Here is a 115,343-nt window from a genome sequence, read left to right on the forward strand (position 1 = left end):
AATTATGTACGTGTTAAGATCTGTTACGCCAACACCATAATCTATCATGAATTGGGACAACTGGATGCCATCAATCAGAATCACCTTTTTTTCTATCGATTTAACATATTCTATTGACGTCTTGGTAAATTGAGAAGTTGTAATAAAAATTCCTTTGCGTGCTTTTTTACCCTCAAGACTACCCACAAATCCTTGAATCTCCTGGCGACCAACAGGATTCTTCCATCTCTTTGCTTGGATGTAAATTACATCCAAACCCAGTTTATCTTCCTTAATGATTCCATCAACACCTTCGTCATTACTTCGACCAATAGCTTCTCCTGCATCCTTTCTTGACCCCCCATAGCCCATTGCTAATAAAAGATCGATAACCATCTTTTCAAAAAAAACGGGAGAACTAGCGAATACTTGTTCTAAGAGATCATTAGCCAGTTGATCCCTAATTATCTGATAACTTTTTTCGAGTAATTCATATGGGGTTAATTCTATTTTTGGATCTCCTTCTTCAGGTCCTGAAGATATCCTCCCTTTATTGAATATTACAAAACCAGGAAATTTGGACAGAAAATCGTTATCAATCTGGATTGGATGTTGATTCAAGACCTCCAATCCATTTTGGGTGATTTTCATGATGCCACTAGTGGAGTTATCAACCAACCCTGCATTTTTAAGAGATGAATTTGCCCAACTCACTCGTTTGTTAAAAAGGGTATTTTGAGACTGGAGTGATCTTTCTTCAAGAGTAAGTCCAAAATGATCTGCTAACAGGTTGCGTATATCTCTAATTTTATGTTCCTGAGTATCACCAAGTGTTTCTAATAACGGAAGCATAAGCGATTGATAATCAGGAATTGCCATAATAGAGAAGAATATGAGTTAGGCGATATAAAATTTTCCGTTATTCTTGTTTTTTTGGTTTTTTCCGTTGTAAAAATATAATTATTGATCTGATGAAACCCATTATAATATTTGTCAATTTTGCTTTGTAATGTAAAATAAAAGTTAAAGGGGATAAACTGAGGGTTTCATCAAAGCCAAAAAATGCTATGAATGGACAACACCTGACATCCAACAACTGTCGTCGGCATTTGTTGTCTGAGGCCGAGCCTCTCAAGAATAAAATAATGGAAACCTCCCTGTGAAGAGGATGACACCAGCCTCGTCGAGCCGGCTCTTCTAGAACTGCAGGTTCCTTTCCACCCGGATAGAGAAAAAAAACTGTTCAAGGTAGTGCACCACCCGATCACGACAGCGCCCGGGATCCGAGAAGAGTCCCCCGGCAAGGGCCGGCGCCACCTTCTTGATGAGAGATGCTTCCGGAGCTGCGGCCGGCTCCAGGTTGTTTACAGCAGGGTGGTTATTTTGCAGCACGGTTACAGCAGATTTACAGCAGGTGCTGTAATCAATCGGGCCAGCCTCCTCATCCGGTTCGACGAATAGGGCGCCATATTCAATTTCGGGATCTCATTTACAGCAGATCGGAAATAACGTATACCCGGACCAACTGGATCTTCTCCAGATAAGGAGTCGCATATACTTTCTAGATCTGCTGTAATGAGAGGTACACTCTTATGTGTACTGAGTAGTATGGAATTGCTGTTACAATCAGAAACCGGATTCGCGGCCGACTCATTGACAGCAGGTGTTGTAAGATTGCTGTAAAACTGCTGTAAATGCAGCAATTAACATGAGTCATCATCGCAGCCATCGGGTTAAGTCAGGCCAGTCTCTCTACCCAGCCGGCACCGACCGCCCGAGGCCGAGAAGATCCAAAAAAACATCGGTAACGTCCCGGCGGAGAGGATGACGCCGGCCCTGCACCGCGAACTGCATGATCAGGTCCCACAGCCGGCCGATGCCATCCAATGCGGTGGCGAGCATGGCGAACTACTCGAAGAGAAGGGTATCAACCCTTGTTTGGATTCATAAATGTAGGAGTGCTCATTGTCTAAAGTACCTTCAATTATTCAATATTCGCATAATGTCTTGATCTCTCTATCTTCCTATCTCGCTCCATTTCAAAATTTGAGCGATTTATCGTGGAGAAATAGATACAATGTTAGACAATGTTAGACAATCACTTTATAATTATCGAAATCATTTCACAACTTTCGTTTATTCCAATGTCACCGAGTTGTCGCCTGGGCGAGGGGCAGCGCCGGCGTGGCGATCGGCTGCGGCTGGACATTTTCAGCAACTGCTGAAAACGTGCTGAAAATGCTGAAAGTCACCGGCACCCGGATCAGGGCTGGTGCCATCATCAAGCCGGAGCCGGACCAGACCGCCTTTCGTCCAGGATGAATAAATCTCCCGGTTCAACATGAACGCCATCATCCACCGGCGAACCGATCCCCATCATCAATCTGTCCGGTTCACGGACCCGTCCCCCTCACAGGTCCACCGACACGATCATCACCATCAACCGGTCCGTTCCCCAAATCCCCCGAACCCCGCCGACCAATCTGGTTCAACCCCTGCCGGGCTGGAGTCAGCCGTATCAGCAGTTGTCAGCAGCCTGTACGCAGTTTTTGCTGCTGACTATCGGAGGGGAATGCCGGCCGGATTCCCGAATCAGGGAATTTTTACTGGTATTAAAATTTTGTCAGCAGTTTTTTCCAGAACACACACACCTGCACCAGCACTCCCCACCGGTGAGGATGCAGGGTGCATGCTCTTCATATCTGCTGCGTACAACGATACTTCTCTCTGTACACAGAATGATACATCATCCGTTTCCGCAGACAGGGCCGGTTTATCGTTTTCTATGGTCGCAGCACATGCTGCGTACATGCTGCTGACGCTGCTGACTAAGCGACCATTGACCCGGGCTCGTCACCCCGGCCAGATAGACCACCACAACGATCGCCGGCTCTTCTGAAATTCAGGATCGTCTCCACCGGGATCGGGCCGGGGAGCGTGTACCCAAGCGGCCCGATCTGCTTCACTAAAATCTTCTGCACGAACCCCTCCCGGCTCAGGACCCTGAAGGTCTCCCCCTGTGATCGTATGCCCTGGAGGAGAGAAGACCACCGCCCCTCGTCGATTCCGATGACCGTCGGTACGCCGTCGATGGTTTTGAACTGCACGACCGGGTACTGGTGGATAAACACGCCGGCCCCCCCTGAATAAAAATAAAACCTTCACGCCTTCTTCTCATTCAACGGTCGACGGCATCCGTCCAGGATCGACAGTCAGAGAAGAGGCGAACACAGTGACAGCAATCCTCTGGAATAGCGAGACGTTCGAGGTATACACCACAGCAGCTGAGAAAAACCTCTTAAACTCTGAGGACTATACCCCGTCAAATGACCGGTGATGCCATCGAGTTCACAAATCAGCAATTGACAGAGCAGATTGAAGATCTGAAGAAGGAACTTGGAGAACAGAAGCACCTGGCAGAAGAACGTCTCAACCAGATCCACTACCTTCAGGCGGACTTCGACAACTTCCGAAGATGGTCTGAAAAAGAGAGAGGGTCGATCGTCACCCTGGCCAACGAGCACCTGATCGGCGATCTCCTCGTCATCCTGGATGACTTCGATCGTGCCCTGCCAGCCCTTGAACAGGAGGAGAACCGGCAGGGGATCCAGATGATCCAGAAGAAACTGGTGAAGATCCTGAACGAGTACGGACTGCAGCCCATCGAATGCATGGGGAAGCGGTTCGACCCGAACCTCCACGAGGTACTCTGCAAGGAGCGATGCGACAAAGAACCCGACACCATCATCGAAGAGATCGGAAAGGGCTATCATCTGAAGTCGAAGGTGATCCGGCCATCAAAAGTAAAGATTTCAGAAAAAAATTCAGGAACCGTAGGTGAGCAGAATGAGTAAAGAAAAAATTATTGGAATCGATCTTGGAACATCCAACAGCGAGGCCGCGGTGATGCTCGGCGGAAAGCCGACGATCATCCCCTCGGCAGAGGGCGCCACCGTCGCCGGCAAGATGTTCCCCTCGTATGTCGCGTTCTCAACGGACGGCCAGCTCCTCGTCGGAGAGCCGGCCCGGAGGCAGGCCGTCAGCAACCCCGAAGGGACGGTGACGGCAGCCAAGCGGAAGATGGGCTCGGACCACATCTACAAAATCTTCGACAAGGAGTATACCCCCCAGCAGATCTCGTCATTCCTCCTGCAGAAGATCAAGCGGGATGCGGAGGCGTTCCTGGGCGAGACCATCACAAAGGCGGTGATCACCGTTCCCGCCTACTTCAACGACAACCAGAGGACCGCAACGAAGGATGCCGGGAAGATCGCCGGCCTCGACGTGGTGAGGCTCGTCAACGAGCCCACGGCCGCCTCGATGGCATACGGCCTCGACCGGGGCGGAGAGTATAAGATCCTGGTCTTCGACCTGGGGGGCGGCACGCTCGACGTGACGATCATGGAGTTCGGCGGCGGGACGTTCACGGTGCTCGCGACCTCAGGGGACACCCAGCTCGGCGGCACCGACATGGACAATGTGATCTACGAGTGGATCGCAGCCGAGTTCCAGAAGCTCGAGGGGATAGATATCCGGAACGATAAGATGGCGATCAACCGGGTGAAGGAGGCGGCCGAGAAGGCGAAGATCGAACTGTCGACCGTCCTTGAGACCGAGATCAACCTCCCGTACCTCTCCGCCACCCAGGCCGGCCCCAAACACCTCTCCCTGAAGCTCAGCCGTTCGAAGCTCGAGCAGCTCGTCGAACCGATCATCAAACGCTGCATCCAGCCGTTCGAACAGGCATTGAAGGACGCCAAGCTGAAGAAGGATGACATCCAGAAGGTGATCCTCGTCGGCGGACCCACGAGGATGCCCGTGGTCCAGAAGTTCATCGAGGACCACGTCGGAAAGAAGATGGAACGGGGGATCGACCCGATGGAGTGCGTGGCCATGGGTGCGGCCATCCAGGGAGCGATCCTCGGCGGCGAGATCACGGACATGGTCCTCCTCGACGTGACGCCCCTGACCCTCGGTATCGAGACCCTCGGCGGCGTGAGAACCGCGTTGATCGAACGGAATACGACGATCCCCACCAGAAAGAGCGAAGTATTCTCGACCGCCGCCGACCTCCAGACCTCGGTCACCATCCACGTGCTTCAGGGGGAACGCCCCCTGGCGGCCGACAACGTCAGCCTCGGGCAGTTCAACCTCGTCGGGATTCCGCCGGCACCGCGGGGGGTCCCCCAGGTCGATGTCACCTTCGACATCGATGCCTCGGGCATCCTCAATGTCTCGGCGAAGGACCGCGGCACCGGCAAGGAGCAGAAGATGACCATCACCGCCTCGACAAAGCTGGCAGAGAACGATGTCAGGAAGATGGTCGACGAGGCCAAGCAGTATGAAGCGCAGGACAGGGAGCGGAAAGAGGAGATCGAAGCCCGCAACGCCGCCGATTCCCTGATCTATACGGCCGACAAGACAAAAGCCGATCTCGCCGGCAAGGTGAGCGCTGAGCTGATCGAAAAGATGAATGCGGCGATCGTAACATTGAAAGCAGCACTGGAAGGGAAGGATACCCCCAGAATCAAATCGGAGACCGAGAAACTCCAGACCGTGCTGGGAGAGGTCGGATCTGCCGTCTACCAGGAGGAAGCCGCCCGGCAACAGGCGCAGGAACAGGCGGGGACGCAGACTGGTTCGGCCGGCTGGGAGAGCAACGGCAGCGGACAGGCACAGGGGGAAGAGAGCAAAAACCCCGATGAAAACGTTGTGGACGCCGATTTCAAGGTCCATGACGAGAAGTAACATTTTTTCTGACGTCGATGGAGAAGAAGGATTATTATGAAGTTCTGGGCGTCAAAAAAGACGTCTCCCAGGACGATCTGAAGAAGGCGTTCCGGCAGCTGGCGAGAAAATTTCACCCTGACCTCAACAAGGGGAGCAAGGACGCAGAGGAGAAGTTCAAGGAGATCAACGAAGCCTACCAGGTGCTGAGCGACCCGCAGAAGAAGGCCGAGTACGATCAGGTGGGACGGACAGAGTTTAAACCGGGGGATTCCGCCACCTATAAGCCGCCAAGCTACGACGATCTCTTCCGGGACTTCGGGTTAGGGGACATCTTCAATGCCTTCTCCGGGGGGTCGGGGAGGGCAAGAAGCCGGGCAGGCGCAGACCTCCGGTTTGATCTCGAGATCTCTCTCTCCGACGCCTTCTATGGGATGAAAAAGATCGTCGAGGTTCCCCACAGTTATGAGTGCAGCACCTGCAAGGGAACGGGTGCACAGCCCGGTTTCATCCGCGACTGCCCCACCTGCAAGGGAACCGGCGAGATCAGAGCGATTCAGCGGTCCGGCCGTCAGCAGGTGGTGAATATCGCCCCCTGCCCCGACTGCGGCGGGCGTGGTAAGATCATTGGAAAGCCCTGCGAGGCCTGCCAGGGAAAAGGGTCGACACGCAGGACGAGAAGGATCGAGGTATCGATCCCACGGGGAGTCGAGGACGGCCAGTTCCTGCGAGTCGCCGGCGAGGGAGAGCCGGGTGAAAACCAGGGTGCCCCGGGCGACCTGTACATCGTCGTCCATATCAAACGTCATGATACGTTCGAGAGGCACGGCGTCGACCTCCAGAGTACCGCAACCATCGGGCTCGGCCCGGCTCTCCTCGGCGGGGAGGTCCAGGTGCCCACTCTCACCGGAACGGCGATGCTGACGATCCCCCCCGGCACCCAGAGCCATACCCGCTTCCGTCTTCGGGAACAGGGGATGCACTATCTGAACTCTGACAACCGGGGAGACCTGCTGGTCCGGGTCGTCGTCAAGATACCTGAAACGCTGACCCCGGAGCAGAAGAGACTGGTGAAGGAGGCCTTTTCGGTCAAATAGTGAGCATCAGATATCCAGCGGCCGGTTATTCCTCACACTTGAACTCGATGTCGTCATTCATGTGTTCATATCCCCAGTCACAGAGCTGGTCAAGGATCGGGATGAGGGATTGTGCGGTCTCGGTGAGTGAATACTCCACCTTCGGCGGGACCTGGGCGTACACCGTTCTGGTGACCAGGCCATCTTTTTCAAGTTCGCGGAGCTCTTTTGTCAGCATCCTCTGAGTGATCCTGGGCGTTACCTTGCTCACGATCTGGTTAAAACGCAACGTCCCGTCCTTGAGTTGATAGATGACCAGCGGTTTCCATTTGCCCCCGATCACATCCAGGGTTGCCTCGATTCCCCAGTTGTACTTGTATTTTTTCTGCGTGGTATCCATCAGTATCAAACCTGTCAGTATGGTACATAGTTGTTTGTACATCCTATAAACGCTATACCTTCATTATATGTACCATAACCATCCCAGGAGATCTCTGTGCCAGAGTAACGGGTGAATGTCATATGGATACATCAAATGATTTACAGGAACGGGAAATCTTCCCGAAAGGAGAAGAGATTACGAACGAATATTTCCGTGGGACGGCATGGCTTCAGGTACTGGTTCCCAATGACAGCACATTGCATTGCCCGACCTATAACGTTACGTTTGAACCGGGCGCACGGAACAACTGGCATAAACATCCCGGCGGCCAGATCCTGCTCGTTACCGGCGGCAGAGGATTCTACCAGGAAGAGGGTAGGCCGGCACGGGTGCTTCATCCAGGGGACGTGGTAACGATCCGTCCGGACGTGAAACACTGGCATGGTGCCGCACCGGACAGTGGGCTCACCCATATCGCCATCAGTACGAATGCAGAACTGGGAGAGGCCGAGTGGCTGGAACCCGTCACCGATGAGGAATATTCAAATTTATAACAGTAATAAGGGGAGAATCATGAGTCGAAACGTTGTAATTATATCAGCCAGTCCGAGAAAACACGGAAATTCCGATCTGCTGTGTGACCGGTTCATGGCTGGTGCACAGGATGCCGGTCACCAGGTTGAGAAAATATTCCTGAGAGATTGGAAGATAAATTACTGTCTTGCATGCGACGATTGCAAAAGGAACGGAGGAATCTGTGTTCAGGAGGATGATATGGCTGAAATTCTGGAAAAAATTCTGGCGGCCGATGTCATGGTCATGGCAACCCCGGTGTATTATTACACCATGGATGCGCAGATGAAGACCCTGATCGACAGGACGTATGCAAAGTTTACCGAAATCAGCAATAAGGACATGTATTTCATCGTTACTGCGGCTGACACCCGAAAAGAATCACTGGAAAGGACGATAGAGGGATTCAGAGGGTTTACTTCCTGTTTCAGCGGCTTGAACGAGAAGGGAATTATCTATGGAACCGGTGCATGGAAGATCGGGGACATCACAGGAAGCCAGGCGATGGATCAGGCATATGCGATGGGAAAGACGGTCTGACCGATAATCATCAGGAGGAAGAGAAATGAAGGTATTACTGGTAAACGGCAGCCCTCACAGGAAGGGCTGCACCTGGACGGCTCTCAACGAAGCAGCAAAAACCCTGAACGAAGAAGGGATCGAGACGGAAATTTTCTGGATCGGTATCAAACCGCTTGCCGGCTGTATCGCCTGCAAGACGTGTGCCAAAAAGGGCCGCTGCGTGTTTGACGACACAGTCAATGAGTTCCTGGACATCGCAAAGGATGCGGATGGATTCATCTTCGGATCGCCGGTACACTACGCTTCGGCAACCGGTGCGATGACCTCCTTCATGGACCGCGTCTTCTATACCAACATGCAGGCAGGAAGACAGGTGTTCTCCCTGAAACCGGCGGCCGCAGTCGTTTCCGCACGAAGGGCAGGGACGACGGCCACCTTCGACCAGCTCAACAAGTATTTCACCATCTCGGAGATGCCGGTCATATCTTCCCGTTACTGGAACATGGTTCACGGGGCAGCGCCGGAGGATGTGGAGAAAGACCTCGAAGGCCTGCAGACCGTGCGGATACTCGCCCGGAACATGGCGTTCTTCCTGAAGTGCAAGGAAGCGGGTCTCAGGGCGGGTGTGAAACTTCCGATGCAGGAAAAAACAGTTTTCACGAACTTTATCCGGGACTGATTATCGTGCACCACGACAGGAGAGGATCGTTGTTGAAGACAGGGCTGCAGGTTTCTGGAATTCTTCGGAAGAACCACAGATGAAGAGTACAGCAACCAAAAGAGGGGTTGTCAGCATGGACCAAAAATTTGGTTTCGGATGTATGAGACTGCCGCTTCTGGACAAGAACGATCAGACATCCTTCGATTATAAGACGTTCAACCAGATGGTGGATACCTTTCTGGAGAAAGGCTTCACGTACTTCGACACCGCGTATACCTACCATGGTTTCCGGGCAGAGGAAGCGGTCCGGGAAGCCCTCGTCAAGAGACACAGGAGGGACGAGTACACCCTGGCCTCCAAGTTTCCCATGAGGGATTTCCAGTCCGCAGCGGATATGGAACGGATCTTTACCGAGCAGCTCACAAACTGCGGCGTTGAATATTTCGACTATTACCTGCTTCATAACGTCGGCGTGAACGCCTATAAGAAGGCCTGCCAGTTCGATACCTTTGGGTTTGTCCAAGGGAAAAAGCGGGAGGGGAGGATCAGACACGTCGGCATATCCTTCCACGATACGCCGGAGTTGCTAGACGAGATTCTAACCGCTCACCCCGAATTGGACTTTGTCCAGCTGCAGATCAATTATATCGACTGGGAAAATCCCGGCATTCAATCCCGGAGATGCCACGAGGTGGCAAGAAAGCATGGAAAGCCGATCGTGGTTATGGAGCCCTGCAAGGGTGGGAACCTTGCCCTTGTCCCGGAAAGAGCAGACCGTCTGATGAAGGAATACAACCCGACGGCGTCTGTCCCGTCCTGGGCCATACGGTTTGCCGCCAGCCAGGAGGGCGTGATGATGGTGCTCAGCGGTATGAGTACCCTTGCGCAGGTGCTCGACAATACATCCTCTATGGCGGACTTTGAGCCCCTGAACCCGGAAGAGTACGAGATCATCGGGCAGGTCGTCGACATCATCAATGAAACCACGGCCATTCCCTGCACGAACTGCAGATACTGTGAGGGAGACTGTCCCCAGACGATCGCGATCCCGGATTATTTCGCACTCTATAACAGTTCAAAACGTGCGGTGACCGGCAATATTTCCAGCCAGTTCGTGTACTACATCAATCTCACCGCCCTTCACGGCAGGGCCGGCGACTGTATCGAATGCAGGCAGTGTGAAAGCGCCTGCCCGCAGCATCTGAAGATCACAGAACTGCTCAGAGATGTCTCTGCGGCCTTCGATGTGACACCCGCGTTCCCGACCCGGAAGTAAGAGGTGCAGTAGAGGAATCAAAAAACTGCAGAGAGGAACCACGGGGAATAGCACTTCGATGTTTCGGGAATCTCTCAATGATGATAGGGGTGCCGCATCGAGTCCCTGGGTGTCCTTGAATTATCAGGAGCCTATCTCATTAGTATCAGATATGTCAGTATGGTACATGTTTGTTCGTACACCATATTTATGCCATACCGGTTTTACCTATACCATAATCGATCAGGGAATTGAGACCTCTCAAGAGAAGAAAGCAGACGTGAACGTGAGGAACAATGAACGTATCTGATTCAAACTGTCTGATCGCCTATTTTTCGCGCCCAGGCAACAACTATGTCGACGGAGGGATCGTGAACCTGCCGGCCGGCAACACTGAAGTCGTAGCAACGATGATCCGGGAAATAACCGGGGGTGATCTGTTTCATATCGAATCGGTGACTGCGTATCCCGAGGATTATACAGAGACCACCGAGGTAGCCCAGCAGGAGCTTCGCGCCAATGCTAGACCGAAGCTCACCCATCACCTGGAAATTCCGGACTCCTATGATCTGATCTTCCTCGGCTACCCCAACTGGTGGGGAACGATGCCGATGCCGGTCTTCACCTTCCTGGAGGAATACAATCTCGCCGGAAAGACCATCGCCCCGTTCTGCACGCACGAGGGAAGTGGCATTGGGCGGAGTGTCGCAGATATTAAAAAAACCTGCCCGCAGTCAACCGTCCTGCATAGTCTTGCCATCCGTGGCGGCAGGGTAAAAAAAGCACAGGATGAGATAGCCGGGTGGCTGCAGGAGATCGGATTGACTGCGAACACGTAACCACTTTTTCTGTCAGGAATAGAGCATGGATCATCAAAAAAAGGTGAATGAAAATGTTATATCGGAAAATTCCCAAAAACGGGGATGAACTGTCCATCCTAGGATTCGGATGTATGCGTCTTCCCGTGAGAGCGGACGGATCGATCGATGAAGAACGGGCAACGAAACAGGTACGCGACGCGATCGACCACGGGGTGAACTATGTCGATACGGCCTGGCCCTATCATATGGGACAGAGCGAGCCTTTCGTGGGTCGTGCCCTGGCCAACGGGTACCGCGAGAAGGTGAACCTCGCAACAAAACTCCCATCCTGGCTCATCGAAAAGCGGGAGGATATGGATACGTTCCTGAATGCCCAGCTGGAGAGACTCAGGACTGACCATATCGACTATTATCTCATCCATGCACTCGTAGGTGATCTGTGGGATGCGGTTGAGAAACTGGGTGTGGCCGATTTCCTTGACAAAGCCAGGGCTGACGGCAGAATCAGAAACGCGGGGTTCTCCTTCCATGGTGCAGGAGATGATTTCAACCGGATCGTCGACGCCTATGACTGGGATTTCTGTCAGATCCAGTACAACTTCCTGGACGAGAAGAACCAGGCAGGCACAGCAGGTCTGGAGTACGCGGCCTCGAAGGGCCTTGGCATCATCATCATGGAACCCCTCAGGGGAGGGAACCTCACCAAAACTGTGCCTTCTGTCGTGAGAGAGATCTGGGACGAGGCCCTAGTGAAACGGACCCCAGCAGAGTGGGCTCTTCGCTGGATCTGGAACCATCCGGAGGTCACGGTCGTCCTCTCCGGAATGAACGATGAGACGCACATCCAGGAAAACCTCAGCGTTGCAGACCAGGCATACCCGAACTCTCTGACAGAAGCGGAACTGCAGCTGGTAAAAAAAGTTGAGAGTACATATCGTGAACTGATGAAAGTGAGCTGCACCGGCTGCAGGTACTGCATGCCCTGTTCTTCAGGAGTGAACATCCCGCTCTGTTTCGAAGAGTACAACAACCTGTACCTGGTCGACAACCCTGAAGAGGAGAAGTTCATGTATGCTGCACGGCTGGGCGGCGCTGTCGCTCTCGGGGAATCTGAATTTGCATCCATGTGCGTCCAATGCGGACAGTGCGTTGAAAAATGCCCCCAGCATATCGATATCCCGGCAGTTCTCGAATCTGTTGTGGCAGAACTCGAAGGACCTGACTTCGAGCAGCGAGTGGCCATGGCACGACAGATGTTCAAACAGACGTAAACAGCAAGAACGGTTCAGAAAAGGTATCGGTTGATCTGTCATCAATCAAAAAAGAGAAGATGGTGGGCAACCGTCACCCACCAGTATCGTTCAAGGCATCACCGATCGGTCATCAATCCTTCACGACATCATCTGTGCTGAGAAGATGCATTGATTACTGAACTGAGCAGGAGATCTGCAGTCAGGGTCATGGCCTGCCAGATATCACCTCTCCTTTTACCAGGTACCCGTCAATAGACCGCCCCATGGTTCCTGCCCCTGGTGACGATCACCTCTCCACCCTGCTCGCCGAAGGTCTCTGTTGCTGCATGAGTGATGCCGGCGAGGTCGCCATAGGTGATCGCGTAGACGGTGGGGCCGAAGGAACTGAGGCCGGCACACGCCGCCCCTGCCTGCCTGAGTTCGCGGATCAGGGCCGGCACCACCGGATCCTGCAGGCTCGTCTCCACCTTCTTGAACCCGAGGGTCTGGATCGCGTTCACTGAATCGGCGAAGAGGCCCAGGTCCTCCTCAGCGATGCCGGGGAGCATGCGGGTCATGATCTCGTGGCAGATCTGCCGGACGTCCTCGATCGGGACCGGGCAGTAGTCCCGGAAGATGTTCACCTCCTGTGCACCCTCGACATTCGTCCCCTTATTGGGGATCGCGAGGACGATCTTCCAGGCTTCCGGGAAGGAGAGCCGGGCGCAGACCGTTGCAGGGGTCACCGCCGTCGACGCAGACGATGGTTGAAACCCGTGCTTTTCACCATGCGGGCCGAAGCTGTGCCCGCCATCCAGGATGAATCCCCCATGCCCGAAGGCCGCCGTCCCGATCCCCGAGGTCCCGCCCCGTCCCACGATCGCCGCGATCCTCCTGACAGAGAGGTTCAGGTTATAGAGCCTGGAGACGGCCGCCCCGGTGGCCAGAGCGAGCTGGGTCCCGCTCCCGAGGCCGGTGTGCTGCGGCATCGATCGCTTCACCGTGATCGCGGCGCCACCCCGGATACCAGCCGCATTCAGCACCTTCCTGGCTGCCTCGAGCACCCGCCGGTGGACCTCGGGGGTACCGCCCGTGACGGTGAGGTCCTCCCCCCTCTTCACCTCGATGCCGGTGCAGGGGTTCATCAGAGTGATCCCGATCCCGCCGTCGACCCGCCCGAGCCCGCCGTGCATATCGATCAGCCCCAGGTGGAGCCGCGACGGAGCCTCGACCCGGATGCTCTGCTCCTCCGCTGGGGTCGGTAACGCGGCGCCGACCTGGCCGGAGATCCAGACCCCTTCCCAGAGCGCCGGCGAGAAGATCTCCTCGATGAAGATCAGCGGCTGCTGCTCGTGAACGATACAGTACCGCCGGGAGAAGAGGACGGACTCAGCCGGGGCATCGAAGGTGCGGGAGAGGTTTCTGTCGGCACGGATCGAGCGGATATCCCGGATCTCCCGCCTGGTCTCCATATGGTACCGCTGGAGTATCCTGCCGATCGGGATATCGGCGGCCATCAGGTCGTCCCGAAACTCGGGTCCGAGGCGATCGAGCGGGGTGTGAGAGATGGCGTGGACATAGGTCCGTGTACTCTCCGAACCGACCAGGTCCACAACCCGGAAGTTGATCAGGTCGCCGGCCTCGATCCCCAGGTCCGCCGCCTCGTCGCGGTCTGCTCGCACCACCTGCTGGGCGAGGGTATGCACCTCGATTGGCTCGCCGGCCACCACCTCGAGGAGATTGGTGACCGATCCGTCCGTGAGGAGAAGGATCTTCTGGAGGGGGGAGACCGGGCTGGACTGTTCCAGTTCCTTGAGCATCGATAGGAGATTTGAGGCTGACATCTGCTTTTTTCCCGTAGGACCGGGGAGTATTTAAGAAGAGCGAAATGGGATCGGAGATTCCCAAACTGATTTACCGGAACCGGGACGACTGAAGAGGACCCAAAGATGAGGAGGGGAGACCCTCACATCTTCTCCATCGATGCCCTGAGTATCTTCATCGTCTCGACCTTGTACTGGAGTTGTTTGATACAGTTCTCCTTGTGCATGATCTTCTCGTCGAACATCCGAAGCTTGATCTTCTTCTTCGTCGGATCGTCGAGTTTCTCCCAGATCATCTTCATGCAGGGGTTCCCCTCCATGCCAGGGTGTACCATACCGTGGTGCTCCATATCCATTCCATGATGTTCCATATCCATCATACCATCTCCATCCGGTGCAGTTTCCCGGCACACACCGAATGATCGCCCCCTTCGCCCCCGGGTCACTTATAGATTGTGGAGAAACGGGGACGTGAAGGGATCAATCATCGGCCGGAGTGACCCGGCGACCGTCGAAGGTCTCCCGGGTCTGCCGGATCCTCGACTCCAGCCACTGATGATCGAACGCTGACGGAAAGACGAACTTCACCTGGTTGGAGAACTCCCAGTCCTCCCAGTCCCGGGGATCGGCCACCCGCTCGAAGAGCGGGGTCCCGGGGAGCGGGAGTGGAACGGTGAACCAGGCCTCGTCGAGCGGAAGGGAGAGGGAGAGGGCGAAGGTCTTCTCGATCGATTCGACTGTCTCGCCGGGGTACCCGACCATGAAGAACCCGGCCGTTCCCACCCCTGCCTGGGAGAAGAGGTGGACGGCCCTGACCCCCTGCTCGACGGTCACCTTCTTCTTCATCAGGCGGAGGGTCTCGTCGCTTCCGGACTCGAGCCCCAGATACACCCTGATGCACCCGGCCCGCTTCATCAGGTCCACCAGGTCCGGGGTGAGCCGGTCCACCCGTGAGAGGCAGGTCCAGGCGATCGGGCTGCCGCGACGGATCATCTCTTCGCAGAACCGGGCCAGGTATCCGGTGTCGAGGGTGAAGCAGTCGTCGGCGATCCAGAGACCGTCGTACCCGAGGGCCATGATCTCCTCGATCTCCTGAAAGACCCGCTCGAGCGGGGGCTTGCGGAAGACGTCTCCCCAGACCGGCTTGGAACAGAAGTCACAGGCGAACGGGCACCCGCGGGTGATGATCAGGCTGGTCTGCTTCATACCTCCGGACGCCTCCATCGCCTGCTGGTAGCGCCGGTGGTCGAACTGACTCCGGTCTGGGAGCGGCAGGCGATCCAGAATCGCCGAGGGGTTATGCACCGGCGGGGAAGACCTGACCTCTCCGTCCAGTACCAGGTACATCCCCGGGTAGTCAGTGACGTCGACCCCTGAGACCCACCCCTGTTTCGCCCCTGCGGTGATGTAGTCCCGGCAGAACCGCGGAAATACCAGGTCCCCCTCCCCAAGAGAGAGCAGGTCGAACTCCCCGGCGAAGATCGCCGGATTGACCGTGGGCAAGGGGCCGCCGGCGGTGAAGAGGGTCGCCGGGAGGCGGGCACGGAGAGACCGGAGGAGCATCAACGCATTGGCGCTCATCGTCACCATGATCGAGATCCCGACGATGGCCGGCTTGAGGGCGATGATCCGGTTCAGGGCGTCCGGTACCGTCATAAACGTGCAGTCGACGATACTCACCGGGAGGCCGAGGTCCCGGATCTGGCTGGCCAGGCCGGCGATCCCGAGGGGCGGAAAGAGTTTGTCGACCGGGTCCAGATCCCGGAAGTAGGGATAGACCAGAACGACTCCGCTTGGTTGTGATGCATCGATCATGTCAAACCCCCGACGGTGAACTCGATGCGGTAACGCACCTCGTTCGGAACCACCATGCCATCCGGACTCTCCACCTCGACAGCGAACCCGGCCCAGCCGAGGTCCTCCCCCATCTCCCTGCCCCAGAAGATCTTCGATTGTAGTGGCGGGGAGGTCGAGATCGCTGCGATGCTGAACCGGATCTGATGCACCGGGTCATACAGCGATTTGGCACCCCTCTCCCTGGACAGCTCCTCCCACCCGGGTGGAGGGGGGACGATCCCCCCGATCCATCCCGTCACGAAACAGTCGGCACTCAACTCGTTCAACAGACAGACGGTTCCGACCGGACCAGCGAGGCGACGGACCCGTGCCGAGATATCGACCGCCGTACCGGTGATCTGGTAGGTGAACGTGACCTCGGCAGTGGGGGGAATGGACTCGAAGACCGGGTGAATCCCAAACAGAGAGCGGAGCGGCATCACCGGGACCATCAGCAGACGCTGAAGCCCGGGGTGGCGCATGTAGGCTCCGATCCCTGACTCGATCGACCGGGTGAGACTGGGAGAGACAAAACCGAGGATACTCCAGCTCATTCTGGTGTCGACCAGGAACGTCCGGATGACGATTCCTTCCCCGCCAGGGCTATCCTTGCTGGTTCGGGAGAAGCAGGTGAACCCGGGGCACCTGATAGCCACGCTGCCGATCCCCATCCCCTCGCCGGTCAGGTTCTCTCCGCCGAAGCAGACGAGCAGCCCCCTGGCGAGTCCTTCAGATATTCCTTCACCGAGGTATCCCAAGTCAGGGACGATGCTGATACCAGCCATCATGTCCGCTCCATACGGTCAATCTGGCGCTCCGACTATATAGTCATGGTGTGGAATGGGCCGGCCATCCACCTCTGCAAACCTCCAGATCAAAAAAATAAGCATTCATCGGCCCCACCTGATTCAGAACCCGAGATACCCGAGCACCAGCAGGAACCCGATCATCCCAACCTCCATTACGGCGATCACGATCCAGACGTTCAGATGCAGGAACTCGGGCACCGTCCTGGCCGGGAAGGGGAGATAGATGAGCACCCGGGTCTTCAACCTGGGGTAGAGGCGTGCGAAGATCCCAGACCCGATCAAGAGCCCGACCATTCCGCCAGCGAGGGCATCGAGGGCCCCGGTTCCGACCGCACCGGCCACCGTCCCCGGGCAGTACCCGAGCAGGGCAAACCCGGCCCCGAAGATCAGCCCGCCGATCACGTTCGAACCGACTGTCCCTTCGGCGGCATGAAGTTCCACAAGCCCGAACTGTTTGAGCAGGTGAAACCCGACCATCCCGACGATCACCGCCGAGAGCATCACCTTCAGCACCGTGAAGTCGGTGAGCAGGAGCTGCCCGATGATCACGTCGTACCTGGTAACCCCGCCTTTCTGGAGCAGAAACCCGAAGACGATCCCGAAGAGGAGGCCGAGCACGATCTGGGCTCTCTTATTGGCATGGAGAGAGGTCAGCATCGTTTCACACCCCCGCAACCACCCGGAAGATCAACACCGCGACGCCGATCCCGCCGGCAAAGAAGCAGCCGGCAGCGATCATCGAAGCGAGGGAGAGCTGGATGGACCCGCTGATCCCGTGACCGCAGGTGCATCCGCCAGCCCAGCGTGCACCGAGGCCGAGCAGGATCCCGCCGGCCAGGGCGATGACGATCCGGATCACCGGGCTGTACCCGAACGTTCTTCCCCAGAGATCCGGTACCCAGAAGAGATGGAACTTGCCCGAGAGAATGGCCGATATGAACGCCCCGATGATCACCCCCGGTATGATCATCAACGACCAGTCCACTGCAGGGACGATCTCCTGATAATACTCCATCGCTTCAGTCTTTTTTGCATCAAAAGCCATCCCTATCAATCCCCGGGCCTTGACAAACGCTGTCGAGCAGCCGAGGGGCCGGTTGGAGAGGAGGAAGACGAGGCAGGTCAGGAGACCGATGCCGCCGCCGGCGATATAGGGCGACCATACAGGCTCTGTTAAGAATTCAAACATTCTTATGACTCCTTCTGCCTGATTGGTTCGGAGAGATATCAACCTACGTAATTCGGTTTTTTTGTCCGATATTATCTGTTAAATACCACTTACTCTAAGGGATACTCAGATGAAGGTTCCCTCCAATGAACTGAGAGCCCGCATGGACCGTTTTTTATTACAGATGGAGATCACAGAGCCGGACTGGGAGATCGTAGCCCTCTTTGGCAAGATCAACCTCTACTACTTCACCGGTACCATGCAGGAGGGAATGCTGCTCATCCCCCGCAGAGGGGCGCCTATCTTCTGGGTCCGTCGGAGTTATGAACGGGCACTGAACGAGTCACGCTTTTCCGATATCAGAAAGATGAACAGTTTTCGGGATGTCGCAGCAGCGATGAGTCAGGACCCGCTGACCGTTCATCTGGAGATGGAACTGGTGCCGCTGGCCCTGCTTCAGCGTCTGCAGAAGTACCTCCCTATTAAAGAGGTGAAACCGGTCGATGCGCGGGTTATGGCTGTCAGGGCTGTGAAGAGCCACTATGAGATCACGCTGACCCGGCAGTCCGGGAAGATCCATCGGCATGTCATGGAGGACTGTCTGCCAGACCTCCTCTTCGAAGGGATAAGCGAGGCTGAGTTCGGGGGGGATCTCTACGCCCTGATGGTCAGGAAGGGGCACCAGGGGATCGCCCGGTTTGGAATGTTCAACACTGAGATGGCCGTGGGACAGATCGGTTTTGGTGAGAGCTCGATCTACCCGACCTCCTTCGACGGTCCGGGTGGGAACTATGGGATGTATCCCGCAGTACCGCTGCTGGGCAGCCGCGAGAGGAGATTGAAAAATGGGGATCTGGTCTTCGTCGACGTTGGGTGTGGATTTGGGGGGTACAACACCGACAAGACGATGACCTACATGTATGGAAGACCATTGCCTGACGAGGTGATCGAGGTGCACCATGAATGCGTCGCGATCCAGGATCGGATGGCAGCCATGCTCAGGCCAGGGACTGTCCCGTCAGAGATCTATGCGACCGTCATGGATGACCTGGAACCCAGGTTTTTACAGAACTTTATGGGATATGGTAAACGGCAGGTGCAGTTCCTCGGTCACAGCATCGGGCTGCAGATCGATGAAACCCCAGTCATCGCCAGGGGCTTTGACCTCCCGATCCAGGAAGGGATGGTCTTTGCTCTTGAGCCGAAGAAGGGGATGCCGGGAGTCGGGATGGTCGGCATTGAGAATACCTACCTGGTCACCTCATCCGGCGGAGAGTGCCTCACCGGGGAGAGCCTCGGCCTGATCCCGATCTACTGAAGGTCAATCTGATGGATTGGCTCCTTCCTCAAAGAGATCCCGGAGCCGGGAGATGTCCTCCAGTTCCCCAAAGACGATCACCTCATCTCCAGAGACGAGCAGAGTATCGCCAGCGGGGTTCGAGATGGTCTCCCTTCCTCTCCTGATCGCGACGACCGATACTCCGTACTGATTCCGAAGTTCTAACACTGCCAGGGACCGACCGCAGACGCTGGAATGCGGGTCGACCATCAGGATGCTGATATCCAACGAAGGACTTGTCCCTGCAAGATCGGTGAGATCTGAAGAGATGGATGACGGGGTCCGGAGCATCTGATAGGTGTCGGCACGGACTTCTCGGACGAACCGCTCGATCGTCCTCTGTGGAATCAGGTACTTCTTCAGCACCCGTGTGAAGATCTCCACCGACGTCTCAAACTCCTCAGGGATCACCTCATCTGCGCCCAAATCGAGAAGGGTGGTCGCCTCCGAGGTGAACCGGGTCCGGACAATGATATACAGATTCCGGTTCATCTGTCGGGCCAGGCTGGTTACGGCACGGGTCGAGAGGGTATCGTTGATGACGATCACCAGGATCCGGGCCGTTTCGATTCCGGCGTGAGTCAGAATCTCAGGGCAGGTCGCGTCACCAAAGAAGATCGGCTCCCCCTTCCCTCGCTCCGCAGCGACAGTATCCGGGTTCAGATCGATGATCCGATACGGGATTGTGCCGGCCTTCGCCACCTTAGCGAGGTTCCTGCCATTCAACCCATAGCCGACGATCACCAGATGGCCGCTGAGTGGCTCGGCCAGGATGACATCATCCTTCAGCGATCGTGTCCTGATCACCTGCGCCAGCGGACTCTGACCGACCCGGTCGGCCACCCGCGGTCCAACGGCTATAGCCAGCGGAGCGAGGGACATCGTCAGGACCGCCACAGCCAGGAAGACCTGTTCGGTCGCATCGGTGAAGAGGCCATATCCCTTCCCGGCCGTCGAGAGGATGAAGGCGAACTCCCCGATATTTGCAAGTGCCAGCCCTGACATGATCACGGTCCGGAGGGAATGACCGAGAATGAAAGCAGCGCCGCCTGACAGGACCGCCTTCACCAGAATGACGCCGATCGCGAGCGCGATGATGATCCCCGGATGGGCGATCATGTACCCGAGGTCCAGCAGCATCCCGATGGAGATGAAGAAGAAACTGGTGAAGATCTCGCGAAACGGCAGGATACTGGCGAAGGCCTGGTGGAAGTACTCGGACTCTGAGAGGGTGAGGCCGGCGAGGAAGGCGCCGAGGGCGATCGAAAGGCCGACCTCGGCGGTGATATAGGTGATCGCAAAGCAGATCAGAATGATACTTAAGAGGAAGACCTCGGGGTTCCGTGTACCCGTGATCCGGTTCATGAACCAGGGGATCACGTAGATGGAACTCCCAATGACGAAGACCAGCAGGAGAACCATGGTGACGCCGAGGTTGACGATCGAACCGAGGATGTCCGAGGTCTGGCCGGCCAGGATCGGGAGGGCGACGAGCATCGGGATCGTGATGATATCCTGGAAGATCCCGATGCCGAAGCTGACCCTTGCATGCGGGCTCTCCAGTTCCGCCCGGTCCTGGAAGATCTTCAGGGTGATGGCGGTGCTGCTGGGGCAGACGAGAAAACCGATGAAGAGGGCCTGATTGGTGGGCACCCCGAAGAGGGAGAGAATCCCCACCACCACTGCAATGGTGAGGAAGACCTGGAGACCTCCACCGATCAGGACGATCTTCTTCATCTCAAAGAGTTTCCGGAAGGAGAACTGCATCCCGATCGTAAAGAGGAGGAAGATGATCCCGATCTCTGCCAGGGCGTCGACGATCGTTCGGTCAGGGATCAACCCGAACCCATAGGGGCCGATGAGGATACCAGTGATGATGAACCCGACGATCCCGGGGATCCGGAACCGGTTCCCGATGGCGATGATGACGAGGGCGAAGGCGCAGATGATGATGATATTGGCGAGGTATCCGGTGATCATGATCGTTCACAACAGGTTTAACTGATCTGGTATGGCAGGTCCTGCCATATAGGCACGGTGGAGTCCGGCAAGGACCGGACACTCACTCACCCAATGATCAGTCGTTCCACTTAAAATAAGGGGTTCCCTCGATCACCCTGCATTCGATCCGTTCCTCCTCGAAGAGGTGCGGGATCAACAGGAGAAGATCTGCGATGAAGATATCGAGGTGACGAATCCGATCGATCTGGTCACCGATGATCGCCGCTTCGATCTCATGCAACGAGTACCCGGTATCCGGATGGGCTCTGAGAAATCGTTCAATTTCATTGATCTGCACCGATCCTTCGCTGAACTCCCATGCTGACACCGGCATTCCCCTTCACCTTCGATACCCTTTATCCAGGGAATCTGGTATTTAATAGTACCGGCTGGTCTCACTCGCGGATCATCGTCAGCGACATCTTGAACCGCGTGAGGGCCGAGAGGGCATGGGGGACATTGGCCGGAAAGATGATCGTCTCCCCTTCCTTCATCTGGTAGGTCTGGCCGGCCACCCAGACCTCGCACTCGCCATCCAGGATCGTCACGACCGCATCGTAGGGGGCGGTATGCTCGGAGAGACCCTCGTTCTCATCGAACGAGAATATTGTGATGCTGCCGGCCTTGCGGTTTGCAATCATCCGACTTGAGACGGTCCCTTCCGAATATTCGACAAGGTCCTTGAGAGAAAGCACCTTTGCATAGAGTTCTGCTCTCCTCTGGTCGTGTGTATCCGGATGTTCCGGTTTATATTCTGCCATTGACTGGTAAACCTCCATTCTTTCTAGTGGCACCCCTATAAAAAAGAAGGGATCTGTCTCCAGGTCGACGCTTATGCACTCGGGACCATCCGGGCGAGGTCCTCTTCCACGGTACTGTTCTTGCTGATTCCGAAGTTTTCGACCAGCACGTTCAGGACACCGGGGGAGATGAAGCCGGGCAGGCGGGGTCCGAGCGTGATGTTTTTGACTCCAAGGTTCAGCAGTGCCAGCAGAACGAGAACGGCCTTCTGCTCGTACCAGGCGATGTTGTACGAGATCGGCAGTTCGTTCAGGTCGACATTGAAGGCCCCTGCCAGCGCCTGGGCGATCACGACCAGCGAGTAGGAGTCATTGCACTGCCCGGCATCGAGCACCCGCGGGATCCCGCCGATGGTGCCGAGGCCGAGGCTGTTGTACCGGTACTTTGCGCACCCGGCCGTCAGGATCACCGTGTCCTTCGGAAGTGCTTCTGCGAATTTCGTGTAGTAGTCCCGGTCACTGTGCCGGCCGTCGCAGCCCGCCATCACCAGGAACCGCTTGATCGCTCCGCTCTTCACCGCATCGACGACCGTGCCGGCGATCGCAAGGACCGCATCGTGGGCGGCACCGGTGATCAGGTCCATTCCGTTCCCGATGCTCGTCGGGGGCGGGCTGGTCTTTGCCCGGGCGATCACCGCAGAGAAGTCCTTGCTGCCGTCCGCAGCCGCAGGAATGTAGGTGACGCCGGCGAACCCGACCTGCCCAGTGGTGTAGATCCGGTTGATATACGACTCCTTTGGCGGGACCAGGCAGTTGGTGGTGACCACGATCGGACCGTTGAACTGTTCGAACTCCTCCTTCTGGTGGTGCCATGAACTGCCATAGTTGCCGACGAGATTGGTGTACTTCTTGAAGGCCGGATAGGCATGCGCCGGGAGCATCTCACCATGGGTGTAGACATCCACACCGCTCTCCTTCGTCTGCTCGAGGAGCATTTCAAGGTCTTTGAGATCATGGCCGGTGATCAGAATACCGGGGCGTGTCCCGACCGTCGTCTTCACCGTGGTGATCTCAGGCTTTCCATAGGCCCCGGTGTTGGCCGCATCGAGGAGGGCCAGTACCTTCACACCGACGCCCCCGCATTCGAGGACCAGGGCGATCAACTGGTCGGCCGGCAGGTCTGCGACTGTCGCGGCGAGCCCCGTCTGGAGGAAGGTGGTGATCGTCTCGTCGGTAGAACCGAGCACGGCTGCATGGGTGTAATACGCACTGATCCCTTTCATACCATAGGTCAGGAGTAGGCGGAGCGAGGTGATGTCGTCCCCTTTCTGCGCCAGTGATGCAATCTCATCAGCCTTCGCGGCGATATCACCGTCGTTCTTCGGAGTCCAGGTGCAGACCTCCGGCTCTTCCCCTTCCAGATGTGGCAGAGCATCGCGGAGTGCGATGGCCTGCTGGATCAGATCGTTGAACCGGGCCGGGTCGAAGTTCACATTGGTCAGGGTCGCAAAGAGTGCATCAGCAATGAATATTCCTGCTTTTGCATCTCCGACTCCCTTTTCCATAGCCTTTAGATTCCGCACTGCGATCCCCTTGCACAGATATATCAATACATCCTGAAGCCCTGCGGTGGCTCCTTCTTTACCGCAGACCCCTTTCACTGTACATCCACTACCTTTTGCCGTCTCTTCACACTGGTTACAGAACATAAATTTCGCTCCCATGGTATATTTTTGCTACAAGATATCTAATATATACTATAATATAAATAGTCGGAGGTTTCAAAAAATATACCATGCAGGAAGCGTGCACCGTCAATAAAACAGTCAGATATCTAACCAGGAAATGGACGCTTCTGATCATTCTGGAGATCTACAAAGGGGAAGGATACTCCCGGAGATTTTCAGATCTTCGGGATGCTCTGGCAGGCATCACCTCCAAGACACTTTCGGAACGGTTGAAAGAACTTGAAACAGAGGGGCTCGTCACTCACCAGATCGATGCCACCTCGTTCCCGGTGAAGAGCGAATACATCCTGACCGAGAGCGGCCTTGAGATCATCGAGATCGTCAGGGACATCAAGACGTGGGCGTTGAAGTGGAAGATCGACAACATCGCCTGTGGGAACCAGGACTGTAAGGTCTGCGTGCTCTAAACGAGCAGAGCATCACCAGCAACCCATCGAAGGGAAGACCTGAAAAATTTTGGGGCCTGTTCAAAATATTATTAAGGTCCTGGAGAGTAGTGTACCTATGCATCACTTCACCGGGTTTGAGCTCACCCCCCGGAAAGTCGAATATATGAAATATATCTCAACGCGAGGAGAACGGGTGAACACCAGCAAAATGGCGGTCTATTTCAATGTCGACCCGTCCACGATCACCAAGATGATCGGTGAACTCTCAGAGAGTGGGTACCTCACCCATGTGCCCTACCATGGAGTGACGTTCACCCAAAAAGGAAAGGAATATACCGAGTTTCTCCTCAGGCGTCACAGGATCCTCGGGCTGGTACTCACCCATTACGGGCTTTCGCCCGAAGAAGCCTGTTTTGAATCGGCCCGGTTTGAGAGTTATGTCTCCCGCGAGATGATCGATCGAATCTGCAGGTCCCTTGGACATCCGATGATGGGTGTCTGCGGAGCCATCCCCCATGACCGTGAATGCTGTCAGTTGGAGGCAGATCATCTGGCTGATGAACAAAAAAATGTCAATACAATACAGTTTGACCGGTGATCGGATTGCTGAACGATCACCTCCCTGACCTGAACCTCATCACCTGGTATGCAGAGAGTAACCACTCATTCCTCTCCCGGGTGAGTCCCTGGACCAAAGGGATCACTCTGGTACTGCTGGTGCTCTTCATTACGGTGAACCGGTCTCCCCTGCTGCTGGCCGGAGTCTATGCTGCGATCCTGATCCTCTACAAAACAGCCGGATTTTCATTAAAGCAACTCTTCAAATGGTATCTGCTCCCAGTCGTCTTCGTTATCTCGATATTCGGGATTATGATGTGGAGTGAGCCGGGGCCGATCCTTCTATCTATTCCCCTCGGTCTGATGACATTGACGCTGAGTGTAAACGGTCTCCTTCTGCTGATCACCTTAACGCTTAAGACGCTGATCATGGTCACCTACTCATTGCTCTTCCTGATGACGACGCGCTATCTCCACCTGACGACGATGGTCGACAGGGTCTTTCCAAACCCGCTCAATCAGATCTTCCTGATGTCGTACCGGTTCATCTTTCTTATGCTCTCCCTTGTGGAAGCACTCCTCAAATCGGTAAAATCGCGTGGTGGTGGTCTGATCCAGAGTGCACGACAACAGGGAACGATATTTGCCGAGGTCTTCGGACTGGTCTTCATCCGCTCGTTCGACAAGGCAGAACGGGTTACCGGAGCCATGCAGGCACGGGGATACTCGGGACAGTACAGGGCACTGACACCAGTCCCTTCCATCCGGGTACCGGAATGGATCTTCCTTATCTGTGCCGGCATCGCGGTGTTGTATGTGATACTGACCGGGAAGATCTGGTGAAGAATCCAACCTTTCTTTGGAAGTAAATTTTTACCACACCCCAAAATTTTAGCAATGTTTTTCTGTTACCACAAAGAATGCTGATCACCAGAGAGGAGAACTTCGTCTGGTATCAGTTGATCAGTTATGGCGCATATACATCTTCCAGATGGATCGTTCACCCTTCTTTGGGTAGTAGTATGGTGGGTTGTGACCGGGGTGTTGATCGCAGGGTCACTGTACCTGTTGCGGAGGAAGGGACCGCTTGATAGCAGAAAGATCACCATCGCCGCCTTCTGTACAGCAGCCTGTTTTGCAGTCTTTCAGGTGAGTATCCCGCTCTTCGGTGGAGTCCATATCAATCTGACCTCCCTGATCGGGATTCTCACCGGTCCCCTGATCGGGAGTCTGATCGTCTTCATCGTCAATATCCTCTCCGCCGGTATCGGGCATGGCGGATGGGGAATGGTCGGAGCCAACACCTTCGTCAATATCATCGAGGTTGTTACGGCCTACGCGGTGTACCGCGGAACCGGGCGGTTCCTCACCGGAACCTTCTCCCGTGCCGGCATCGCAACCCTCATCGCCCTCGTTTTTGGCAGTGTGGGAATGATCGGGGTTATTCTGATCTCCGGTGTGCAGGGGACGGAACAGACGATGAGTCAGACACTGTACGGACTCTCTCTTCTGACGGTGGTGAACCTCGGGGTTGCAGTCATCGAAGCCTTCGTCACCGGATATATCGTGACCTATATCAAGAGGGTGAGACCGGCGATGATGCCAGAGGAGAACTGAATGGTCGACAGAACTGATAAGAAGGGACTGCTGGTGATGGGAGGTCTTGTCGTACTGATCCTCATCGGAGCGCTCCTCGCTTTTCATATCACCGGCCCCATGGGGATTGAGGACCGGTTCACCAGTGCGGTCGGTCTGCAGCAGCACGATGAAGGGGGGGAAGACGGGGATGGAGGGTTCTTCGGTTTCAGTCTGGAAGGGAATACCCTCGCCTATCTGACGATCCTCGCCCTGTTGATCATCGTCTGTATCCTCGCCCTCAGAAGAACCGGAATGTAGATCATCTCAAAGATCATTTTTTGTGGGAGGGCTGAAGCACGAAGGAGACTTTCCCCCAGACTCGAATTCAATCCGTTTCGATGAATCGGAAGGATCCCTTCGGCACCGTGATCAGGAATCGAGCCCCCACCCCAGGGGTGCCGGCCTCACGGATCGTGATCCCAGTGATCGCCAGGATCTCACGTACCAGGAAAAGGCCGAGTCCGGTATTCTTTCCAACACCTCGTTCAAAGATCCGCTCCTTCTCCCTGACAGGAACCCCGACCCCGTCGTCCTCCCATGAGAGGACCAGATTCTCTCTCTGTCGGCCAGCAGAGAACCGGATCTCAGTCACCCGCTCTCCATGCCGCATGGCATTGTCGAGCAGGTTGAAGAAGACCTTCGCCATCAATTGATCGGCGAACACCTCGATTCCTTCCACCGATGTGGTGAATCGGATGTTTTCAGGTAGATCCTGAGTGGGAAGGAGGTCGACGAGAGGGTGCCAGTGAGGCGGATGGTATCCCAGATCCCGGTAGACCCGGGTGAATTCGATCTGGTTCTTTATTGCCCCAGTGGCTCCATTCAACTTGGTGAGGATCGTCGACGTCCCCTCTGGACGGACCTCCTCGTCGAGGAGGTCGAGATACGCCTGGATCACCATGATCTGGTTGAGGATATCATGGCGGGTCACGCTCGTCATCAGGTTCAACTGCCGGTTCGCCTGCCGCAGTGCCTGCTCAACCTGCATCCGTTCAGACCGATTGATGATCATGCAGTGGACCTGTTTTAAGCCCATATTCCGGCCGTATGCAGCGGTCACCTCACAGAGAGCAAGGAACTGTGTTCCATCCCTCCTGATCAACTGGTACTCGTTCCCCCGGATCTGCCTGCGGTCGACCAGTCTGGAGAAGAGGTTTTTAAAATGCTCGCGGCTCGACTCGACGACGAGTTCTGAGAACGGGTGACCGATCACCTCTTCACGGGTGTATCCCATCTCGTCCAGCCAGGCCTGGTTCACAGCGATCAACCGGCCTTCCGGGTTCAGCGAATGGTAGGCGACCGGAGCATGCTCAAAGAGCATCCGAAACCGCTCCTCGCTCGCCCGAAGTTCCCCTTCAAGGTTCTTGATGGCAGTGATGTCGACCAGAGAGGCGACTGCCTGCCCGGTCTGGGGGAGCACCCCGACCGTGGAGAGGATCGAGCGTTCCCCTCCATCCTGCCGGACGAATCGAAACTCATACTGCAGGGGGTTCTGCCGGAGGGGAGCGCTGATCGCCCTGTGGTACGCCAACACCCGGGCCCGATCCCCTGGCACGACAAAGTCCGTCAGATACCGTTTTCCCTCCAGTTCATCCCGGCTGTATCCGGTTATATCCTCAAAGGTGCCGTTGACCAGGGAGATCGCAAGATCCGATCCAACCTGGACCATCGCGGTGCCGGTGTGTTCGAAGATCGTGCGGTACGCCTCTTCAGAGTTCCGCAACGCCATCTCACTCTTGGTCAGGGAATCATACTGCTGGCGGATCTCCTCTTCAGAGGCTGCAATCTCTTCATAGGCAGCCTTCAGGCTCTCCTCTCCATTCTTCTGATCGGTCACATCTCTGCTAACAAAGAGGACGGTCTTCTTGGAGAGCCGGGAGATGAGCGCCGTATACCAGTGCCAGGTCCCCGCGATGGTGAGGGAGTACTCCAGCGGGGTCGTCCGACCGGTGGTGAGGGTCTGCCGGATCCCCCGAAGGAATTGATCGGCAAGATTCTGCGGAAATACCTCATGAACGGTTTTACCAAGGTATGCATCAGGGATCCGGTGTATCAGATCAGGGCTGGTCGGAGCGACCTCCTGAAACCGTCCTTCGTAGTCCAGAGTCAGGATCTGGTCGGTCATCGCTGAAAAGAGTGCACGGAGTCGACGCTCGGATCTGGCCAGCGCCTCCTCAGCCCTCTTCTGATCGGTGATGTCCCGCCCCTGGACCTGGACCCCGCTCTTGATCCCGTCACGGATGATCGCGCTCCCCCGCATCGAGACGACCACCCAGGAACTGTCCTTCTTCATCATCCTGAGTTCAACGCCGGTCTGGGAGTGGTCAGGCATTTTTGCCACAGCCTCCTGGAACCGTTCGAAGTCCCCCGGGAAAAAGACTGAGTCCTCAGCCCGTACCCCAATCAGTTCTGCTGGGTCAAGCCCAAGGATCTTCGTTGATGATGGGGAAACATAGGTGATCCGGAGGTCGGGGTCGCAGACCAGGATCAGGTCGCTGGACCGTTCAGCCATCCCCCGAAACCGTTCTTCACTCTCCCGCAGCGAGATTTCGGCTCGTCGTCGGCGAATGGCCTGCCGGATCTGGTTGGTCAGTTCGCTGAACTGGGGGCGGGGTTCACCTCCCTTCTGCAGATAAAAGTCAGCGCCATTCTTGATCGCTTCAATCACCACATCCTCGCGTCCTCTCCCGGTAAAGAGGATGAAGGGAAGATCGCCGAAGAGTGAACGAACCTGTTTAAGAAAAGAGATTCCATCGATCTCCGGCATCTGGTAGTCTGAGACGACTGCATCGAAGGATCGGCATCGAAGTGCCTCGATACCCTCCAGAACCGAGGAAGCGGTCTGCACAACAAACTCTCCCGTGAACTCCAGAAAAATCTTTCCGAGTTCGAGAAGGGCCGGTTCGTCGTCGACATACAGCAGGGTATTTTTTCTCTGGTCTGGCATGATGCTTTGGCCTGTTATGAGAACAGATACGCTAGAATAACAGATAAAGAGCATGTTTTACGCATCTGGTTCTGGATGCTCCTCACCAGAGAGAACCTTCCCGGTGTCCCCCTGGGAAGAGAAAGAACCAGCCGATCAGAGACCTTCCCAGAGTGAGTGATCGGAAGATCGGATCCATACGACTATCAGGTGATCAGGAGAAAGAATGCAGGTATGAGCACCATTGTGATCGATGAAACGAACTGCACGCATTGCTCCACCTGTGCGACAATCTGCCCGTCAGGGATCATCGAAGAGACCGACAGCATCCCTTCGATCCGCCCGGAGAACGAAGGATCCTGCATCGCCTGCGGACAATGCGAGGCGACCTGCCCGACCGGGGCGCTGAAGGTACAGGACCCGGACGGTCAGCCATCGGCACTGCCGGCGGGCCGGCCGGCGATGACACCCGGTGCGCTCGGCCTCTATCTGCAGAGCCGGCGATCGGTCCGCCACTTCAAACCCGAACCGGTGCCAAGAGAGACGATCGAAGCGGTGATGGAGATCGTCAGGTACGCCCCCTCGGGTGCGAACTTGCAGCCCGTCCAGTACATCATCATCACTGACCCGGCCGAGGTGAAGCGGCTCGCCGGCGTGACGATCGAATGGATACGGGATGAGATCGCGGCAGATTCACCGCTGAGCAGGGGGCTGCCGCTCCAGCATCTGGTCGACGCCTGGGAACAGGGATCCGATCCGATCTGCAGGGGTGCTCCCCATCTGGTGATCGCCCACACCCCCGCAGGGAACTCATCGGCCCCGGTGGATGCGATCATCGGGCTGACGCACTTCGACGTGACCGCGCCGGCCTTTGGAGTCGGTGCATGCTGGGCCGGATTTCTGACGATCGGGGCCATGGCATCGGAGAAGGTGAAGCAGGCGCTCGCCATCCCGGAGGGGAGGGTGTATCAGTTCGCACTCTTCTTCGGGTACCCGAAGTTCACGTCCCACAGCATCCCGTCCAGAAAGCCGGCCCGGATCGAGTGGCGGTGAGCGAGGGCTCATCCGCGCACCGGGTCTGAACAGAACTACCGGCGAATGTGGAACTCGCCACCATACCGATCTCTTTTTTCTTCTGCAAGGGGGACGGATCTCCCCCGGTTTTCGATTGTAGTATTCATCTAGATATTCGGTTCGTGCGAATGAGCAGAACAGACGGCGAGGTCAATAATAAAGTGTTGATTTTTGAAATAGATAATTATAAATAATGACAGGATGAGTCCCTCCACTGTAGTGCATCGAACTGTTCGTTCACCTGTCTCCCATGACGATGTCGGATGTGTCCAGGTGTCATGCAGGGAAATTAGGGGATGTAATCAATGAAACTGATCAGTATGAGCATCGTGGTGGTTGCTCTGCTGCTAGCGGCGATGGTAATGGTACCGTTCGTGACTGCGGCGGCAGCGGATTCACACGCCGTCAGCGTTGAAGAGGCAAAATCTGTCGCAGAGACAAACGTGCAGCGAATCGCTGCTTCGTCCTCGGAGTTCTCGGACTGGAAGAGTGCGGACATCCGGCAGGCGACGACATACTATGATCTGACCGGAAACCAGTCAGCGTATTCGTTTGAACTTACGGTCGGCGGCACGTATGCCGGGTACCTGATCATCTCTGCAACGCGGGAGAACTTCCCTGTCCTCGAATACTCGAGAGGAGAGACCCCTGACCGAAATGCAACGGTGAAGGCCAGGGCAGACCGGCTTGCCGCACAGGAGGCAAGCGAGAAAAAAGTCTCAATTAGTGCCGGGCGACCGCTCTATCTCGGGGCGACGTTCTTCTACATGGACTATTCCAACGACAAAGCCGATGCGAAGAAGACCGGTGACGAAAGGATTGTGGTCGACCTCAACGAGGGGAAGATCCTGAGGCCGGAGTCTTCGAACGCGACCCTTGCACGATTCGGAACGAACGAGTTAGAGATTCAGCGATCCGAACTGTCAAAAAAAGCGCAGGCACTCGCAGCGTGGGACACGATAGAGAAGAGTACATCTAATAGCAGCGCACGGACGGCTGGTGCAAACAGTGTGGCGGTTATGACACTCGGACAGACGACAAAGATCATTGATGATGTCCCGTTCTACTTCTGGAACGATGGCTGTTCACCCACGTCGGCAGCGATGGTCCTGGGATACTGGCGCAACCGTGGCCTGACGCGCCTTCCAATTACGAACCAAACCAGTGGAGATCCCCTGACATCTGAGTTACGAAGGGATATGCTAACATTATATGGTGCAACAATTCCAGCAATGATACCAATTGGTATGAACTTGGTCACACAGAATTACAGTTATCAATATAGTGCTGATTTTCAGACAATAATCATTTCTACATGGCACGTGTTAATCAATGAAATCGACGCTGATTCGCCTGCCGTGCTATCAATGTTGAGCGGCGGCGCTCCCTTGGAAATACCCTCACGACCATATGGGGAGCATAGTGTGGCAGCCGTGGGGTACGATTCCGACGGCACGCTTGGTAATACGTATGTAATAGTCCACGATACATGGGATCCTCTCGTCAATCGCCATATCCTGATATGCAATTGGATTGCTGCGGTAAGTAGTGCTGAACGGCCCAACTCTACCTACACCATCACCGCCAGCGCTGGAAACCATGGCAGTATCAACCCGGCCGGCTCCGTGCAGGTACCGATCGAGACGCGGAAGACCTTCACCATCACTCCGGATGCTGGCTGCACCATCACCAGTGTCATGGTTGACGGTCAATCGGTCGGAACCGTGAGCAGTTACACGTTCGAGGACGTGACGGCCAGTCACACGATCAGTGCGACGTTCGGGCAGAACGCGATGATATGGAACTGGTCACAGAGCGGCTGGGGCACCTGGCAGTACCGGGCGTACACTCCATCGGGCCTTTCAACACCCTATGGGCCCGTGATGACCAGCAATTCAATCGAGGGACTCCACGGGGAATACGGCATCGATATCCAGAGTAACCCTGGCTTTGGTCAGACCTGGATTAACAGGACATTCACTGATCCCACCGGCGTGGGCTGGAATACCATCACTTTCAATGGTGTTTTGACTCCTGCAACGTACGCGGATGAGACCGGTTTCGGGATAAGAGTGAACAACGATTGTGTATTCGATGCGTGGGCCTCACAAACACCCCCAGGCAATAGCGGCCAACCGTTCTCGTTTACTGCCAATTTTGCCCAATCCCCAACGGTGGAAGTAACCATCAACTTCATATCGGACTATGCACCGATCGAACGAGACGCTCTGCATTACGACTCGCTGTCCCTCAGCCGCCAGCCGGGGTCCCTGATGACGGCCGGGAATGCGTCGTTCACCATATCGGACAGAAACGGCACGACCCAGAGCGGACTCATCACCACAGAAAAGTCCGGCACCATCACCATCACAGACTCGACAGGACGGACGAGGAGCGTCACGCCTTTGAATTTGAAGAACAGATCGATGACTGGTGCCGTTCACCAGAGTCATGAATGAACAGAGGAATGGATCGATGTCGTCATATCTGCCGTCTAACAGAATTCAGTGGGGGATCTGTCTCGCCGTCCTCACCCTCCTCCTCTCATCCGCACTGATCGGCTCGGTAAGCGCCACCCCGCCTCCTCCAGATTATAAGGCCTGGTGGGCCACGACAAACACCGAATACCTCAATGCATCGGATGCCGGCCTCTTTGTCGAGACCGACGGATACATCTCCCGGCAGGGACGTGAGAAGAGACCACCATTCCTGTCGAACGTCTCGGATAATTATTATTACACCAACTTCACCTCTCCGAAGACCGGCGAACAGTATCTCACCGCCGTCTGGTACTTCAGTGACTGGGACGGATTCATAAAAGAGAAGGACGAGCTGCACCGATACCTTCAACAACACGGTACAGTCACTCCGGTCGCACTCAATCTCTCTCCAGAACTCGCCAGTTCCAATAGTTCTGACCTGGTGAACCTCTCCGGATCTGAGCAATGGCAGGCGATCGATGCGACCCAGTACGAGAGTGACGAGACGTCGGGGTACCTCCTCACCTTCGTCATGGATTCGCACCCGGGGGTGAACTACTACATCGCGTACTACGGGGTCGTGGGTCCAACTGATCTGAGAGAGGAAGCTCATCATCTCCACCTCCTTGCGATGACGAACCTTCCTGTAATGGTACTGGGTCACTTATACGTCTTCAATCTGACGACGCCGAAGACCAATTCACATGATTCGTCCAGCCACACATCCAGTCTCGCGTCCAACCCCATATTCAACCCCAAAACCTGGATCCCATTTCTCGTGGTATTCATTCCGATTCTCCTTCCGATCATCGGCTTCACCTTCATCCCGATCATCGTCCTCGCGTATATCTCCGCCAGGATATCTCTATGGATGGAGGCCCGCTTGACTCCACGGACCCGTGCCATCCTCCCACTGAGCGTCGCCGGTTGTCTGATCGGGGTGATTGCCCTCAGGTCTCTTTTCATCGAAGAGATCTCGCTTGGTTGGACCGATCTCATCGCCGCTGCAATCCTCGTCCCAATGGGGGTGCTGACCGTCAGACCATTCTTTAAAGAGCGCCTGAAGTACGTGAAGCCGAAGTCTGCCGTGTTCCTCTGCGTGGTCGGGACATTCTACACCATTATCATTGGTTCCCTGTTATACCTTCTTCTGGGTGTAAGTTTTACCTCGAACCCAGGTTCTCTCGATCAACCGCTCTCGTACATCGTGGGTCGCTCTGTCGTCCTGCGATCAGTCATCCTTTATATCATGAGCGTGGTCATCGCCATCGTTCTTTATGCAGTGATCCTGTTCTGGGACCTGATCCGGAGACGCCGACAGAGCAAGAAGCATAAAGTGGAGGATGAAGATCAGTGACTCCATAACGAGGAGGAAGGCCGGCACCAGCCCGGAATCAACAGGAAAGACGTGAACAGATCGATGACCGGTATCATTCGGATGAGGGGAATATGAACCGAAAGAGGGAAAGGTCGATGTCGTCACATCTGCCGTCAGATAGAATTCGGTGGGGGATCTGTCTCGCCGTCCTCGCTCTCCTCCTCACATTCGCCCTCGTCGCCGTCGCGAGCGCTACCCCGCCTCCTCCCGAGTACCGGGCCCAGTTAGCGGCTCCGAACCTCGAATACCTCAACACATCGGACTCCGGGCTCTTCATCAAAGTCGACTCGTACAGTTCCGAGCAGGGACTGGCAAAGAGACCGTCGTCCCTCCCGAACGTATCGGATAACTACTATTACTCCACCTTCACCTCTCCAAAGACTGGCGAACAGTATCTCGACGCCGTCTGGTACTTCAACACCTGGGACGGGTTCACGAAAGGGAAGGACGAACTGAACCGGTACCTCCAGCAACACGGAACGGTCACACCGGTCGTGCTCAATCTCTCCCCGGAACTCGCCGGCTCCAGTATCTCTGACATCAGGGATCTCTCCGGGACGGAGCAATGGCGGACGATCAATGCGACCCGGTACGAGGGGGAGGGGACATCAGGAGACTTCCTCACCTTCGCCACGAACTACTTTCCGGGCGAGAATTACTACATCGCGTACTACGGGATCACAGGTTCGACCAACGTGAGTGAGGATGCGACGCATCATCAACATCTCCTCGCCATGACGAGTATCCCTCGATTTGTCATGAGCCACTGGTACGAGTTCGATCCCGCAACGCCGATGACCATTCCGGATTATTCATCCAGCCCCGCATACTGGGCCAATCAACTCGTGGTGATCTCTCCGCTTCTCCTCCTTGTCATTGGTTTCACGTACATCCCGGTCATCGCCCTCGCGTATATCACCGCCAGGATAGCCCTGTGGATGGAGGCCCGCATAACTCCACGGATCCGTGTTATCCTGCCCCTGATCGTTGTCGGTTGCCTGATCGGGTTGCTCGCTGTCAGGGCTCTCTACATCGAAGAGGTCTGGGTCGGTTTGACCGATATCCTCGTCACCGCAGTCCTCGTTCCGATGGGAGTGCTGACCGCCTGGCCAGTCTTCGAAGGGCATCTGACGATTGTGAAGCCGAGGTCGGCCGTGTACTTCTGCGTCGCCGGGACACTCTTCGCCATCATCCTTGCCACCGCGTCATTCTTTCTCATTAAGGTCTTTGTCATAGACGGTCAACCGGTCTCATTCTTCGTGTCGGACTCTGTCGTCGTGCGTTCCATCATCCTTTATCTCATGAGCGTGGTCATCGCCATTGTTCTCTACTCGGTGACCCTGCTCTGGGACCGGCTCCAGAGACGCCGACAGAACAAGCATCCTGCTGAGGGTGAAGATCTATGAGCACTTCACGAGGGGGAAGGCCGGCACCATCATGGACTCGACAGGATGGATATGAACAGATCGATGACCGTTGCCGTTCGGATGAATGAAATATGAACAGAAAGAGGGAGGGATCGATGTCGTCACATCCGCCGTCTGAGAGGATACGGTGGGGGATCTGTCTCGCCGTCCTCGCCCTCCTCCTCTCATCCGCACTGATCGGCTCGGTGAGCGCCACCCCGCCACCTCCCGACAATTATGCCTGGTGGGCCGCGACGAATACCGGATACCTCAATGCATCGGATGCCGGCCTCTTTGTCGAGACCGACGGATACATCTCCCGGCAGGAACCTGAGAAGAGACCACCCTTCCTGTCGAACGTCTCGGGTAATTATTATTACACCAACTTCACGTCTCCAGAGACCGGCGAACAGTATCTCACCGCCGTCTGGTACTTCGGTGACTGGGACATGTTCACAAAAGAGCAGGACGAACTGCACCGGTACCTTCAGCAGCACGGTACAGTCACTCCAGTCGCGCTCAATCTCTCTCCAGAACTCGCTGGCTCCAATAGTTCCGACCTGGTGAACCTCTCCGGGTCTGAGCAATGGCGAGCGATCGATGCGACCCAGTACGAGAGTGACGAGACGTCGGGGTACCTCCTCACCTTCGCCATGGATTCGTACCCGGGGGTGAACTACTACATCGCGTATTATGGTGTCGTTGGCCCGGTTGATCTGAGAGAGGAGGCCCATCACCTCCACCTCCTCGCCATGACGAACCTTCCCGTAATGGTACTGGGTCACTTATACGTCTTCAACCCGACGACGCCGATGATCAAGGTTTATGATTCGTTCATCCCCAGATTCGACATTACGAACTGGACAAACTGGATCCCATTTCTCGAGATATTCATTCTGATTCTCATTGCTGTCATCGGTTACACCCTCATCCCGATCATTGCCCTCGCATATATCTCCGCCAGGATATCTCTATGGATGGAGGCCCGCATGACTCCACGGACCCGTGCCATCCTGCCACTGATCGTCGCCGGTTGCCTGATCGGAGTGCTCTCCGTCAGGGCCCTCTACGTCGAAGAGTTCTCGCTCGGTTGGACCGATCTCATCGCCGCCGCAATCCTCGTCCCAATGGGGGTGCTGACCGCCAGACCACTCGTTAAAAAACGCCAGAATTCTGTGAAGCCGAAGTCTGCCGTGTTCCTCTGCGTGGTCTGGACATTCCTGACCATCATCATCGGCACCGTGTTGTACTATCTCCTGGGTGTACGTTATATCTTAAACACAGGTTCTCTCGAACAGCCGCTCTTGTACATCATGGGGCGCTCTGTCGTCCTGCGTTCAATCATCATGTACCTTGAGAGCGTGATCATCGCCTTCGTTCTCTACGCAGTGATCCTGCGTAAGAATCTGATTTGGAGACGCCAACAGAGCAAGCATCCAGTGGAGGATGAAGATCAATGACACCATCACAGGGGGAAAGGCCGGCTCCATCATGGACTCGACTGGAAGGATGTGAACAGATCGATGACCGGTATCGTTCGGATGAGTGGAATATGAACAGAAAGAGGGAAAGGTCGATGTCGTCACATCTGCCGTCTGATAGGATACGGTGGGGGATCTGCCTCGCCGTCCTCGCCCTCCTCCTCTCGTTCTCCCTCGTCGCCGTCGCGAGCGCCACTCCGCCCCCTCCCGAGTACCGGGCTCAGTTAGCGGCTCCGAACCTCGAATACCTCAACGCATCGGACTCCGGGCTCTTCATCAAGGTCGACGAATACAATTCTGAGCAGGGACTGGCAAAGAGACCGCCGTCCCTCCCGAACGTATCGGATAACTACTATTACACCACCTTCACATCTCCAGGGACCGACGAACAGTATCTCGACGCCGTCTGGTACTTCAACACATGGGACGGGCTTACGAAAGGGAAGGATGAACTGCACCGGTACCTTCAGCAGCACGGAACGGTCACACCGATCGCGCTCAACCTCTCCCCGGAACTCGCCGGCTCCAGTAGTCCGGATATCAGAGAGCTCGCCCTGTTGGAGCAGTGGCAGGCGATCAATGCGACCCGGTACGATGGAGATGGAACGTCGGGGTACTTCATCACATTCGCCACGAACTACTATCCAGGCGAGAACTACTACATCACGTACTACGGAATCATGGGTAAGGCAGACAGGAGTGAGGAGACGACGCATCGTCTCCACCTCCTCGCCATGACGACCATCCCTCGATTTATCTCGAGTTTCTGGTTCGATTACCTCGATCCCGCGACACCGATGAAGGTCCCCCTTCCTTCGCCCATTCCCATGTCATGGATCAGTCTTCTCATGATCGGGGGGTTGTTCCTCTTCCTGATCATCGGCTTCGTCTTCATTCCGGCCCTCGTTCTCGCGTATATCACCGTCGGACTATCTCGTTGGATAGAAGCCCGTTCAGCGCCGTGGATTCACTCGCTCCTACCGCCGCTCGTCGCCGTATGCCTCATCGTAGTGCCAGCCGGGATCGTCCCGTTCGTCGATCAGGTCTCGGCCGGCGTAATCGAAGGAATCGTTCTCGCAGCCCTCATCTCGATGGGCGTGATGACACCATGGCCGCTCTTCCTGGAACGCCTGAAGGTCGTGAAACCACAAACGGCGGTGTTCATCTGCGGAATAGGGACGTTCTTCGTCCTGACGCTCGGCATCATGCCATGGACTCAACTCTCTCCGGATCTCGGTGGATTCCTGATCGCTCTCGCCCAGCCATTCCCATCCGCCGCGGTACGCTCTGTGATCTTTTACCTTGAGAGCGTGGTTATCGCCATCGTTCTCTACGCAATGATCCTGTTCTGGGACCGGGTCCGGAGACGCCGGCAGAGCAAGAAGCATCCAGTGGAGGATGAAGATCAGTGACCACTTCACGAGGGGGAAGGCCGGCACCATCATGAACTCGACAGAATGGATGTGAACAGATTGATGACCGGTATCGTTCGGATGAGTGAAATATGAACAAAAAGAGGAATAGATCGATGTCGTTGCATCTATCGTTTGATAGGAAACGGTGGGGAATCTGTCTCGCCGTCCTCGCCCTCCTCCTCTCCTCCACATTGATCGGCTTGGTGAGCGCCACCCCGCCTCCTCCCGACAATTATGCCTGGTGGGCCACGACGAACACCGAATACCTCAATGCATCAGATGCCGGCCTCTTTGTCGAGACCGACGGATACATCTCCCGGCAGGGAAATGAGAAGAGACCACCATTCCTATCGAACGTCTCGGATAATTATTATTACACCAACTTCACGTCTCCAAAGACCGGCGAACAGTATCTCACCGCCGTCTGGTACTTCAGAGACTGGGACGGGTTCATAAAAGAGAAGGACGAACTGCACCGGTACCTTCAACAGCACGGTACAGTCACTCCGGTCGCGCTCAATCTCTCTCCAGAACTCGCCGACTCCAATAGTTCCGACCTGGTGAACCTCTCCAGATCTGAGCAATGGCAGGCGATCGACGCGACCCAGTATGAGAGTGACGAGACATCGGGGTATCTCCTCACTTTCGTCATGGATTCGTACCCGGGGGTGAACTACTACATCGCGTACTACGGGGTCGTGGGTCCAACCGACATGAGAGAGGAAGCTCATCATCTCCACCTCCTCGCGATGACGAACCTTCCTGTAATGGTACTGGGTCACTTATACGTCTTCAACCCGGCGACGCCGATGATCAAGGTTTATGATTCGTTCATCCCCAGATTCGACATTACAAACTGGACAAACTGGATCCCATTTCTCGAGATATTCATTCTGATTCTCATTGCAGTCATCGGCTACACCCTCATCCCGATCATTGCCCTCGCGTATATCTCCGCCAGGATATCTCTATGGATGGAGGCTCGCATGACTCCGCGGACCCGTGGTATCCTACCACTGATCGTCGCCGGTTGCCTGATCGGGGTGCTCGCCGTCAGAACTCTCTACGTTGAAGAATTCTCGCTCGGTTGGACCGATCTCATCGCCGCCGCAATCCTCGTCCCAATGGGGGTGCTGACCGTCAGACCACTCGTTAAAAAACACCAGAAGTCTGTGAAGCCGAAGTCTGCCGTGTTCCTCTGCGTGGTCTGGACATTCCTGACCATCATCATTGGCACCGTGTTGTACTATCTCCTGGGTGTACGTTATGTCTTGAACACAGGTTCTCTCGAACAGCCGCTCTTGTACATCATGGGTCACTCTGTCGTCCTGCGTTCAATCATCATGTACCTTGAGAGCGTGGTCATCGCCATCGTTCTCTATGCAGTGATCCTGTTCTGGGACCGGATCCGGAGACGCCGGCAGAGCAAGAAGCATCCAGAGGAGGATGAAGATCAGTGACTCCATCATGGACTCGACATGATAGATGTGAACAGATCGATAACCGTTCCCGTTTGGATGAGTTAAATATGAAAAGAAAGAGGGAGAGATCGATGTCGTCGCATCTTTTCCGAGAAAATTTAAATAATCATCAGAAGCCGGGACCATCGTACGGGAATGGGTCAGGATGCGATCTATACGACAACCGGCTTTGCGCGGAACCGGGGCCGGATCTTTTCGGAGAAGAACTTTCCAATCTCGCTTGAATGCATGAGATCCGCATAGACTTTTGAAGGGACACCAGAGTACTGGTAGACCTCTCCTTTGTGAAATTCGATCTCCAGAATTTTCGTATTCTCATCATACCCAACAGACTTCATAATAACGGACTTGACGGGCTGTCTTTCCAAGAGTATCGCCAAGTTCTTACACGGGGGCTGAATGGTTAATAGTTTTGATGACCAGTGTTGCACCCACTTCTGTTTCACCACACGAACTGGCATCGGAGTAAGGCCCCTCCCGGTTCGTCCTCGTTCATCGCTCGCCCGTGATGAAGGTGACAGAGCCGCCTCCCCAAGGTCGACGAAGGTCCTCCAGTTCGTCCAGACGGACGCAGGATCAGCCAGTTTGGACAGGCATGTTCCCTTCAGAGGTATGATGGTGGTGGCTCTATGGTGAATAGAGTGAACGATATTGTTCCAGAATTGTCCTCGTTGAACCCAGAAATACAACTCAATTGTACCATTGGCTCCAATCGGCTCGTCAGAAAAGAGGTGTCTGACCGGGATCAAAATCGAGGGAATAGTCACAGCATACGGTTTAACCTGCTCTTTCCCGCTTTTGACAGAGAGAAATGTATCACACCGTTCTCCTCACGAGGACCATCTCCTACTAACAGATGCTGGCTGATCATCGTTCTGATTATTTTATTGGTTATTGCAGAAGAGAGATGCAACTCTTCAGCCACCGTTGAACTGGTCATCGATCCACGCCCATCGGAAAAAAGGTACAGAATCAGGTCACTTTCCATCATGGCATCTACATTGAACATTGTCCCTTTTTTTACTACCTGAACTGGCACCCTTATGGATCCATGCCTCAAAGAACAGCCACTGGCAATGGTGACCGGTCTGTTGGGAACGACTATAAGGGGTGAATCCATTAGAAGAGATGGTATGAACAGTGACGATATGAAGATCGAAGATCAGGGTTCAGAGTATTACTTCCTGAAAAAAATATTTATGGGCCGCCCAAGCCTGGCGATTGATGGCCGCCTTGTCAGTTCTTTCAAAAACCTTCCCGAGGTCGAAGTCACGATCGTTAATTGCGGTTCGGACGGTACTGAGATCACATTCTTTGAAAAAGGGCGAACAATGCGATATTTAGATCACTCCAATCCTCCGATTGGTGTCGAGTGCATGAATATGTCCGACATGGAAGGAGTGGAGTATCTTCGTGATCTCTATCGCCAGTACAAATATGTCCATGCGGAAAATCCAAATAACGTCAGATGATCGGGGATCATCAGATCAAACCGGATTGGCGATATTTGATCATCACTCCTCGTTTCACCGGTATTATTATTGATACCCTCTTCTCTGAGAATGAATCGAGAAGAGGAACCCAGGGAAAATCCCTGGCTGTCCCAATCACGGAGATCTGCAATAAACTCATGCGAGAGATCGATGATCCCTACCTCGATTCCGGTCATCACCAGAACATCAGATCCCGGAAACGATCAGGTACATCAGGCGCCATTCGTCCGACAGATCGAATTACCGGATACCCGCTCCGCAAGTCCGGGTCCGGTACTCCTTTGAGAAGCAGTTCACAGGGGTGTGTCTGCCGGAATAGTGATAATCAAAGGGATATCCTGACGCATTATAAAATGAGCAAACTTCAGATAGGAGAGAACTGATGAAATATTTCTGTTGCTGGCCGGCCGCCAACTGTCCAAAAAAAAGGATTAGAATGAAGGCTTTCTGTGCTTTGGCAGGCACTCCCTGCAGTAGACCGGCCTATCTTCGGTTGGCTTGAACGGGACCTCGCACTCTTTTCCACAGTCTGAACAGATTACTTTTGTCATTTCTCGTGGCCCAAAGTTTCTTGGACCTCCGAATCCTCTTTCGCTCATGATTTACTCTAACAGAACTTATTCTGTTTTAAAACCTATGGTCCACAGATTGATAGAGGTATGTATTGAGGGCAGGTCCTACAATCCCAGTAGTGAGGACCGAATCTGATCCGAACGAGGGGTTTCGCCAGGCTGAATAGAGGGAAGGAGGGGCAGGACCTCGGGCAGGCGCGAGGAACGACGGCCGATGTGGCCAACGCAATCGTCCCTTTCGGTGAAGACCAGGATCTCGTCAACACGAAGACAGTATCGGTTACGCCGGGGTGGACAACCACTTATTCTCAGTCCGACGACCTTGGGCCGCGACCGGGTTGTCGAAACCGGCCGGCGCAGGCCTCACGTGATGGGCACGGTCGATCGGCAGGCAATGGCGCTCGACCTCGACAAAACACAATGGGATGAATGACGACATGAACGGGAGCGGAGCACTCGACTTCAATGCCGCCCCCTCCTCTTCAACACCCTCAACCTCAATTATAAGCGTGAGGTATAAGCGTGAGGTTTTACCCTGAATGATGGGGTGACCGGTAGGGAGACACTCAGATTCTTTCTGCCTCAACCTGTCATCAATGACGAACGAAATCCGTACTCATGCCGGCCCTACCACCTCAGACGAAAGAAAGAATGCCAATGACCCCATATCACCTACTCGAGGAACCAATGATACAACTTCTCGTATGGAGCCTGATAAAAGGTTTGATCTGGAAAAAGGCCCTGGTCCTGATCGGGGTGACGTTGCTGGCGATGACCGGTGTCGGTCTTGTTGTGCTCCTTCTCTTCTTCCTTGGAAAGCGAATGATGACAATGATGGCCGGCGACGGGTGCTGCTCGTGCATAGGGCCTGGGGATGAACCAGAGAGCAGCAGCAGGGCATAACTGACGACGAGACACTGAGATCCAGGGATCAGTATAGCTGCAGGCATACTCAGGTGCAGGTCCTGCTCCACAGACCAATTGGAACTTATCAGCAGAGCAGGTCTACCAGTTCGGGCTGCTCTTCGGGTACCTAAAGTACCAGTTCACAATATCTTACCCAAGAACGCCGGCCCTAATCGAGAGATGGTGAGAGAAACCTTATCCATTCATCAGTTCACATTCTGCGCAAGGGAGATGATCTATTCATGTTGTATAGGAGGATGAAGAACCTCGATAAGGACCTCTCGATCCTGGGATTCGGGTGCATGCGCCTCCCGCTCTCAGACGACGGGAGCATCGACGAGCCACTGGCGACAGCGATGGTCAGGGACGCGATCGATCGGGGAGTGAACTATATCGATACCGCCTATCCATATCACAACGGGGAGAGCGAACTGTTCCTTGGACGTGCACTATCGGACGGATACCGTGAACGGGTGAACCTCGCGACAAAACTGCCGAGCTGGCTGGTACATTCTCGCGAGGATATGGACTGCTACCTGAACGAACAGTTAGAAAAACTGCAGACCAACCATATTGACTGTTACCTGGTCCACGGCCTGAACAGTGTCTTATGGAAAGACCTGGTCCCGCTCGGCCTCACCGAGTTTCTGGACGATGCAATCGCCGATGGTCGGATCGGAGCTGCAGGCTTCTCGTTTCATGACCCTTCAGGGGATGTCTTTAAAGAGATTGTCGACGGGTACGACTGGACCTTCGCTCAGATCCAGTACAACTTCATGGATGAGGACTACCAGGCCGGGACTGCAGGACTTCAGTATGCCGCAGAGAAGGGGCTCGGACTGGTGATCATGGAGCCAATCCGCGGGGGAATGCTGGCCACAAGGATCCCTGCCATCCAGAAGATCTGGACCAGGGCATCGACGCAGCGGACCCCTGCAGAGTGGGCGCTCCGCTGGGTCTGGAATCATCCAGAGGTGACAGTCGTCCTCTCCGGGATGTCGACGCCGGAGCAGGTCCGGCAGAACATCGCAACAGCCGATCAAGGTCACCCAAATTCCCTCTCCGAGGGGGAACTCCGACTCTATGATCTGGTCAGGCACGAATACACAAAGCGTATCAGGGTGCCATGCACAGGCTGCAAATATTGTATGCCCTGCCCATCCGGTGTGAACATTCCAGAGTGCTTCGCCCACTACAATGCCGGAACGATCTTCGAAGACCCGGGTGTCGCAAACATCAACTACACGATTGCCACCGGGTCGTTCTTTGGCGGTTCCCCATCGTGCGCCTCACAGTGCACAGAATGCGGGGCATGCGAAGAACAGTGTCCGCAGGGGATTCATATCCGGGAGCGGCTCAAGGAGGTCGCAATGTACTTTGGAAGGTAAAAAAGAGAATGATGAAGCGCCGGGAATCCCAACGCCCTTTTTTGATTCAGATCGATTCATTCAGTATCTCAGTCTGCCGATGCACCCGGTAGGGATATCAACTGACTGATATGATACCTGGCCCAGGCATACCCGAGCAGCCCGCCGAGAATGTCTCCGATCACGATCCCCCACCAGACTCCATGTTCTCCCATACCAAGGACGACACCAAGAACATAGGCGAAGACGGCAATGAAGAGCAGGTTCCGGAACAGACTGACGATCAACGAGTTAACGCCCCGACCCAGCCCCTGAAATACACAGCCTGACATGATACCCGGCGGTACGAACGGATAGAAGAAACACATCGTCGCCAGGAAGGCTGCAATCGTCGGAGAAAGATGAGCGCTCTCCGGAGCGTATGCGAAGAGATAGGCGATCTGCTGGGAGAAGACGTAGGTCACCACACTGATCAGAAGGGTGATAGCGATTCCAAATCCAACCGAGAAACGGTGGATCACCCGCAGACGCTTATACAGACGTGCACCATAGGCTGCCCCGGTGACTGCAGTCACGGCGGTACCAATTGCTACCACCGGAATGATAGCAAACATCACAACCCGCCAGCCAGCCGTATAAACAGCGACTGCGTCGGTGCCAGCGACGATCACCAGAATTCCGTTGAGAATGATGGCAAGCGCCGACATCAGTACGAACTCCAGGCTCGCCGGGAGTCCGACCTTCAGGACGTCTGTCACGATCGCCCGGTCGGGTTTGAAATGCTGCCACGAGAGCGAGATGTAGGTGTCCCGCTTCACAAAGAACCAGTAGAGCAGGACAACTGATACAAATCCAACAGAGATGAGCGTCCCCCAGGCCGCACCTGCGATCCCCAGACCCGCCGTATAGATCAGCAACGGGTCGAGAACCATATTGATGAGCGAGGAGGCGACCATCGCGTACATGGTCCGTTTAGCGTCCCCCTCGGCACGGAGAATCGCGTACCCGATATTGGAGAAGAGGAGCAGAACGGTCCCGGCGAAGATCACCTGGCCGTACTCAGCTGCAAGTCCAGCCGTCTTCCCTGCTCCGAAGAGGAGGGCGATCGGCTGGGCGAAGAGGATCAGGGGAACCGTGAGGATCGCTGAGATGGCGAGCATCAACAAGAGCGCATGGACTGCAGCGCTGTCCGCTCCTTCCCTATCCTCCGCCCCGATCCGTCGTGATATCACCGAGGTGACCCCTGCACCAAGCCCAGCCCCAAGCCCCATAATAATCATGAAGAGCGGGGTGATGAACCCGACAGCTGCCATAGCATCAGAGCCGAGCCCGGCCACCCAGATAGCATTCACTATGTTGTACAGCGACATCAACAGCATCGCTACGATCATCGGTCCGGAGAGTTTGAGGATCGCCTTCTTTGGGTCACCCCGTAAGAGTGAGACACCAGCGGTCTCTGCCTTCATCTTCAGATCTGTGTTTTGAGTGACTTCTGGATTAGATTCTGTCATGTGAGGGTTCCTCACGATTACGGATATTTCTGATACAATTCATCGCAATTCTGTTCAGGAGGGCGTTGAGATCTACGCGTTCTTCTGGCGAGAGACCATCACAGACCTGATCATCCCACTCCTGATCGATCATCTGTATTTTAGAGACAATCTGTTCTCCTTTCTCCGTCAACAGGAGCCTGAACGCCCGCCGGTTGACCGGGTCAGGAGTCCGGCTGATATAGCCAGTATCCTCGAGTTTACGGGCTGCACGGGCGATCGCTCCCTTGTCGAGGTGAAGATGCCTAGCCAGAGATTCCTGCGTAATGTTCTGCTGATGGGAGAGATGCATGAGAAGCGGAAACTGCCCTGATGAGAGGTCATAGGGGCGGAGCCGGTAGTTCATCATGATCCCGTGGGTTCTGGCAATAACCGAAACAAGCCCTGCTAACGGGATCTCTTCGTCTTCTCTCAAGTGGATCAGTACTTGGTTCAGAACTGGGATAAACGTTGTCGTCGCAACAGTTGATTTGACAACAAATGAAGTGGATGTACCCCGTACCGCCGCCCGAATGATCAGGAGCCATCCCCGGGTATCAGATCAGGTGGCGGTAGCCGGGAGCGTGAAGTAGAAGGTCGTTCCCCTCCCGACCGTCGAAGTGACTCGAATCTGCCCGCCATGTCGGTCGAGGATCTTCCTGGCGATGGTGAGGCCGATCCCGGTCCCTTCGTACTCCTGCCGGGTATGGAGCCGCTGGAAGATCACAAAGATGCGCTCGAAGTAATCTGATTCGATCCCGATTCCGTTATCTGCAACCGAGAACTCCCAGAACTGTCCGATCCTGCCGGCCCTGACATGGATCATCGGCACCACCCCGGGGCGGTGAAATTTCACCGCATTGCTGATCAGATTCGTGAAGAGCTGAACCATCTGCATCCGGTCTGCCATCACCATCGGCAGCGGCTCATGGGTGATAGTCGCTCCAGAGGATTGGATCATCTGGTTCAGGCCTTCCTCCACATCGACCAGCACGGCCTCGATATTGGTCTCTGTGAACTGTGGTTCACTGGCATTGATACGGGAGAACGCAAGCACATCCTGAATCAGCATCTGCATCCGGAGACCACCTTCGACGATGTACTCCAGAAATTCATCAGCATCTGCGTCTAATTTCCCCCGGTACCGCCGGTCCAGCATCTGGCTGTACGAGACGATCGACCGCAACGGTTCCTGTAGATCATGGCTCGCGATGTACGCAAACCGCTGTAGATCCTCGTTCGACCGCTGCAGTCTCCCGGCGTACTCCTTCAGGCTCTCCTCTGCCTTCTTGCGCTCAGATATATCCGTCGCCACAACAAGCACGCTGTCACACTCTCCCTCCGGATTCAGCATGGGAACCTTGGCCGTGGTGAACCAGTGGATCTGTCCATCCGCTCCGAAAAGCGCTGCTTCTGAGTGGATCTCATTTTTACTGTGAATCACTTCTGCGTTCTCATCATGGAGGTGGCGGATCTGATCCGCAGTATCCAGGAACCTGAAATCTTCGTCGGTCTTCCCGATCATCCCGTCGACAGTCGTGCCGAAGAATCGAGCCGTTGCCAAATTTGCCTGGAGGAAATGCCCCCCAAAGTCTTTCACAAAGATCAGGCTGTCGGCCGAATCAATGATCTTCCGTAGAGAACGTGCAGATTTCTGCCTGGCCTCCACCTGATCGGTATATGTCTGGATCCCTATTGCAGCGATGACAAGGATCAGACAGAACAATGCCCGGTCGAGGACGGTCTCAAAAAGATTTGCCGGGGAGGTGAAGAGAAGACTGATGATGATGAGAACAATTGAAACCCCTGCAACAGCGAAAGGCGCCCACCGCTGCCGGAGCCAGATGGTCAGGATCAGAGGGAGGACGTACGGCGTCAGAACCCTGAATTCAGAAGGCGTGACCAGGTCAATGAAGAAGATGACAGTTATCGAGATGATGATCAGAGCAGGTATCAGGAGGTCAGAAATATACTGATGTTTCCACTCTTCTGGACTCACCTGCCTTTCCTGCTCACCCAGTACCAGTCTGATGTTCCCCCTCCGGGACTATGTATCTGATCACAGTACTCATCCATCCTTATCTTTTTACGTGATAAGTGCTTCCCCTTGGATCGAGGAGAGGAATATGCAATCAGGATCAGATTTCATAGAAAAAAGGGGTTCTTTCATAGAGGGAGGAGATCAGATCGGCTCCCCTGCGTTAACCATTCCCGGGATCCGATACCGCACCTCTAGATAATTGGCCATCCATGTCGCGATCGTGACCAGCGCCAGGTACACCAGTCCAACGACTGCAAACGTCTCAGTGTACGTGAAGTACTTAGCTGCGACGATCTTGCCGGCTCCAGTCACCTCGATACAGGTCAGCATGTAGGCCAGGGACGAGTACTTGATCAGGTAGATCATCTCGTTGGCGATCCCAGGGATAGCCCGCCGCATCGCCTGCGGCAGCATGACATAGCGGATTGCCTGCCTGCGAGTCATACCCAGAGCAAGGGCGGCGGTCATCTGCCCGTCCCGGATCGAGCCCAGTGCACCCCGGATATATTCTGAGGTGTAGGCTCCATTACAGAGGATGAACCCAAGCACCGAGGCGACGAAAGCGGAGAACCGAATCCCGACCGAGGGCAGACCGAAGTAGATGATGAAGAGCAGGATCAACAACGGACATCCCTTGACGAGCAGCACAAAGAGCCGGCAGACCGAGGCCGTGAACGGACTCCCATAGGTCCTGCCGAGGGCGACCCCGATCCCGGTCAGCAGCCCGAACGGCGCCGAACAGGCGACCAGACCGAGCGTGACCAGCAGCCCGCTGCCGATGGCAGGCAAGAGGATCGTCAGGATAAAGTCCGGTGTCGTCATCTGGTGATCATCTCTGCTGCCCCATCGGCCCGGCATGGTCGCCGAGGTGGGAGAGGAATGCCCGGGTCCGCTGGAAGTCTGGGTTGTTCTGCATCTCCTGCGGAGTGCCACGTTCGACGATCTGCCCCTTCTCCATGAACAGGATCTCAGAAGCCACCGAGAGCGCAAAACTCATCTCGTGGGTGATGATCAGCATCGTCATTCCACTTCTAGCCAGGTCACGGATGATCTCAAGCACCTCGCTGATCCGTTCTGGGTCGAGTGCTGAGGTCGGCTCGTCAAAGAGCATGACATCCGGGTCCCCGGCGAGAGCCCGAGCGATCGCGACCCGCTGTTGCTGCCCGCCCGAGAGTTCGGCCGGGTAACAATCCGCCTTGTCCAGGAGACCGACCCGTTCGAGCTCCTGCAGGGCCTTTGTATGGGCCTCGTCCCGGCTGAGCCCCTGCACCCGAATCAGGGCGAGCTCAATGTTCTTCACCGCGGTCAGATGGTCGAAGAGGTAGAAGTTTTGAAAGACCATCCCCATCTTCTGCCGGAAGTAGTTGATCCGCGGGGAGGTGGCGGTCACCTCCTCCCCATGGAGACGCACTGTTCCGGTGTCAGGTGGTGTCAACTGGTTGATACAGCGCAGCAGGGTCGTCTTCCCGGTCCCGGACGGACCGATAAAGACCTTGGTCTCTCCTTTCTTCACAGAAAACGAGACCGAGCGCAAGACCTGGCTGGTCCCAAACGTCTTGGAGAGGTTCTCCACACTGAGTATCACATCGTCCATAATATCAGACTCCTCCGGTTCCGAATCCCGGGATCCGGTAGCGCTTCTCCACGAAATGGAAGATCTTCAGCCCGCCATAATTGAGCAGGATATAGATCCCAGCACAGATCAGAAAGACCGGCATCGGCTGGTAGGTCTGGGTGACAATATTGTTGGCCCGGGTCAGAATCTCCATGATCCCGATGGCATAGCAGACCGCAGAGTCGGTCAGCAGGATCGGGTACTCGTTGGACCAGCCAGGAAGGGCGATCCGGAAAGCCTGGGGCAGGATCACACTGGTGATCGCCTGCACCCGGCTCATGCCGAGCGACCGGGCGGCCAGCATCTGCCCGTCCCCAATCGACTGGATCGCCCCGCGGAAGATCTGTGACTGGTATGCCCCGCTCCGCAGCCCGAGGACCACGATCCCGACGAAGAACGGATCTACATCGAGCCCTGCCAGCGGAAAGAGCCCAAAGTAAAAGAGGAAGAGGAGGACCAGATTCGGGAGACCACGGAATATCCAGACATAGGTCGCAACAATCGCACTGAGCAGCCGTTTTCCGTACACCTGCGCAAGCGCCATCGGGACGCCGATCAGAAATCCAAGCAGCAGTGAGGAGAGAACCAGGCCAAGAGTGACCCAGATCCCACCGAGAAGATAGGGAAATGAGCCGATGAGCGCCTGAACCAGGTCGGTCACCTGCTGTCAGCCCCCGATGATTGCATACAAGATCGTATGCATCCAAAACCTGATATATTCAACTCAAAAACAGACAGGTATTTCTGTGGAAGGAAAGGGGGGCACACCCTCATGGCAGTTCTGTGTCCCTGAGATCTTTTCAGGGGTGACGCCTGATTGGTTCAGACGTGCTGAGTATGTCGACATCCAAATGGTCCGCAGCCCGACACCGTATCCGGCCTGATCGATGATCAATGGTACATCAGGGTCTCTACAAAATGAGCGAACTGCTGAGCCCCGGAAGATGTGACGTCATACATCCGTATCTCTCCCCTTAATGCTTTCTCCTGGCAGGGTGAAGTGAAATATGGACCCCTTACCGGGCGTGGACTCAACCCATATTTTTCCCCCATGTCGCGCGACGATCTTTCTGACGATCGCAAGCCCGATCCCGGTTCCTTCATACTCGTCCTTCGTCTGGAGCCGGCTGAACATCTCGAAGATCTGGTCGAAGTACTCAGGTTCGATCCCGATTCCGTTGTCCCTGACCGCGAACTCCCACCAACCGCCCTGACGAACGGCAGAGACCCAGACGACAACCGGTACCTCCGGCCGCCGGTACTTGATCGCATTCCCGATCAGGTTTGTAAAGACCTGCTCGAGCTGCGGTGGGTCGGCCATGACGATCGGCAGCGGATCGACGGTCACCACGGCACCGATCTCCAGGATCAGGGTTTCAAGCGAGCGAATAGTATCGGCGACCACCGTGCGAGCATCAGTCGGGGCGAACGATTGTACCTGTGTCTCTATCCGGGAGACCAGGAGCAGATCTTTGATCAGATTCTGCATCCGCACGCCACCATCGACGATGAATCGGATGTAATCATCGGCGTCCTTATCGAACTTTCCCCTATATCGGCGATCGAGGAGCTGGCTGAAGCTGACGATCGATCGCAGCGGCGCCTGCAGGTCGTGACTTGCGATGTACGCGAATCGTTGGAGCTCCTCGTTGCTCACCTGTAACCGTTCAGAGTAGATTTTCAGGGATTCCTCAATCTCTTTCCGTTTGGTGATGTCCCTGATGATCATCGTCGACATAATGGCGCCGTTCCGGTCTGTGAAGAGGGCCGAGGTCACCTCCCCCGGAAAGAGTGTCCCGTCCTTCCGTCGATACGTCAGTTCTCCACTGAACCGGCCGGTCCGGGCCCGTTCCTCGTAGGCGGCCGTGAATCTGGGATCTGATTCATCGATGAGCGAGGCCCGGCCGGCCTGTATCAGTTCCTCCTCGGTCATGCCGAAGATCTGAGAGGCCCCTGCATTGGCTGCAAGAATAGAGCCGTCTGGCAAGCTGAGCAGGACGGCATCGATGCTTTTCTCGACCAGGGAGCGATACCGATCCTCACTCTCAGCCAGCGCCTCCTCCGCCTGCTTTCGCTCGGTGATGTTATGGAACACCACGGCGACCCGACCCCCGCGGACCGGGAACGCGGCGATACGGTACCAGCGTCCAACCACAGGGAACGGCTCCTCGAACTGCATAGCTGCCCCTGTTCTGTGGACCTCAAGGAACCGGTCGAACCAGGGGAGGGTAAGCTCCGGACGGATCTTGAAGGCGGTCCATCCCGCGATCTCGGCGGCCGGCCGACCCAACTCCTGGGCGAGGGCTGCATTGACCTCGACCAGGCGGATGTCGATTGGTTTACCATCGGGGGAGTACACAGTCTCGCAGATCGCACAGGCATCGACCATGTTATCCATGAACGACCGCGCTTCCGCCTCGCTCTCGGCCAGGGCTCGCTCGATCGCCTTTCGTTCGCTGATATCGTGGCTTGTGCCGATCACTGCGACGAACTCACCATCCTCGTCGAAGACCGGTGCCTGGTTCACATGGATAGGAAAGAGATGGCCGTCGCGATGGTGAACCTGGAACTCGCCAGACCAGGCATTGCCGGAGCCGAGCTGCTCGGCCATACGATCGGCGTCGTCCTGCGACAGTTCGCGCACAACGGCCTCGTTCAGGCTCTGTCCCATCGCCTCGGCTTCTTTCCAGCCGTACGTCCGTGTGGCCGACCAGTTCCAGTAGATGATCCGGCCGGCAGGATCGGTTGCGATGACTGCGTCGGCGACGGCGTCGAGCATGCGGCTCTGGAGATGCAGACGGTCGTAGTCCTCCTTCCGGTCGCTGATCACGACGCTCAGCTTCGGCGACCCGTCCACCATGATCGGGGTCATCGAGACCAGCACGGGAAATGACCCGGCGCCACTGCAGACGAGCATTTCGCCCCTGCCCGGGCCGGTCAGGGACCTGGTGAGCAGTTCGTCGAAGCGACTCCGATCCCGGGGTGCGATATGATCGCGGAGAGAGGTGCCGATGATCGCAGAGAGACGCTGCCGGCGCATTGCGACGAAGGCCGTGTTGGCGTACAGGATCATTCCGGTCACCGTCAGGGTGAGGGCCCCCTCCTGGATCTTCTCGACAAGGACGCGGTACAGGTGGTCCGCCCCTTCCAGCGTGTAGATCTCCTTACGCCCCTCTTTCGAGACGACGATCGCGTCCACCTCGCCGGACTGAATCGCATCCAGCGTCTCTTCGAGTTCCCGGTTCCGGGAACGCAGGTCTTCGAGCTCCTGCCTGAGCCTCTCCATCTCCTGTTTCATAAGGGTCCTTCGCCTCCTCAGGTCTTTGGGATCAGGTCGAGCCCGATGAGCACCTTATCCTTCTCGGTCATATCTCCGATGACGCGTCTGAGCGGCAATGGCAGTCTCCTGATCAGGGTTGGAGCGGCAAGGACGAGGTCCTCGGGGATGGTGGTTAGGTCCTGATAGATATCGATCACCTCGAGCTCGCACCGGCCTTCCAGATACTCTTCACAGATCCTCTTCACGTTCTCGATGGCCGTCTGGGAGCGAGGCGAGTTCCCGGCAATATACAGACGGAGCACGAATGGACCCTCTCTTATTTCGTTGAGTTTCTGTTCGAAGTCTGCTGTCACGTCTCCGGGGATCTTCTCGTCGTTCATCAGCGCACCCTCTTCAGGTCGAGACCCACCAGCACCTTCTCTGTGTTGGAGAGGTCCCCGATGATCTTCTTTATCGGCGTCGGGAGATTCCTGATCAGGGTGGGGATCGCGATGATCTGATCCCCTTCGGCCAGCTGGGGGTTGACCAGGAGATCGATCACCTCGATCGTATACCTGCCCTTCAGATGCTCCTCGCAGATCCTCTTCAGATTCTCAAAAGCCGTCAGCGCCTTCGGGGTCTGGCCGGCGATGTACAGCCGGAGTCTCCAAAACTCATCGGAAGACGTCGCCTCCTGGTCGGGGGCCATCATAATCTTCCCCCTCTGCCTGCGCCGGTCATGATCGGTCCGCCTGACGCTCTGCAGCGAACGCCTCGCGGGCCTTCGTGGCGGCGTCCTCACGTGCCTGCTCCTGCTCGACGAGGATCGCAAGATCCTGCTCATCCCGGGCGAACCGCTCGTGAAGCACTGCGACCTCGTTCTCCATCTGGCGGCGTTTCTGTTCGAGTTCCCGCTTCCCGGCCTCGATAGTCTCGCGGTTCCGAGCCACCTCAGCCAGGTCCCGATTCTCCTGTGCGATCCTGGCCGAACCGAAGAGGACCCTGTCACCGCCCATATAGACATCGAGGAGTTCGATCCCCTGATCTGAGAGGACAAACTCCCTGAGCTGGTTCGAGTGGGGCATCCCCCGTGACTTTGCGATGGCGAACGTGCGGTTCCGCTCTCCTCCCCCCTCGACATTCTTGAGGAGGAGCCAGGTATCCATCAGGGAGGAGACATGCATCTGGGTGGTCTCCAGCGCCAACGACCCGGTCATCGAGGAGTCTGAGAGGTTCGTGAAGAGTCCGGTGATCCCGAGCGTCTTTGCATGATCGATCAGGCGCATCAGCATCGAACGGACCTGCAGGTCGTCGCCCACGGGGAAGAGATTCGAGATCGGGTCGACGACCAGGATCAGTGGGGAGACCTCCTCCATCAGTTTGAGCATCATCGAGAGGTGCATCTCCAGGCTGTACGCGGTCGGCCTGACTGCGTGGAACCGGAGGAGACCCTGCTCCACCCAGGGCGCCAGGTCGATCCCGATCGAACGCATGTTCCGCAGGAGCTGGCTCTCCGACTCCTCGAAGAGGAAGTACAGGCATCGTTCCCCCCGCCGGCACGCGGCATCGACGAAGGTGGAGGCCAGGCTGGTCTTGCCGGTCCCGGCCTGGCCGGAGACCAGGATCGAACTGCCGCGGTAGTACCCGAGGCCGCCCAGCATGGTATCGAGCCGCGGGATGCCGGTCGAGACCCGTTCGGTCGAGGCCGGATGATGGAGGGACATCGAGGTGATCGGCAGCACCGAGATCCCATCCTCGCTGATCAGGAACGGGTACTCGTCCGTGCCATGGACGCTCCCGCGGTACTTGACCACCCGGAGCCGCCTGGTCGCGATCTGATGGTTCACCTGGTGATCGAGGGTGATGACGCAGTCGGCCACATACTCCTCAAGCCCGTACTTGGTGATCGTCCGATCTCCACGTTCTCCGGTGATGACCGCCGTGACTCCCCGGTCCTTGAGCCAGAGAAAGAGCCGGCGGAGTTCTGAACGAAGGATCGCCTCGTTGGAGAAGCCTGAGAAGATCGCCTCGATCGTGTCGATGGCGATCCTCTTTGCGCCAACCCGGTCGATGAGCATTCCAAGGCGGATGAAGAGCCCTTCGAGGTCGTACTCGCCGGCCTCCTCGATCTCAGACCGGTCGATGAAAATGTGGTCGAGGACGATCTTCTTCTGCTCGATCAGGTCAAAAAGATCGAACCCCATCGACGCGAAGTTCTTCATGAGGTCGTCGACCTTCTCCTCAAAGGCGACGAAGACGCCCGGCTCGCCATGATCGACGATTCCACGAACCACGAACTCCATGGCAAAGAGCGTCTTACCGCATCCGGGACCCCCGCTGACCAGGATCGGCCGGCCCTTCGGCAGTCCGCCACCGGTAATCTCGTCAAGACCGCTGATCCCTGAAGGCACCTTCTCCAGTTCTGGTGCATTCGTTATCGTGATTCCTTTCTCACTCCTCAAAACTCACCGCCCCTGTTCCCGGATCCGTTCCGAGAAATGTTCAATGATACATCAGTAAAGATCCAGAATATTTAAAGATGCTCGATTTCTTATTTTCGACGTACCTCGCCGTCGAATAATAACTTAAAAAAAGTGGACAGATCATTTCCCTGCCCCCCAAAAAAATTGGGAGGACTGTTCAGTCCATGTTGTACTTTTTCAACAGTTCCTGCCACTTTGGCGAGTTCATCAACTGGTCAAGACCGGTATTGATCTTGTTCTGGAGTTCTGTGTCTTCCTTGCGGATTGCAACCCCGTACTCTTCGTGAGTGTCAACGGTGCCGATCTGCTTCAGCGGCATGTCCTTGATCAGGGTGTTCATCACTGGCTGATCGAACATTACGACATCGACGCGTTTGTTGGCGAGGTCGGCCAGGGCCAGCGAGACGCTGTCGTAGAGCTTCAGGTTGTCTGATGAGAGTGTGTTGTTCTTTACCAGGTTATCATCGATCCAGGAGTTGGCCGAGCTGCTCCGCTGGGTTCCGACGATGACCTTGCCCTTCTTGAAGTCATCCATGGTCAGGGTGGAGTCGTTCCGTCCGACGACTGACTGGTTCACGATCAGGTAGGTCTTGGAGAAGTTCACCTGTGCAGCCCGCTCAGGGGTCTTGGTCATGCCCGAGTAGACCATGTCGATCTTCTTCTGGAGCAGTGCCGGAATGATTCCGTCCCATGCCATCGGCTGGATCTTCACATTGAATCCCTGCTGCTGGGCGATCCACTGGATCGAGTCCACATCAAATCCGACGATCGTCCCATTGTCGGAGAAGGTGTACGGTTTGTTGTCCGCATCCACACCAACGATGTAGGTGACGTTGCCTGTCCCAGTGGTGTTGGTCACGTTGGTCACATCGGTCGTGCTGGTGACATTGGCCACCACGGTCGTGGCGTTGGTCTTCACTGCTGTACTGTTGTTGGTCGCCGGCGTTGTGCCGGTACACCCTGCTGAAGCGAGCACTGCCACCAGGATCACCAGGGTGAGCGCTCCATACCAGAACTTCATGTGGAAAAGATGCACTAACATCGTATTTTTATGTTGTGAAATGCGTATGATGCATCGAGGTTGAAGCGTTATACTCAATCTCTTGAGTTTGAGAGCCCGGGAACATTCTTGCTAACCAAAAAAAGTTAATGCGATTTTAATATCAATCGAATATCATATGAACCTCTTCGAGAGGAAGGTCTCCACCTCCTCATTCCCTCGACCCACCCGTCCTCTGGAAAATTCCAGAGCTCGCAGAATCGTTCACCCTTGCTGCGCGATCAGACGTAAGGTCGCGATCATCTCTATCTGGAGAGGGAATCATGCGGGATCTCCCACAGCCGAAACGCCGGGCTGGCTGACAGTCGGAGGAGAAGGTCATCCTGACAGACCTGGCCGGCAGGTTAACAGTAACCGACCGAATTGTAGAGATAAGCAATCACAGGTCATCTATACCACTTCCTTCAGGCGGTTTCAGGCATTTCTCATTACAATCTGTACCGCGGACCCGTTGTCCCAGAATATGGTTCCAAGAAACATCCCGATAGACATTTCACTCCCGTCCTGCCTGATAAGTTGAACTGTGTCAATGTCCATCCGTGCACCGAGTGCAGCTTGGGCAACCCGCTCCAGGAACAGCTTCCGAAACCCAGGATCGATCATATCGATAATGTCACGGCCAATCAGATCATCCTTACGATCAGACCCGAGCAACCGGATGCCGGCAGGATTTATATATGCAATTCTCCCCTGCTGGTATACAATAATTCCTTCTGGCAGCCATTCGATGAGATGCCGGTATCGCTCTTCGTTCATAGCGAGACATTCGACATTCGATACATAATTTTCGATGAAAATTGATGTTACAATTAAGATCAGCGCGAAGAAGACCCGGTCGATGAGCGCGTATTCTATCGAGATATCACGCGGCGACATGAAGAGACTTACAGCCATGATGAGAATAAACACGCCAGTCATCACAAGTGGAGCATACTTCCAGCTGAGGTACACGGTCAGGAACAGGGGGATGAGATAAAGGATCCAGATCATCACGCCCAGTGGTGTGATGACGTCGATGACGAATATGAGTGCAGTTGCGAGAATTATATATGCGACAATGCGAAAGAAATCATCCCTCCGTTGAATCGGCCATATGAGTCCACTCGTGTCTACCATACATGAACCTGTCGGATTATTATATATAAAATTGGTGGAAACTCAAGGATGGTCACACCCTCAGACCCTACGATCTTCTTATAAAGAACTCTGATATAGCAACCACAGAACTCATCCCAAACTCTCAATAGTCCCCTTTCTAGAAGTAATACATAGGATTCGCATAACAAAGTGGAAAGGCACCACACTCGTTTTGTGATCTGATGTTTACTTTGGAGAGTTTAAGATACCACAGATCTAAAGTATCGATCTTTTAACAGGTCATAATTTATCGTGCAAATGCAGGAATGCCATTCATCATTCTCCCGGTCAGCGATGGCAAAAACCGTTCGACGAGTTCGGGCATGGAAAATGGATTGCTGTGACCAGATTGAGGCATGAAATATGAACTTCAAAATCGTAGGGGAGATCTTTGATCCTCCAGACGAAAATGACACCTGACAAGAGTTCCTCCAACATCGACGCCCACCATGAGACTGCAAACCCGATTCTGTCCCATCATCCTCCCTAACAATCATCCGTCTTCACCGTGTGAAGTTCTGCAGCACACGCTTCAGTCTCGTCGCAGAGGCAGTGCCAATCGCAGTTCGCGCACCGATCTGCTGCCGGCCGTCGGGGGAACTCCTGGTTCTGGATCCCGACAATCATCCTCTCCACGGCAGTTTGCGCCTCGGCGAGTGCTGCCGGCCCCACCGCCACCTCAGTGATCGAACCGGTATCGAAGTGATAGATCGTCGCCTTGTGTACCTCGTGACCAAGCGACCGGGCAGCCAGAGCATAGACCTGGAGCTGCCGCTCGACATCGGGACGAAACGAGGCCTCCCCCTCCTCAGTCAGTTTGAAGTCTCGGAGTTCAACCCCGCCGTCACCATCGCCGAGCATGAGGTCCATCGCCCCGTTCACCACGCCATTCCCAACAGCGAACGAGAACGGCAGCTCGATACCGGCGATCCGGGCGAAGTCATGGCTGTTCTGTTCCACGTAGCGAAGGGTCTGCCTGGCGACGATCCCCTGCACCCGCTCGGTCGTCCCCGCCGGGGCGAAGCGGAGGAGCAGGTGCTCATCGACCAGATCCGGGATCTCTGCGGGATCGAACGTTCCTCTGACTATCTGTGTATGCACGGCTGCAAGCACCGAGTGGACGGCCCGCCCGAAACCCAGTTCCTCCCTGGGCATCGGATCGAACCCGTAGAGGTGCCGGAGTTTGTAGTCGAACGGACAGTGGGCATAATACCGAAGGGCCGACCAGCTCGTCTCAATCCGGGCCGGCGATCGATCCGATATTGGAGTAGCAGTATGGCTGGTCTCCCCGCCCTTGGCTGGGCAAGGAAAGCGATCGACGACATGGTCACGGGGGTATTCAGAGAAGAAGGTCGACGGTTCTGCAGGAGGAAGGTCCCCGGATCTTTGCCGATGGCCGGAGAGGAAGAGGTACTTCTCGCTCCGGGTGATGCCAACATAGAAGAGCCGTCGCTCGTCTTCAAGGCTGGTGGTATACCGATCTCGGTCGAAGAGGGGCGACGGCACAAACCAGACCGCCCGGTCCGGCCGGTCCGAGGGGAACTCGCCGGTGTTCAGTCGGGGGATGAAGACGACCGGGAACTGGAGGCCCTTGGCCTTGTGGAGTGTGGTGACGGTCACCGCATCCGGGAGGAGTTCCTCCCCTGCCCCGCCCTCCTCAGCCTGTTTCATCGCATGCTCCTGAATGTACTCCAGGAAACGGTGGATCTCCATCGTAGTTATCAGAGGATACTGGTGCTCGAATGCAGAGACCAGTTGCGAGAGATTGCCGAGGTTGTAATACCAGACCTCAGGGAAAGGGGTCCGATCACCCCCCATGGCCTGCACCACCCGGTGGAAGAGCGTCTGCAGACTGAATGACTCGCTTCGATCGATCTCCCGCTTCAGGTCCGTCATCAATTTCAGGAACAATGCACAGTCGGCCGCCTCCCCATAACCAAGCGCCAGGTATGCCTCCTCGAGGAGGGGGAGGTGCACTGGAACCGGGCTTCTGAGGGGATAGGGGTATTCACCGAGGAAGGCGAGGGCCTGCATCACGATCACGACCTCAGGCCGTTCAAAGAGCCGACCTCCCCTGACGACGAAGGGGATCCCGGCCCTCTCCAGAGCGGAGATGAGAGAACGGGCATACACCCGGACAGAACGCATCAACACCGCCATGTCACGATAGGAGAGTGTTCGCTCTTCGCCCTGATTATTGATATACTCCCGACCCAGGAGTGCCTGGATCTGCCCGACGATCCCTGCCACTTCCTCTTCTTCATCGTCGAAGAAGCAGGTGGCGATGTCGCCCTCCTCGGTCTGCCCCAACCCCTCGGGCCAGGGCTCCATCATCTTGGGCAGCCTGAGTTCATTTCGATCGATCACCCGGGATGCGGCACTGATGATCCCCGGGGTCGACCGGAAGTTCTGCTGGATACGGACGGTCGTGACGTCGGGGTACCGGGTGCCGAACGAGATGATATTCTCATAGTTCGAGCCCCGCCAGTGGTAGATACACTGGTCGTCATCGCCGACGACGGAGAGGTTCCCGGTGCTGCCGACCATCAGGCGTATCAGTTCCTCCTGAAGAGTGTTGATGTCCTGGTACTCGTCGACGATCAGGTACCGGACCCGTCCCCTCTCACGGGCGAGCAGGGCGGGGTCCTCTTCGAGCGCCTCGACATAATGGGCAATCATCCCGGTGAAGTCGATGTAATGGTCTGCTTGAAGGTGGTCGAGGTAGGCGCGGTAACACTCGCAGAAGGGCAAACCAAGACCGGCCGGATCGATTCGCTCGTCCCTGACCAGATCGGCATTCCTGCAGAAGTCATGGATGATTTCATACCGCGACGGCTCGCGGCGCCGGTCCTGGTAATGGACGAGGAGGTCCTCGAAACCGAAGTCATGGTAGTAACGGGAACAGAAGAGCGGCCGCATATCATCGTCGAGCAGGTCGAAGGATCGGTACCTCGGCAGAACCTCTTTCAGTCGCTGATCGCAGTAAGCATGGATGGTGCCGACAGAGAGGCCGGCCAGGTCAGGTTCCCCCGGGACCAGTGTCTGCAGGTGGAGACGGAGGCGATCGGCCATCTCCGCTGCAGCCCGGTCAGTGAAGGTGAAGGCAACGATAGATCGTGGATCCACGCCCCCGGCGACGAGACCCGCGATGCGCCGGGTGATCGTCTCGGTCTTACCCGAGCCGGCACAGGCGATCACCTGCAGGTTTCCGTCGCGAAACGCGATCGCCCGTTTCTGCTCAGGGGTCAGCATGGATAATCGTCATTTCGGGGAAAGATAAACGTTATGGACTTGGTACCCAAAGCGGAGCAGAGCTCCGACCACCAGCACCGAGGCCGACGCCACGCCAGTCCGCACCCACAGTTCCAGGGAGAGGGGGACGGTCTCAAAGAATACACCGCCGTACTGGACGATCAGCACCTGGACGGCGACGATGAAGATGGTCACCGCAAAGAAGGTCGGGTTGCCCCGGAAGAAGGGGGGCATCTTTCCGTCGAGGGCCCTGCAGTTGATCCCGTTCCAGACCGCAACGAAGATGAACGCGGCGAAGAAGACCGTGCCGATCTCCGTCGGCGTCGAGCCGCCCAGAAAACCAGTGGCCAGTTGAAGCAGACCGCCGACGATCAGGAAGAGGCCGGTGACAGCGATCGAGAGCCACATGAACGGTGTGACGATTGGGGCGTCATGTGAGATCGGCTGGTTGTTCATCAGTTCTGGATGGGGGGCCTCGGAACAGAGGGCGAAGGCTGCGAGCGTATCCATGATCAGGTTGATCCAGAGCACCTGGATGATGGTGAAGGGTTCCGGTAACCCGAGGAGCGGGGCGGTGAAGATCAGGATACAGGCACTGAAGTTGAGGGTCAGCTGGAAGAGGACAAAACGCTGGATGTTCTCGTAGAGCGACCGACCCCACCAGACAGCGCTGGTTATCGTGGCGAACGAATCGTCGAGGAGAATGATGTCGCTCGCCTCCCGCGCCACCTCGGTGCCGGCGATCCCCATGGCCAGCCCCACATCGGCATGCTTGAGCGCCGGAGCGTCGTTGGTGCCGTCACCGGTGACAGCGACGACGGCCCCGGTCTTCTGGAGGGCAGAAACGAGCAGCAGTTTGTCGAGGGGTTCCGCCCTGGCCATCACGTCCAGTTCATCTGCAGCCCCGACCTGCTCGTCGGGCGGGAGAGAACGGAACGCTTCACCGGTCATGACCGTCCCACCCTGCAGAATCCCCGCCTCCGCTGCGATGGCCCGAGCCGTCTCGGCATTATCCCCGGTGACCATCCGGACCCGGATGCCGGCCCGCTGGCAGGTGGCGACCGATTCTGCGATCTTATCCCTGAGATGGTCGCGTATCCCGACGTACCCATCCCAGATCAACCCGGTCTCGGCCTCGTCATCGTCGATGATCTCCCTGTGGGCAAACGCAAGCGTCCTCATCGCCCGGGATGCGAGGGCATGCACCTCGTCAAGGTCCGGGCTCTCTGTGCAGAGCGATGCCAGCACCTCCGGTGCACCCTTCACCAGAAGCCAGGACCGGCCGTCCTGGGAGATGACGGTGGACATCCGTTTCCGTCTCCCGTCGAAGAGGTGTTGCCTGATGATATCGGTCTCTCTCCGGATCTGGAGATAATCGAGCGCATGCTCCCGAAGCCACCGGAGAAGCGCCCCCTCGGTGGAGTTCCCGATGACGATCACCCGGTCGTCCCGCTCCTCGAGATATGCCGTCCCATTCACCGCGGCATTGAGCGTGATCCATTCGGCCCGCGTCTCCGGGAATCGTCCGGCGTGAACCGGCCTGTTGATCGATGCTTCGATCACCACCATCTGGTTCATGGTCAGCGTACCGGTCTTGTCAGTGCAGATGGTCGTAGCGGAACCGATCGTCTCACAGGCGATCAGCCGGCGAACCAGGCAGTTCGCCTTCGCCATCTTCCGCATCGCCAGCGAAAGGGAGAGGGCGACGCTCATCGGCAGTCCTTCGGGGACTGCGGCGACGACGATCACGACGGCGAGCATCACGTCATGGAGGATGACATCAACTGTGGTTATGGTCAGCCCGGTGATCTCACCGAGGATGATACCGCGGACGAGCAGGGTGCAGAAGATCAAAACGGCCATTCCGTACCCGAAAGAGCTGATGATGCGGGCGAGCGCTTCCAGCTTCTGTTCGAGCGGTGTCAGGGTCGCATGATCGATCCCCAGCGAAGCGGCGATCACGCCCATCTCTGCCGAGTCCCCGACCGCCCCTGCGATCATCCTACCCTTGCCAGCGGTGACCAGCGCCCCTTTCAACAGGCGATCCTGCACCCCTTTCGCGACCGGTTCGGTCTCACCGGTGAAGGCCGATTCGTCGGAGGTGAGATCGTCGGTTGAGACCACCCAGCCATCGGCCGGTATCCCGTCGCCGGCCTCAAGCAGGACCAGGTCCCCGACCACGATCTCGCGGGAAGGTACTGATACAGGGTGGCCGTCTCGGACTGCCTTGATCGCCAGGTCGTCGCGGTGTGCATTGAGCAGCTCGAACTCTTTACTGCTCCGGTACTCATTGAGAAATGCGATCAGGGTCGAGAGGAGGACCGCGATGACGATCCCGATGGTGTCCAGCAGTCCCTCTCCTCTGATGATGGAGACGAGGGCGGAGAGGGCGACAGCGAAGAGAAGGATCTTGATGATGGGGTCGTCATACTTTCGGAGGTACTGTCTCCAGAGCGGCTCCCGGGGAGGAGGGGTGATCGTGTTGACCCCGTACTTCCGGCGCATCTCCTCGACACGGGAGAGAGGCAGACCCTGATCGCCGGTGATGGACACCAGTTCTTCGTACGGGGCCAGGACAGGGGTTCTCATCTGCTCCCCTTCATAGACCAGCGTGGATTGGTATACATAGTTACCAGTCTGTCTGGTTTCGCGGTCAGACCTGATAGGTCTTGTGAGGGAGGCGGGGGCTGGAGCACCACCCCTCACATAAACAGTCCGAGCGCCCGATACGCGAGCCCGCCGAGCACAATGGCCAGCACGATTTCGGTTCCGGTTATGGCGAGGGCCCGTCTCCACCCGAACTCCGAGGCCAGTGCGAAGATGGCGGAGATACAGGGAATGTAGAGCATCGAGACGAGGGCCAGCACGATCAGCTGCACCGGGGACATGATGGTGGCAAAGTTCGTCGTTCCAAAGATCACGGCGAGTGTCAGGATCGTCAGTTCCTTTCTGACGATCCCGAAGATGAGCGTGATCCCGACGACCGCCGGCAGCCCGAGCCAGAGGGTGGTGATCGGGGCGAGCAGGGCGTTCACCGGGTCGAGGAGGCCGGCTGCATAGAACCCCTGGAGCACGGCACTGCCGATGATGTAGGCCGGAAAGACAACCCAGATCAGCGACTTGGTCCTGGCCCAGGTCTGCTTCAGCACCACCCGAAGCGACGGGACATGGTAGTCCGGCATCTCCATGATCAGCCCGACCGACTCACCGGGCACCGCCTTGAAGGCCACCCTTCCGACCACGAGGATCAGGAGGATATCGAACGCATAGAGGGCGAGTGCCCACCAGATGTTTACGAACGCAGCCACCAACCCGAGGATCACGACTGTCCGGGCTGTGCACGGGACGAGGGTCACGAGAAACGCCGCAAGCAGTTTCTGTTTCGGGGACTCCATGATCCGGCAGGAGTAGATGGCAGGGACATTGCACCCGTAGCCGAGGATCAGCGGGATGATGGCCTTGCCGTGCAGTCCGATTTTGTGCATTCCCCGGTCAAGCATCACCGAGATGCGGGTCAGGTACCCGGAATCCTCGATCACTGCGAGGATCAGGTAGAACGGGAGGACGTAAGGAATGATCAGGGTCACTCCTGCCAGAAACCCTGTGAAGACGCCATTCCAGAGGATGTCGGTAAACGGGCCGGTGATCACCGGCTCGTACTGTTCGAACTGGGTGAGGAACGAAGTGATGAACGCTGAGACCGGTGCTCCGATCAGGAATGTCCAGACCAGGAGACCGCCGATCACCCCGACGACCCCGAAATACCCGAGGATCGGGTGGAGAGCAATCTGATCGATTTTATCAGTCAGGCTCTTCTTTTGAGGGCCGTCCTGCGGCATCTGCACCGTGATCACTTCCGCTGCGATCCGATCTGCAATCTGGTACCGCTCGGCGGTGATCACCACTGAAACAGGCTCTCCATGGATCGCTTCGATCTCTCCTGCCAGCCGGTCTGCTTCCTGAACAATGGAAGGATCCTGAACACTGACGATCCGGACCATGTCCGGGTCGCGTTCGAGCAGTTTAATCGCAGTCCACCTGGTTGGATACGGAGTCGAGACCGGATGTAACAGGGAGACGATCCGGGCTATTCGCTCCTCGATCTCCCTTCCATAAAAGAGGACCGGGGGGACCGGCCGATCGTGCACCAGATCGAGGATCGCATCGGTGAGCGGTGAGATCCCTTTCCCTCTTATAGCCACAGTCGGCACCACGGGAACGCCGAGTATTGATGAGAGTTTCTCCACATCGATGGTCAGTCCTTTCTTCTCTGCAAGATCGATCTGATTGACCGCGATCATAAGGGGCGGTGCCAGTTCCATCAACTGAATCGTAAAGAAGAGGTTCCGTTCTAGAGCCGAGGCATCGATCACATTGACGACCGCATCAGGGTGTTCGAGGGCGATGAACTCCCGCGAAACAAGTTCTTCCATCGAGTAGGTGGAGAACGAGTAGATGCCCGGTAGATCGATCACCCGGATCCGGTGCCCCTTATGCACCAAAAGCCCCTCTGCTCGCTCGACGGTCTTACCTGGCCAGTTCCCGATGATCTGGTCGACGCCGGTCAGTTGATTGAAGGTTGCACTCTTCCCAACATTTGCATTCCCGGCGAGGGCTACTGTATATGCTGCATCCTTTACGCTGGTGATACCTTTAGGTGAACAACCCTTGCAGCCTCCACAGCCGCTCATTCCTTTTCTGCCCCCGGTGCATCAACAAAAATCTTCTCAGCAATGGTATGATCGATAGCCAGTTTGGTCCTCCGGACAAAGACCTCGACAGGTCCTTCCCTTGGAGTTCTCCGAGTTACAGCTACGCTGGTTCCAAGGGTGAGCCCTAGATCGGAGAGACGCTGGACGACTTTCTGATCCCCACGGATGAAGGCGATCCGACCCTGCTGGTCAGTGCCCAGATCTGTGATTGGGATGACATTTCTGTTTCGGGGGGAAACCTGCGTCGCCCATTCAGTCGCAGCTGTGCATTCGGTACAATTCCCTACCTCCCTGTTGCAGGGACTGATCGGGCTTCCATGGGGGCACCGAGCAGGGGCTTCAAGTAGCCGGCAGAGGGCGTCTTCGGTCTCCCCAGAGATAGTGTGTTCCATCCTGCAGGCCTCGTCATGGACCTTCTCCCGGTTGATATGGAGAATATCAGTCAGGAACACCTCGAGGAGCCGGTGGCGACGTTTGATGGTCGTTGCAATCGTTCTTCCATCCCCGGTCAGGGTTGCTCCCCGGTAGGGTTCGTACCTGACAAGCCCTCGCTCTGAAAGATTCTTCAGTGCCTCGGTCACACTTGCCGGCGCTACATTCAGACAGTGAGCGATCGCCGTCGTCTTCGCTGACCCGTCCCTGTTCTCAAGGTCATAGATAGTTTCGAGGTATTCCTCGATCTGTTCCTGTGCCATCGTACCAGTTATTTAGGTCACCCTAAATATATATTTATTTAGGTCGTACTAAAGGGACTCCCCCCATCAAGTGTGAGTTAGTGTGAGTTCTGAACCGTGCACCCCTACCAATCCGATATATTTTTACCTATCCCGGGATAGTAGGGGAATTAGACCCATCCAATTGGGAGAAAATGATCAATCTGTCCTGTTAGGGAGGGAACGGTTATGTCAAATGAGATTCTGGCGGATGCTGAACTGGATTGTGTTGGCTTCTTCTGCCCGATGCCGATTTCGATGACCAAAGAGGAGATCGATAAGATTGGGGTCGGCCAGGTGCTGAAGATGGAGGCCGATGATCCGGCAGCGGAGGAGGATATTCTCCGCTGGGCGAAGAGAACCGGACATGAAGTGGTCAAATTCGAAAAGATCGGAGGGGTGATGACCTTTTACATCAGGAGGGGGAAATGACATCTAAAATTCTGTATGTGCAGACCAGCGGACCTGAAACGCCGGAACGACTCTATTCGCCTTTTATTCTAGGGAGCACGGCACGGTCGATGGAAGTCGAAGCGAGCATATTCTTTATGATCAAGGGGATTCTGGTCATGAAGAAAGGAGAGGCGGCGAAGATCCAGATCGGGTCGTTTCCACGTCTGGACCAAGTGATCGAACAGGCAGCAGCGGCTGGCGTGCACTTTTATGTCTGTGAGCAGAGTACCCAGTTGTTGGGGATACCCAGGGGCGAATTCATCGAGCAGGCCACGATCGGTGGGGCGGCGACACTGAACGATCTCGCACTGGATGCAGATGCTGTCCTCACCTTCTGAAGAGGGAGAGGCCATGAAGCAGATATATCTCGACCATGCGTCCGCATCTCCCGTCGACCCGCGGGTGGTCGCGTTCGCTGTACCATTTCTCTCTGAGGATTACGGCAACCCGTCCACACTCTATGTGAAGGGCCTTGACGCCAGGAGAGCGCTGGAGAGTGCACGGGGAAAGGTCGCCTCCCTCATCAATGCGGAGAGCCCGGCCACCATCATCTTCACCGGCAGCGCCACCGAGTCCAACAACCTGGCCATCCGGGGAACCGCGCTGCGGAACAGGCAGGCCGGGCAGAAGGTGGTTTCGAGCGTCATCGAACATATTTCTGTCCTAAACCCGATGAAGGAACTCCAGAAGAGCGGGTACCACTATGAGACGGTACCGGTCGACGCCAGCGGGATCGTCGATCTTGAAACACTGGCAGACCGGGTGACGAAGGAGACCGTGGTGACCTCCATCAACTATGCCAATGATGAGATCGGCACGATCGAACCGATTCGTGAGATCAGCGAGATCGTGCATGAGCGGGGGCAGTACCTGCACGTAAATGCGACAGCGGCGGCCGGCAAGATCTCGATCGATGTCCAGAAGGACGGGGTCGACCTGCTGACTCTCTCCTCCAATGATCTCGCTGGTCCACGAGGGGCAGCAGCCCTCTACATCCGGAGAGGGGTGAAGGTGCAGACGATCCTTCCCGGCGGGGGGCAGGAGAATGGGATCAGGTCGGGGACCGAAAACCTCTTCGCCATCGCCGGGATGGGGGAGGCGGCCGTCATCGCAGGAGAGGAGATGGCAGCGGAACGAGAACGGCTGCAGCAGATCGCGAGTCTATACCGCCAGGAGATCCTCACCATTCCGGACTCGTACCTGACCGGCCACCCGACCGAGCGATTGCCGGGTCACCTCAGTTTCCGGTTCAGCCGGATCGAAGGGGAGAGTATTCTGCTGAACCTCGACACGGCCTACAACATCCAGGTCGCGACCGGCTCGGCCTGCAGTTCGCGGACGCTAGAGCCGTCGCATGTACTGCTGGCCATCGGCCTCAAGCATGAAGAGGCGCACGGATCGATGATCATGACCCTCGGGAGGTCGACGCTGGGGGAGGACATCCCGTATGTGGTGGACGCAGTGAAGAAGACGGTCGACCGCCTCCGGGAGATCACCGCGATGTAAGGAGGAGAAAATGGAAGACGTACCACAGATCGGATATACCGAGAAAGTGATGGACCATTTCATGCACCCGCGAAATGTGGGGGCTGTGGCCGATCCGGACGGGGTCGGTCAGGTGGGCAACCCCGTCTGCGGGGACCTGATGGAGGTATCCATCAAGGTGGAGAAGGATGTGATCACGGACATCAAGTTCAAAACATTTGGATGCGGATCGGCTATCGCAACCGCGAGCATGGTGACCGAACTGGCCAAGGGGAAGACCCTCGATGAGGCAGAGAAGATCAGCCGGCAGGATGTGGCTGATGAACTCGATGGGCTGCCGCCGCGGAAAATGCACTGCTCCAACCTCGCAGCAGATGCACTGCACAAGGCGATAGAGGATTATCGGAAGAAGACAGAAACTGGCTGATCCGGTCATTGGCCGTGATCATCTCTTACCATGGAGGGATAAAACAATACCGATAGTTATCACTCCTGAAATTACCATTTTTATAATAAAATATCCCCTCTAAAAAAACCTATTCTACAAATGAGTGGATATCACAATGGCAGGGACTGGCTCATATGCCAATCCTCTTTCCCGAAAAACTCGATAAAATAGCAATTTGGTATGAAACGATACTGGCAGCGTTGTATGGTTCCCGAGGACTCGCGTACCTCAGTACAGCATACGACGTAAACCGGCTTAACTACTGGGTTCGGCATGGGTCCAGGTGTATCCCGATTGCTATGGCCGCCAGTATCGAAGATGATGATGATGATGATGATGATGATGATGATCAGTAAGAATATCCATTCGAGAATCAGACGAATAGTGGAATGAACAGAAACGTTGTAACTCTTCACGAATCACAATTACGAAAAACAGCATACTTTTTATCGATGCATAAGAAGGGTAATAGCAGCGTATTATAGTTCCCGAGGACTCGCGTACCTCAGTACAATATAGTACGTGAACTGGCTTAACTTCTGGGTTCGGAATGGGTCCAGGTGTGTCCCAGCTGCTATGGCCGCTATTACCCGAAGCCAAGGTCCGGAATTGAACCGGAGTGTAGCTGATCTGCAATCAGCCGCGTGGCCGCTCCGCCACCTTGGCAGCCGTGTAAAGAAAACCAATACAGTTATCGCTTAGATAAGCAATAAACATAATGGTTTCGTATAATTTAGCACTCCAGATTTCGTCTGGGTTCAACTCAAGTTTGCAAGTACTAGAGTTTGGACGTTAGTGCTTGCGGACTGAACACGTCGTAACCTTCGTGCTTACATCCCAAGTCTATCAAACGGATCTTTTATCCATGTCCTCAACGGAGTCTCTTTTTAGGCTGGGTTTCAAGCTTAGATGCTTTCAGCTTTTATCCCTTATCGCGTAGCCGCTCGGCATTGCCTTGTCAGACAACCGATCAACCAGTGGCGACGAGTGAAAGTTCCTCTCGTACTATTTCATTCTTGCCTTCAGACTCCTGACACTCCTAATAGATAGTAACCGACCTGTCTCACGACGGTCTAAACCCAGCTCACGATCCCCTTTAATAGGCGAACAACCTCACCCTTGGCTGCTGCTGCACAGCCAGGATGGAAAGAACCGACATCGAGGTAGCAAGCCGCCGGGTCGATATGTGCTCTTGCCGGCGACGACTCTGTTATCCCCGGGGTAGCTTTTCTGTAGTCAATAGCCCTCACCAAAAGGACATATTGGTTCGTTAGACCCGAGTTTCCTCTCGCGATCATTTGCTTTTCATGATCGCGTCAGGCCAACTTATGCTCTTGACACTCTCCTGTGAGTTTCTGACTCACATGAGTTGACCTTAGGGCACCCTTGATATTTTTTCGAGGGTGTGGCGCCCCACCCAAACTGCCTACCTATCGATGTCCTCACAAAGGAGTGAGAGTTACAGAGTAACAAGGATGGTGTCTCATTGTTGGCTCCCCGTCCTCCGAAAAGAACGGATATAACACCTCCCATCTACACTGCGCAAGTAACACCGTAACTCAACGACAGGCTGCAGTAAAGCTCCACGGGGTCTTCACTTCCCATTAGGAGTCCCTAGTCTCTGCACTAGGACAAAAAGTTCAACGGATTTGTGTTAGGGACAGTAGAGCTCTCATTAATCCATTCATGCAAGTCGCCAATTAAGCGACAAGGTACTACGCTACCTTAAGAGGGTCATAGTTACCCCCGCCGTTTACAAGTCCTTCGTCCCGTTGAACCGGGTGTTCAGATACTTGCACTGGGCAGGAATCACAGACTATACTAGTCCTTACGGAGTTGCAGTCTGCTATGTTGTTATTAGACAGTTAGAGCTCCCTGGTCACTGCGACCTGCCTGATCTCCAGGCAGGCACCCCTTATTCCGAAGTTACGGGGCCAATTTGCCGAGTTCCCTTAACACAATTAAATCCGACACGCCTTCGCCTCTTCAGCGAGGGGCACCTGTGTCGGTTCTCGGTACGGACATCTAATTCCCTTTTCACGGGCTCCAGGAATTTGCTGGGTTTCCCCATCACGTATTCCTCTGCTTCTCACCATTACGGTACTCCACAGAATTCGACGCTTAGACGGAGCGATAACTCCGCCCAGCATATCCCAAAGCGTCAGGGCTTGCGCTTAAAACTAGATGGTACAGGAATATTAACCTGTTTCCCTGTTGGCGTACTCGAATTACGGTACGTCTTAGGACCGACTAACCCTTGGCTGACGAACATTGCCAAGGAAACCTAGCCCCTGCGGCGGTTGGGATTCTCACCCAACTATGCTTCTACTATTGCCAGAATTCTCATTTCTACACGGTCCATTGGAACTTACGCCCCAACTTCCACCCATGCAGAACGCCTCTCTACTGGATCACCTTGCGGTGCCCCGAGGTCTCTGTAGTAGGTTTTAGCCCCGTCCATTTTCAGTGCCCTAAACCTTGACTGGTAAGCTGTTACGCACTTTTTAAAGGGTAGCTGCTTCTGAGCTCACCTCCCAGTTGTCTTTGGCCTAGGACCGCTTTCAGTGTTGACACTTAACCTACATTGAGGGACATTAACCTCGGTCTGGGTTGTCTCCCTTACGGACTACAAGCTTACCCCGTAGCCCGGACTTCCAGCCTTCTACGATGATAGGGAGTTTGGAGTTTGACAGGGGGGTGAGCAGTTTCCCGCCCAGCTCCCCCAATCAGTGCTCTACCTCACTATCGATCTCCAGCCAGGTCATGCTGCGACATGTTTCGAGAGGAACCAGCGGATGCCTAGTTCGATTAATCTTTCACTCCTATACACAGGTCACGGGAATGATTTGCATATCAAAACCCCATTCGGTCCTCCACGCAACTTTCGTCACGCTTCAACCTGCCCACGCATAGATCACTAGGCTTCGGGTCTTATCCTGCTGACTCCGCGCACTTTTAATACGCCGTCTCACACCCGAAGGCTACAGACTTGTTGGTTTCCCTTCGGCTCCCCTTTCGGGTTAACCTTCGCCAACAGAATAAACTCTCTGGCCCGTTCTTCAAAACGTACGTTATAACATTGGCAACCATACCCGTACTACCGCCTCGCGACGGGTTCCTTCGCATGGAAGATCCTTTAACGCTATAACCCGCTATCACCTATCAATTTCAGGCACTTTTAACCACCTTTCTGGGGTTACTTTTCAGCCTTCGCTCACGCTACTAATACGCTATCGGTTTCGAGGAGTATTTAGTTTTGGAAGTTAGTGACTCCCAGATTCCCGCGAGAATTCCGACCCACGGTACTCAAGACTTCACTTAGTTTGTGCCGGTTTACGTGTACGGGACTATCACCCTCTATGGTACGACGTTCCAGACGACTTTCACTTAACAGACACAAGCATAACAGTGAGCTTACAACACCACATCTCCCTTGCGGGATTCAGTTTGAACTCTGTCGTGTTCGATCGCCTCTACTAACGACATCTCGATTGATTTCTTCTCCTGCCCCTACTAAGATGTTTCAATTCGGGGCGTTTCCAATCCTTACGGATCGACACAAAAGTGTCAGGATGTCCCATTAGGGTATCTTCGGATCGTTGGCTCCGTGCGCCTCCCCGAAGCTTATCGCAGCTTGGCACGCCCTTCATCGGCTCTCGAACCGAGCCATCCACTGATAGGCTTAATTCTAGTACTCTTTGATGTTGAACCCATTTAACGTCCAGAGTGCTAAACCATTACACGGCATCGTCAGGTCATTAACCTTCAGCCCTTCCCTGATGATTCACATCTCCAGGTGCATCGAAAGTGGACTCAATAGGATTTGAACCTATGGCCTCCACCCCACAAGGGTGGCGCTCTTCCAACTGAGCTATGAGCCCTCTGCTTTAATTGACACTGGCTATTTTGTGTTCTGTTCAGCAACTGCCATCCCAAATTCATTAGGAGGTGATCCAGCCGCAGATTCCCCTACGGCTACCTTGTTACGACTTAACCCCTCTTGCGGAACCTAGATTCGACTACGGCGAAAACCGCAGCCTCATCAAGACCCCACTCGAGTGGTTTGACGGGCGGTGTGTGCAAGGAGCAGGGACATATTCACCGCGCCATTTTGAGACGCGATTACTACAGATTCCAGCTTCATGCGGGCGAGTTGCAACCCGCAATCCGAACTACGGACAGGTTTAAGAGATTGCCTTCACCTTTCGGTGTCGATACCCATTGTCCTGCCCATTGTAGCCCGCGTGTAGCCCGGATAATTCGGGGCATGCTGACCTACCGTTGCCCATTCCTTCCTCCTCTTTAGCAGAGGCGGTCCCAACAGTGTCCTCATCATCCCGAAGGACATGCTAGCAACTGTTGGCGTGGGTCTCGCTCGTTGCCTGACTTAACAGGATGCTTCACAGTACGAACTGACGACGGCCATGCACCTCCTCTCAGCTAGTCAAGCAAAGTCTTCAGCCTGGCTATCATCCCGCTGTCTTATCCGGTGAGGTTTCCGGCGTTGAGTCCGATTAAACCGCAGGCTCCACCTGTTGTGGTGCTCCCCCGCCAATTCCTTTAAGTTTCAGCCTTGCGACCGTACTTCCCAGGCGGCACGTTTCACGGTTTCCCTTCGGCACCTCGGTGACTCGTGGTCACCGATACACCTAACGCGCATCGTTTACGGCTGGGACTACCCGGGTATCTAATCCGGTTTGCTCCCCCAGCTTTCGTCCCTCACTGTCGGAGCCGTTCTGGTGAGACGCCTACGCCACAGGTGGTCCCCCAAGGATTACAGGATTTCACTCCTACCCCTGGAGTACCTCTCACCTCTCCCGGTCCCTAGATTGCCAGTATCCCTTAAACGCCTGTCGGTTAAGCCGACAGATTTCCCAAGAGACTTAACAACCAAGCTACGGACGCTTTAAGCCCAGTAATAGTGGCCACCACTCGAGCCGCCGGTATTACCGCGGCGGCTGGCACCGGTCTTGCCCGGCCCTTTCTTCACCTGTTTTTTAAGCAGATGGACAGCCCGCGTTTACGGGCACTCGGAGTTCCCTTATCACGGTTTCCCGCATTGTAAAGTTTTCGCGCCTGCTGCGCCCCGTAGGGCCTGGATTCGTGTCTCAGAATCCATCTCCGGGCTCTTGCTCCCACAACCCGTACCGATCAATGGCTTGTTGGGCCGTTACCCCAACAACTACCTAATCGGCCGCAGACCCATCCTAAGGCGATGAATCTTTTATCTATAGGACATTCCAGTCTCCATAGACTATGGGGTATTATCCCCAGTTTCCCGGGGTTATCCCCCACCTTAGGGTAGGTTATCCACGTGTTACTGAGCAGTATGCCGAGGTCTTGCACCTCTCGACTCGCATGGCTTAATCGAACTCCGATAGCAGTGGCCTCTGGCAGGATCAACCAGAATTAAGTTGAAATACACACTATACTATCTGAAATTTTATGGAATTGGCAGTTACTAAACAAAATTCCACATTGCCAGTATCAATGTCAGAACCGATCCCGAAACACGCCGGGGAACTCGATTCTCCATCACAGAGGGTAATATTCTATGGTATTACCGTAAACTATCTGCACTCTCATGCAGACGGTTGCTCGCGGTCGTTGTTTGTTACAACGCGAGATACTTATGTTGAACGCTGAGGCATATATACCTTAGTATCAATCGATTCATTGAAGCAAACGATACATGCGCTCTTCACAATCACTCGCATTCCATTACAACGCGAGATACTTATGTTGAACGCTCGGACATATATACTTTACTTCAAATCCCGATTCGTCGAATCGGAGTCTGAAGACGTCCTTCACAATCACTCGTGTCGACTTCGCAACGCGAGATACTTATGTTGCATGTTGATACTTATATAAGTTATTCTGAATTCCAAGGATCTGAACCGGAATTGCAGGAATTGGCCAGCATCATCTATCTTGAGGTATTTCTTACGCGCGATGATATCCTGATTCACACTCAATGATTCCTAAAGGTGAATTGATTTTTATCACCTACATTTCTTGAGATATGTCATATCTATGAGAACTCTCTACGACCATGTGATTGACCTTCCAGTATGCCTTTTGGATTTTTAACGCTAATAAAATAGAATGATATGACCAGATCTTTGCTTTGATTCAGCACCACGGTTACGATCTCTCACAGCTCGATCTCTCCTGTTGTTCGATCGATACAACCACGATCCCCGGAAAAAAAGGGGATTGTTAGGGTTTGATGGACATCATCGAATTCAAGGCAGCAAAATGAGTGTTCTGGTCGAACGACACTGCAGACCGCTTGCATGCATCATCGTTCCAGCGAACGTACATTATGTGATGACATATCTCATCCGACGTTGATAGCGTTCAGAATTCAAAGGTTGATTGGAAGCCGATCACATGACCAAAGGAGATCCTCGCAGATGCAGCGTACGATTCCATAGCCATCAGACCAACCAATCGTAGACGCGGAATTAAGACGATGATTCCAGTCAATCGGAGAAATCGCAGGCGATCAAAAGGAGGGAGAGCGTATCGATTTGATCCAGAAATTTATCGCTACCGAGGAGCGGTTGAACGGTTCTTTAACTGGATAAAGGCATTCAGAAAGATCTCACCCAGATATAAACGACTCGAAGAATCATTTCGAGAGCCGGTCATCATCGCCTGTGTACTAATACTTTGGAGAGTTTTAGGATGAGATCCAGATAAAAAACTACCAATCAATTAGATCCATGAATTCTAGATTCTCCTAAAGAAAACAGGTAAACCAATATCAATTATTGAACTAATAAACCCAAATAGGATTTTGGAACAGATCATAAGGAGAGATTCCACAAGATGTGGATCAATGATATCTATCACGAGTTTCTCATGCAGAGAATGCGATAATTCTCACTCTCCACATAACTCAGTTTTAACCAATGTTTTATGCTTAACAATCTGATGAATTGTATAGGAAAGTTCAGCAAATTGGGCATCGGAGTTCCCACCCCCTGAACATAATAATCATCACTGCCATCCAATTTGGTTATCAGCGTGATCATAACACTCTCCTCTCTGCCCATACCCGTGAAAAGAATTAAGGAGATACTATCACTCATTCTGATATTTCGTAGTAATTCGATCCCAAAAATTCAGGTCATCCAACAATCAGTGGTAGCATGCCAAAAGTGATGTAAAAGTAAAAAGGCCCTGTATCCAACCTAGAATTAGAGAAAGGTGAAACAGTGCCAAGATACCATTATCGTTTATTGAAGATTATCTTTCCGACAAAGACGAAAGGATGCGCAGTCTCATCACCTGGTTTAATATGAAAATCGGGAACTCGCCGGTTCCCCCTGAAATTTTCATCTAGAATGCTTGTGGCCTTTGGCATTGTGTCTGTTTTTGAACTAGGTGATGCAGATCGAAGCCCATCAACAAGTGGGTGCCAATCCCTATGAACGAACCTCAAACAAGAAACTGCCATCGAAACGGTTCTCGATCCCGATCCCTTACGACTAGGTATGGGGATGTTACTCTCACAAAACCTCAGTTTCGGGAGAAACCCTTCGAGACTCAGATCTTCGGGTGATACGCCCGGGTCGAGAAGGCACTGGTGAACTCTATCGCCGAATCGTATTTACAGGGACGATAGTCGAGAATATCTATGATTTTCGCTGGGTTTCAACCAGGAAAGTTCAGGAGATCGTCGCGCATCTGGTATGGAACAACTCTCTCCATCCTCGGTTTCACGAATCTCACACGATCTCGACGATCAGGTGAAGGCTTTTCTCAATCGGCTGATTGAACAACCGATTCCTTACCTTTACGTCGATGCATCGTATTTTAGGTTTGAGATGGGCCCAGATATGTCTCCAAGGCACTTCTGGCGACAGCCGGAGTTCGGGAGGATGGATATCGAGAGATTCTGGGAGCCCAAATTGCGGGGTTTGAGAATACATCCTTCTGGTCAGGGCTCTTCGATGAGATGAAAGAACGAGGATTGAAAGGCGTACAACTGGTCATCTCTGATGGTCATCAGGGAATCCAGACGGCAATTTCTACGGCATTTCTAGGAGCATCATGGCAAATGTGTGAGGTGCATACAACCAGAACTGTTTTGAGGAATATCCCGAAAAAAGATCAGCGGGAGGTTGCTGAACAACTCAGGGAAGTATATGGATCCGAACTGAAACTTGAGGAAGTTGCCGATTCACTGAATTTACAAGGATACCGGAGAGCTGCCAATATCATCGAGTAATTCCTTCCAGGACTCCTGAACTACACGGCATTCCCCAAACAGCACCACCACAAAAGGATTCAAACAATGAATGTTATCAGTACTTAGCTAATTTTGCTCCGTGTCTTTTTCATTCATCAGCGTTCCAAGTCTCCTTCAGTTATACTGGGTTTCTGAGGGCAGGAATTTTTATCACGACCTTTAAAATTACTCGTACGGCCTCCCAGACAAATAACTTGAACTGATCAAATCTGAACGCGCCTATCTCAATAGTTCTTGGACCTTGTTTCACGGGTGAGAATCGTGTCCAAAGCACCGCCATCCAGAGATTTTTAAGCAGAAACGAGATAATAGCAAAGAGATATCGGATCACCGGATTTCGGGTTGATGTCCTGAGTTTGACCAGGTTACGCATCCGGTACGACGACTCGATCGCAAACCTGGATCGGTAGGTCTTATGAATCCGCTGGGGATCCCAGGATATACCATGTACCACATATCCAAGGTTCTCGACCCCATGTTTCCCTCGTTTTCCTTTAGCATACTTCACGTTTATTGTAATCTTCAGATGAAGCGAGGGTTTTCCACGCATAATATAATCTCCAAACCGTGATTTTGTTCCGTTCAGGAGTTTTTTCATTGCTCGACTGTGTTTTCTGACCGGGACGATGAATGGGATCTGAACGGTTGTCAGGAAGTCGATTACCTTTCGTGCGTAGAATTCCCGATCCAGACAGAGTGCCTGGATCCTCAGACCCGCTGTTGTGATTGCATCCAGACAGCGGGCGATATATGCGACCTTGGATGTACCCTGTGTCACAGGGTAGACCGCCAGGGTTATCTGGCGGTCCTGGGTGATCGCATAGATCGTAACGTAGAAATAGAACTTGTTCGTTGATTTCTTGAGCCGACTTCGAATGACATATCCCTCTTTTTCTGATGAAACCATCCCATAATACGGGTCATTGGTGTAATCAATGGCGAACGTGTATGCCTTTCCTGGTATCAGGACCGATGAGATTACATGAGTCAGAATCGTGGCATTCGCAGATTAGAGATAATCCATCCGGAGTTTGGAAAGATGATACCGAAGTGAGGTTTCACACGGACTCTTCTCCAGAAGCGAACTGATCGAATGGATTGACTGTCGCTCCACGGCCGTCCCAACGAGTGTACGATAGATAGTTCTTTGGGTCAGGGATCCATGAATCGGAATATTCACATGACCGCTTAGAGCGGCTACAGCCAGATCACAACTTTCTTTCGGACGAACGTAAGAAACATCAGTGCAGGGTCTGCTCCCGGTTTGTAGGACCATAGGGGGTAGCCTGCAAAGTATAAAGATCTTCCTATTTTATCGATAAATTAATGATCAACTGCATATTTGAACGCTTTACAAAATTAGCGAACTACTGGTTATGGAAAGGATCAACAAGGAATTTAAAAGGAGAAACAGAATTGTGGGTGCGTTCCCCAACGATGATTCACTCCTCAAGCTTGCAGGAGCGATCCTCATGGACATCAACAAAGAATGGGTGATTGGCAGGAAGTATTTGACAATGGAGGAGAGATGATCTTTCGCAGATATAGGGTTTGTTGAAATTACAGCACATATGGCACGTACCCAATCAGAGATGATATCATCACAGATTGGGGATGCCAGTCGACAGAGAACATCCTTATAAGGAAAAGAGACGATCGTCTGAATCATGAAAGGCCATAAGTTGATAAGAGATGTCAGAGTAAAGAGAATTAATGAGCCAAATTTATTGAGTTCTCCTCCTCATAAATGAACATATCTTCTATATTCACCCCAAAATATCGTGCAATTTTAAAGGCAAGATCGAGAGATGGAACATATTTTCCCTTTTCAATAGCAAGAATAGTCTGACGATTGACCCCAATAGCCACCCCAAGGTTTTCCTGCGTGAGATCGTTCATCGCCCGAAAAACCTTGATCTTATTCTTCATCAGTCTCCCAACCCCCATATTTCCGGGCATAGTATAACCTGAACCCGACATACAGAAAGATCATCAGAACGAGAAGCCAGAGTTGGAGATATCCAAGCATCCTGGGTGAAAATGGAATCAAGGCAGGTGGGGGAACGGAATGCGGAGCAAACGATGGAACATGAAATAAATCCATAATCCCACCGATCGAAACTGCACCGAAAACAACCCAGAACACCTGCATTGTCCGCCCCATTGCCTGCTCTGCAATTTTTATATCTCTTTCATCCTCAGTGAAATCAGTACACTTCACCTTCACATAATAGACAATGGCCACTGCCACAATGAATGATAACTCCATGAGCAGAGCCGTATTGTGCTCCACCGAGTACCAGAAGATGCCGACCAGGGCTATGGCGATAATCCCAAGTAAAAGATAGAATCCATTCTTCCTCATGGTGTACCTATGTATAGTATATTATACATTTTGTCGTATAAATATACCTAATGTGTCTTCCTAAATTTTTAACTGAAACCCTCCTCCGCTGCCAACCTATTGTGTTGTTGTACCATTCTGTCGACAGAGCACCGTTGAAAAGACTATAACGGTCACCACCATTGATACCCATGGATCAGAAAGCGGATTCTCCTCTGTTTCCACAAGAAAAAATGAAATTTCGTGTGTCGCTCCCTATTCAGAACAGGATCTCTTCTTTTGAAAATCTTACCTTTGGCATCGCCTTGTCAGCTGCATATCCAACCGGACAGAGCATGACCGGAACCAGTGGTGCCGGAATGTTCAGAATCCGTGAAAATTCAGCAGGATTAAAACCCCCCATTGGACATGAATCAAAACCAAGTGATTTAGCACCGTTTACTGCATTCCCCAGGGCAAGATAGGTCTGTGCCTGTGACCAGGCCAGTTGTTGCTCCCTGGTCATCGCACCAGCAGACTGAGACGCCATCCCTACGATCATCGTCTGTACCTCCTCCGGGATGTTGTTGTCTTTCAGCAGTTTCTCAAGTTTTTTTATCAGACCCGAATAATCCGGATCCGCGCAGAAAACAAGCAGGTGAGAACAGGTAGTGATCTGTTCCTGGTTGAAAGCCGCCGGTTTCAACAGTTCCTTGATGTTCTGATCAGTGATGATCCTGATCCTCCAGGGTTGAAGATTTAGTGCTGAAGGGGCGAACCGAATCAATTCCACCAAGTCGTCGATCTTCTCATCTGGGATCTTCTTACCGTCAAATTTTTTGGTTGCATAGCGCTCCAATACGATATCCTTGAATTGCATTCGTTTCCTCACCAGTGATTAGATACTGGTCGTGAGATTAATAATTTGCGTCAGATCAAACAGTCTGCTCTCTGTCAACGCCACAACTCAGCACGGGCACATCGCTGATAAACAAATGATCTGACAAAACTTAACAATAATAATGAATCAAGTAAGGATCTGACAGATTTTATCCAAATAACAGGAGAAATTAAATGAAAGGTTCACAGACAGAAAAAAATTTACTTGCAGCATTTGCAGGTGAATCCCAGGCTAGAATGAGATATACCTTTTTTTCGAGCATCGCAGCCAAAGAAGGTTACGAACAGATCGCAGCAATATTCCTCGAAACTGCGGAGAACGAAAAAGAACATGCAAAGATATTCTTCAAGCTGCTTGAAGGAGGAACTGCGGAGATCACCGCCGGATATCCAGCAGGCGTGCTCAGGTCGACAGCGGAAAATCTCTTGGCAGCAGCGGATGGTGAGAAGATGGAATGGACTACCCTCTATCCCAACTTTGGTGATGTTGCAGAGCAGGAGGGCTTCATTGAAGCTGCAGCAACCTTCAGAAAAATCGCAACAGTGGAGTCGTCCCATGAGCGGCGTTACAGAAAACTGTTTACAAATATTGAACAACATGCCGTCTTTAAAAAAGATGTCCCAACCAGTTGGAAATGCAGGAATTGTGGTTATGTTCTGAATGCAGGAGATGCTCCCGAAAAATGCCCAGTCTGTGATCACCCCCAGAAATATTTTGAGGTCTGGTGCGAGAACTACTGAAATTTAGGGGAAGATATCCAATATTTTTGGTCAGTTCGGGTACCTATAGATCTCCCAACTCGATCATCCAAGCATCTCCACTTGGACGACTTGAACCTTCTGTCTATCTGAGATAAAAATAGGGTTCAATCCATCATTAGGTCAACCAAAAAAAATCCTGCGTATTAATAATTATCAGTTATTTTCAGCGATCCTGCCGGTTTGCATATACTGATGAAGCACACTTCCGAGCCTAGCAATCCCTTCCCAGATCCGCTCATCACTGGCATTTGAAAAGTTCAAACGCATAGTGGACTCCCCGCCTCCGTCGGTATAGAAAGGAACACCAGGTAGGATGGCAACATTCTCTGCCAATGCTCTGTTGAAGAGTTCAGTTGAGGAGAATCCATCCGGCAATGTAGCCCAGAGGAACATCCCCCCGTCAGGACTCGTACACGTGACTTCTTTGGGAAAATGCTCATTTATAGCCGCAAGCATACAATCCCGCTGGTGCGCATAAGCATCGGTGATCGCTCTGATATGCTCGTCAATAGAGTAATCAGCCAGGAACCGAGATATAATCCGCTGACTCAAGATGTTTGAATGGAGATCGGTTCCCTGCTTGGCGGTGACGATCTGTTCCATAATCTCATACGGGGCACAGACCCAACCCATCCGCATCCCCGGAGCGATGATCTTTGAGAACGAACCGGTCATCACGGTTTTATCAGGCAGGAAGGACCGCATCGCAGGCATCTGATCCCCGCAAAACCTGAGTTCACCATATGCATCATCCTCAACCAGGATTGTCTCTGATCGCTGTATTATTTTGGCGACTCTGCACCTATTCTCAAGAGACCAGGTGATTCCCGAAGGGTTCTGCGAGTTAGGGACTCCATAGAAGATACGTGGATTCCCCTCAGAAAGAACAGAGTTGAGGACAGTCGGATCAGGACCCTCTGAAGTAAGTGGAACATTCATGAACTCTGGCTCATAGAGCGAAAAGGCCTGGATTGCCCCAAGATAGCCAGGTCGTTCGATTGCAACCCGGGAACCCGGGTCAATGAAGACCTTTCCGATAAGATCCAGACATTGCTGTGAACCGTTAGTGATCAGGATCTCATCAGGGGATACATCCATACCAAGCCGAATTTTGTACCGTTCAGCGATCCATTCGCGCAGAGGAAGATATCCTTCAGTGGTGGCATATTGAAGAGCAGCCGATCCCTCACCCGTGATAACCGCCCTTGCAGACTCAGCCAGCCTCTCAACAGGGAACAAAGCCGGATTTGGGAGTCCCCCAGCAAATGAAATGACCTCGGGACGTTCTGTCACTTTAAGGATCTCCCTGATGAATGACCGGGGGGTCTTTCCCATTCTGGAGGCGAAAGTGTACTGCATAGAAATTCAAATACACATCGGTTCTGTTTCTATTTACGGTTCCCGGGCTCTGTTGAAATGCTTCAACTATGATGACAATCACGACTGATTGAATCACCTTCGTGAGGTTATGGAGGATCATTTTGACCATGATCTCCTTGACCTGGTACCAATATTTTCGTGCCTTGAGGTCCTCTCCGAATCTTCTTTTGATGACTGAAAACGCTGTTTCAACTTTGTTCCTCTCGCGATATCGTTCTGAATCAAAGTTGTTATTCATCTCTTGTCTGTATTTCCCCGAATAGATCTTTCCTTTCCAGGTTCTGACAGGTATCACCGAATCAGCACCCATCTCTTCCCTGATCTGTCGATGAAGTTCCTCGGAATCGTACCCTTTATCCATCACATAACACCCGGTTTTTCTGGTCTTCTGGCACTGCCTGAGAAGTGGTTCAGTGTGTTTAATGTCGTGAACTGGTTTCAGCGAGATTTTGGAGAAGAGAATCACCTGCTTGCGTGTATCTACTGCAATCGACGTTTTCACAATGTTTTTTCGCATTTTTCCCGTACGCCAGGAGTAATAATGACTGGCGTACGAACTGGTGAATCCCGTAGAATCGATGGCAGTTGTTGGAACAATTTCACCCCAGGAATAAAACAATTTGAGAGTTTTATTCAGGAATATCGAGAATATTGCAGAAGGAGTTCGAGCCATGAACTTATGGATGGTCGAGTAGTGGGGAACCTGGTTCAACTAGAGGATGTCTTTGATCCGACCCATCAGACTGATGAGTTCAACCACATCCCGATAGTCAGTACCAAGGGCTTCACGAAAGAGAAGAATAGCCATGAGCTGATGCTGAGTATACGTTCTCTTGGAATATTTGCAGGAATAAAGAGGGAAATGGGAGGATCGTAGTACTGAACAGATGTATCTGATAAGTTTGATATACCAGTTCGTTGACATTATCTCTGCTCCTTGTTGTTGGTTTTGCCATTGACTCAAGGAGCAACGATTCTTATTAGATATTTGCCTTATTGTGGGATCATAGTACTAGAGGATTTCAACAGAGCTGGTTCCCGAAGGATCAGAAGATCTGTTCAAAAACGTGCTCGATCCTGATCCCCTGAATCAAAAACCATTTCCTGTTCCTTCAAGGGGATATCGACGGGGAGACACTATCAAAATCCCATCTTCTGGTAACAAATTTCAGAAGCACCTGAAGTACTGACCCTTTACAATATAGTTACATCTACAATAATCTCTTACAAAGGGATCCGGATATACCTTACCTTCTGCTTCAGTTCAACCATCAACCCAATTATTAGAATATATTCATCCAATCGTGCCGATAACACGATCTCCCTGTTTGAAAAAATTTCACGAGAGTGTCTACTCTAAGATTCGAAGAAACAGATCAGGGATACCCAGACCCAGGTTCTTCACATCCCCTTTCATCAGTTCTTCTTCGGTACATCATGAACCCTCCCCAGACAAGGGTGATGATGACAGGATAAATGACCGTCCATCCAACAAAGAGAAAAACCACCGCTGTCATTACAAGCGAGATCACACTGAACTGCACCCCAAACTTCCGGTCTTTCAGCAGTACCACCCCGGCAGCACACCCACCCAGATAGGTCAGAATGAATGTGGCATTGGGGAGCTGGATCAAGGTCGACAGGGAGAGTGCTCCGCTGCTGAAGATCCAGAGCATGATGGTGAAACAGATGCCCAGGAACCAGAGTCCCCCAATAGGAGTATGGAACCGATCCGACAGACAGGAGAGGAACTTCGGTGCATATCCGGTGATTGAGAGTGAGTATGCGAGCCTGCAGGCCGCTCCAATATAGGCTATTACGGGTGCGATACAGATGAACAGGGCAGCAAGGCCAGCGAAGACCACACCGTACTGACCAAACGAGACTTTGATCAGCTGGATCAACGATATATCTGATATGCCTGGACCGTAACTGTGGGTTCCAATAACAACAAACGCCGTCCCGATGTACAGGATCCCAATCACCAGTGCTGCGATGATTGTCCCTTTCACAACATCACGTTCAGGGTTTTCAAACTCTTCGGATATGTGAGATACCGCCTCCCATCCAAGAAATGACCAGAATATCAAGGTTCCAGCATGTCCGACACTCTCCCATCCATATGGCATAAAGGGGGAGAAGTCATTCAGATCGACAGTGAAAACACTGCCGGCGAACGCACATACCAGAATGACGATGGTGGTCATAACGACTGCCATCTGAATCTGACTGGTCATCTTCATCCCAATATAATTGGTCAGGATCGCTGTAAGCAGGATAAATACAGCGAGGACGAGCCGGCTTGAGCCTCCAAGCCCCACTGCAGCACAGGCATACCCGGCACCGACCAGAGCAATCACCGGTGCGCCGACCACGACGGAGAGGAGAAAGAACCAGCCAATCAGCGACCCGGCATCCGGATTGAACGCTTTAGAGACGAAGTGGGAGACCCCACCCGAGTTGGGGTATTTGATCGATAAAAGTCCCATTGTCAGTGCCATGGGAATGACAAGGATGCTCATCAATATCCATGCAAGTAATGATGCCGGCCCTGCAGATTCTGCGACCACCCCTGGTAGCATCAGAATGCCAGATCCCAAGACTGCTCCGATATAGAGAGCGATGAGCTGCGGTAATCCAAGGCTGGCTGGAAAAATATTTGAATGCTTCACATTTCGCTCCGAAGTGATCCGGACTTTTCTCCGGAACGATCCTCGCCCACAAGACTCTCATTTCAGAAATAAGAGAGAAACCTGATGGATGGAGATTCTTCTATATATTTCATCCCCTCCCGATATATAGAGGATCACTGATTCAAAGATTCAAGTAAAGGGGATGAGAGATAAATTGATGAGTGGTGTGATTTCAAAGCAGAAAACCACGCTGCCAAGGCTCCGTCAACAATTCATCCGCGCTTCATCGCTTCTTTTCTTCGTTTCAGGGGCATCAGTTCGATGGCGTACCGAAGCGCTGTTCGCGGCATCGTGCTTCTGTTCTTTAGCACATAGAGATAGACCTCGTCCTGATGATGACGACTCGCCTCCTTGAGTAACCACCCATATCCTTTCTGCACCAGATCCTCCCGATCAGTCAGTAAACGATCAGCGATCTCAAAGATGTCGTCAAGGAATTCCCCCTGTTTTGCCGGGAGGATCAATGACACGGCTGCTGCCCTCTTCAGCCATCGATTATCAGACTGAGTCCATTTTTTTAACTTTTCAATGCACTCAGGATACATCATAATAAATGTGCCGAGGGTATGGTTACAGAACCCATCGCACTTTGCCCAGTTGTTGATATATTTTTCGATCCAGACCTGAAATACGGCGAGATCAGTAATCTCGTATCTATCAGCCAGGTTTGGAACCCAATTGGAGACGATAAAAGCCTCTTCAGTGTAATCAGAGCGGTAGAGTTCATCACAGAGGTTGAATATCTCCTGCTTATTCTGGGATTTTATTTCACTCCAGTATCTTTTTGCAATTTTGCCAACAGTCGGGGTCTTGACCCCATAATAACGAACCTCCTCTTTGAAGAATCGTTGAAAGTTCTTTTGTGTTGTGGGATCACAGCTATTCTTCAGGTCTGTTCTGATCCTCTCAAGAACTGTTTCCATAGATCTCAATGGGATTATTCAGGGTAAAACCTTACAGATCCAAAACTTATCAATCTAAGACCTGCCTGAGACCAAAGGGGATACGACCTGCAGAGATAAACTCGAGGGAATCTCATCAGGATAGAGAAGATAATAAGTATCCCATAACTATCAGGAGGAGAAACTCTATGCAGAAATAATACTATAACAGAGACGGAGGGTATCTCAAAATGGTTCACGGTTCTCTTCATAGATATCCTTCTTGCGGCTATTGATGGAGGAGTTGATGGAGGAGTTCCCCCCATCACCAGTACTCTACCACCACAAAATCCAGCTCCAAGTGTGATGATTGATATTGGTCCAATCATCCCCAGTCCTAGTGATAGAGCTAACAGCCTCAGTTAGGATCTGGAAACCTCCCGGTTTGCTGACTACGGACTCGCCCTCGCCAAGGTCGAGGAGCAAAACAAGGGGGCAAATGAGATCCACCTGGACGTACAGGGCGATATGCCCACACAATGCTATCACTGGCGTCGAATTATTTTACCCAAACCAGAAGACCTGCAGGCCGGCATCGAAGATCTCCATCCGATTTCAGACCGCACCTGACAGGATCCCCAGAAAGAAGTATCCACCGACTGACCTTCGTCCGGAATCAGATAGGGATCGCACCAGTTGCGAACACTAGTGGAGAGAGCGCCGCGAACTCATTCAACCAACCCCCAACCCCCTCTGAAAGGTCAAGACCACCACGATTCTTTGAAGCAGGTCTCTCTTAGGTACGAAAATGTCAATCCCTGCGACCAGAAGGGTTCCCTGCCGAGGTGACAAATGTGGCAGCAACCGAGCTTGCATCCAGAAATCCATTGATAAAGGTGAAAGCGAACGTAAGCAGCACAGTGATGATAGTTAGGACAGACCTTCTGATGAACTGACTGGAACGAGATAGGATACTGCCAGAAAAAAAAGATTCGATCCAGATGCCATGGGAATTGAAGAGAACTTATCCGAACCCGGAATAATCCTCGGAAACATTTCAGTTAAGTATTTAGGTGTCCTGTTCAAGTACAGACGTAAGAATCATGTCTGGTCGAATACTTATCGCATATATATCGCGGAAAGGCTCGACAGCCGAGATCGCCCGGGCTGTCGGAAAGGAGCTTGAGGCAGCAGGATACGCCGTTGATGTCGCTGATATGAAGACAGTCACCTCCCTCACCGGCTATGATGCCGTTATAATCGGAGCCCCCCTGTACATGGGACGAATGGTCCGAGATGTCGGAAAATTTGTTGGACATCATCGGGAACAGTTGGTAGCATTACCAGTAGCAGCATTCGCCGTTGGGATAGCCCCCGTCTCAAAAGAAGCCGGATCGGTTGAATATGGAATGAAGAAACTTCATAGTTCTCTAACACCCCTGAAGCCAGTGGCCACGACCCTCTTTGCCGGCAGGCTGGACCCGACACAGATGTCGTTCATCTCGAGAAAGATGATGGAGATGGCGAAGATTCCATCAGGGGACTTTCGGGATTGGAATGCAATAGCGTCCTGGGCACAAACACTCCCCGGGTTGTTAAGGGTTGGAAGTATCACCGGTTGAGGGGGATGATACTCTCTTTTTTTCAAAACCCTGCCCTTTTAAAACCAAACCCATTTTTCATAGTTTAAGGATCAATTCTCTTTTGGGTGAGTAGCTGAACAATAATATAACTACTCCCCAATTGCTCCCAAGAACTGGATATGAGAAGATGATCTCCCCTGTCGCGATAGGAATTCTGTGCTCTGTCCCCTTCCTCCAACCCACCAGGTTAAAGGTTGAAGGGGCAGGAGATCATTGACCTCAAAACCATGGCGACAGAGGTTGGACCAGAAGGATTAATCTATTAACAGACAGGGTAATGGATGTTCGATCATGCGTCATTCCCTCCTGTTATCAGGCACCATCATTCTCCTGTTCTGCCTGATCATAATCCCAACAGAAGCGCTCGTCCAGTCTGAATCTGCAGTACGGCCGACTATGTTCGCCTGGGAGGAGAAGATGAGTTCTGATCTCCTGCCCCTGGTCGATGAGCGGTTTCTTTCACCAGGAGAGACTCAGGGGGAGGCCGCAAAGGGAACAGTTCGACAGACTGGAATCAATGGGACTCTCAACGATGAGGTCTTCATCTATATCAGGGTTACAGAGACCATATCAGTAAAGGATCTCGATCGCTGGTGCGTCGAGATCACTGACCGCGATGATGGGGAGCATCGTGTGGCAGCCTGGGTCAGAGTCAGTGACCTTCCCAGTCTCGCCTCATTGGAATGGATCAGGTCAATCCAGACAGTACTTCCACCAATTGTCAATACCGGCTCAGTAGACACACAGGGAGATCAGATTATCAGGGCAGATCAGATCCGGAGAACCACGGGGTCCTCGGGCCAGGGTGTAAAGGTCGGTGTGATCTCCACAGGAGTTGACCACTGGCGAGACGCTGCAGCAACCGGAGACCTGCCCTCGACCCTCCACGTTCTCTCAAACTCATTTGGCGGTGATGAGGGAACGGCCATGCTTGAGATCATTCATGACATTGCACCAGATGCTGACCTATATTTCTATGATACCGGTACAAACACAATCGCGTTCAATCGAGCTGTGGACGCATTGACAGAGGCCGGCTGTTCGGTGATCGTCGACGACATCTCCTGGTTGGGTGAACCATTCTTTGAAGACGGTTCGGTCGCGACACATATCCAGGAGAAGATCCAGAATGGGAACCTCGTTTATGTCACCTCTGCCGGCAACTACGCACAGAAACATTATCAGGGGACCTATTTCAATGACGGAAGCGGGTGGCATGACTTCAGTGCAGGAAGTTCATCCAGAAAAAAGATCTACCTGAGCATCCCGCCAGGCGGAAGCGTCAGAGCTGTTCTACAGTGGGATGATCCCTTCGGCACTTCAGCGAACGACTACGATCTGTACCTGAACGAACAATATCCATATTCTGGAATCACCTTAAAAAAAAGCACGAATGCCCAGACCGGAAGCGCGGACCCGATTGAGTGGATCACCTATACCAACAGCAACTCCTACACGATCAACGCCGAGCTCGACGTCAACAACTACATGAACCTCGCGGAGGAACGAACCCTTGAACTACAGATGTACATCAGTTCGGGAACCACGATCAGTCCAGATAATCTGGTCTCTGCTGATTCTATCAGTGGTCAGGCTGCTGTACCCGAGGTCCTGACCATTGGTGCACTTGGCGCAACCACACCCAATCAACTGGAACCGTTCTCCTCCCAAGGCCCTGTCACGATCGTATATCCACACCGCGAGACACGTCAGAAGCCCGATCTATGCGGGATCGATGGGGTCGCCGTGACCGGGGCGGGAGGGTTTCCCACTCGGTTCTATGGGACCAGTGCCGCAGCTCCGCATATCGCAGGGGTTGCAGCACTTCTCTGGAGTCTGAACCCATCCCTCACTCCTGACCAGATCCGAACAGTGCTTATTGAAGGCGCGGTCGACCTTGGTGATCCTGGATGGGACACGCTCTATGGATCTGGCCGAGCCGACGCACTTGCCTCAAAGGATTTGATCAGAACTGATGGGAAGATCACGGTATCGGGGCCGGTAGTGATCGATAAACCAGGCACCTATGTACTCGACCGTGACATCATAGATTGCCAGAATACGGTAGGAATTGAGATAAAGGCGTCAAATGTCGTCTTCGACGGTCAGGGTCATCTGATCAGCGGACAGAATAGAGGTGGATCGGCAGGGATCTTTGTCTCGAAGGATCCAGATAATCCACTGACTGGCGTTATCATAAAAAATGTGGATGTGGACCACTGGGACTATGGGATCTATTACCTGAATGCTATCGAGGGAATGATCCAGACGATCAGAACTACAGGGAATGATAAATATGGGATTGTTCTCTACGCGGGGAGCAGTGGGAATACAGTCGCTGACAGCACGCTCACCGATAATGGAGACGGTATCTACCTAACCGCCTCAAGCGACAGGAATACAATCCAAAACACGTCGATCAGAGAGAACCGGAACCATGGAATCTCTATCTATGACTCAACCAGCAACCTACTGGAGGGTAACAGCATCACTGGCGCAACCGCAGTTGGGGTCCAGTTCTTCACCACGAATAACAACACCCTGACCAGCAGCACGATTACCGGGGACACCCTGTATGGTGTCCAGATTTACCATTCTGATGGCAACATTCTGAAGAATAACACCATCACCGGCAGCACCAGTGCCGGAGTATACCTCAACCAATCCCAGGAGAACAGTATCTACAACAATTACTTCAACAATCCAAATAATGCCCTTGTTGAAGGAACGACGAGCCAAAACACCTGGAACCACGATCCAATGCTTGGAACCAACATCGTCAGAGGTCCATCGATTGGAGGAAATTATTGGGCGACTCCATCGAGAAATGGTTTTTCAGAGACTCATCCGGACAACAACCGTGATGGGTTCTGTGACGAGGGATATATCATCACATCTGAACAGAAGGGAAAAAACATCGACGAGGCCCCCCTCATATTACCGCAATCGTCCAATATGACCAGACCGACCGCAGGTTTTTGGGCAATCCCAACCAAGGGGACTGCCCCGCTCTCTGTCCAGTTCACTGACACCTCAACTGGTATCCCAGCACGGTGGACCTGGGACTTCGGAGATGGTCAGAATTCAACAGATCAAATGACAGAGGTTGTTAACAGGACAATACAGAACCCGGTACATTCCTATACACAACCAGGTACCTACTCTGTCACCCTGACTGTCTCAAATCCACTGGGTGACGACTCTATGGAAAGAACCGGATATATCATCGTCTCTGGATCAGTCATTCCAATACAATCTACGAACGTAATTCCAAAAGATCTGAACGGCGACGGGAAGTACGAAGATCTCAACGGGAATGGTAGACCTGACTTTGAAGACGTGGTGCTGTTCTTCGATCAGATGGACTGGATTGAACAATATGAACCAATCGATGCGTTTGACTTCAACAATAACAATGCGATCGACTTCAACGACATCGTCGTCCTCTTCAACCAGTTATGAGAACTGCGGGGGGTCTTTTGTCTTGGTGATCCTGATTAAAATGGTCAGGTGACAGAGGGGACGATAAACCGGAACCTCAACGGTCATAATCCAGAGAAAATCTATAAGCGTTAGCCGGCACCAGAATCTCAAATCTGGCACCCATTCCTTCAACACCGGTCTCTGAAATGGTGATCCCAGTAATCGAGAGGATCTCCCTAACCAGGAATAAACCAAGGGCTGATTCCTTTCCAAACCCACGTTCAAAGAGCATACTCTTTTTCTCTAGGGGAATGCCTATCCCGTTATCCTCGATGATCAGCACGAGATCATCCGCTCTTTTCTGATATTTGAGAGTGACTTCAGTTACCGTTTCTCCATGCTGGATCACATTGTCCATAAGATTGAAAAGAACCTTCTCTAGCAGAGGGTCAGCATAGATATCCAGTCCTTCGAGGTCGACATGCCTAGATATCTGGAGAAAATCCAGGTGCGAGATTGCATACAGAAAAACATGATTGACACGCTGCCACCGGGGCGGTTTCATCCCCATATCCTGGTAATCTCGTCCAAATTTTATCGAATTCGCTATTACCTGGATTAATGAGACTTCTTTCTCCAGGTATGAGATAGCCTTTTCATCAGTAAGTGCGTTCTTTGTCAGTTCCAGATAGGCTGATAAGGTGAAAATGGCGCTCTGAATATCCTGAAAGGTTACGGTATTCAACAGATTCAATTTTTTACGGGCCAACTCCAGTATTTTTTCGTCCTGTTTTCGATCGGAGATGTCACGACACAGGGAAAGGATTCTCATTCCCGGTCCCATCCTTACACAGGTTGAGTTGATCTCGATGGGAATGAGATTGCCGGATGAGTCCACATAGTCGACCTCCAGGTTACGGATGAACCCATCCCTGACACAGCGCCGGATTGCCAGAATATTTTTTTCTTTATCATGTGCAGCAGTCCATTCGACGGGATTCCGGTTTAGGATCTCTGCAAGATCTTGATGACCGGTCTGATGAACATACTTTGTATTGGCATCAAAAACCTGGCCTTCGTCATCAGTGACAACAAAACCGGTGTCGGTCGTTTCAATGATGGTTCGATACCGCTCCTCGCTCTCGCGCAGTTTCCGTTCACTCTCACTGAGTTTCTCATAATTTGCAGTTAACTCTTCATTTATTGCCGTGAGTTCCTCATACGCTGCCAGGAGTTCCTCGTTCTTTTTGAGCAGTTCGGTATGCTGTTCCTGGAGTTCAGGATAGTAACTCTTACGTATTGATGATTCGCCAAGACCGATAATCTGCATCCGCTGGTTATTCCAGTCAGGGGTATCATCAGAGTGCTGCTTCATAGACCTGTTCAATATCCTTGATTGTTGGCTGTCGTGGCATTGGTTGCCATGTAGGGGTCATGCATTGCTTTCTTCGCCAGATCTGGAATATCCATCCTGGTAATTCCCAGATCTCCAAGGGTTTCAGTCATTCCCATTTTTCTCTTGAACGTCTTCACAGCTGCAATGATCTTCATCTTTCTATCAGTATCATTCAATCTGGAAAGTTCAACCCCCATAATCTCCGCGTGCGTATCATAACGCCGTGGACATGCCAGATAATTATACGTCACCACATGCTCAAGCAGCACAAGCATTACATGCCCCATGAGGGAGATCAGAGAATCCCTCTAGACTGTGTGCCATCGCATGGACGACACCAGGATTCGAATTGGAGAATGCGAATCCGGCCAGGAGGCCCCCCAACATAGTCTTGTACCTGAACTCAATCGTATCAGGTTCATCCAGTGCAGGAAGCAGATCGGTAGTCATCAACCGGATAGACTCCAGCGCTTGTACATCGGTGACTGGAGAACTTACATTTTTCACCTTTCGCTCTGTATCGTTGATGATAACAAACTGTGAAACATCCGCCCCAGATCCTGCAGTCGTTGGTATACAGATTAGGGGTGGCAGCGGTAGTACTACATTGTCAACGCCCTCAAATTTCAGTATGTGCTTCTTGTTCGAAACGACAATCCCGATCCCTTTAGCACGGTTTATCAGGCTGCCACCTCCAACTGCCACAATGCAGTCACACCCTGAACGCTGGTACAGGTCTGCACCATCCACCACCAGGTAGTCCCGAGGGTTTGGAGTTACATCAGAAAATAATGTGTATCGTATACCTTCTGCTCGAAGACTATCAGTCACATCCGTGACCCATCCTGCAGCGATAAAATTCGAAGCAGTGACAACGAGCACATGCCATGAATCAAAATTTTTGGCATATCTGCCGGCCAGTAAGCGTGCATCGACGCCTATAACAAACTCTGGTGCAACAAATTTTCTCAACTCGAAATTGGATTCATCCATCCGATTTCCACCACCCACGCACAATTTTCGTCCAATCAATAAAGGGGAATCAATTATTAAATATTTGGTATTTCCAAGACTCCATTCCCTTAGAGATTTGTTCATCTGATCATTAGGACCATGAGAACGATTTATGTTCATCATCCTTTCCTGATGTTAGGCATCCTGGGGAGAGCTCCATGAACACAAACAGTATAGCATCATATGGTTTATGTGTTCACATCATCCTGCTTTGAGAGCGGGAAGTAGGTCCGATAGACACCCTGACGCTCATCGAGGTCGGTATGAAGGTATATCTCAGTCGTCTTGATGGAAGAATGACCGAGGTTCTCCTGTACGACCCGAAGATTCTTGGATCGTTTGTACAACTCACTGGCATAACTATGCCGGATTGTATGGGGAGTAACCCCGGGGGGTGCATAGACCTCAAAGAGGTGTTGCACAGTTCGAGGGGAAAGAGGATGTCCCTGTTGCCCGACAAAGAACGGACCGAAGATCCGATCGCCGGCATAAATCTCCATCAAACGGCAGGTCTCCTCGTCGATGAAAACAGTCCGGATCTTATCTCCTTTCCCCCGGATCCTGATGGTGAGGTCATCAAAATCGATATGTTCGATGGAAATTCCACAGAGTTCAGAGACTCGGACACCAGTCGCATAGATCATCCGCACGACTAGCTGGTCCCTGACACTCGGCATCGATTCGATCAATTTCAGGACCTGCCGATGCTTCAGGTACCGCAGTTCCTGACGTTTGATCTTCGGCCTATCGATCCCAGTCACGGGATTCACGGCAACAGCCCCCTGAGCATATAAAAATCGATAAAACGAACTGAGCGTTGAGATGATTCGATGCAGAGTTTTTGCAGAATAACCATGTTCCTGTGAGAGGGCCGAGAGATATCCAGTGATCAACCGTCGATCGTCAGCACCACCGACCTGATCAAAAGTAGCTCCTCGATCGATCAGGTAGGCACCAAACAAACGGACCACCCGGATATAACTCTGGATCGTCTTCTCAGAATAGTTTCGCATCTGCATGTACGAGTGGTACCGATCGATCCACTCGACAAAGGAAGACTTATCCATATAGTATCTGTTCAATGCAGGATGAGAAATAAGTTTGCGCAGAATTTCCAGGGGATATCAATCATGCATTGAAACAGAGATCAATCGATATTCTTATCAGGTTATCAAAAGAGACATTCTGATGTGATTCAGTCAAAAACGGATTATCTGTTCTACTGTGAGGCAGATCGAGTTGCACTGAATATCAAAACTACATTTCCACAGATCTTCATACACGAGGTCTGGCGCTTTGAGCGAATGCTCAGGAAGGTGGAATATTACAAAAACTGCAAGAGTTCATGGATCAATAAGCCATATTATCTCTTCCTGTACCTGCGATTCCGACGTATGAGTGTGAAGATGGGCTTCCATATCCCACTGAATGTCTTTGGCCCAGGCCTCTCAATCGCCCACCCAGGCACCTTAATTGTGAACGACGGGGCGCAGGTCGGTGAGAACTGTAGAATCCATAACTGCGTTCACATCGGCACTCAGGCAGGTTTCATAGACGCTGCGCCGAAGATTGGGAACAACGTATTCATCGGCCCGGGTGTAGTGCTATTTGGAGATATTGAGATAGCCGATGATATCGCGATCGGAGCCAATGCAGTGGTGAACAGATCCTTTACTGAGAACGGAATCACCATCGCAGGCGTACCGGCTCGGAAGGTCAGTGACAAAGGGTTTGACCGATGCTATAAGAAATCCACCGACATAGTCCGTAGAAGAAACCAATCCTGATTCCGGAGGATGAGATATATTCTGCCATTCTATAAAAATCTCTTTTTTAAAAATAAGGATTATAATTGTAATTGCGTAGAATAGACATTCTACGCATGTTGGATTATGCCACCCACACCCACTTCAAAGAGGGCACAATCAAAGATTGGACCAGGACCACCCCCTACCAAACCAGGGGAGCATACAACAGGCGATTCGAATCATTCGGAAAAAGAAAAAACTGATCCCCAGAGGGAGGCAGGATTGCAAAAAACACAAAAAAACGATCAAAAAAAATATCCGGTTTCCAAAGAGTACAGACGGTATTCAATACCATTTTAGACAACAGCCAATAGGAAACACCAACCATTCAGAAAACACCAAATAAACATACAGATGAGTGGAGAAATAGAGATCAACTTCAAACAGATTTTTTTGCTTCAAGAATTATGGATTTTAGACCCGAAGTTGCCTTGGAGATATCGGGCTGACTGACCACGGCAGAGATGACTGCCACCCCCGCTGCCCCGGCACGGATTACTTGAGACACATTGGAAGCATTGATCCCCCCGATGGCCAGAACCGGGACAGTCAGATCATCACAGAGCGCCGCGAGCAGATCAAACCCACGTCCCGCGCCAGCATCGATCTTGGAGGGTGTTGAGAAGAGGGGACTGAGTGCGACATAATCAGCACCATCAACCACAGCCCGCCGCCCCTCTTCCACTGAACCAACCGAAACACCGATGATTAGATCCGGAGCGACTTTTCGGGCGGCCCGGACTGGGAGATCGTCCTGGCCGAGATGGACGCCGTCAGCGCCCGAAGCGAGAGCGATATCGAGCCGATCATTAACAATGAAGAGCGCCCCGGCCGAGGTGGTGATCGTACGGATCAACTCTGCTGCAGCGAACAGATCACGACCAGAGGCAGATTTGTCGCGGAGCTGGATCACATCCGCACCACCAGCAACAGCAAGGGCAGCGACTTCAGCATGCGATCGACCCAGTGAGAGATCAGGGTCAGTGACCACATAAAGGGAGTACGGCATTTGATATCAGAGGATCCGGATCTTCGCACCCGCAGAGAGCACAGGCGGCGTCAGGGCTGCGACCTCGTCCATAAGCGCCACCTTGAATGACGATGGCCCAAAGGCTCGTTTGGCTGCTTTTTCACCAGCCAGACCAAAAGCAGCCAGTGCAGCTGCAGTCGAGCAGACCTGATCCCGCGACCCTGCTGCAAACGCCCCAGTCAGAGACGAAGCCATACACCCAGTCCCAGAAACAACCCCCATCCGAGGATCCCCATTGTCGATCAATACCACCCGATCGCCATCAGTCACGATATCAGTCGCACCACTCATCGCCACAGTACAGGAGTACGCATTCACCAGAGATTTACAGACCGCCACCGGATCCCCGTCAAGCCCGGCTGAATCCACCCCTCGGACCCTGCCGGCTGCACCGGCCAGCAGACCGATCTCGCCGGCATTCCCCTTGACCACCGCCACCTGAAGTTCAGTCAGCAACCGTCGGGCACTCTCCGTCCGAAGCATTGTAGCCCCCGCACCAACAGGATCGAGGATCACAGGCACCTCAAGATCATTGGCCGCTCTTCCTGCTATCAGCATCGCAGATATCTGGGATTTCGAAAGCGTACCGATGTTCAGCACCAGGGCACCAGCCATAGCGACCATCTCGGCCACTTCCTCAGGAGCCTCGGCCATCACCGGGGCAGCACCGATGCAGAGCGTGATATTGGCACAGTCATTGATGGTGACAGCGTTGGTTATGTGATGGACAAGAGGTTTCTTCGTTTGAAGATCGTTCAGAGCGGATGCCAGATCGAGAGTCATAGATTTCAACACCACAGGCAAACCCACCTCAGGCCGGCCTGAATCATATGATTGTACCTGTTCGATCCGAACATTAATCTAAGTATGGGAAATGCTACCAAAAAACAGCATGAAGGTTCAGATTTACCAGAAACCGGAACCTACCCCTACAGATCTCCACTTTCACCATACACCCAACAATTACCTGGATTGAGATTCCACAATAAAAATCCTCCCTGACAGTTCACTCACCATCCACATTTTTATCCATAAGATTGTGATCGTTCCCTCGACTGGGCTATGACCCCAGGGAACCAGGGCAATTGTGCTGATCGTCACAGGATATCCACGAGAAGAAGATGGAACCACCCGATTAACGAGATGATCCATCATCAGTATCAAGATCATAAACCGTATGATGCTATATACTAAATATAGAACGTGATGACAAAAATGATGGGAAAAATTCAGGGGATCTGCATGAAGACCGTCGTAGCGAGAAAACCTCCCGCTGCGATCAACATCACCACGATCGCCAGGTAGTCAACCCTCCGAAGACTCCGGTCACGGAGCGAGGTCTTCTTCGGATTTCGGTACCCACGAAGATCGATCGTCAGCCCGAGCACATTCGCCTTGGCCAGCGCATTGGAGACCAGTGGAATGATGATCGGAGTCAGGGTTCGCATCGCACCCCGAAACCCACGACCAGGGTTGTAAGCCCGTGCCAACTGCGCTTCATGTATCCGCTGCCCCTCAAGCTGCAGACTTGGGATGAAACGAAGCGCGATCAGAAACATCAGTGCATAATCTGCCGGCATGTGCATCTTCAACATGGCGTGGACCAGGTCGTGCGGCTGCGTGGAGACAACCAGCAACTGGAATCCAAAGAGCATCGCAAAGAACCGAAGGGAGAGGAGCAGGCCGAACTGGACCGCACCGATCGTAATCGGAACCATTCCACCGATCAGAGGCACCCCTGCAGGTATCAGCGTTCCCATCACTGGACCGGCCTGCATCGTCAGAACCGTCAGCAGCACCAGCGAGATCGTCAGCGAGACGAGTAGCGGCACCTGCCTGAGGAGTTCTTTATGTAACCCCGATGCCAGCGCAATCAGAAAGAGCACAATCACCAGCGCCGATACAGATACAATACTGGACGAGGTGATCGCCAGGATCGCAACCAGCACCACCAGCACCAGTTTGGTGATCGGATTCAGTCGGTGAAGGAAACTGTCTATGCTGACGTATTGCATAATCTGCTGCATATCACACCTCCGCCACCATACTGCGTATCTGCAATGATCATTCCTTTCTCAAGCAGGACAATCCGATCTGCGTAGTCCTGTACAATCTGCATATTATGCGTGACCATCACGATCGTATGTCCCTGCTGTTGCAGTGCCAGAGCAATCTCCATCACCCGGGTCGACTCTCTGGCGTCGAGCCCGGTGGTCGGCTCATCGAGGACGATCACAGCCGGTTGCATCGCAATGATACAGGCGACGGCAAGTCGCTGTCGTTCACCCCGCGAAAGCGAACGGGGATAGACTGTCTGCATCCCGCTGAGGCCGACCTGGTCGAGCACAGCAGAGACCCGTTGATCGATATCATCGACCCCCAGATTCTTCAACCCAAACGCAATCTCCCGCTCGACACTCTCCTCAAAGAGCATCGTATCTGGGTTCTGGAAGACCAATCCAACAATCCTGGCCAGTTCGGTGATCTGTTGTGAAGCAGTGTCGACCCCCTTGATCATGATCGTTCCTTCAGTTGGCCGGAGAAGACCGTTCAGGTGCTTGATCAGCGAGGTCTTTCCAGACCCGTTGTCACCGATGAGCGCAACGAACGATCCAGCGCTGATCGAAAGATCGATCCCTTTCAGGGCTTCGAACTGATCATATCGATGAACCAGCCCACGAATCTCAATCACCGGCGGGTCGGTCATTGTATCGACCCGATATTCAGTCTGCCTGCAACAGGTCGACTCGTCGACGATCAGATGGTCACGGTGGAGCACCTTTCGGATCTTTTCGTCTTTAAGCAGGTCTTCAGGTGATCCTTCTGCCACGATCGCCCCCTCGTCGAGAAAGATCATCCGGTCAGCAAGCGTGATCAGAGCGTCGAGTTTGTGCTCGACCAGCAGTACCGTCTTTCCTTCATTCTTCAGATCTGAAAGGATATGGAAGAGCATCTGCGATCCCTCCTCATCCAGTTCTGAGGTTGGCTCGTCAAGGATCAGAATATCAGTCCCGAGGGCGAGGGTGGCAGCGATTGCGACCCGTTGCTTCTGTCCTCCTGAAAGAGTGTATGGGGCACGGTCCCGAAGTTCTTCTGTTCCCGTAATCGCAAGGACATGCTCCATCCGCCTGATCAGTTCCTCACGGGGCAGATCCAGATTTTCAAGACCCGAGGCGATCTCTTCTTCAACAGTTGTGAAGATCAACTGCGCATCGGCATCATCAAAGACAATCCCAATGTGCTGACCCAGTTCCTCGACACCACTGAACGCTGACACATCCTTTCCAAGGATTGCGACCTCACCAGTGGCTTTTCCACCATAATCATGGTGAAGAATACCTGAAGCAGCCAGGGTGAGCGTGGTCTTTCCGGCACCAGTTGGCCCGGTCACGATCACGACCTCACCCTTTTTGACAGAGAAAGAGAGATCATGAAGAGCAGGGGTGCTCACCCCCGGATAGGTGTAGGAATAATGAGAGAGGGAGATCATTCCCTGCCCCTCAGGACAATCCGTGCAGACGGGAAGTACAGGAGCTGCACAATTATTGCATTGGCAAGTGCAGCCAGAGTCACGATCGGAACGATCACCACAATATAGGCACCGAGGGTCGCATAGGTACTCAGGATCTTAGGCGCCATCATCACCATCGAGATGATCACGAATGTTAAACCGCTGGCAATCGTTGCCAGAAATGTCGTGAGACCCGGACCAAAGGACGGCCGGCTCTTCAATACGCGGTACAAACCCAGGCAGACCAGGGCACCGATCGGCTCACTGATCAGGTTACCCGGTGGAAAGATCGAATGGCTGATCAGAGCACTGATGATCCCGGCAACCAGCCCAATCCCCAGGGCTTCTGTTACCGTCGGCAGGATCAGGATGACCGCCAGACAGTAGAACGCGATCACCAGGTTGGCCACAATAGGTCCTGGGATGATCAGCGACAGATACCTGACGATCGCCCCGATGGCGAGCAGAATACCAGCGATCGCAATGTCACGCGACTTCATGCTGAATCAACTCCGAGCAGGGCATTCAATCGGCTAAGCATTATTGTAGAGATCGTCATTATACACATAATAATACCTCGATGTATAGTATTGTACATTCAAGCATAATAATATATCGACAATACACACAATTTTCAAAATTTGAAATCCAGATAAAGAGAGATCGATCGCAGTTCAACGGGTGTTAATCGCGTCGAGGTCTTCAATCTTATTGATATTGGTGAAAGTCTTCAGAGTGGGATCGATTCCGCGCAGTTCGTCAACAGGCAGATATAAAGCGTCAAGGCTCCGAATCATGGCCCTCAGAGAGAGAGATTCGTGGGAAGCCAGGTATGAGAGAAGCGATTCACGGCGGTAGACCGCATGGAGCGGTTCGAGCATATCATTATTCCATGATGGGATCACGGCATCATATCCGTCGATTGCATTGAAGAGATAATCGACGACTCCCCCGTGAATACAGGGCATATCACAGGCAGAGACAAATATCAGATCCCCCGATGCCGCAAGAACTCCAGCATGCAACCCACCGATCGGTCCAATGCCCTGCCTGACATCTTTCGTGCACAGGATCGATGGAAAAGCAGAGAATCTGGAACATTGCTCCTCATTTCTGGCGACAACCACGATCTCGTCAACCACCTGACGAAGCGTGTTCAGCAAACGCTCGATAAATGTTGTCCCATCATATGAAAAGAAATACTTCTCCCGCCCCTCTGCACGACGGGCCTCACCGCCCACCAGGATTATCGCGGATCGCACGCTCAGGTCACCAGTCGGGGAGAGGATTCTGAAAACCAGATCTGGTTCATAAAACCGGCATGGGTAGACGCTTCGATCTGACAACGGGTCCTAATCGCGACCACGGTCCCAGCCCAGAGAACCAACACATTCATCTTCATCGCTCCATTTCACAGCACAGGGATCGTTGGAAATGCATTTTATCCGGCCCCCCCGATCAGCAGTTCTTATCTTATTCTCCATAAACTCACTTATACCTCACGGCACGAAAGGCGTTGCTCCATCGCCAGGAGAGCCAGTTTGATCGAGATATCTGGCGTATATCCCCCAGGACCATGAGCAGCCACGATCCGATGGCAGGGGATCAGCAGCGGAGTTCTATTCTGCTTCATCGCCTGACCGACGACCCGAGGTCCAGTGCCGACAGAATAGGCGATCGAGCCATAGGTGGCGGTTGAACCATAGGGCACCTGCCTGACAGCCCGGTAAATCCGAGCATTGAGACTGTCACCGTCTGTTCCGGGAACAGAGAGAGGGTTCAGGTCGACAGATTCGCCGTGAAGGTACCGGGAGAGAAGGGGAGGGATCTCGCCTGATGGTTCTTCATCAGAGAACCAGATCCGGTAGACTGATCCTTCCTCCCAGACCACATGGACGGACCAGTCCTGAAATCGATCAACACCCTCCTTCAACGCCATCTCTTGAGTGCCTCTCGAAATGTTGAAGCATCGCAGGGTTTCATCTCCTGCTGCATCCAGGGAGAAAGACCGCTTTTTACCCGCTCCTCCCAGAACCGTTTCTCGCCGAGCACCAGTACCCCGCGATCCTCAGGTGTCCTCAATACCCTACCGAGGGCCTGGGTGGCCCGATTGATGGCAGGGAGCGTGTACGAGATGAACTCTCCCTCCTCACCGAACTTGTGCCTGAAGTAGTCGATCACCATCTTTCGAACCTTGTTGAACGGCGCCAGTGGGAGCCCGATGACGAGTGCCCCGCTCAGCATCTCCCCACGGTAATCGAGCCCTTCACTCCATTTGCCACCACAGACCGCAAACATCATACCAGAAGCCCCATGTCGGGGAAGGTCCATAAAGGTCTTCAGCGCGGCCCCGGCATCGGCCGAGTCCTTGGGCTCGATGAAGAGCGTTCTACCCGAGACCTTGCGCCGGCACCGCTCGGCAAAGGTCTCAAGCAGTTGATAGGAGGGGAAGTAGACAGCGATGTTCCCTTTGACCGTCGCAAATGCAGCGATATAGTCATCGATAGCTGCGAGATTTCCACTGCTCTGACGCATACTATACGCGGTGGTGATATCGGTGCTGCAGAGGATCAGCCTGTTCTTCGACGGGAACGCGTTCGGCAGCGAGATCGTTGTCACCGGCAGATCCCCGAAGTAATACCGCCGGTAACTCTCCACTGGTGAAAGGGTTCCACTGATCAGGATGCAACAGGCGTGAGCCCGGGCAATGGTCTGTAACTGATCGGCAGGGTCAATGTTCCGAACCTCGAGTGTTATCCGTTCCTCTTCCAGCCGTCGGAAGACGGTCAGGAATGCGGGGTCTGCAGATGAACGATAGATCCGATAGAGGAAATCGGCCAGTTGTTCGACCGCGGTCTCCTTGTATTCGCCGGCCTTGGTGTTCTTCTCCCGAACAAATTCGGTTATTGTCTGCAGGTCTTCGACCACCTCTTCGATCTGGCGGTACAGCGATCCCCGAATAACCATCCGATTGAAGATCGATGGATCAAACCAGTCCTCTATCTCGGTGGACCGTTTCAAGGCCTGCATAAAGTTGGAGATCTGCGGCAGCACCTGTTCCACCGGCTCCACACAGTTCAGATGCTTCCGGAGTGCAGCCAGTTCATGCGAGGCCAGTTCGAGAGATTGGTCATCGAGCGAAACGCTCTGGATGCTCTGTACAGTGTCACCGCAGTTATGCGCCTCATCGATCAGCAGCAGCACATCGCCAGGCGATTCGATCCCAAGGGATGTATACAGCTGGTCACGGATCTCATCGGTGAACAGGTGGTAATAGTTCAATACAACGACATCGGCATGTCTGGCTGCGTGGAGCATCGCCTCGTACGGGCAGATATCCCCACAGAGTTCATGAAGCTGCCGGGGGGCGACTGCTTCTGCTCCAATCCGGTCTGCCCGGGAACGGAGTTGCCCGGAAGGGACCATCTTCAGAGAGAGATCCTCGCTCTGGACAAAGATCCTGCTGTTGATATAATACGGACAGATGATTGGATGCTCCTTGTCCATACGCCGAATCTGGTTCCGGATCTGAGGATCCTTCGCCGGATTGAGCATTCCCTTCTGGGCCTGCTCGCGCATCAATGCCGAGGAGAAGGCCTTGACCCCCTCGCACCGTCGATAGACATCCCCTTCCCCACCGAGCGGACACATCGACCCCTTACCAACCAGATAGGCAAATTTCAGGGAGCGTTGTTTCTTTCGGATCAGTTGGAGTTCCCGGATGAAGGTGTTCAACTGGCTGACAGTCCGGACAGCGACGATCACCTTCCTCCCCCTGCTCTCACTGAGCAGCGCCGCAATCACACTGGACTTCCCGCTCCCGGTGGGTGCGTCGATCATCGCAATCCCCCCCTGCGCCGCTATAGCAGCAGAGGTCTCGAGCATCTCCCGCTGATAGGGCCTGTACGCGCTGTACGGGAACCAGTCGTCAAGTGCAGTCATACTGTATACCTATCTGCGCACAACGCCTTTTTTACTATCTGATGAAGTCCCCCTTCTGCTGCGGAGGTGATGAAAGAAAAATGAAATTTTCTGAAGAGACCGAGGCGATCGCCACGTGTAGTGAAGTTCTAGGGGATGATCTCACAGCCATTGAACTTGTGATGACAGAAGTCAGTCAGCGTGATGAGTCCCTCCTGAATCATCTCCCGGACTTCAGGAAGCGCTGCTGCCAGCGTGGTGTAAAGATGGTGAACCGTGTCACAGACCACCGCTCTCCCTTCCTCCGGCCATGGAGCAATGATATTAGAATACAAACACCGTCCGCCACAGAATTCTGAGATTGAACAGTCTCCGCAGGAACCACCGACCATCACCTGTTTCAAACCTTTTGGGTCGACGGTCGCAATATTCCCGAGGTAATACTGTTTCATCCCGATCATCACCGGACAGGGAACGATCGATCCATCAGTCAGGATCGTGTAATTCGCATACCCCGATCCGCACCGAAGAAGACTTGCCCGCCCAAGAAGCAGGTCTTCCATCGTGTCGAGGAACGGATACCACCTGAGCACCTGCCCCTGCTCACGCATCATCCTGATCCAGTACGCAACCAGTCTGCTGATCCCAGGGTTGTACGAAGACTCGACCCAGCGGACAAAATCCCGATCCTGATAGTCGTGCGAGAAATTGGCATCGAGTTGCCAGTGGAGCGAGGTGAATGGATAGCCGGAATTCTCTGCAAGTCCCCTGACCGCGGCATAGATATCTGTCTGCTCGTCGACGGTCATCCGCCCGATCAATTCGCCGGTAAATCCAGATGCAGAGAGTCCCTGTACTGCAGATATCACCTTATCGAAGGTTCCCTCGCCCCGATGCAGGTCGGTCAGAGGTTTCGGACCATCGATCGAGACCAGGATCGTATCAAGGTCAGCCACCACTCCCGGGTTCAACTGGCTCAACAGTACACCATTGGTATGCAGCAGGAACTTCGACACCGGGGCATGGTGCACTATCTCCTCGATGAGATCGCTCCTGAGCAGTGGTTCACCCCCATAGAAGGTCAGGGCCGCCTCTGGATCCCGGGCCAGAAACGAATAGAGTTTATCAAGGTCGATGTCCAGTTCAACAGGGAGCGCACAATCTATCTCTCCAAACTCATCCTCACCCTCAAGGCTTTCAAACGCCTTTCCTCTACAGTACGAGCAGCAGAGATTGCAGTTGTCGGTCAAGATCAGATGGTAATACAAAAGAATCCTTTATACTTCGGTTAAGAACATAAATAATCGTTTTCCTGGATTTGGATCTGCATCCCTTTTTTATGGATACCCACGCAATGATCCAGTAGTATGGCGATCCATCCGATTGAGTTCAGGTACGGGACATCAGCGATGCGCGAGATCTGGGGCGAGGAGCACCGGTTCAGATGCATCGTTGCAGCAGAGGTCGGACTTGCAAAGGCCGAAGCTGCCTGCGGGATGATCCCTGGAGAAGCAGCCGAGACGATCGAGCAGAAAGCAGAAACAGCAAGTCTGGAACGGGCCAAGGAGATCGAGGCTGAGATCAGCCATGACATGATGGCTATCGTTAAAGCGCTGGCAGAGGTCTGTGGCGAAGCAGGGGCCTGGGTCCACTTCGGGGCTACATCCAATGATATGCTCGACACGGCAACCGGTCTCCAGGTAAAGGCGAGCCTGAAATTGATCGAGGATGGGCTCAAAGAACTCCTCTCAGTTCTGTTGAAACGAGCTGAAGAGACCAGGACACTGGTCTGTGCCGGCAGGACGCATGGACAGATCGGTGTACCGACCACATACGGTCTCCGGTTTGCGATCTGGGCAAGCGAAGTGGGACGGCATATCGAGCGGTTGCAGCAACTCCGCCCACGGGTCGAGGTGGGGCAGTTGACCGGTGCGGTCGGAACCCAGGCCGCGATCGGACCGAAAGGGATCGAGGTGATGGAGAAGATGATGGCCTATCTCGACCTTGGGGCGGTCGACGTCTCCAACCAGGTGATCTCGCGAGACCGGTATGCCGAGTACTTCCTGTTCCTGGCAAATATAGCGACGACCCTCGACAAGATAGGGATCGAGATCAGATCCTTACAGCGGACTGAGATTGCAGAGGTCGAGGAGGCCTTTGGGAAGAACCAGGTCGGGTCGAGCACCATGCCGCACAAGCGAAACCCGATCAAGAGTGAGCAGGTCTGCGGACTGGCCAGGGTAGTACGGGCTGCGGTCGAGCCGGCCCTTGGGAACAATACGCTCTGGGATGAACGCGACCTGACCAACTCTTCATGTGAGCGGGTGATCTTTCCGGAGGCCTCGGTGCTGGCAGATCATATCATCCATGTGATGACCAGGGTTCTTGAAGGCCTGAAGATCAACAGGGACCAGATCAGGCGGAACCTGGATCTTCTGCATGGAGTGAACATGGCAGAGGCCGTGATGATCACCCTGACCGAACGGGGTATGGACCGGCAGGTCGCCCACGAACTGATGCGCGAGGCATCGATGCAGGCCCGGGCCGAGCAGCGACACCTGGCCGAGGTGCTGAAAGAGAAGTCCGAAGTCTCGTCGCTGATCGAACCTGATGACGTAGTGGCTCTGCTGAACCCTGATAATTATATTGGAACCTCTGTGGAGCAGGTCGAACGGGTTGTTAAAAAACTCTCGTTGCTCTGCTGATCATACCCCAACTCTTTTGAGGACTGATCGCGTGATAACCGCTCTGATGGGATTTCTATTCAAATATGAATAATGGATGGTTCTGGAAATACCCATGTTTTATTTAATTAGATCAAGAATACTTGTATGAGGAACTGAAATGCATATTATGGAAGGGTTTCTTCCGCTTCAATGGTGCCTGTTCTGGTTTGCAGTCTCTGCACCGTTCATTGCTTATGGGATCTACCAGCTCAATCGACTCGTAAAAGAGAACAGGAGTACCCTCCCGTTGCTAGCAGTCTGCGGCGCCTTCATCTTCGTCCTCTCATCCCTGAAGATGCCGTCGGTCACCGGAAGCTGCTCTCACCCAACAGGGACAGGACTTGGTGCCATCATGTTCGGACCGTTCATCACTTCGGTTCTCAGTATCATCGTCCTGGTCTACCAGGCGCTCTTCCTTGCACACGGCGGGCTCACAACACTCGGCGCAAACGTGTTTTCCATGGGAATCTGCGGACCTCTTCTGGGTTACTGGGTCTACCAGGGAGGAAAGGCGATCAATCTGAATTCGATCGTGAACGTCTTCCTGGCATCAGCCCTTGCAGATATCTTCACCTACGTAATCACGTCAATCCAGCTGTCGCTCGCGTTCCCGGCAGCTGCCGGCGGGTATATGACCTCGTTCATCACGTTTGCCGGGATCTTTGCCGTGACACAGGTGCCGCTCGCCATCATCGAAGGGATCTTCCTCACGCTCACCTTCAAGTACATCAACCAGATAAGGCCGGACATTCTCATTCATCTCGGTGTCATCAGTCCGGCGCAGTCAAAGCAGATCCTAGAGGCGTACTCATGAAGTACACCCTTGAGATCATCGCTATCATGGCTGTTGTGATCTTCGCCGGGATCTTCGTGGTGGTGAACGCCCATATGGCAGGCACTCTGGCACCCGGAGAAGTGGCATGGGGTGGATCTGACGATGGTGCGACCAAGATCATCGAATCAACAGGTTACACACCCTGGTTCAGTCCGATCTACACACCACCAAGCAGCGAGATCGAGACACTCTTCTTCTGCCTGCAGTCAGCCGCAGGAGCACTGGTGATCGGTTATTTTTTCGGATATTACCGTGGCAGACAGGAACGAAAGAACATTGAACAGACCAAAAAACAGGTGTGAATAGTGAGAAGAACGGGCCGGGTAGAGAGTTAGGATTGGATAGTACTCATGATGGAGCACCTCCTCGATGAATATACCCAGTGCAACGCACTGAGCGACCAGGATGCCAGACTCAAGTTGGGCCTTGGCATCGGGGCGATCCTGATCTGTACATCGTCGACAACGCTGTTTTCACCTATCTTCATCGCGGTGAGCATGGCCGCGATCACAGTGGGTATCGCAAAGATTCCAATGCGACTCTATCTTGCGCTGCTCACCATCCCAATCTCATTCTCACTCACCAGCGGAATCGTCATCCTCTTCACCGGCGGTGGCGGAGCAGCACTCGTTTCACTTCCTATCCCTCCTGGAATCACCCTTACGGTGACCACGGGGTCCGCGAACCTTGCAATCCTGCTGATCGCGAGGACCTTCGGGGGGATGTGCGCACTCTATTTCATCGCCCTGACGACTCCGATCACCGAGATCTTCTCTATCATGCATTCCCTTCGTCTGCCCTCCAGTCTGATCGATCTCTCGATGCTGATCTATCACTTCATCTTTGTGCTGATTGGTGAAGCGATCTCAATCCATACGGCACAGGTGCTGAGGCATGGATACGATACCTTTCGGAATAAACTCCAGTCCCTCGGCATGCTTGCAGCGATGCTTTTTATCCGAGCCTGGCAGCAGGGAGAGGATCTGCTGACCGTGATGGACGCCCGCTGTTACGATGGGAGACTGGACCTCGGCGAAGACCATGCCCGGCCGGGAATTCTGGCCGTCACATTGGTTCTCGTCTACCTGTCTGTCTGCATTGGAATCGCATATCTCACCGCATCTATGAGAATCTTCTAAGAGGTAATTAGTCATGTCCACCATCCTTGAATTCAGAGACGTTCATTACGCATACCCGAACTGTCAGGAATCCCTAAGGGGCGTGAACTTCTCCATATCAGAGGGGGCGAAAGTCGCCCTCGTCGGCCCGAACGGGGCAGGAAAGACGACCCTCATCCTCTCCTGCAATGGAATTTTGAGACCCACCAGCGGGGAGGTGCTCTTTCATAACAGTCCGCTCAGGTACGACCGATCGAGTCTGCGTGACTTACGGAAGAAGATCGGCCTGGTCTTTCAGAACTCGGATGCCCAACTCTTCGCCCCGACCGTCTACCAGGACGTCGCCTTCGGTCCGGTGAATCTTGGTATCGCAAAGGATCAGGTCAAGGCACTGGTCCAGAGGGGACTCTCCGCGGTGGGACTGATTGGATATGAACGACGCCCACCACACCTGCTCAGCGGCGGCGAGAAGAAGAAGGCCGCGATCGCCGGCGTGCTGGTCATGGAACCGGATGTTCTGATCTTCGACGAGCCGACCAGTTCCCTGGACCCGGCTGGGGCTGCCGATCTGATGGAACTGCTCGATGAGTTGAATGTGCAGGGGAAGACGATCATCATCTCGACCCATGACATCGAACTCGCATACCAGTGGGCTGATGATATCATCCTGATGAACAGTGGGCTCGTAATTCACCAGGGGCCTCCAGAAAAGGTCTTTATGGATCCTGCCCTGATCGCAGCCACAAACCTGCGCACCCCGGCGGTCCTTGAGACCTTTACAGAACTGGTCGCACGGAAGATCCTTTCAGGGCCGAAGGCTCCGCGGTCGGTCCTTCATCTCGTGAACTGCCTGGAACAGAGTCTTAACCGGCAGCGTGACGCAAAAGAGTATGGTTCAATCTCGGTCTGCAATGTTGATACGGTGCCGGCAGAAATGATTCATTGCTGGGTACAGACCCATCCTAACCACCGGAAGGGTGCGATGGGAACCCGGGCAAAGCACCTGGCGACAGTTGAAGAGATCGTCCTCGATTACACCTATGATGTGATCGACAAATGCATTCTACGCGCACTCATCGGGGAGTCATCCCTGATTCTAACGAGCACAGGGATGGTCCAACGAGTCGAACGGCGGGTGTTTGCCTTTGACGAGGAGAGCGGGATTCGGATTGCAGTGGATCTGACTGCACTGGATAGGGAGGTACCACAGGCACCACACTCCCTCCTGCAAGGAGACCACAGGGAGTGCCAATCTGGTCCACAAAAATAGTGGTGTGCCATGCTTCCAACCGTTCTGCACCTTCAAAGGTTAATAATTGTATTCTGATCATACCAGACACCAGAGATACATCCCCTGATTAAGTCATTAAAGAATCTGCCTATCACACCCCAATCCAAAACAGGAATGAAGTGATCGATCCAGTTCTTTCCAACCATCTCCTCTTCGGGGTATCCAAACAAGGTACACTCACACGTCTGTTACTTATCTGCACGACATTCCCAATCACCACCAGCAGAGAACCCACGAGATCGAAATACAGCCTCGCCCTCTTACGCTCCCAGACGAATTTCATCCTCCCCATTTTTTCTGTTCGATATGTCACGACCTATCCCTTCAAGCGCAGTGATGCAACCCTGATCATCTCTGATGAATACAACAGAGACCTCAAGCCATCCCCAACTCTTATCTTTTCGTCGGAACCTGACCGTTGTTGGACCCTCAAAAATCCGGGGATCATCTAAATATGAGAGGAAAGCCCTGTAATTCTGCTCATTCAAGACCTGGGTGACCAACACCGGATTGGCATAGAACTGATCCTGAGAAAAACCGGTCAGCAGTTCAATAGAGGGACTGAGGTAGTCGATATTGAACTCCGGTTGTATGGATATTCGAAAGATTACATCACGAGCATTTTCAATCAGGAGATGGTACTTCTCCTCTGCCCCCTGGAGAGCAGTTTCATACCCCTTCCGTTCACTGATATCCCTGACAAAGAAGCATGAATATTCCCTCCCTCCAAACAAGAGGTGATTGATCATCATCTCAACCGGGAACCAGGTGCTATCCACTCTCAGGATCATCCGTTCTATCTTGAACGGACCATCTTCAACCAGCAATTCCCAGAGTTCCTGCCACTGAGTACGCTCCGGATAGTTTCTTTCGATGTAGGTCATCAAGGATTCACCAATATCTAACCCGAGCACCTCCTTGCCTCGCCTGTTGATCAACGTGACAATTCCATACTGATCCGTCCAGAGGATCATCTCTGCTGCATTGTCGACACCATACTTTGTGAGGCGGAGTTGCTGCTCCGCTGCCTCCCGATGACTGACTTCCTGAAACAGTTGTCGGTTTATCTCACGAAGTTCATCCGTTCTTTTCTGGATAACCTCTTCGAAATGAGTATGTAAATGCTCAAGACGATCTTCTGTGTTTTTCTGATCGGTGATATCAAGACCTGTACACAAATATTCGGTAAGACTACCAACCCAGGAGAATAGCCCCCGGTATGTCCATCTCACCCATCTAATATGGCCATCACCCGTGAGAACGCGATGTTCAAGGAGGATCATGGGGCTCTGAGGAGTCAGAGTTAACAACCTCCCGGAGGTTCTGGCCCAGTCCTCTTCAGGCACCATCAGCCTGAACCGAAATCCAATCAGTTCATCATGGCAGTGTCCACTCATACGACAGAAAGCCAGGTTCACTTCGATGATAGACAGATCCAGAGAGAGACGACAGTAGACCTCCTCCATCTGATCGAGCAGCATCCTCTCAAAATCCGAACCACTTCCCCCCAGTCCCATACCACCTTTTTCTTCGCAGAGGCCCTTGAGGATCACAGCCGCTCCAGGTCGACCACTGGAAAAAACAATGGGAAGCAGGTGTAACTGCAGTTCATGCGTCAGAGGTCCCCATCTCGGGACGATACTGATTGCACCCTCCTTTCCTCTCACCGCTGCAGTGGCCAGTGTCAGGATCTTATCGCATGCCTTGAGCGGATACAGCAGGTCATTGAGAGTGGTGCCGGTGATAGCACCAGATACTGATTCCAGATAATCAGATAACCGGTTATTACAGGAGACTATCATCAGTTCATGGTTCAGAATGAGGAGACCATCAGTGCAGAGACGCTGGAGCGTTCTAACCGGGTAGCGGGAGGCCGTCAGGTAGATCTTGGAATTCCCCATCTTCCTGAGATCGACGGATCCCTGTATCTGCAGGATCTCCAGATACTTGGCAACCGAATTCCGGTTTGCCCCCATGATCTCAGCAATCTCCTGGATAGAGAGACCCCGGGGGTTCAGATTGAGGATGGTTCTGATCTCATCAAATTCCGACTGACCTTGCTCTTTACCCCTTCTCATTCACTTATACCTGCTCCGATCCTAAGAAGAGGTATTGAAATATAATTCTCCACCTATGCTTGGCATTAGCGACAATTTATCTAAGTAATCCTCAAATTTTCAGTACATCTCCACCCTGTTCAAGGAAGAGGTGCTTTTCATAAGGCATATCAAACGGAGAAGAAACGATGCGCCGATCCGACACACACTCCGATCAGGAGACTCAAGGAATGGGAACGGAATCAGTGCAGGTCATGAGGCAATAAGTATGGATCCTAACGAAAATACAAAGGAACTTGAAATAACAAAGGAAAAGGCGCAGCAGTTTGAGTTACTCTCCGCCGGACAGAAGAAAGCAGTCACTGATATTCTTTTCATCGCAGAGAAGGCGAAGGGCGGAGATCTCTCTGCACGGATTGACCTTGCCAACCACACCGGAGACTTCAAGATGATCGCCGAAGGGATCAACACCCTCCTCGACGTCTTCACCGAGAAGAACTCCTGGTATAAGGCGATCATCGATGCGGTGCCATTCCCGATCCATGTCACCGACCTGGACATGAAATGGACGCTGATGAATGCGGCCTTTGAGAAGACGCTGATCGAGCAGGGAGCAATTAAGAACCGTGACACCTCCATGGGACTGCCCTGTTCCACAGCCAACGCGACGATCTGCAACACCGAGGGATGCGGGATCCGGCAGCTGCACAAAGGGGTCACCGAGAGTTACTTCGTCTGGGGTGAGATGAATGGCAAACAGACCACCTCGTCCCTCCGCGACCAGAAAGGGAACCAAATTGGATATGTTGAAGTCGTACAGGACCTCACTTCAGTCATTGCGGTCCGTGACTTCACCAAGGCCGAGGTGGACCGAATGGCAACAAATCTCGCCCTGCTCGCAAAAGGAAACCTTAACTTCGACCTGACCGTCAAGCCGGCTAACAAATTCACCCAGGCAGAGCATGATGACTTTGTGAAGATGAACGAGAACCTGCAGGAGGCGCAGCTGGCGATCAGTGGCCTCATCAACGATGCGGAGATGCTTGCCAATGCAGCCGTCGAAGGCAAACTCTCGATAAGAGCGGATGCAACAAAACATCAAGGCGATTACGAGAAGATTATCGAGGGATTCAACCAGACGCTCGATGCGGTCATCGGACCATTAAATATCGCTGCTGACTTTGTCGCCAAGATCAGCGCAGGGATAGCACCAGAAAAGATCACAGCGGATTATCAGGGTGACTTCAATGTTCTGATGCATAACCTGAATCAGCAGATCGATGTGATTGTGATGCGGAATACTGAACTTGATATGCTGATAGAGGCTGCAATCGAGGGTAAACTCGCAACACGCGCCGATCCTTCCAAGTTCCAGGGTGGTAACAAAAAGATGATGGTGGGTCTCAATGCGATGCTCGATGCCATCATCGCTCCGTTAAATGTTGCCATAGATTATTATAATAAAATCGGTATTGGCGACATTCCAGAAAAGAGAACCAACAAGGTGAACGGCGATATCATCGCGATGCAGAAAAGCATCAACAACTGTATCGACAACATCAATGCACTCGTTGCTGATGCCAATATGCTCTCGGTAGCAGCAGTCGAAGGAAAACTCGCGACTAGGGCGGACGCAACCAAACATCAGGGTGATTACCGGAAGATCATCGAAGGGGTCAACCAGACCCTCGATGCTGTTATCACACCATTGAATCTGGCTGCAGAATGCATTGATCGGATCAGTAAAGGTGATATTCCTGATAAGACAAACCGCCAGCTCAATGGTGACTTCAACACACTTCATATCAACCTGAACAACCTCATCGACAACATCAATGCACTCGTCACCGATGCTAATCTGCTCGCAGAAGGCGCCATAGAAGGAAAACTCGCCAACAGAGCGGATACAACCAGACACCAGGGTGATTATCGGGAGGTTATCGAGGGATTCAACAGAACGCTCGATGCCATCATCGCTCCGTTAAATGTTGCCATAAATGGTTATGATAAGATCGGGAAAGGCGATATCCCCGAGAAGAGAACCAACAAGGTGACTGGGGATATCATCGGGATGCAGAAGAGCATGAACGCCTGTATTGACAACATCAATGCACTCGTCACCGATGCTAATTTGCTCGCAGAAGCCGCCATCGAAGGAAAACTCGCCAACAGAGCGGACGCAACCAGACACCAGGGCGACTACAGGAAGATCATCGAGGGATTCAATAAGACGCTCGACGCCGTGATCGAGCCGGTCGATGAAGCGATGCGGGTTGCACATGAGTTCTCCGAGTATAATTATCAGGCCAGGATGGACAAGAACCTCAGAGTTGCCGGAGACTTTGTCAAATTCAGGGATGCCCTGGACAATATCGGGATCTCGGTCTCAGCCGCAATAGGAGACATCAATAATCATGTCACCGACCTCGCAGCCTCGGCAGAGGAGGCGAACGCAAGCATTGAGGAGGTGGTTTCCGGGGCACAGCAGGTCGCTGAAAGTGCCGGCAAGGTCAGTTCCAACGCTGAGAAAGGGAACCAGGGTCTCGAACAGGTACTCAAGGCGATGGAGGACCTCTCTGCCGCCGTTGAGGAGGTGACCGCCAGCAGCGAGTCTGTAGCTAACCTTGCAAACAGTGCAAACACCCTCTCCAAGGACGGGGCCGAACTCGCACGGAAGGCCGAACAGGGGATGGTCGGGATCACCCGATCCACCACGGAGGTGGACCAGATCATCGGCGAGATCAAGTCAGAGATGCAGAAGATCGGAAAGATCGTCGGCCTGATCTCGGACCTGGCCAACCAGACCAACCTGCTCGCCCTGAACGCGGCCATCGAGGCCGCCCGAGCCGGCGATGCCGGCCGTGGGTTCGCCGTGGTCGCCGCGGAGGTGAAGTCCCTCGCCCAGGAGTCGAGGACCTCTGCTGAGTCGATCGCCGAGATGATCGGCGGTCTCCAGCACAAGTCAGAACTGGCCGCACAGGCGACCGCATCCGCCTCAAAAGAGGTCGGTGAGGGGTCAGCGGTCCTCTCTGAGACTCTGAACGTCTTCAACCGGATCGTTGCCGATGTCGAGAAGATCACCCGCTCGGTCGAAGAGGTTGCAAGCGCCTCCGAAGAGCAGGCAGCCACCGTCGAGGAGATCACGGCCAGTGTTCATGAGGTGAGTTCCCTGGTGGACGGAACGGCCAGCGACGCAGGGGATGCCGCAGCAGCCAGCGAGGAGTCCTCGGCGGCGATCGATGAAGTCGGAAAGATCATCGAGAATGTAAACGTGATTGTCGACTCAGTCTCCAGTGGGATCAATAAATTCAGGGTCTGAATGGTGTGGTTTCGATGACTGACTCCATTCAAGAGGATCAACCAGAATCCGGGAGAGGAAATACACGAGGAGAATTGAAGGCCAGTGCTGCGGAGAGCGTCCAGGTGGTGGAGTTCCTGCTCGGAAGAGAACACTTCGCCATCGATCTCTTCGATGTCCGGGAGGTGGTGGAATATACCACCATCACCAAACTCCCCAACACCCCTTCCTACATCAAGGGGATCATCGATCTCCGGGGTGAGATCACCACGATCATCGATCTGAAACAGCAGATGAACATCCCGGAAGACACGGATGTGCATGAGGAGGACTGCAGGGTCATCGTCCTCGATGATCGAATCACCAAATCAAAGATCGGGATCATGGTCGATGACGTATCATCGGTCTCCACCTTCTCCCTGACCCAGGTCGATAAAACTGCCATCGCAGAGACCAGCGCAGACACTCATATCATCGGCATCATCAAGAAGCAGACCCGGATTAAAGAGAGGGATATCACAGAACTGATCATCTGGATCGATATCCGTCATCTACTTGAGACCATCAACCACACGGTCTGATCTATGGGATCCCTTCCAGTTTTTTTTTCAAAGGAGAATAAGAGAG

The 115,343-nt window shown here is 53.5% G+C and carries 102 protein-coding genes, 2 tRNA genes, 4 rRNA genes and 3 pseudogenes (1 of these 111 running past the window's edge); 46 read left to right on the forward strand and 65 right to left on the reverse strand.

Annotated elements, in window-relative coordinates:
- The 6 genes from MPAL_RS07965 to MPAL_RS07975 form a co-directional block, all read right to left on the reverse strand.
- On the reverse strand, positions 1 to 858 hold the 5' portion of the coding sequence (locus MPAL_RS07965) for a restriction endonuclease (RefSeq protein ID WP_012618240.1). It extends 36 nt beyond the left edge of the window; the window shows 858 of its 894 coding nt (coding positions 1-858); its start codon is at positions 856 to 858; the stop codon falls past the left edge of the window.
- A 318-nt stretch (positions 859 to 1,176) separates the two neighbouring features.
- Positions 1,177 to 1,371: a hypothetical protein gene (locus MPAL_RS07970; protein ID WP_048145276.1), complete on the reverse strand. Its 195-nt coding sequence runs from the start codon at positions 1,369 to 1,371 to the stop codon at positions 1,177 to 1,179.
- A 360-nt stretch (positions 1,372 to 1,731) separates the two neighbouring features.
- Positions 1,732 to 1,881 carry a hypothetical protein gene (locus tag MPAL_RS16295; protein ID WP_012618241.1) on the reverse strand — a complete coding sequence of 50 codons (150 nt, stop codon included), beginning with the start codon at positions 1,879 to 1,881 and terminating at the stop codon, positions 1,732 to 1,734.
- 245 nt (positions 1,882 to 2,126) lie between these two features.
- On the reverse strand, positions 2,127 to 2,261 hold the full coding sequence (locus tag MPAL_RS17220; protein ID WP_012618242.1) for a hypothetical protein: 135 nt from the start codon (positions 2,259 to 2,261) through the stop codon (positions 2,127 to 2,129).
- Between the two features lie 310 nt (positions 2,262 to 2,571).
- A complete protein-coding gene (locus tag MPAL_RS15835) occupies positions 2,572 to 2,790 on the reverse strand; it encodes a hypothetical protein (RefSeq protein ID WP_148208192.1) in 219 nt (72 codons plus the stop codon).
- Positions 2,791 to 2,807: 17 nt separating this feature from the next.
- Positions 2,808 to 3,110: a hypothetical protein gene (locus tag MPAL_RS07975; protein WP_012618244.1), complete on the reverse strand. Its 303-nt coding sequence runs from the start codon at positions 3,108 to 3,110 to the stop codon at positions 2,808 to 2,810.
- 195 nt (positions 3,111 to 3,305) lie between these two features.
- Between MPAL_RS07975 and MPAL_RS07980 the strand changes: the two genes are divergently transcribed.
- The 3 genes from MPAL_RS07980 to dnaJ are packed head-to-tail and all read left to right on the forward strand — an operon-like array spanning position 3,306 to position 6,803.
- Positions 3,306 to 3,833, forward strand: coding sequence for a nucleotide exchange factor GrpE (locus MPAL_RS07980; protein ID WP_012618245.1), 528 nt, complete (start codon positions 3,306 to 3,308; stop codon positions 3,831 to 3,833).
- The gene (gene dnaK / locus MPAL_RS07985; protein WP_012618246.1) at positions 3,826 to 5,727 is read left to right on the forward strand and encodes a molecular chaperone DnaK; all 1,902 of its coding nucleotides are present in this window, start codon (positions 3,826 to 3,828) and stop codon (positions 5,725 to 5,727) included. Before MPAL_RS07980 ends, dnaK begins: the two co-directional genes overlap by 8 nt.
- Before the next feature lie 17 nt (positions 5,728 to 5,744).
- On the forward strand, positions 5,745 to 6,803 hold the full coding sequence (gene dnaJ, locus MPAL_RS07990) for a molecular chaperone DnaJ (RefSeq protein WP_012618247.1): 1,059 nt from the start codon (positions 5,745 to 5,747) through the stop codon (positions 6,801 to 6,803).
- Positions 6,804 to 6,828: 25 nt separating this feature from the next.
- On the opposite strand, the gene MPAL_RS07995 is transcribed toward dnaJ, so the two are convergent.
- Complete coding sequence (locus MPAL_RS07995) at positions 6,829 to 7,182, reverse strand: winged helix-turn-helix transcriptional regulator (protein WP_012618248.1); 354 nt, start codon at positions 7,180 to 7,182, stop codon at positions 6,829 to 6,831.
- 122 nt (positions 7,183 to 7,304) lie between these two features.
- Here MPAL_RS07995 and MPAL_RS08000 point away from each other — a divergent pair, with 122 nt between their 5' ends.
- The 6 genes from MPAL_RS08000 (at position 7,305) to MPAL_RS08025 (ending at position 12,267) form a co-directional block, all read left to right on the forward strand.
- Entirely contained in the window at positions 7,305 to 7,718 is a 414-nt protein-coding gene (locus MPAL_RS08000; protein WP_012618249.1) for a (R)-mandelonitrile lyase, read from the forward strand.
- A gap of 19 nt (positions 7,719 to 7,737) precedes the next feature.
- On the forward strand, positions 7,738 to 8,277 hold the full coding sequence (locus tag MPAL_RS08005) for a flavodoxin family protein (RefSeq protein WP_012618250.1): 540 nt from the start codon (positions 7,738 to 7,740) through the stop codon (positions 8,275 to 8,277).
- Positions 8,278 to 8,302: 25 nt separating this feature from the next.
- On the forward strand, positions 8,303 to 8,938 hold the full coding sequence (locus tag MPAL_RS08010; RefSeq protein WP_012618251.1) for a flavodoxin family protein: 636 nt from the start codon (positions 8,303 to 8,305) through the stop codon (positions 8,936 to 8,938).
- Positions 8,939 to 9,017: 79 nt separating this feature from the next.
- Positions 9,018 to 10,196, forward strand: a complete 1,179-nt coding sequence (locus MPAL_RS08015) for an aldo/keto reductase (RefSeq protein ID WP_201763840.1) — start codon at positions 9,018 to 9,020, stop codon at positions 10,194 to 10,196.
- 275 nt (positions 10,197 to 10,471) lie between these two features.
- Positions 10,472 to 11,014 carry a flavodoxin gene (locus MPAL_RS08020; RefSeq protein ID WP_012618253.1) on the forward strand — a complete coding sequence of 181 codons (543 nt, stop codon included), beginning with the start codon at positions 10,472 to 10,474 and terminating at the stop codon, positions 11,012 to 11,014.
- Between the two features lie 53 nt (positions 11,015 to 11,067).
- Positions 11,068 to 12,267 (forward strand): aldo/keto reductase, encoded by a 1,200-nt coding sequence (locus MPAL_RS08025; protein WP_012618254.1) that lies wholly within the window; start codon positions 11,068 to 11,070, stop codon positions 12,265 to 12,267.
- A 230-nt stretch (positions 12,268 to 12,497) separates the two neighbouring features.
- Here MPAL_RS08025 and MPAL_RS08030 read toward each other — a convergent pair whose 3' ends face one another.
- From MPAL_RS08030 to MPAL_RS08055, 6 genes are all read right to left on the reverse strand, one after another.
- Entirely contained in the window at positions 12,498 to 14,072 is a 1,575-nt protein-coding gene (locus MPAL_RS08030) for a beta-ribofuranosylaminobenzene 5'-phosphate synthase (RefSeq protein WP_012618255.1), read from the reverse strand.
- 122 nt (positions 14,073 to 14,194) lie between these two features.
- On the reverse strand, positions 14,195 to 14,431 hold the full coding sequence (locus tag MPAL_RS08035) for a hypothetical protein (RefSeq protein WP_012618256.1): 237 nt from the start codon (positions 14,429 to 14,431) through the stop codon (positions 14,195 to 14,197).
- Between the two features lie 100 nt (positions 14,432 to 14,531).
- Entirely contained in the window at positions 14,532 to 15,866 is a 1,335-nt protein-coding gene (locus MPAL_RS08040; RefSeq protein ID WP_012618257.1) for a B12-binding domain-containing radical SAM protein, read from the reverse strand.
- Positions 15,863 to 16,675 carry a hypothetical protein gene (locus MPAL_RS08045; protein WP_012618258.1) on the reverse strand — a complete coding sequence of 271 codons (813 nt, stop codon included), beginning with the start codon at positions 16,673 to 16,675 and terminating at the stop codon, positions 15,863 to 15,865. The genes MPAL_RS08040 and MPAL_RS08045 overlap by 4 nt, the downstream gene beginning before the upstream one ends.
- 120 nt (positions 16,676 to 16,795) lie before the next feature.
- Positions 16,796 to 17,353 (reverse strand): DUF6691 family protein, encoded by a 558-nt coding sequence (locus MPAL_RS08050; protein WP_012618259.1) that lies wholly within the window; start codon positions 17,351 to 17,353, stop codon positions 16,796 to 16,798.
- A 4-nt stretch (positions 17,354 to 17,357) separates the two neighbouring features.
- Positions 17,358 to 17,885: a YeeE/YedE thiosulfate transporter family protein gene (locus MPAL_RS08055; RefSeq protein WP_012618260.1), complete on the reverse strand. Its 528-nt coding sequence runs from the start codon at positions 17,883 to 17,885 to the stop codon at positions 17,358 to 17,360.
- A gap of 109 nt (positions 17,886 to 17,994) precedes the next feature.
- Between MPAL_RS08055 and MPAL_RS08060 the strand changes: the two genes are divergently transcribed.
- Positions 17,995 to 19,182: a M24 family metallopeptidase gene (locus MPAL_RS08060; RefSeq protein WP_012618261.1), complete on the forward strand. Its 1,188-nt coding sequence runs from the start codon at positions 17,995 to 17,997 to the stop codon at positions 19,180 to 19,182.
- Between the two features lie 3 nt (positions 19,183 to 19,185).
- On the opposite strand, the gene MPAL_RS08065 is transcribed toward MPAL_RS08060, so the two are convergent.
- The 4 genes from MPAL_RS08065 to hcp form a co-directional block, all read right to left on the reverse strand.
- Positions 19,186 to 21,183, reverse strand: a complete 1,998-nt coding sequence (locus tag MPAL_RS08065) for a monovalent cation:proton antiporter family protein (RefSeq protein ID WP_012618262.1) — start codon at positions 21,181 to 21,183, stop codon at positions 19,186 to 19,188.
- A 97-nt stretch (positions 21,184 to 21,280) separates the two neighbouring features.
- Positions 21,281 to 21,538, reverse strand: a complete 258-nt coding sequence (locus tag MPAL_RS08070) for a hypothetical protein (protein WP_012618263.1) — start codon at positions 21,536 to 21,538, stop codon at positions 21,281 to 21,283.
- 61 nt (positions 21,539 to 21,599) lie between these two features.
- Positions 21,600 to 21,965 (reverse strand): cupin domain-containing protein, encoded by a 366-nt coding sequence (locus MPAL_RS08075; protein ID WP_012618264.1) that lies wholly within the window; start codon positions 21,963 to 21,965, stop codon positions 21,600 to 21,602.
- A gap of 71 nt (positions 21,966 to 22,036) precedes the next feature.
- On the reverse strand, positions 22,037 to 23,653 hold the full coding sequence (gene hcp, locus MPAL_RS08080; protein ID WP_012618265.1) for a hydroxylamine reductase: 1,617 nt from the start codon (positions 23,651 to 23,653) through the stop codon (positions 22,037 to 22,039).
- An 86-nt stretch (positions 23,654 to 23,739) separates the two neighbouring features.
- Between hcp and MPAL_RS08085 the strand changes: the two genes are divergently transcribed.
- The 5 genes from MPAL_RS08085 (at position 23,740) to MPAL_RS08105 (ending at position 26,535) form a co-directional block, all read left to right on the forward strand.
- Entirely contained in the window at positions 23,740 to 24,099 is a 360-nt protein-coding gene (locus tag MPAL_RS08085; protein ID WP_012618266.1) for a winged helix-turn-helix transcriptional regulator, read from the forward strand.
- Between the two features lie 97 nt (positions 24,100 to 24,196).
- Entirely contained in the window at positions 24,197 to 24,679 is a 483-nt protein-coding gene (locus tag MPAL_RS08090; protein ID WP_012618267.1) for a metal-dependent transcriptional regulator, read from the forward strand.
- Positions 24,676 to 25,482, forward strand: a complete 807-nt coding sequence (locus tag MPAL_RS08095) for an energy-coupling factor transporter transmembrane component T family protein (RefSeq protein ID WP_012618268.1) — start codon at positions 24,676 to 24,678, stop codon at positions 25,480 to 25,482. Before MPAL_RS08090 ends, MPAL_RS08095 begins: the two co-directional genes overlap by 4 nt.
- A 126-nt stretch (positions 25,483 to 25,608) precedes the next feature.
- Positions 25,609 to 26,256 (forward strand): energy-coupling factor ABC transporter permease, encoded by a 648-nt coding sequence (locus tag MPAL_RS08100; protein ID WP_012618269.1) that lies wholly within the window; start codon positions 25,609 to 25,611, stop codon positions 26,254 to 26,256.
- The gene (locus MPAL_RS08105; protein WP_012618270.1) at positions 26,257 to 26,535 is read left to right on the forward strand and encodes a hypothetical protein; all 279 of its coding nucleotides are present in this window, start codon (positions 26,257 to 26,259) and stop codon (positions 26,533 to 26,535) included. It abuts the gene before it with no gap.
- Between the two features lie 67 nt (positions 26,536 to 26,602).
- Here the strand turns inward: MPAL_RS08105 and MPAL_RS14525 are convergent, their stop codons facing one another.
- Positions 26,603 to 29,224 carry a response regulator gene (locus MPAL_RS14525; protein ID WP_012618271.1) on the reverse strand — a complete coding sequence of 874 codons (2,622 nt, stop codon included), beginning with the start codon at positions 29,222 to 29,224 and terminating at the stop codon, positions 26,603 to 26,605.
- A gap of 189 nt (positions 29,225 to 29,413) precedes the next feature.
- Between MPAL_RS14525 and MPAL_RS08115 the strand changes: the two genes are divergently transcribed.
- The 7 genes from MPAL_RS08115 to MPAL_RS08145 all read left to right on the forward strand — a co-directional run bounded on the left by MPAL_RS08115 (position 29,414) and on the right by MPAL_RS08145 (position 39,897).
- Complete coding sequence (locus MPAL_RS08115; RefSeq protein WP_330217421.1) at positions 29,414 to 30,256, forward strand: nitroreductase family protein; 843 nt, start codon at positions 29,414 to 29,416, stop codon at positions 30,254 to 30,256.
- Between the two features lie 326 nt (positions 30,257 to 30,582).
- Complete coding sequence (locus MPAL_RS08120; RefSeq protein ID WP_012618273.1) at positions 30,583 to 32,736, forward strand: C39 family peptidase; 2,154 nt, start codon at positions 30,583 to 30,585, stop codon at positions 32,734 to 32,736.
- A 16-nt stretch (positions 32,737 to 32,752) separates the two neighbouring features.
- On the forward strand, positions 32,753 to 34,114 hold the full coding sequence (locus MPAL_RS08125; protein ID WP_012618274.1) for a hypothetical protein: 1,362 nt from the start codon (positions 32,753 to 32,755) through the stop codon (positions 34,112 to 34,114).
- A 116-nt stretch (positions 34,115 to 34,230) separates the two neighbouring features.
- Positions 34,231 to 35,541: a hypothetical protein gene (locus MPAL_RS08130; RefSeq protein WP_012618275.1), complete on the forward strand. Its 1,311-nt coding sequence runs from the start codon at positions 34,231 to 34,233 to the stop codon at positions 35,539 to 35,541.
- Between the two features lie 116 nt (positions 35,542 to 35,657).
- A complete protein-coding gene (locus MPAL_RS08135; RefSeq protein WP_012618276.1) occupies positions 35,658 to 37,001 on the forward strand; it encodes an MFS transporter in 1,344 nt (447 codons plus the stop codon).
- 116 nt (positions 37,002 to 37,117) lie between these two features.
- Positions 37,118 to 38,434 carry an AI-2E family transporter gene (locus MPAL_RS08140; protein ID WP_012618277.1) on the forward strand — a complete coding sequence of 439 codons (1,317 nt, stop codon included), beginning with the start codon at positions 37,118 to 37,120 and terminating at the stop codon, positions 38,432 to 38,434.
- Positions 38,435 to 38,550: 116 nt separating this feature from the next.
- A complete protein-coding gene (locus tag MPAL_RS08145) occupies positions 38,551 to 39,897 on the forward strand; it encodes an MFS transporter (RefSeq protein ID WP_012618278.1) in 1,347 nt (448 codons plus the stop codon).
- Between the two features lie 173 nt (positions 39,898 to 40,070).
- Here MPAL_RS08145 and MPAL_RS08150 read toward each other — a convergent pair whose 3' ends face one another.
- Entirely contained in the window at positions 40,071 to 40,379 is a 309-nt protein-coding gene (locus MPAL_RS08150) for a KTSC domain-containing protein (protein WP_012618279.1), read from the reverse strand.
- Positions 40,380 to 40,681: 302 nt separating this feature from the next.
- Positions 40,682 to 41,038 carry a hypothetical protein gene (locus MPAL_RS08155; protein WP_148208193.1) on the reverse strand — a complete coding sequence of 119 codons (357 nt, stop codon included), beginning with the start codon at positions 41,036 to 41,038 and terminating at the stop codon, positions 40,682 to 40,684.
- Positions 41,039 to 41,051: 13 nt separating this feature from the next.
- Here MPAL_RS08155 and MPAL_RS08160 point away from each other — a divergent pair, with 13 nt between their 5' ends.
- Positions 41,052 to 41,390, forward strand: coding sequence for a hypothetical protein (locus MPAL_RS08160; RefSeq protein ID WP_012618281.1), 339 nt, complete (start codon positions 41,052 to 41,054; stop codon positions 41,388 to 41,390).
- Between the two features lie 452 nt (positions 41,391 to 41,842).
- Here MPAL_RS08160 and MPAL_RS15160 read toward each other — a convergent pair whose 3' ends face one another.
- Complete coding sequence (locus MPAL_RS15160; protein WP_083767024.1) at positions 41,843 to 42,010, reverse strand: CxxC-x17-CxxC domain-containing protein; 168 nt, start codon at positions 42,008 to 42,010, stop codon at positions 41,843 to 41,845.
- Between the two features lie 187 nt (positions 42,011 to 42,197).
- On the opposite strand from MPAL_RS15160, the gene MPAL_RS15840 reads away from it, so the two are divergent.
- The 3 genes from MPAL_RS15840 to MPAL_RS08175 all read left to right on the forward strand — a co-directional run bounded on the left by MPAL_RS15840 (position 42,198) and on the right by MPAL_RS08175 (position 44,277).
- On the forward strand, positions 42,198 to 42,416 hold the full coding sequence (locus tag MPAL_RS15840) for a hypothetical protein (protein ID WP_148208194.1): 219 nt from the start codon (positions 42,198 to 42,200) through the stop codon (positions 42,414 to 42,416).
- A 290-nt stretch (positions 42,417 to 42,706) separates the two neighbouring features.
- On the forward strand, positions 42,707 to 42,886 hold the full coding sequence (locus tag MPAL_RS08170) for a hypothetical protein (RefSeq protein ID WP_148208195.1): 180 nt from the start codon (positions 42,707 to 42,709) through the stop codon (positions 42,884 to 42,886).
- Positions 42,887 to 43,146: 260 nt separating this feature from the next.
- Positions 43,147 to 44,277, forward strand: coding sequence for an aldo/keto reductase (locus tag MPAL_RS08175; RefSeq protein WP_236610351.1), 1,131 nt, complete (start codon positions 43,147 to 43,149; stop codon positions 44,275 to 44,277).
- Positions 44,278 to 44,345: 68 nt separating this feature from the next.
- Here the strand turns inward: MPAL_RS08175 and MPAL_RS08180 are convergent, their stop codons facing one another.
- The 16 genes from MPAL_RS08180 to MPAL_RS08255 all read right to left on the reverse strand — a co-directional run bounded on the left by MPAL_RS08180 (position 44,346) and on the right by MPAL_RS08255 (position 66,039).
- Positions 44,346 to 45,767 carry an MATE family efflux transporter gene (locus tag MPAL_RS08180; protein WP_012618285.1) on the reverse strand — a complete coding sequence of 474 codons (1,422 nt, stop codon included), beginning with the start codon at positions 45,765 to 45,767 and terminating at the stop codon, positions 44,346 to 44,348.
- On the reverse strand, positions 45,754 to 46,221 hold the full coding sequence (locus MPAL_RS08185; RefSeq protein ID WP_012618286.1) for a MarR family winged helix-turn-helix transcriptional regulator: 468 nt from the start codon (positions 46,219 to 46,221) through the stop codon (positions 45,754 to 45,756). The genes MPAL_RS08180 and MPAL_RS08185 overlap by 14 nt, the downstream gene beginning before the upstream one ends.
- Before the next feature lie 126 nt (positions 46,222 to 46,347).
- Positions 46,348 to 47,784 (reverse strand): sensor histidine kinase, encoded by a 1,437-nt coding sequence (locus MPAL_RS14530; protein ID WP_012618287.1) that lies wholly within the window; start codon positions 47,782 to 47,784, stop codon positions 46,348 to 46,350.
- 183 nt (positions 47,785 to 47,967) lie between these two features.
- Positions 47,968 to 48,648, reverse strand: coding sequence for an amino acid ABC transporter permease (locus MPAL_RS08195; RefSeq protein WP_012618288.1), 681 nt, complete (start codon positions 48,646 to 48,648; stop codon positions 47,968 to 47,970).
- A 7-nt stretch (positions 48,649 to 48,655) separates the two neighbouring features.
- Positions 48,656 to 49,420, reverse strand: a complete 765-nt coding sequence (locus MPAL_RS08200; RefSeq protein ID WP_012618289.1) for an amino acid ABC transporter ATP-binding protein — start codon at positions 49,418 to 49,420, stop codon at positions 48,656 to 48,658.
- A 4-nt stretch (positions 49,421 to 49,424) separates the two neighbouring features.
- Positions 49,425 to 50,102 (reverse strand): amino acid ABC transporter permease, encoded by a 678-nt coding sequence (locus MPAL_RS08205; RefSeq protein ID WP_012618290.1) that lies wholly within the window; start codon positions 50,100 to 50,102, stop codon positions 49,425 to 49,427.
- A gap of 291 nt (positions 50,103 to 50,393) precedes the next feature.
- Positions 50,394 to 52,739, reverse strand: coding sequence for a PAS domain-containing sensor histidine kinase (locus MPAL_RS14535; protein WP_012618291.1), 2,346 nt, complete (start codon positions 52,737 to 52,739; stop codon positions 50,394 to 50,396).
- A 17-nt stretch (positions 52,740 to 52,756) separates the two neighbouring features.
- On the reverse strand, positions 52,757 to 53,101 hold the full coding sequence (locus tag MPAL_RS08215) for a circadian clock KaiB family protein (RefSeq protein ID WP_012618292.1): 345 nt from the start codon (positions 53,099 to 53,101) through the stop codon (positions 52,757 to 52,759).
- Positions 53,101 to 53,412, reverse strand: coding sequence for a circadian clock KaiB family protein (locus tag MPAL_RS08220; protein ID WP_012618293.1), 312 nt, complete (start codon positions 53,410 to 53,412; stop codon positions 53,101 to 53,103). The genes MPAL_RS08215 and MPAL_RS08220 overlap by 1 nt, the downstream gene beginning before the upstream one ends.
- A 25-nt stretch (positions 53,413 to 53,437) precedes the next feature.
- A complete protein-coding gene (kaiC, locus tag MPAL_RS08225; RefSeq protein ID WP_012618294.1) occupies positions 53,438 to 55,162 on the reverse strand; it encodes a circadian clock protein KaiC in 1,725 nt (574 codons plus the stop codon).
- Positions 55,163 to 55,340: 178 nt separating this feature from the next.
- The gene (locus MPAL_RS08230; protein ID WP_148208196.1) at positions 55,341 to 56,204 is read right to left on the reverse strand and encodes an ABC transporter substrate-binding protein; all 864 of its coding nucleotides are present in this window, start codon (positions 56,202 to 56,204) and stop codon (positions 55,341 to 55,343) included.
- 453 nt (positions 56,205 to 56,657) lie between these two features.
- Complete coding sequence (locus MPAL_RS08235; protein WP_012618296.1) at positions 56,658 to 57,359, reverse strand: PAS domain-containing protein; 702 nt, start codon at positions 57,357 to 57,359, stop codon at positions 56,658 to 56,660.
- 507 nt (positions 57,360 to 57,866) lie between these two features.
- Entirely contained in the window at positions 57,867 to 60,632 is a 2,766-nt protein-coding gene (locus MPAL_RS08240; protein WP_012618297.1) for an ATP-dependent DNA helicase, read from the reverse strand.
- A 9-nt stretch (positions 60,633 to 60,641) separates the two neighbouring features.
- Positions 60,642 to 63,221: a calcium-translocating P-type ATPase, PMCA-type gene (locus MPAL_RS08245; protein ID WP_012618298.1), complete on the reverse strand. Its 2,580-nt coding sequence runs from the start codon at positions 63,219 to 63,221 to the stop codon at positions 60,642 to 60,644.
- Positions 63,222 to 63,334: 113 nt separating this feature from the next.
- On the reverse strand, positions 63,335 to 65,323 hold the full coding sequence (feoB, locus tag MPAL_RS08250; protein WP_012618299.1) for a ferrous iron transport protein B: 1,989 nt from the start codon (positions 65,321 to 65,323) through the stop codon (positions 63,335 to 63,337).
- Entirely contained in the window at positions 65,320 to 66,039 is a 720-nt protein-coding gene (locus MPAL_RS08255) for a metal-dependent transcriptional regulator (RefSeq protein ID WP_012618300.1), read from the reverse strand. Before MPAL_RS08255 ends, feoB begins: the two co-directional genes overlap by 4 nt.
- A 207-nt stretch (positions 66,040 to 66,246) precedes the next feature.
- On the opposite strand from MPAL_RS08255, the gene MPAL_RS08260 reads away from it, so the two are divergent.
- The 4 genes from MPAL_RS08260 to nifU are packed head-to-tail and all read left to right on the forward strand — an operon-like array spanning position 66,247 to position 68,422.
- Complete coding sequence (locus MPAL_RS08260; protein ID WP_012618301.1) at positions 66,247 to 66,489, forward strand: sulfurtransferase TusA family protein; 243 nt, start codon at positions 66,247 to 66,249, stop codon at positions 66,487 to 66,489.
- On the forward strand, positions 66,486 to 66,848 hold the full coding sequence (locus MPAL_RS08265; protein ID WP_012618302.1) for a DsrE family protein: 363 nt from the start codon (positions 66,486 to 66,488) through the stop codon (positions 66,846 to 66,848). The genes MPAL_RS08260 and MPAL_RS08265 overlap by 4 nt, the downstream gene beginning before the upstream one ends.
- Before the next feature lie 13 nt (positions 66,849 to 66,861).
- Positions 66,862 to 68,016: a cysteine desulfurase family protein gene (locus tag MPAL_RS08270; RefSeq protein WP_012618303.1), complete on the forward strand. Its 1,155-nt coding sequence runs from the start codon at positions 66,862 to 66,864 to the stop codon at positions 68,014 to 68,016.
- A 10-nt stretch (positions 68,017 to 68,026) separates the two neighbouring features.
- Entirely contained in the window at positions 68,027 to 68,422 is a 396-nt protein-coding gene (gene nifU / locus MPAL_RS08275) for a Fe-S cluster assembly scaffold protein NifU (protein WP_012618304.1), read from the forward strand.
- A gap of 210 nt (positions 68,423 to 68,632) precedes the next feature.
- Here the strand turns inward: nifU and rrf (MPAL_RS08280) are convergent.
- The 6 genes from rrf (MPAL_RS08280) to MPAL_RS08305 all read right to left on the reverse strand — a co-directional run bounded on the left by rrf (MPAL_RS08280) (position 68,633) and on the right by MPAL_RS08305 (position 73,853).
- Positions 68,633 to 68,754 (reverse strand): 5S ribosomal RNA (gene rrf / locus MPAL_RS08280).
- 155 nt (positions 68,755 to 68,909) lie between these two features.
- Positions 68,910 to 69,031: ribosomal RNA gene (gene rrf / locus MPAL_RS08285) — 5S ribosomal RNA — on the reverse strand.
- A 6-nt stretch (positions 69,032 to 69,037) separates the two neighbouring features.
- Positions 69,038 to 69,109: transfer RNA gene (locus tag MPAL_RS08290), tRNA-Cys, on the reverse strand.
- Between the two features lie 107 nt (positions 69,110 to 69,216).
- Positions 69,217 to 72,140, reverse strand: a 23S ribosomal RNA gene (locus tag MPAL_RS08295).
- 111 nt (positions 72,141 to 72,251) lie between these two features.
- Positions 72,252 to 72,324, reverse strand: a tRNA-Thr gene (locus MPAL_RS08300).
- A gap of 62 nt (positions 72,325 to 72,386) precedes the next feature.
- A 16S ribosomal RNA gene (locus tag MPAL_RS08305) occupies positions 72,387 to 73,853 on the reverse strand.
- The 16S, 23S and 5S rRNA genes sit together here with 2 tRNA genes alongside, the layout of an rRNA operon.
- A gap of 999 nt (positions 73,854 to 74,852) precedes the next feature.
- Here MPAL_RS08305 and MPAL_RS17565 point away from each other — a divergent pair.
- Both MPAL_RS17565 and MPAL_RS17680 read left to right on the forward strand, forming a co-directional pair.
- Positions 74,853 to 75,140 (forward strand): transposase, encoded by a 288-nt coding sequence (locus MPAL_RS17565; protein ID WP_083767025.1) that lies wholly within the window; start codon positions 74,853 to 74,855, stop codon positions 75,138 to 75,140.
- A 698-nt stretch (positions 75,141 to 75,838) separates the two neighbouring features.
- Positions 75,839 to 76,763: pseudogene (locus MPAL_RS17680) on the forward strand (IS256 family transposase); the annotation flags it as partial.
- A 61-nt stretch (positions 76,764 to 76,824) separates the two neighbouring features.
- Here MPAL_RS17680 and MPAL_RS08325 read toward each other — a convergent pair.
- Complete coding sequence (locus MPAL_RS08325; RefSeq protein ID WP_052292232.1) at positions 76,825 to 77,613, reverse strand: hypothetical protein; 789 nt, start codon at positions 77,611 to 77,613, stop codon at positions 76,825 to 76,827.
- A gap of 469 nt (positions 77,614 to 78,082) precedes the next feature.
- On the opposite strand from MPAL_RS08325, the pseudogene MPAL_RS15170 reads away from it, so the two are divergent.
- Positions 78,083 to 78,238 (forward strand): annotated as a pseudogene (locus MPAL_RS15170) (transposase); the annotation flags it as partial.
- A gap of 178 nt (positions 78,239 to 78,416) precedes the next feature.
- Here MPAL_RS15170 and MPAL_RS08330 read toward each other — a convergent pair.
- The 3 genes from MPAL_RS08330 to MPAL_RS08340 all read right to left on the reverse strand — a co-directional run bounded on the left by MPAL_RS08330 (position 78,417) and on the right by MPAL_RS08340 (position 79,909).
- Positions 78,417 to 78,635, reverse strand: coding sequence for a helix-turn-helix transcriptional regulator (locus MPAL_RS08330; RefSeq protein WP_012618306.1), 219 nt, complete (start codon positions 78,633 to 78,635; stop codon positions 78,417 to 78,419).
- Positions 78,625 to 79,071, reverse strand: coding sequence for a DUF2178 domain-containing protein (locus tag MPAL_RS08335; protein WP_012618307.1), 447 nt, complete (start codon positions 79,069 to 79,071; stop codon positions 78,625 to 78,627). The genes MPAL_RS08330 and MPAL_RS08335 overlap by 11 nt, the downstream gene beginning before the upstream one ends.
- A 238-nt stretch (positions 79,072 to 79,309) precedes the next feature.
- Entirely contained in the window at positions 79,310 to 79,909 is a 600-nt protein-coding gene (locus tag MPAL_RS08340) for a nitroreductase family protein (RefSeq protein WP_012618308.1), read from the reverse strand.
- Between the two features lie 194 nt (positions 79,910 to 80,103).
- Here MPAL_RS08340 and rbr point away from each other — a divergent pair, with 194 nt between their 5' ends.
- The gene (gene rbr, locus MPAL_RS08345; RefSeq protein WP_012618309.1) at positions 80,104 to 80,670 is read left to right on the forward strand and encodes a rubrerythrin; all 567 of its coding nucleotides are present in this window, start codon (positions 80,104 to 80,106) and stop codon (positions 80,668 to 80,670) included.
- A 174-nt stretch (positions 80,671 to 80,844) separates the two neighbouring features.
- Here the strand turns inward: rbr and MPAL_RS08350 are convergent, their stop codons facing one another.
- From MPAL_RS08350 to MPAL_RS08365, 4 genes and pseudogenes are all read right to left on the reverse strand, one after another.
- Positions 80,845 to 82,050 carry an aminotransferase-like domain-containing protein gene (locus tag MPAL_RS08350; protein WP_012618310.1) on the reverse strand — a complete coding sequence of 402 codons (1,206 nt, stop codon included), beginning with the start codon at positions 82,048 to 82,050 and terminating at the stop codon, positions 80,845 to 80,847.
- Positions 81,986 to 82,996: pseudogene (locus MPAL_RS08355) on the reverse strand (IS5 family transposase). Before MPAL_RS08355 ends, MPAL_RS08350 begins: the two are co-directional and overlap by 65 nt.
- Positions 82,997 to 83,447: 451 nt before the next feature.
- Positions 83,448 to 84,743 (reverse strand): APC family permease, encoded by a 1,296-nt coding sequence (locus MPAL_RS08360; protein ID WP_012618311.1) that lies wholly within the window; start codon positions 84,741 to 84,743, stop codon positions 83,448 to 83,450.
- Positions 84,744 to 84,976: 233 nt separating this feature from the next.
- Positions 84,977 to 85,687: a DNA alkylation repair protein gene (locus MPAL_RS08365; protein ID WP_012618312.1), complete on the reverse strand. Its 711-nt coding sequence runs from the start codon at positions 85,685 to 85,687 to the stop codon at positions 84,977 to 84,979.
- A gap of 1,061 nt (positions 85,688 to 86,748) precedes the next feature.
- On the opposite strand from MPAL_RS08365, the gene MPAL_RS08375 reads away from it, so the two are divergent.
- Both MPAL_RS08375 and MPAL_RS14550 read left to right on the forward strand, forming a co-directional pair.
- Positions 86,749 to 87,267, forward strand: a complete 519-nt coding sequence (locus MPAL_RS08375; protein WP_012618313.1) for a flavodoxin domain-containing protein — start codon at positions 86,749 to 86,751, stop codon at positions 87,265 to 87,267.
- 312 nt (positions 87,268 to 87,579) lie between these two features.
- Positions 87,580 to 90,750 carry a NosD domain-containing protein gene (locus MPAL_RS14550; protein WP_012618314.1) on the forward strand — a complete coding sequence of 1,057 codons (3,171 nt, stop codon included), beginning with the start codon at positions 87,580 to 87,582 and terminating at the stop codon, positions 90,748 to 90,750.
- 76 nt (positions 90,751 to 90,826) lie between these two features.
- Here MPAL_RS14550 and MPAL_RS16300 read toward each other — a convergent pair whose 3' ends face one another.
- The 4 genes from MPAL_RS16300 to xerA all read right to left on the reverse strand — a co-directional run bounded on the left by MPAL_RS16300 (position 90,827) and on the right by xerA (position 94,188).
- Positions 90,827 to 92,086 (reverse strand): PAS domain S-box protein, encoded by a 1,260-nt coding sequence (locus tag MPAL_RS16300; protein ID WP_052292233.1) that lies wholly within the window; start codon positions 92,084 to 92,086, stop codon positions 90,827 to 90,829.
- Between the two features lie 8 nt (positions 92,087 to 92,094).
- Entirely contained in the window at positions 92,095 to 92,394 is a 300-nt protein-coding gene (locus MPAL_RS16930) for a dehydroquinate synthase/iron-containing alcohol dehydrogenase family protein (RefSeq protein ID WP_330217423.1), read from the reverse strand.
- Complete coding sequence (locus MPAL_RS08390) at positions 92,366 to 93,100, reverse strand: iron-containing alcohol dehydrogenase (RefSeq protein WP_236610355.1); 735 nt, start codon at positions 93,098 to 93,100, stop codon at positions 92,366 to 92,368. Before MPAL_RS08390 ends, MPAL_RS16930 begins: the two co-directional genes overlap by 29 nt.
- Positions 93,101 to 93,309: 209 nt before the next feature.
- Positions 93,310 to 94,188, reverse strand: a complete 879-nt coding sequence (gene xerA / locus MPAL_RS08395) for a site-specific tyrosine recombinase/integron integrase (RefSeq protein ID WP_012618316.1) — start codon at positions 94,186 to 94,188, stop codon at positions 93,310 to 93,312.
- Positions 94,189 to 94,515: 327 nt separating this feature from the next.
- Here xerA and MPAL_RS08400 point away from each other — a divergent pair, with 327 nt between their 5' ends.
- Positions 94,516 to 94,908 (forward strand): serine O-acetyltransferase, encoded by a 393-nt coding sequence (locus tag MPAL_RS08400; RefSeq protein ID WP_236610356.1) that lies wholly within the window; start codon positions 94,516 to 94,518, stop codon positions 94,906 to 94,908.
- Between the two features lie 400 nt (positions 94,909 to 95,308).
- Here MPAL_RS08400 and thiE read toward each other — a convergent pair whose 3' ends face one another.
- The 9 genes from thiE to MPAL_RS08445 all read right to left on the reverse strand — a co-directional run bounded on the left by thiE (position 95,309) and on the right by MPAL_RS08445 (position 104,659).
- Positions 95,309 to 95,938 (reverse strand): thiamine phosphate synthase, encoded by a 630-nt coding sequence (gene thiE, locus MPAL_RS08405; protein ID WP_012618318.1) that lies wholly within the window; start codon positions 95,936 to 95,938, stop codon positions 95,309 to 95,311.
- Between the two features lie 6 nt (positions 95,939 to 95,944).
- Positions 95,945 to 96,742 carry a hydroxyethylthiazole kinase gene (thiM, locus tag MPAL_RS08410; RefSeq protein WP_012618319.1) on the reverse strand — a complete coding sequence of 266 codons (798 nt, stop codon included), beginning with the start codon at positions 96,740 to 96,742 and terminating at the stop codon, positions 95,945 to 95,947.
- A gap of 446 nt (positions 96,743 to 97,188) precedes the next feature.
- Entirely contained in the window at positions 97,189 to 97,986 is a 798-nt protein-coding gene (locus tag MPAL_RS08415; protein ID WP_012618320.1) for an energy-coupling factor transporter transmembrane component T family protein, read from the reverse strand.
- A complete protein-coding gene (locus MPAL_RS08420) occupies positions 97,956 to 99,449 on the reverse strand; it encodes an ABC transporter ATP-binding protein (protein ID WP_012618321.1) in 1,494 nt (497 codons plus the stop codon). The genes MPAL_RS08415 and MPAL_RS08420 overlap by 31 nt, the downstream gene beginning before the upstream one ends.
- Positions 99,446 to 99,970 carry a hypothetical protein gene (locus MPAL_RS08425; RefSeq protein ID WP_012618322.1) on the reverse strand — a complete coding sequence of 175 codons (525 nt, stop codon included), beginning with the start codon at positions 99,968 to 99,970 and terminating at the stop codon, positions 99,446 to 99,448. The genes MPAL_RS08420 and MPAL_RS08425 overlap by 4 nt, the downstream gene beginning before the upstream one ends.
- 174 nt (positions 99,971 to 100,144) lie before the next feature.
- A complete protein-coding gene (gene mobA / locus MPAL_RS08430; protein ID WP_012618323.1) occupies positions 100,145 to 100,732 on the reverse strand; it encodes a molybdenum cofactor guanylyltransferase in 588 nt (195 codons plus the stop codon).
- A 230-nt stretch (positions 100,733 to 100,962) separates the two neighbouring features.
- Positions 100,963 to 101,409, reverse strand: coding sequence for a methylated-DNA--[protein]-cysteine S-methyltransferase (locus MPAL_RS08435; RefSeq protein ID WP_012618325.1), 447 nt, complete (start codon positions 101,407 to 101,409; stop codon positions 100,963 to 100,965).
- A complete protein-coding gene (locus MPAL_RS08440; protein ID WP_012618326.1) occupies positions 101,400 to 103,412 on the reverse strand; it encodes an ATP-dependent DNA helicase in 2,013 nt (670 codons plus the stop codon). Before MPAL_RS08440 ends, MPAL_RS08435 begins: the two co-directional genes overlap by 10 nt.
- 128 nt (positions 103,413 to 103,540) lie before the next feature.
- Positions 103,541 to 104,659: a TIGR04084 family radical SAM/SPASM domain-containing protein gene (locus tag MPAL_RS08445; protein WP_012618327.1), complete on the reverse strand. Its 1,119-nt coding sequence runs from the start codon at positions 104,657 to 104,659 to the stop codon at positions 103,541 to 103,543.
- A gap of 99 nt (positions 104,660 to 104,758) precedes the next feature.
- On the opposite strand from MPAL_RS08445, the gene purB reads away from it, so the two are divergent.
- From purB to MPAL_RS08470, 5 genes are all read left to right on the forward strand, one after another.
- Entirely contained in the window at positions 104,759 to 106,096 is a 1,338-nt protein-coding gene (gene purB, locus MPAL_RS08450; protein ID WP_012618328.1) for an adenylosuccinate lyase, read from the forward strand.
- Positions 106,097 to 106,235: 139 nt separating this feature from the next.
- Positions 106,236 to 106,931 carry an energy-coupling factor ABC transporter permease gene (locus tag MPAL_RS08455; RefSeq protein WP_012618329.1) on the forward strand — a complete coding sequence of 232 codons (696 nt, stop codon included), beginning with the start codon at positions 106,236 to 106,238 and terminating at the stop codon, positions 106,929 to 106,931.
- Positions 106,928 to 107,254, forward strand: a complete 327-nt coding sequence (locus MPAL_RS08460; RefSeq protein WP_012618330.1) for an energy-coupling factor ABC transporter substrate-binding protein — start codon at positions 106,928 to 106,930, stop codon at positions 107,252 to 107,254. Before MPAL_RS08455 ends, MPAL_RS08460 begins: the two co-directional genes overlap by 4 nt.
- A 48-nt stretch (positions 107,255 to 107,302) precedes the next feature.
- Entirely contained in the window at positions 107,303 to 108,091 is a 789-nt protein-coding gene (gene cbiQ / locus MPAL_RS08465; protein WP_012618331.1) for a cobalt ECF transporter T component CbiQ, read from the forward strand.
- 13 nt (positions 108,092 to 108,104) lie between these two features.
- The gene (locus MPAL_RS08470; protein WP_012618332.1) at positions 108,105 to 109,340 is read left to right on the forward strand and encodes an energy-coupling factor ABC transporter ATP-binding protein; all 1,236 of its coding nucleotides are present in this window, start codon (positions 108,105 to 108,107) and stop codon (positions 109,338 to 109,340) included.
- A 281-nt stretch (positions 109,341 to 109,621) separates the two neighbouring features.
- Here the strand turns inward: MPAL_RS08470 and MPAL_RS08475 are convergent, their stop codons facing one another.
- Positions 109,622 to 110,842, reverse strand: a complete 1,221-nt coding sequence (locus MPAL_RS08475; protein ID WP_330217446.1) for a PAS domain-containing protein — start codon at positions 110,840 to 110,842, stop codon at positions 109,622 to 109,624.
- Here MPAL_RS08475 and MPAL_RS16935 point away from each other — a divergent pair.
- From MPAL_RS16935 to MPAL_RS08485, 4 genes are all read left to right on the forward strand, one after another.
- Complete coding sequence (locus MPAL_RS16935; RefSeq protein WP_236610494.1) at positions 110,741 to 110,962, forward strand: hypothetical protein; 222 nt, start codon at positions 110,741 to 110,743, stop codon at positions 110,960 to 110,962. The genes MPAL_RS08475 and MPAL_RS16935 overlap by 102 nt on opposite strands.
- A gap of 207 nt (positions 110,963 to 111,169) precedes the next feature.
- Entirely contained in the window at positions 111,170 to 111,484 is a 315-nt protein-coding gene (locus MPAL_RS16940; protein ID WP_236610495.1) for a hypothetical protein, read from the forward strand.
- 202 nt (positions 111,485 to 111,686) lie between these two features.
- Entirely contained in the window at positions 111,687 to 114,737 is a 3,051-nt protein-coding gene (locus MPAL_RS08480; protein ID WP_012618334.1) for a methyl-accepting chemotaxis protein, read from the forward strand.
- 14 nt (positions 114,738 to 114,751) lie between these two features.
- Positions 114,752 to 115,297, forward strand: coding sequence for a chemotaxis protein CheW (locus MPAL_RS08485; RefSeq protein WP_012618335.1), 546 nt, complete (start codon positions 114,752 to 114,754; stop codon positions 115,295 to 115,297).
- Positions 115,298 to 115,343 lie beyond the last annotated feature (46 nt).

The organism is Methanosphaerula palustris E1-9c (assembly GCF_000021965.1).
Classification (GTDB): Archaea; Halobacteriota; Methanomicrobia; order Methanomicrobiales; family Methanospirillaceae; genus Methanosphaerula; species Methanosphaerula palustris.

Bases quoted from the DNA above. Each gene is read 5' to 3' on its own strand.
- MPAL_RS16295 (WP_012618241.1), bottom strand. From the start codon at position 1,881: ATGCTCGCCACCGCATTGGATGGCATCGGCCGGCTGTGGGACCTGATC.
- MPAL_RS17220 (WP_012618242.1), bottom strand. From the start codon at position 2,261: ATGATGGCACCAGCCCTGATCCGGGTGCCGGTGACTTTCAGCATTTTC.
- MPAL_RS15835 (WP_148208192.1), bottom strand. From the start codon at position 2,790: ATGTACGCAGCATGTGCTGCGACCATAGAAAACGATAAACCGGCCCTG.
- MPAL_RS07980 (WP_012618245.1), top strand. From the start codon at position 3,306: ATGACCGGTGATGCCATCGAGTTCACAAATCAGCAATTGACAGAGCAG.
- dnaK (WP_012618246.1), top strand. From the start codon at position 3,826: ATGAGTAAAGAAAAAATTATTGGAATCGATCTTGGAACATCCAACAGC.
- dnaJ (WP_012618247.1), top strand. From the start codon at position 5,745: ATGGAGAAGAAGGATTATTATGAAGTTCTGGGCGTCAAAAAAGACGTC.
- MPAL_RS07995 (WP_012618248.1), bottom strand. From the start codon at position 7,182: ATGGATACCACGCAGAAAAAATACAAGTACAACTGGGGAATCGAGGCA.
- MPAL_RS08000 (WP_012618249.1), top strand. From the start codon at position 7,305: ATGGATACATCAAATGATTTACAGGAACGGGAAATCTTCCCGAAAGGA.
- MPAL_RS08005 (WP_012618250.1), top strand. From the start codon at position 7,738: ATGAGTCGAAACGTTGTAATTATATCAGCCAGTCCGAGAAAACACGGA.
- MPAL_RS08010 (WP_012618251.1), top strand. From the start codon at position 8,303: ATGAAGGTATTACTGGTAAACGGCAGCCCTCACAGGAAGGGCTGCACC.
- MPAL_RS08015 (WP_201763840.1), top strand. From the start codon at position 9,018: ATGAAGAGTACAGCAACCAAAAGAGGGGTTGTCAGCATGGACCAAAAA.
- MPAL_RS08020 (WP_012618253.1), top strand. From the start codon at position 10,472: ATGAACGTATCTGATTCAAACTGTCTGATCGCCTATTTTTCGCGCCCA.
- MPAL_RS08025 (WP_012618254.1), top strand. From the start codon at position 11,068: ATGTTATATCGGAAAATTCCCAAAAACGGGGATGAACTGTCCATCCTA.
- MPAL_RS08030 (WP_012618255.1), bottom strand. From the start codon at position 14,072: ATGTCAGCCTCAAATCTCCTATCGATGCTCAAGGAACTGGAACAGTCC.
- MPAL_RS08035 (WP_012618256.1), bottom strand. From the start codon at position 14,431: ATGATGGATATGGAACATCATGGAATGGATATGGAGCACCACGGTATG.
- MPAL_RS08040 (WP_012618257.1), bottom strand. From the start codon at position 15,866: ATGATCGATGCATCACAACCAAGCGGAGTCGTTCTGGTCTATCCCTAC.
- MPAL_RS08045 (WP_012618258.1), bottom strand. From the start codon at position 16,675: ATGATGGCTGGTATCAGCATCGTCCCTGACTTGGGATACCTCGGTGAA.
- MPAL_RS08050 (WP_012618259.1), bottom strand. From the start codon at position 17,353: ATGCTGACCTCTCTCCATGCCAATAAGAGAGCCCAGATCGTGCTCGGC.
- MPAL_RS08055 (WP_012618260.1), bottom strand. From the start codon at position 17,885: ATGTTTGAATTCTTAACAGAGCCTGTATGGTCGCCCTATATCGCCGGC.
- MPAL_RS08060 (WP_012618261.1), top strand. From the start codon at position 17,995: ATGAAGGTTCCCTCCAATGAACTGAGAGCCCGCATGGACCGTTTTTTA.
- MPAL_RS08065 (WP_012618262.1), bottom strand. From the start codon at position 21,183: ATGATCACCGGATACCTCGCCAATATCATCATCATCTGCGCCTTCGCC.
- MPAL_RS08070 (WP_012618263.1), bottom strand. From the start codon at position 21,538: ATGCCGGTGTCAGCATGGGAGTTCAGCGAAGGATCGGTGCAGATCAAT.
- MPAL_RS08075 (WP_012618264.1), bottom strand. From the start codon at position 21,965: ATGGCAGAATATAAACCGGAACATCCGGATACACACGACCAGAGGAGA.
- hcp (WP_012618265.1), bottom strand. From the start codon at position 23,653: ATGTTCTGTAACCAGTGTGAAGAGACGGCAAAAGGTAGTGGATGTACA.
- MPAL_RS08085 (WP_012618266.1), top strand. From the start codon at position 23,740: ATGCAGGAAGCGTGCACCGTCAATAAAACAGTCAGATATCTAACCAGG.
- MPAL_RS08090 (WP_012618267.1), top strand. From the start codon at position 24,197: ATGCATCACTTCACCGGGTTTGAGCTCACCCCCCGGAAAGTCGAATAT.
- MPAL_RS08100 (WP_012618269.1), top strand. From the start codon at position 25,609: ATGGCGCATATACATCTTCCAGATGGATCGTTCACCCTTCTTTGGGTA.
- MPAL_RS08105 (WP_012618270.1), top strand. From the start codon at position 26,257: ATGGTCGACAGAACTGATAAGAAGGGACTGCTGGTGATGGGAGGTCTT.
- MPAL_RS14525 (WP_012618271.1), bottom strand. From the start codon at position 29,224: ATGCCAGACCAGAGAAAAAATACCCTGCTGTATGTCGACGACGAACCG.
- MPAL_RS08120 (WP_012618273.1), top strand. From the start codon at position 30,583: ATGAAACTGATCAGTATGAGCATCGTGGTGGTTGCTCTGCTGCTAGCG.
- MPAL_RS08125 (WP_012618274.1), top strand. From the start codon at position 32,753: ATGTCGTCATATCTGCCGTCTAACAGAATTCAGTGGGGGATCTGTCTC.
- MPAL_RS08130 (WP_012618275.1), top strand. From the start codon at position 34,231: ATGTCGTCACATCTGCCGTCAGATAGAATTCGGTGGGGGATCTGTCTC.
- MPAL_RS08135 (WP_012618276.1), top strand. From the start codon at position 35,658: ATGTCGTCACATCCGCCGTCTGAGAGGATACGGTGGGGGATCTGTCTC.
- MPAL_RS08140 (WP_012618277.1), top strand. From the start codon at position 37,118: ATGTCGTCACATCTGCCGTCTGATAGGATACGGTGGGGGATCTGCCTC.
- MPAL_RS08145 (WP_012618278.1), top strand. From the start codon at position 38,551: ATGTCGTTGCATCTATCGTTTGATAGGAAACGGTGGGGAATCTGTCTC.
- MPAL_RS08150 (WP_012618279.1), bottom strand. From the start codon at position 40,379: ATGCCAGTTCGTGTGGTGAAACAGAAGTGGGTGCAACACTGGTCATCA.
- MPAL_RS08155 (WP_148208193.1), bottom strand. From the start codon at position 41,038: ATGGATTCACCCCTTATAGTCGTTCCCAACAGACCGGTCACCATTGCC.
- MPAL_RS08160 (WP_012618281.1), top strand. From the start codon at position 41,052: ATGAACAGTGACGATATGAAGATCGAAGATCAGGGTTCAGAGTATTAC.
- MPAL_RS15160 (WP_083767024.1), bottom strand. From the start codon at position 42,010: ATGAGCGAAAGAGGATTCGGAGGTCCAAGAAACTTTGGGCCACGAGAA.
- MPAL_RS15840 (WP_148208194.1), top strand. From the start codon at position 42,198: ATGTGGCCAACGCAATCGTCCCTTTCGGTGAAGACCAGGATCTCGTCA.
- MPAL_RS08175 (WP_236610351.1), top strand. From the start codon at position 43,147: ATGAAGAACCTCGATAAGGACCTCTCGATCCTGGGATTCGGGTGCATG.
- MPAL_RS08180 (WP_012618285.1), bottom strand. From the start codon at position 45,767: ATGACAGAATCTAATCCAGAAGTCACTCAAAACACAGATCTGAAGATG.
- MPAL_RS08195 (WP_012618288.1), bottom strand. From the start codon at position 48,648: ATGACGACACCGGACTTTATCCTGACGATCCTCTTGCCTGCCATCGGC.
- MPAL_RS08200 (WP_012618289.1), bottom strand. From the start codon at position 49,420: ATGGACGATGTGATACTCAGTGTGGAGAACCTCTCCAAGACGTTTGGG.
- MPAL_RS14535 (WP_012618291.1), bottom strand. From the start codon at position 52,739: ATGAAACAGGAGATGGAGAGGCTCAGGCAGGAGCTCGAAGACCTGCGT.
- MPAL_RS08215 (WP_012618292.1), bottom strand. From the start codon at position 53,101: ATGAACGACGAGAAGATCCCCGGAGACGTGACAGCAGACTTCGAACAG.
- MPAL_RS08220 (WP_012618293.1), bottom strand. From the start codon at position 53,412: ATGATGGCCCCCGACCAGGAGGCGACGTCTTCCGATGAGTTTTGGAGA.
- MPAL_RS08230 (WP_148208196.1), bottom strand. From the start codon at position 56,204: ATGAAGTTCTGGTATGGAGCGCTCACCCTGGTGATCCTGGTGGCAGTG.
- MPAL_RS08235 (WP_012618296.1), bottom strand. From the start codon at position 57,359: ATGGTAGACACGAGTGGACTCATATGGCCGATTCAACGGAGGGATGAT.
- MPAL_RS08240 (WP_012618297.1), bottom strand. From the start codon at position 60,632: ATGCTGACCCCTGAGCAGAAACGGGCGATCGCGTTTCGCGACGGAAAC.
- MPAL_RS08245 (WP_012618298.1), bottom strand. From the start codon at position 63,221: ATGAGAACCCCTGTCCTGGCCCCGTACGAAGAACTGGTGTCCATCACC.
- feoB (WP_012618299.1), bottom strand. From the start codon at position 65,323: ATGAGCGGCTGTGGAGGCTGCAAGGGTTGTTCACCTAAAGGTATCACC.
- MPAL_RS08255 (WP_012618300.1), bottom strand. From the start codon at position 66,039: ATGGCACAGGAACAGATCGAGGAATACCTCGAAACTATCTATGACCTT.
- MPAL_RS08260 (WP_012618301.1), top strand. From the start codon at position 66,247: ATGTCAAATGAGATTCTGGCGGATGCTGAACTGGATTGTGTTGGCTTC.
- MPAL_RS08265 (WP_012618302.1), top strand. From the start codon at position 66,486: ATGACATCTAAAATTCTGTATGTGCAGACCAGCGGACCTGAAACGCCG.
- MPAL_RS08270 (WP_012618303.1), top strand. From the start codon at position 66,862: ATGAAGCAGATATATCTCGACCATGCGTCCGCATCTCCCGTCGACCCG.
- nifU (WP_012618304.1), top strand. From the start codon at position 68,027: ATGGAAGACGTACCACAGATCGGATATACCGAGAAAGTGATGGACCAT.
- MPAL_RS08325 (WP_052292232.1), bottom strand. From the start codon at position 77,613: ATGGTTTCATCAGAAAAAGAGGGATATGTCATTCGAAGTCGGCTCAAG.
- MPAL_RS08330 (WP_012618306.1), bottom strand. From the start codon at position 78,635: ATGAAGAATAAGATCAAGGTTTTTCGGGCGATGAACGATCTCACGCAG.
- MPAL_RS08335 (WP_012618307.1), bottom strand. From the start codon at position 79,071: ATGAGGAAGAATGGATTCTATCTTTTACTTGGGATTATCGCCATAGCC.
- MPAL_RS08340 (WP_012618308.1), bottom strand. From the start codon at position 79,909: ATGCAATTCAAGGATATCGTATTGGAGCGCTATGCAACCAAAAAATTT.
- rbr (WP_012618309.1), top strand. From the start codon at position 80,104: ATGAAAGGTTCACAGACAGAAAAAAATTTACTTGCAGCATTTGCAGGT.
- MPAL_RS08350 (WP_012618310.1), bottom strand. From the start codon at position 82,050: ATGCAGTACACTTTCGCCTCCAGAATGGGAAAGACCCCCCGGTCATTC.
- MPAL_RS08365 (WP_012618312.1), bottom strand. From the start codon at position 85,687: ATGGAAACAGTTCTTGAGAGGATCAGAACAGACCTGAAGAATAGCTGT.
- MPAL_RS08375 (WP_012618313.1), top strand. From the start codon at position 86,749: ATGTCTGGTCGAATACTTATCGCATATATATCGCGGAAAGGCTCGACA.
- MPAL_RS14550 (WP_012618314.1), top strand. From the start codon at position 87,580: ATGCGTCATTCCCTCCTGTTATCAGGCACCATCATTCTCCTGTTCTGC.
- MPAL_RS16300 (WP_052292233.1), bottom strand. From the start codon at position 92,086: ATGAAGCAGCACTCTGATGATACCCCTGACTGGAATAACCAGCGGATG.
- MPAL_RS16930 (WP_330217423.1), bottom strand. From the start codon at position 92,394: ATGGGGCATGTAATGCTTGTGCTGCTTGAGCATGTGGTGACGTATAAT.
- MPAL_RS08390 (WP_236610355.1), bottom strand. From the start codon at position 93,100: ATGGATGAATCCAATTTCGAGTTGAGAAAATTTGTTGCACCAGAGTTT.
- xerA (WP_012618316.1), bottom strand. From the start codon at position 94,188: ATGGATAAGTCTTCCTTTGTCGAGTGGATCGATCGGTACCACTCGTAC.
- MPAL_RS08400 (WP_236610356.1), top strand. From the start codon at position 94,516: ATGAGTGTGAAGATGGGCTTCCATATCCCACTGAATGTCTTTGGCCCA.
- thiE (WP_012618318.1), bottom strand. From the start codon at position 95,938: ATGCCGTACTCCCTTTATGTGGTCACTGACCCTGATCTCTCACTGGGT.
- thiM (WP_012618319.1), bottom strand. From the start codon at position 96,742: ATGACTCTCGATCTGGCATCCGCTCTGAACGATCTTCAAACGAAGAAA.
- MPAL_RS08415 (WP_012618320.1), bottom strand. From the start codon at position 97,986: ATGCAGCAGATTATGCAATACGTCAGCATAGACAGTTTCCTTCACCGA.
- MPAL_RS08420 (WP_012618321.1), bottom strand. From the start codon at position 99,449: ATGATCTCCCTCTCTCATTATTCCTACACCTATCCGGGGGTGAGCACC.
- MPAL_RS08425 (WP_012618322.1), bottom strand. From the start codon at position 99,970: ATGAAGTCGCGTGACATTGCGATCGCTGGTATTCTGCTCGCCATCGGG.
- MPAL_RS08435 (WP_012618325.1), bottom strand. From the start codon at position 101,409: ATGGCGTTGAAGGAGGGTGTTGATCGATTTCAGGACTGGTCCGTCCAT.
- MPAL_RS08440 (WP_012618326.1), bottom strand. From the start codon at position 103,412: ATGACTGCACTTGACGACTGGTTCCCGTACAGCGCGTACAGGCCCTAT.
- purB (WP_012618328.1), top strand. From the start codon at position 104,759: ATGGCGATCCATCCGATTGAGTTCAGGTACGGGACATCAGCGATGCGC.
- MPAL_RS08455 (WP_012618329.1), top strand. From the start codon at position 106,236: ATGCATATTATGGAAGGGTTTCTTCCGCTTCAATGGTGCCTGTTCTGG.
- MPAL_RS08460 (WP_012618330.1), top strand. From the start codon at position 106,928: ATGAAGTACACCCTTGAGATCATCGCTATCATGGCTGTTGTGATCTTC.
- cbiQ (WP_012618331.1), top strand. From the start codon at position 107,303: ATGATGGAGCACCTCCTCGATGAATATACCCAGTGCAACGCACTGAGC.
- MPAL_RS08470 (WP_012618332.1), top strand. From the start codon at position 108,105: ATGTCCACCATCCTTGAATTCAGAGACGTTCATTACGCATACCCGAAC.
- MPAL_RS16935 (WP_236610494.1), top strand. From the start codon at position 110,741: ATGGCAGTGTCCACTCATACGACAGAAAGCCAGGTTCACTTCGATGAT.
- MPAL_RS08475 (WP_330217446.1), bottom strand. From the start codon at position 110,842: ATGCTGCTCGATCAGATGGAGGAGGTCTACTGTCGTCTCTCTCTGGAT.
- MPAL_RS16940 (WP_236610495.1), top strand. From the start codon at position 111,170: ATGGTTCAGAATGAGGAGACCATCAGTGCAGAGACGCTGGAGCGTTCT.
- MPAL_RS08480 (WP_012618334.1), top strand. From the start codon at position 111,687: ATGGATCCTAACGAAAATACAAAGGAACTTGAAATAACAAAGGAAAAG.
- MPAL_RS08485 (WP_012618335.1), top strand. From the start codon at position 114,752: ATGACTGACTCCATTCAAGAGGATCAACCAGAATCCGGGAGAGGAAAT.